Origin of the sequence: Citrobacter sp. MNAZ 1397, assembly GCF_023613995.1 — a bacterium.
GTDB classification, from domain to species: Bacteria; Pseudomonadota; Gammaproteobacteria; order Enterobacterales; family Enterobacteriaceae; genus Phytobacter; species Phytobacter ursingii.
This window is the reverse complement of sequence record NZ_JAKIVH010000010.1, coordinates 1-92,579: the sequence shown is the minus strand read 5'-3', so window position 1 is coordinate 92,579 and position 92,579 is coordinate 1. Positions and strand designations below refer to the sequence as shown.

Annotated in this window: 87 protein-coding genes and 6 tRNA genes; 66 read left to right on the top strand and 27 right to left on the bottom strand. The window is 53.7% G+C overall.

Features of this window, described 5'->3' with window-relative positions; genetic code table 11:
- Positions 1-33: 33 nt before the first annotated feature.
- Positions 34-110, top strand: a tRNA-Asp gene (locus tag L2097_RS24850).
- Positions 111-118: 8 nt separating this feature from the next.
- Positions 119-194, top strand: a tRNA-Trp gene (locus tag L2097_RS24845).
- A gap of 93 nt (positions 195-287) precedes the next feature.
- Here the strand turns inward: L2097_RS24845 and hdfR are convergent.
- Complete coding sequence (gene hdfR / locus L2097_RS24840; protein WP_047372331.1) at positions 288-1,109, bottom strand: HTH-type transcriptional regulator HdfR; 822 nt, start codon at positions 1,107-1,109, stop codon at positions 288-290.
- A gap of 118 nt (positions 1,110-1,227) precedes the next feature.
- On the opposite strand from hdfR, the gene L2097_RS24835 reads away from it, so the two are divergent.
- A complete protein-coding gene (locus tag L2097_RS24835; RefSeq protein WP_047372330.1) occupies positions 1,228-1,566 on the top strand; it encodes a MaoP family protein in 339 nt (112 codons plus the stop codon).
- Positions 1,567-1,589: 23 nt separating this feature from the next.
- On the opposite strand, the gene L2097_RS24830 is transcribed toward L2097_RS24835, so the two are convergent.
- Complete coding sequence (locus L2097_RS24830; protein WP_250353861.1) at positions 1,590-3,116, bottom strand: YifB family Mg chelatase-like AAA ATPase; 1,527 nt, start codon at positions 3,114-3,116, stop codon at positions 1,590-1,592.
- Positions 3,117-3,458: 342 nt separating this feature from the next.
- On the opposite strand from L2097_RS24830, the gene ilvL reads away from it, so the two are divergent.
- The 7 genes from ilvL to L2097_RS24795 all read left to right on the top strand — a co-directional run bounded on the left by ilvL (position 3,459) and on the right by L2097_RS24795 (position 10,816).
- Positions 3,459-3,557: an ilv operon leader peptide gene (gene ilvL / locus L2097_RS24825; RefSeq protein WP_032229281.1), complete on the top strand. Its 99-nt coding sequence runs from the start codon at positions 3,459-3,461 to the stop codon at positions 3,555-3,557.
- Positions 3,558-3,696: 139 nt separating this feature from the next.
- Entirely contained in the window at positions 3,697-5,343 is a 1,647-nt protein-coding gene (ilvG, locus tag L2097_RS24820) for an acetolactate synthase 2 catalytic subunit (RefSeq protein ID WP_142516971.1), read from the top strand.
- Positions 5,340-5,603, top strand: a complete 264-nt coding sequence (gene ilvM, locus L2097_RS24815; protein ID WP_039076997.1) for an acetolactate synthase 2 small subunit — start codon at positions 5,340-5,342, stop codon at positions 5,601-5,603. Before ilvG ends, ilvM begins: the two co-directional genes overlap by 4 nt.
- 16 nt (positions 5,604-5,619) lie before the next feature.
- Complete coding sequence (locus tag L2097_RS24810; RefSeq protein WP_047372327.1) at positions 5,620-6,549, top strand: branched-chain amino acid transaminase; 930 nt, start codon at positions 5,620-5,622, stop codon at positions 6,547-6,549.
- Positions 6,550-6,609: 60 nt separating this feature from the next.
- On the top strand, positions 6,610-8,460 hold the full coding sequence (ilvD, locus tag L2097_RS24805) for a dihydroxy-acid dehydratase (RefSeq protein WP_250353860.1): 1,851 nt from the start codon (positions 6,610-6,612) through the stop codon (positions 8,458-8,460).
- Positions 8,461-8,462: 2 nt separating this feature from the next.
- Positions 8,463-10,007, top strand: coding sequence for a threonine ammonia-lyase, biosynthetic (gene ilvA / locus L2097_RS24800; RefSeq protein ID WP_085006402.1), 1,545 nt, complete (start codon positions 8,463-8,465; stop codon positions 10,005-10,007).
- Between the two features lie 104 nt (positions 10,008-10,111).
- Positions 10,112-10,816 carry a DUF2461 domain-containing protein gene (locus L2097_RS24795; protein WP_250353859.1) on the top strand — a complete coding sequence of 235 codons (705 nt, stop codon included), beginning with the start codon at positions 10,112-10,114 and terminating at the stop codon, positions 10,814-10,816.
- A gap of 41 nt (positions 10,817-10,857) precedes the next feature.
- On the opposite strand, the gene L2097_RS24790 is transcribed toward L2097_RS24795, so the two are convergent.
- Together L2097_RS24790 and ilvY are read right to left on the bottom strand one after the other, a co-directional pair.
- Complete coding sequence (locus tag L2097_RS24790; protein WP_047372323.1) at positions 10,858-11,247, bottom strand: hypothetical protein; 390 nt, start codon at positions 11,245-11,247, stop codon at positions 10,858-10,860.
- 10 nt (positions 11,248-11,257) lie between these two features.
- On the bottom strand, positions 11,258-12,148 hold the full coding sequence (gene ilvY / locus L2097_RS24785) for an HTH-type transcriptional activator IlvY (protein WP_047372322.1): 891 nt from the start codon (positions 12,146-12,148) through the stop codon (positions 11,258-11,260).
- Between the two features lie 153 nt (positions 12,149-12,301).
- On the opposite strand from ilvY, the gene ilvC reads away from it, so the two are divergent.
- Positions 12,302-13,777 (top strand): ketol-acid reductoisomerase, encoded by a 1,476-nt coding sequence (ilvC, locus tag L2097_RS24780; RefSeq protein WP_047372321.1) that lies wholly within the window; start codon positions 12,302-12,304, stop codon positions 13,775-13,777.
- A gap of 168 nt (positions 13,778-13,945) precedes the next feature.
- Here the strand turns inward: ilvC and L2097_RS24775 are convergent, their stop codons facing one another.
- Positions 13,946-14,572 (bottom strand): class I SAM-dependent methyltransferase, encoded by a 627-nt coding sequence (locus L2097_RS24775; RefSeq protein ID WP_250353858.1) that lies wholly within the window; start codon positions 14,570-14,572, stop codon positions 13,946-13,948.
- A gap of 179 nt (positions 14,573-14,751) precedes the next feature.
- On the opposite strand from L2097_RS24775, the gene L2097_RS24770 reads away from it, so the two are divergent.
- Together L2097_RS24770 and L2097_RS24765 are read left to right on the top strand one after the other, a co-directional pair.
- The gene (locus L2097_RS24770) at positions 14,752-15,210 is read left to right on the top strand and encodes an RrF2 family transcriptional regulator (RefSeq protein WP_047372320.1); all 459 of its coding nucleotides are present in this window, start codon (positions 14,752-14,754) and stop codon (positions 15,208-15,210) included.
- Entirely contained in the window at positions 15,188-15,565 is a 378-nt protein-coding gene (locus tag L2097_RS24765; RefSeq protein ID WP_085006397.1) for a DUF1360 domain-containing protein, read from the top strand. Before L2097_RS24770 ends, L2097_RS24765 begins: the two co-directional genes overlap by 23 nt.
- A gap of 42 nt (positions 15,566-15,607) precedes the next feature.
- Here L2097_RS24765 and ppiC (L2097_RS24760) read toward each other — a convergent pair whose 3' ends face one another.
- Both ppiC (L2097_RS24760) and ppiC (L2097_RS24755) read right to left on the bottom strand, forming a co-directional pair.
- A complete protein-coding gene (gene ppiC, locus L2097_RS24760; RefSeq protein WP_347337195.1) occupies positions 15,608-15,892 on the bottom strand; it encodes a peptidylprolyl isomerase PpiC in 285 nt (94 codons plus the stop codon).
- A 48-nt stretch (positions 15,893-15,940) separates the two neighbouring features.
- Positions 15,941-16,222 carry a peptidylprolyl isomerase PpiC gene (gene ppiC / locus L2097_RS24755; protein WP_047372318.1) on the bottom strand — a complete coding sequence of 94 codons (282 nt, stop codon included), beginning with the start codon at positions 16,220-16,222 and terminating at the stop codon, positions 15,941-15,943.
- Between the two features lie 111 nt (positions 16,223-16,333).
- Here ppiC (L2097_RS24755) and rep point away from each other — a divergent pair, with 111 nt between their 5' ends.
- Positions 16,334-18,355, top strand: coding sequence for a DNA helicase Rep (rep, locus tag L2097_RS24750; RefSeq protein WP_250353857.1), 2,022 nt, complete (start codon positions 16,334-16,336; stop codon positions 18,353-18,355).
- 39 nt (positions 18,356-18,394) lie between these two features.
- On the opposite strand, the gene gppA is transcribed toward rep, so the two are convergent.
- Positions 18,395-19,879: a guanosine-5'-triphosphate,3'-diphosphate diphosphatase gene (gppA, locus tag L2097_RS24745; RefSeq protein WP_047372316.1), complete on the bottom strand. Its 1,485-nt coding sequence runs from the start codon at positions 19,877-19,879 to the stop codon at positions 18,395-18,397.
- Between the two features lie 4 nt (positions 19,880-19,883).
- Positions 19,884-21,149, bottom strand: coding sequence for an ATP-dependent RNA helicase RhlB (rhlB, locus tag L2097_RS24740; RefSeq protein ID WP_047372315.1), 1,266 nt, complete (start codon positions 21,147-21,149; stop codon positions 19,884-19,886).
- A 144-nt stretch (positions 21,150-21,293) separates the two neighbouring features.
- Between rhlB and trxA the strand changes: the two genes are divergently transcribed.
- The 17 genes from trxA to L2097_RS24655 all read left to right on the top strand — a co-directional run bounded on the left by trxA (position 21,294) and on the right by L2097_RS24655 (position 36,488).
- Complete coding sequence (gene trxA, locus L2097_RS24735) at positions 21,294-21,623, top strand: thioredoxin TrxA (protein ID WP_039077011.1); 330 nt, start codon at positions 21,294-21,296, stop codon at positions 21,621-21,623.
- A 340-nt stretch (positions 21,624-21,963) separates the two neighbouring features.
- Positions 21,964-23,223: a transcription termination factor Rho gene (rho, locus tag L2097_RS24730; RefSeq protein ID WP_023479599.1), complete on the top strand. Its 1,260-nt coding sequence runs from the start codon at positions 21,964-21,966 to the stop codon at positions 23,221-23,223.
- A gap of 242 nt (positions 23,224-23,465) precedes the next feature.
- Positions 23,466-24,569 carry a UDP-N-acetylglucosamine--undecaprenyl-phosphate N-acetylglucosaminephosphotransferase gene (gene wecA / locus L2097_RS24725; RefSeq protein WP_047372314.1) on the top strand — a complete coding sequence of 368 codons (1,104 nt, stop codon included), beginning with the start codon at positions 23,466-23,468 and terminating at the stop codon, positions 24,567-24,569.
- A 13-nt stretch (positions 24,570-24,582) separates the two neighbouring features.
- Positions 24,583-25,629, top strand: a complete 1,047-nt coding sequence (gene wzzE / locus L2097_RS24720) for an ECA polysaccharide chain length modulation protein (RefSeq protein ID WP_250353856.1) — start codon at positions 24,583-24,585, stop codon at positions 25,627-25,629.
- A 56-nt stretch (positions 25,630-25,685) separates the two neighbouring features.
- On the top strand, positions 25,686-26,816 hold the full coding sequence (gene wecB / locus L2097_RS24715; protein ID WP_071845946.1) for a non-hydrolyzing UDP-N-acetylglucosamine 2-epimerase: 1,131 nt from the start codon (positions 25,686-25,688) through the stop codon (positions 26,814-26,816).
- Positions 26,813-28,075 (top strand): UDP-N-acetyl-D-mannosamine dehydrogenase, encoded by a 1,263-nt coding sequence (gene wecC, locus L2097_RS24710; protein ID WP_047372311.1) that lies wholly within the window; start codon positions 26,813-26,815, stop codon positions 28,073-28,075. The genes wecB and wecC overlap by 4 nt, the downstream gene beginning before the upstream one ends.
- Before the next feature lie 11 nt (positions 28,076-28,086).
- Positions 28,087-28,764, top strand: a complete 678-nt coding sequence (gene rffC / locus L2097_RS24705; RefSeq protein WP_250353855.1) for a dTDP-4-amino-4,6-dideoxy-D-galactose acyltransferase — start codon at positions 28,087-28,089, stop codon at positions 28,762-28,764.
- A gap of 4 nt (positions 28,765-28,768) precedes the next feature.
- Positions 28,769-29,899 (top strand): dTDP-4-amino-4,6-dideoxygalactose transaminase, encoded by a 1,131-nt coding sequence (gene rffA / locus L2097_RS24700; RefSeq protein ID WP_047372309.1) that lies wholly within the window; start codon positions 28,769-28,771, stop codon positions 29,897-29,899.
- Position 29,900: 1 nt separating this feature from the next.
- A complete protein-coding gene (gene wzxE, locus L2097_RS24695) occupies positions 29,901-31,151 on the top strand; it encodes a lipid III flippase WzxE (RefSeq protein WP_250353854.1) in 1,251 nt (416 codons plus the stop codon).
- Positions 31,148-32,224 carry a TDP-N-acetylfucosamine:lipid II N-acetylfucosaminyltransferase gene (locus L2097_RS24690; RefSeq protein WP_250353853.1) on the top strand — a complete coding sequence of 359 codons (1,077 nt, stop codon included), beginning with the start codon at positions 31,148-31,150 and terminating at the stop codon, positions 32,222-32,224. The genes wzxE and L2097_RS24690 overlap by 4 nt, the downstream gene beginning before the upstream one ends.
- Positions 32,224-33,564 (top strand): ECA oligosaccharide polymerase, encoded by a 1,341-nt coding sequence (gene wzyE / locus L2097_RS24685; protein WP_047372306.1) that lies wholly within the window; start codon positions 32,224-32,226, stop codon positions 33,562-33,564. Before L2097_RS24690 ends, wzyE begins: the two co-directional genes overlap by 1 nt.
- A 12-nt stretch (positions 33,565-33,576) precedes the next feature.
- Positions 33,577-34,317 (top strand): lipopolysaccharide N-acetylmannosaminouronosyltransferase, encoded by a 741-nt coding sequence (gene wecG / locus L2097_RS24680; RefSeq protein WP_047372305.1) that lies wholly within the window; start codon positions 33,577-33,579, stop codon positions 34,315-34,317.
- Between the two features lie 233 nt (positions 34,318-34,550).
- Positions 34,551-35,936 (top strand): bifunctional threonine/serine APC transporter ThrP, encoded by a 1,386-nt coding sequence (gene thrP / locus L2097_RS24675; protein WP_250353852.1) that lies wholly within the window; start codon positions 34,551-34,553, stop codon positions 35,934-35,936.
- Between the two features lie 102 nt (positions 35,937-36,038).
- A tRNA-Arg gene (locus L2097_RS24670) sits at positions 36,039-36,115 on the top strand.
- 68 nt (positions 36,116-36,183) lie between these two features.
- A tRNA-His gene (locus tag L2097_RS24665) sits at positions 36,184-36,259 on the top strand.
- A gap of 28 nt (positions 36,260-36,287) precedes the next feature.
- A tRNA-Leu gene (locus tag L2097_RS24660) sits at positions 36,288-36,373 on the top strand.
- Between the two features lie 38 nt (positions 36,374-36,411).
- Positions 36,412-36,488, top strand: a tRNA-Pro gene (locus L2097_RS24655).
- A gap of 523 nt (positions 36,489-37,011) precedes the next feature.
- On the opposite strand, the gene L2097_RS24650 is transcribed toward L2097_RS24655, so the two are convergent.
- The 5 genes from L2097_RS24650 to hemC form a co-directional block, all read right to left on the bottom strand.
- Positions 37,012-38,223: an MFS transporter gene (locus L2097_RS24650; protein ID WP_085006391.1), complete on the bottom strand. Its 1,212-nt coding sequence runs from the start codon at positions 38,221-38,223 to the stop codon at positions 37,012-37,014.
- A gap of 186 nt (positions 38,224-38,409) precedes the next feature.
- Positions 38,410-39,606, bottom strand: a complete 1,197-nt coding sequence (gene hemY, locus L2097_RS24645) for a protoheme IX biogenesis protein HemY (RefSeq protein ID WP_250353851.1) — start codon at positions 39,604-39,606, stop codon at positions 38,410-38,412.
- Positions 39,607-39,608: 2 nt separating this feature from the next.
- A complete protein-coding gene (hemX, locus tag L2097_RS24640; protein ID WP_047372301.1) occupies positions 39,609-40,766 on the bottom strand; it encodes a uroporphyrinogen-III C-methyltransferase in 1,158 nt (385 codons plus the stop codon).
- Positions 40,767-40,787: 21 nt separating this feature from the next.
- Positions 40,788-41,528, bottom strand: coding sequence for a uroporphyrinogen-III synthase (gene hemD / locus L2097_RS24635; RefSeq protein WP_085006390.1), 741 nt, complete (start codon positions 41,526-41,528; stop codon positions 40,788-40,790).
- Positions 41,525-42,466, bottom strand: coding sequence for a hydroxymethylbilane synthase (gene hemC, locus L2097_RS24630; protein WP_250353850.1), 942 nt, complete (start codon positions 42,464-42,466; stop codon positions 41,525-41,527). Before hemC ends, hemD begins: the two co-directional genes overlap by 4 nt.
- A 311-nt stretch (positions 42,467-42,777) precedes the next feature.
- On the opposite strand from hemC, the gene cyaA reads away from it, so the two are divergent.
- Positions 42,778-45,321, top strand: coding sequence for a class I adenylate cyclase (gene cyaA / locus L2097_RS24625; RefSeq protein WP_047372298.1), 2,544 nt, complete (start codon positions 42,778-42,780; stop codon positions 45,319-45,321).
- An 80-nt stretch (positions 45,322-45,401) separates the two neighbouring features.
- Here the strand turns inward: cyaA and cyaY are convergent, their stop codons facing one another.
- Positions 45,402-45,725: an iron donor protein CyaY gene (gene cyaY / locus L2097_RS24620; RefSeq protein ID WP_047372297.1), complete on the bottom strand. Its 324-nt coding sequence runs from the start codon at positions 45,723-45,725 to the stop codon at positions 45,402-45,404.
- A gap of 137 nt (positions 45,726-45,862) precedes the next feature.
- On the opposite strand from cyaY, the gene lptM reads away from it, so the two are divergent.
- From lptM to corA, 8 genes are all read left to right on the top strand, one after another.
- Positions 45,863-46,066 carry an LPS translocon maturation chaperone LptM gene (gene lptM, locus L2097_RS24615; protein ID WP_047372296.1) on the top strand — a complete coding sequence of 68 codons (204 nt, stop codon included), beginning with the start codon at positions 45,863-45,865 and terminating at the stop codon, positions 46,064-46,066.
- Positions 46,067-46,102: 36 nt separating this feature from the next.
- Positions 46,103-46,927 carry a diaminopimelate epimerase gene (gene dapF / locus L2097_RS24610; RefSeq protein ID WP_039077031.1) on the top strand — a complete coding sequence of 275 codons (825 nt, stop codon included), beginning with the start codon at positions 46,103-46,105 and terminating at the stop codon, positions 46,925-46,927.
- Positions 46,924-47,631: a DUF484 domain-containing protein gene (locus tag L2097_RS24605; RefSeq protein WP_047372295.1), complete on the top strand. Its 708-nt coding sequence runs from the start codon at positions 46,924-46,926 to the stop codon at positions 47,629-47,631. Before dapF ends, L2097_RS24605 begins: the two co-directional genes overlap by 4 nt.
- A complete protein-coding gene (gene xerC, locus L2097_RS24600) occupies positions 47,628-48,530 on the top strand; it encodes a tyrosine recombinase XerC (protein WP_047372294.1) in 903 nt (300 codons plus the stop codon). Before L2097_RS24605 ends, xerC begins: the two co-directional genes overlap by 4 nt.
- A complete protein-coding gene (yigB, locus tag L2097_RS24595; RefSeq protein ID WP_047372293.1) occupies positions 48,530-49,246 on the top strand; it encodes a 5-amino-6-(5-phospho-D-ribitylamino)uracil phosphatase YigB in 717 nt (238 codons plus the stop codon). Before xerC ends, yigB begins: the two co-directional genes overlap by 1 nt.
- A gap of 187 nt (positions 49,247-49,433) precedes the next feature.
- Entirely contained in the window at positions 49,434-51,596 is a 2,163-nt protein-coding gene (gene uvrD / locus L2097_RS24590) for a DNA helicase II (protein ID WP_039077035.1), read from the top strand.
- Positions 51,597-51,744: 148 nt separating this feature from the next.
- The gene (gene ysgD / locus L2097_RS24585) at positions 51,745-51,801 is read left to right on the top strand and encodes a YsgD/CorL family protein (RefSeq protein WP_212743980.1); all 57 of its coding nucleotides are present in this window, start codon (positions 51,745-51,747) and stop codon (positions 51,799-51,801) included.
- A 153-nt stretch (positions 51,802-51,954) separates the two neighbouring features.
- Positions 51,955-52,905, top strand: coding sequence for a magnesium/cobalt transporter CorA (gene corA / locus L2097_RS24580; RefSeq protein ID WP_039077036.1), 951 nt, complete (start codon positions 51,955-51,957; stop codon positions 52,903-52,905).
- 132 nt (positions 52,906-53,037) lie between these two features.
- Here corA and rarD read toward each other — a convergent pair whose 3' ends face one another.
- Together rarD and yigI are read right to left on the bottom strand one after the other, a co-directional pair.
- The gene (gene rarD / locus L2097_RS24575) at positions 53,038-53,925 is read right to left on the bottom strand and encodes an EamA family transporter RarD (RefSeq protein ID WP_047372292.1); all 888 of its coding nucleotides are present in this window, start codon (positions 53,923-53,925) and stop codon (positions 53,038-53,040) included.
- A gap of 51 nt (positions 53,926-53,976) precedes the next feature.
- Positions 53,977-54,444, bottom strand: a complete 468-nt coding sequence (gene yigI / locus L2097_RS24570) for an acyl-CoA thioesterase YigI (RefSeq protein ID WP_047372291.1) — start codon at positions 54,442-54,444, stop codon at positions 53,977-53,979.
- A 159-nt stretch (positions 54,445-54,603) separates the two neighbouring features.
- Between yigI and pldA the strand changes: the two genes are divergently transcribed.
- From pldA to rhtC, 3 genes are all read left to right on the top strand, one after another.
- On the top strand, positions 54,604-55,479 hold the full coding sequence (gene pldA, locus L2097_RS24565; protein ID WP_250353849.1) for a phospholipase A: 876 nt from the start codon (positions 54,604-54,606) through the stop codon (positions 55,477-55,479).
- A gap of 65 nt (positions 55,480-55,544) precedes the next feature.
- On the top strand, positions 55,545-57,371 hold the full coding sequence (gene recQ / locus L2097_RS24560; RefSeq protein ID WP_047372289.1) for an ATP-dependent DNA helicase RecQ: 1,827 nt from the start codon (positions 55,545-55,547) through the stop codon (positions 57,369-57,371).
- A gap of 61 nt (positions 57,372-57,432) precedes the next feature.
- Complete coding sequence (gene rhtC / locus L2097_RS24555) at positions 57,433-58,056, top strand: threonine export protein RhtC (RefSeq protein WP_229220919.1); 624 nt, start codon at positions 57,433-57,435, stop codon at positions 58,054-58,056.
- 228 nt (positions 58,057-58,284) lie between these two features.
- On the opposite strand, the gene rhtB is transcribed toward rhtC, so the two are convergent.
- Entirely contained in the window at positions 58,285-58,905 is a 621-nt protein-coding gene (gene rhtB, locus L2097_RS24550; RefSeq protein ID WP_047372288.1) for a homoserine/homoserine lactone efflux protein, read from the bottom strand.
- Positions 58,906-59,010: 105 nt separating this feature from the next.
- Here rhtB and pldB point away from each other — a divergent pair, with 105 nt between their 5' ends.
- From pldB to L2097_RS24535, 3 genes are all read left to right on the top strand, one after another.
- A complete protein-coding gene (gene pldB / locus L2097_RS24545) occupies positions 59,011-60,006 on the top strand; it encodes a lysophospholipase L2 (RefSeq protein ID WP_250353848.1) in 996 nt (331 codons plus the stop codon).
- 26 nt (positions 60,007-60,032) lie between these two features.
- On the top strand, positions 60,033-60,833 hold the full coding sequence (yigL, locus tag L2097_RS24540; protein WP_047372286.1) for a sugar/pyridoxal phosphate phosphatase YigL: 801 nt from the start codon (positions 60,033-60,035) through the stop codon (positions 60,831-60,833).
- Positions 60,834-60,912: 79 nt separating this feature from the next.
- Positions 60,913-61,812: a carboxylate/amino acid/amine transporter gene (locus L2097_RS24535; protein ID WP_250353847.1), complete on the top strand. Its 900-nt coding sequence runs from the start codon at positions 60,913-60,915 to the stop codon at positions 61,810-61,812.
- Here the strand turns inward: L2097_RS24535 and metR are convergent.
- Positions 61,700-62,653 (bottom strand): HTH-type transcriptional regulator MetR, encoded by a 954-nt coding sequence (gene metR, locus L2097_RS24530; protein ID WP_085006381.1) that lies wholly within the window; start codon positions 62,651-62,653, stop codon positions 61,700-61,702. The genes L2097_RS24535 and metR overlap by 113 nt on opposite strands.
- 236 nt (positions 62,654-62,889) lie before the next feature.
- On the opposite strand from metR, the gene metE reads away from it, so the two are divergent.
- Complete coding sequence (metE, locus tag L2097_RS24525; RefSeq protein ID WP_250353846.1) at positions 62,890-65,151, top strand: 5-methyltetrahydropteroyltriglutamate--homocysteine S-methyltransferase; 2,262 nt, start codon at positions 62,890-62,892, stop codon at positions 65,149-65,151.
- A gap of 102 nt (positions 65,152-65,253) precedes the next feature.
- Here the strand turns inward: metE and L2097_RS24520 are convergent, their stop codons facing one another.
- From L2097_RS24520 to L2097_RS24510, 3 genes are all read right to left on the bottom strand, one after another.
- Entirely contained in the window at positions 65,254-65,607 is a 354-nt protein-coding gene (locus tag L2097_RS24520) for a hypothetical protein (protein ID WP_250353845.1), read from the bottom strand.
- Positions 65,608-66,048: 441 nt separating this feature from the next.
- The gene (locus L2097_RS24515; protein ID WP_250353844.1) at positions 66,049-67,236 is read right to left on the bottom strand and encodes a lipase family protein; all 1,188 of its coding nucleotides are present in this window, start codon (positions 67,234-67,236) and stop codon (positions 66,049-66,051) included.
- Positions 67,237-67,406: 170 nt separating this feature from the next.
- A complete protein-coding gene (locus tag L2097_RS24510) occupies positions 67,407-68,168 on the bottom strand; it encodes a DeoR/GlpR family DNA-binding transcription regulator (protein WP_250353843.1) in 762 nt (253 codons plus the stop codon).
- Positions 68,169-68,303: 135 nt separating this feature from the next.
- Between L2097_RS24510 and L2097_RS24505 the strand changes: the two genes are divergently transcribed.
- From L2097_RS24505 to L2097_RS24485, 5 genes are read left to right on the top strand one after another with little or no spacing between them, the layout of a single operon-like run.
- Positions 68,304-69,281 (top strand): ABC transporter substrate-binding protein, encoded by a 978-nt coding sequence (locus L2097_RS24505; protein WP_250353842.1) that lies wholly within the window; start codon positions 68,304-68,306, stop codon positions 69,279-69,281.
- Positions 69,282-69,284: 3 nt separating this feature from the next.
- The gene (locus L2097_RS24500) at positions 69,285-70,997 is read left to right on the top strand and encodes an ABC transporter permease (RefSeq protein WP_250353841.1); all 1,713 of its coding nucleotides are present in this window, start codon (positions 69,285-69,287) and stop codon (positions 70,995-70,997) included.
- Positions 70,985-72,013, top strand: a complete 1,029-nt coding sequence (locus L2097_RS24495) for an ABC transporter ATP-binding protein (protein ID WP_250353840.1) — start codon at positions 70,985-70,987, stop codon at positions 72,011-72,013. The genes L2097_RS24500 and L2097_RS24495 overlap by 13 nt, the downstream gene beginning before the upstream one ends.
- Positions 72,010-73,074 carry an MBL fold metallo-hydrolase gene (locus L2097_RS24490; RefSeq protein ID WP_250353839.1) on the top strand — a complete coding sequence of 355 codons (1,065 nt, stop codon included), beginning with the start codon at positions 72,010-72,012 and terminating at the stop codon, positions 73,072-73,074. The genes L2097_RS24495 and L2097_RS24490 overlap by 4 nt, the downstream gene beginning before the upstream one ends.
- Positions 73,065-73,616: a histidine phosphatase family protein gene (locus tag L2097_RS24485; RefSeq protein ID WP_047372280.1), complete on the top strand. Its 552-nt coding sequence runs from the start codon at positions 73,065-73,067 to the stop codon at positions 73,614-73,616. The genes L2097_RS24490 and L2097_RS24485 overlap by 10 nt, the downstream gene beginning before the upstream one ends.
- Positions 73,617-73,688: 72 nt before the next feature.
- On the opposite strand, the gene L2097_RS24480 is transcribed toward L2097_RS24485, so the two are convergent.
- Positions 73,689-74,501: a dienelactone hydrolase family protein gene (locus tag L2097_RS24480; protein WP_250353838.1), complete on the bottom strand. Its 813-nt coding sequence runs from the start codon at positions 74,499-74,501 to the stop codon at positions 73,689-73,691.
- 255 nt (positions 74,502-74,756) lie between these two features.
- On the opposite strand from L2097_RS24480, the gene udp reads away from it, so the two are divergent.
- The 8 genes from udp (at position 74,757) to tatD (ending at position 81,221) form a co-directional block, all read left to right on the top strand.
- Positions 74,757-75,518, top strand: coding sequence for a uridine phosphorylase (udp, locus tag L2097_RS24475; RefSeq protein WP_047372278.1), 762 nt, complete (start codon positions 74,757-74,759; stop codon positions 75,516-75,518).
- Between the two features lie 244 nt (positions 75,519-75,762).
- Positions 75,763-76,518, top strand: coding sequence for a bifunctional demethylmenaquinone methyltransferase/2-methoxy-6-polyprenyl-1,4-benzoquinol methylase UbiE (gene ubiE, locus L2097_RS24470; RefSeq protein WP_047372277.1), 756 nt, complete (start codon positions 75,763-75,765; stop codon positions 76,516-76,518).
- An 11-nt stretch (positions 76,519-76,529) separates the two neighbouring features.
- Entirely contained in the window at positions 76,530-77,135 is a 606-nt protein-coding gene (gene ubiJ, locus L2097_RS24465) for a ubiquinone biosynthesis protein UbiJ (RefSeq protein ID WP_047372276.1), read from the top strand.
- Positions 77,132-78,772 (top strand): ubiquinone biosynthesis regulatory protein kinase UbiB, encoded by a 1,641-nt coding sequence (ubiB, locus tag L2097_RS24460; RefSeq protein WP_047372275.1) that lies wholly within the window; start codon positions 77,132-77,134, stop codon positions 78,770-78,772. The genes ubiJ and ubiB overlap by 4 nt, the downstream gene beginning before the upstream one ends.
- Before the next feature lie 75 nt (positions 78,773-78,847).
- Positions 78,848-79,102 (top strand): Sec-independent protein translocase subunit TatA, encoded by a 255-nt coding sequence (gene tatA, locus L2097_RS24455; RefSeq protein WP_047372274.1) that lies wholly within the window; start codon positions 78,848-78,850, stop codon positions 79,100-79,102.
- 3 nt (positions 79,103-79,105) lie between these two features.
- The gene (gene tatB, locus L2097_RS24450) at positions 79,106-79,630 is read left to right on the top strand and encodes a Sec-independent protein translocase protein TatB (RefSeq protein WP_085006373.1); all 525 of its coding nucleotides are present in this window, start codon (positions 79,106-79,108) and stop codon (positions 79,628-79,630) included.
- A gap of 2 nt (positions 79,631-79,632) precedes the next feature.
- The gene (gene tatC / locus L2097_RS24445; RefSeq protein ID WP_047372272.1) at positions 79,633-80,397 is read left to right on the top strand and encodes a Sec-independent protein translocase subunit TatC; all 765 of its coding nucleotides are present in this window, start codon (positions 79,633-79,635) and stop codon (positions 80,395-80,397) included.
- 41 nt (positions 80,398-80,438) lie between these two features.
- Positions 80,439-81,221 (top strand): 3'-5' ssDNA/RNA exonuclease TatD, encoded by a 783-nt coding sequence (tatD, locus tag L2097_RS24440; RefSeq protein WP_250353837.1) that lies wholly within the window; start codon positions 80,439-80,441, stop codon positions 81,219-81,221.
- A gap of 7 nt (positions 81,222-81,228) precedes the next feature.
- Here tatD and rfaH read toward each other — a convergent pair whose 3' ends face one another.
- Complete coding sequence (rfaH, locus tag L2097_RS24435) at positions 81,229-81,717, bottom strand: transcription/translation regulatory transformer protein RfaH (protein WP_047372270.1); 489 nt, start codon at positions 81,715-81,717, stop codon at positions 81,229-81,231.
- A 170-nt stretch (positions 81,718-81,887) separates the two neighbouring features.
- On the opposite strand from rfaH, the gene ubiD reads away from it, so the two are divergent.
- Positions 81,888-83,381, top strand: a complete 1,494-nt coding sequence (ubiD, locus tag L2097_RS24430; protein WP_120785424.1) for a 4-hydroxy-3-polyprenylbenzoate decarboxylase — start codon at positions 81,888-81,890, stop codon at positions 83,379-83,381.
- Between the two features lie 60 nt (positions 83,382-83,441).
- Complete coding sequence (fre, locus tag L2097_RS24425; protein ID WP_039077066.1) at positions 83,442-84,143, top strand: NAD(P)H-flavin reductase; 702 nt, start codon at positions 83,442-83,444, stop codon at positions 84,141-84,143.
- Positions 84,144-84,186: 43 nt separating this feature from the next.
- Here the strand turns inward: fre and L2097_RS24420 are convergent, their stop codons facing one another.
- The 3 genes from L2097_RS24420 to fadB form a co-directional block, all read right to left on the bottom strand.
- A complete protein-coding gene (locus L2097_RS24420) occupies positions 84,187-84,534 on the bottom strand; it encodes a hypothetical protein (RefSeq protein WP_250353836.1) in 348 nt (115 codons plus the stop codon).
- Positions 84,535-84,785: 251 nt separating this feature from the next.
- Positions 84,786-85,949: an acetyl-CoA C-acyltransferase FadA gene (fadA, locus tag L2097_RS24415; RefSeq protein ID WP_039077067.1), complete on the bottom strand. Its 1,164-nt coding sequence runs from the start codon at positions 85,947-85,949 to the stop codon at positions 84,786-84,788.
- 9 nt (positions 85,950-85,958) lie between these two features.
- Positions 85,959-88,148, bottom strand: a complete 2,190-nt coding sequence (gene fadB, locus L2097_RS24410; protein ID WP_047372267.1) for a fatty acid oxidation complex subunit alpha FadB — start codon at positions 88,146-88,148, stop codon at positions 85,959-85,961.
- Between the two features lie 189 nt (positions 88,149-88,337).
- Between fadB and pepQ the strand changes: the two genes are divergently transcribed.
- The 4 genes from pepQ to hemG are packed head-to-tail and all read left to right on the top strand — an operon-like array spanning position 88,338 to position 92,328.
- Entirely contained in the window at positions 88,338-89,669 is a 1,332-nt protein-coding gene (gene pepQ / locus L2097_RS24405; RefSeq protein ID WP_047373422.1) for a Xaa-Pro dipeptidase, read from the top strand.
- Positions 89,669-90,283, top strand: a complete 615-nt coding sequence (locus L2097_RS24400; RefSeq protein WP_085006370.1) for an IMPACT family protein — start codon at positions 89,669-89,671, stop codon at positions 90,281-90,283. Before pepQ ends, L2097_RS24400 begins: the two co-directional genes overlap by 1 nt.
- Before the next feature lie 39 nt (positions 90,284-90,322).
- Positions 90,323-91,774, top strand: coding sequence for a Trk system potassium transporter TrkH (trkH, locus tag L2097_RS24395; protein WP_250353835.1), 1,452 nt, complete (start codon positions 90,323-90,325; stop codon positions 91,772-91,774).
- Positions 91,775-91,785: 11 nt separating this feature from the next.
- On the top strand, positions 91,786-92,328 hold the full coding sequence (hemG, locus tag L2097_RS24390) for a menaquinone-dependent protoporphyrinogen IX dehydrogenase (protein WP_047372264.1): 543 nt from the start codon (positions 91,786-91,788) through the stop codon (positions 92,326-92,328).
- Positions 92,329-92,579 lie beyond the last annotated feature (251 nt).

Below are 92,579 nucleotides of genomic sequence, written 5' to 3'. Positions count from 1 at the left end.
TGCATTAATCCGGTGATGAAAGAAGTATTCGGTGGAGCGGTAGTTCAGTCGGTTAGAATACCTGCCTGTCACGCAGGGGGTCGCGGGTTCGAGTCCCGTCCGTTCCGCCACCCTATTTAGGGGCGTAGTTCAATTGGTAGAGCACCGGTCTCCAAAACCGGGTGTTGGGAGTTCGAGTCTCTCCGCCCCTGCCAGAAAAAGAAAAAATCCTTTGCTCAGGCAAAGGATTTTTTTTTGCTTCTTTCTGGTAAAACAATTCAGACGCACCCGTAATGGATGCGCCGCTTTCATTCCATTACCTTTATTTTCAATAACTCCCGAATCTGGTTTTGTTTATCGCTATTTTGTAACCAGATAGCATAAAGTGGACGGGATAGTGTCGTGCTATCAACCACCATATGCAGGCCACTCCTTTGCTGCGCCCAGGAGACGGGTAGCCACGCACACCCATTTAATAGCGTCAGTTGCTGATGAGCGACCTCTGCTGAACTGGTAGTTAATGTTGGGACATCGTCGCTGCCAATCAATTCGGACTCATGTTGCTGAAAATCCGGCCCCCATTCCAGACGCAAATAATTCAATTGTGACTTCGTCTTTTCGGGCGTCGAGCAATAGAGGCCAAGTGTAAAATGTCCTAATAACTGGCTGCTAAATTCGTCCATTTTGGGTGTTTCTGTTGTGATCAGGAGATCAAGTTGGCGCTCATGTAGCTGTTTCACCAACGATTGTCGCTGTGCAATTCGTGCTTCAAATTGCAGGCTTTCCTCTAGCTGGTACAACCTTCCAAGCCAGTCGCTAAGCATACATTCCCATAGCGAGGCACTTGCACCGATAGAAAATTGATTGTGTCTCGATGTATGCGCAACCTCTTTGCGTGCCGCCTGCCAGGTATTCATCAGCGTTTCGGCATAGGGGAGAAGTTTTTCCCCGGCCGCCGTCAGGCGGATATTGTTGCGATGGCGCGTGAAAAGATTTACGCCAAGCTGGTTTTCTAACTGACGAATACGAAAGCTCACGGCTGACTGGGTCAAATAGAGTGCTTCAGCTGCACGCCCGAAGTGGCGAGTTCGGCTGACTTCCAGGAAAGTTTTTAGCAATTCCGTATCCACAGGTTTCTCCGCAAAATTATTTGTCGTAATGATTTAAATGTTTTGTTTTACACTCTGTCAAGCGTAACTAATACTCCGCGCCATAAATAGCTCGGCCAAAGAATTAGGAGCGTGCAGGATGGCGGAAAGCTTTACGACGACTAATCGTTTTTTTGACAACAAACATTATCCGCGCGGGTTTTCCCGTCATGGTGATTTCACCATCAAAGAAGCTCAGTTGCTTGAGCGTCATGGTTATGCTTTCAACGAGCTGGATCTCGGTAAGCGCGAACCGACCACAGAAGAAGAAATCCGTTTCGTCGCAGTATGTCGCGGCGAACGCGAGCCAGATACCGAAGCAGAACGCGTCTGGTCTAAGTATATGTCACGCATTAAGCGTCCAAAGCGTTTTCATACCCTGTCAGGTGGCAAACCGCAGATGGAAGGGAACGAAGACTACACGGATTCTGAAGACTAAAAAAAGGGGCTACGGCCCCTTTTTTATCCCAACATTTTCTGCAAATGAATGAGTAGCCTGTCGATAGCGCGATAGCTGAGCGCTTCCTGTAGATGATCGCGCTGAATATTTTCTGCACCTTCCAGATCGGCAATGGTTCTCCCGACTTTCAACAAACGTTGCCAGGCTCGTACTGACAGACCAAGCCGTACCAGTGTTTGTTCCAGCCACTCTCCATCAGCTTGCGTGAGCACGCAAAAATCCCTCATTTCGCTGTTTTCCAGTAACGCGTTAAGCTTCCCTTGTCGCTGATACTGCCGTTCCTGTGCAGCGATAACCCGTGCACGCACGACACTACTCTTTTCACTGCCGTGTTGGTTGTGGCTCAACATACCGGGCGGCAGGAGTGGGATCTCAAGCGACAGGTCGAAGCGGTCTAGAAATGGCCCAGAAAGGCGCCCAAGGTAGCGCAATGTCTGTTCCGGCGTGCTGCGGTTATGGTTCCCTTGATAATGCCCCGTTGGGCTGGGATTCATGGCGGCAATAAGTTGAAAACGGGCAGGGTATGTGACTTTCGCCCGCGTACGGGAAATATGGATCTGCCCTGACTCGATGGGTTCGCGCAACGCGTCCAGCACCCGTCGCTCAAATTCAGGGAGCTCATCGAGGAATAACACGCCGTTATGGGCCAGCGATATTTCTCCGGGGCCAGGTATTGCGCCGCCGCCGACCATAGCCGTAAGTGAGGCACTATGATGCGGTGCGCGAAAAGGTCTCTGTCGCCATTGACGTATCAATCCTGAGGTATTGACCAGACTCAGGATGGCCGCGCTTTCCAGCGCTTCCTGGTTGCTCAGCGGTGGCAACAATGCCCCAAGCCTGCTGGCAAGCATTGTTTTTCCCGTGCCCGGTGGGCCGATCAGGAGCAAGTTATGCCCGCCGGCCGCCGTAATCTCCAGTGCACGCTTACCTTGCTCCTGCCCGATGACGTCGCTTAAGTCATGTTGCGCTGTATTCGGGTTACTGCTGATGAAATGGGGAGATGGTGGAGATAACTCATGTTTACCTTCAAGAAAAGCACACACCGCCTGCAGATGCTCAGCGATGTAACAATCTTTCGTTCCTGTCAGGCTTACCTCGGCTTCGTTCTCTGCGGCGACAATGATGGACCGGCCAGCCTTGATTGCCTCCATGGCACTGGATACCGCCCCGGGAACGCCGCGTAGCGCTCCTGTAAGGGCCAATTCGCCGACGAACTCAAACCGATGAAGATGGCTAGTCTGCAATTGCTCAGAAGCGGCGAGAAGCGCAATTGCGATAGGTAAATCATATCGCCCTCCCTCTTTGGGAAGGTCTGCCGGTGCCAGGTTGATCGTGATCTTTTTCGCGGGGAATTCGTAGCCGCTATTGATGATCGCGCTACGCACGCGATCCCGGGCTTCCTTCACCGTTGTCTCCGGTAGGCCCACCATCGTCAAACCGGGAAGACCGTTGCTGATGTGCACCTCAACGGTGATTAACGGCGCACAAACCCCCAGCGCTGCACGCGTGTAAATAACCGACAACGTCATAACACCTCCTTGTGGAAGGTAAGTATGCGGGGCAAATAGACTTTACCTTCCCGAAAAAAAGAAGGTTTGCGCACAGGCTTCCACACTTTTTTCGGCGGTTGCAGACGATCTATTTTTTTCTGGAATTCTCCTCGCATGTTACGGCCTGGTGCCTAAAAGCCCTTTTAGTGTTGAAAAAAATGAAATTATTTCATTTCAATTTTTCTTTATAAAAAACAAGGATTTTTATTGATATTGTTTTGCTAACGAAAAAAACCGTCATAAAAAAATCTTGTGTCATATCTCATATCTGTGATAACTCTTTAGGTATTCCTTCGAACATGAAGCCAGAAAGTACAGAAAATGACAGCCCTTCTACGAGTGATTAGCCTGATTGTGATTAGCGTGGTGGTGATTATTATCCCACCGTGCGGGGCTGCACTTGGACGAGGAAAGGCTTAAAAATCAAGCCTTAACGAACTAAGACCCCCGCACCGAAAGGTCCGGGGGTTTTTTTATGACCTAAAAACATAAACGAGGAGCAGAGAATGAGTAGTAGCACAAAATTCTGTTTCTACCGATTTACGGCGGGGAACTAACTATGAATGGCGCACAGTGGGTAGTACATGCGTTGCGGGCACAGCAGGTTGATACAGTCTTTGGGTATCCCGGCGGCGCAATTATGCCGGTTTACGATGCATTGTATGACGGCGGCGTGGAACACTTGTTGTGCCGGCATGAGCAGGGGGCGGCAATGGCGGCTATCGGTTATGCACGCTCGACAGGTAAAACGGGTGTGTGTATCGCCACGTCCGGTCCGGGAGCAACTAATCTGATCACCGGGCTGGCGGATGCGCTGCTGGATTCCGTTCCTGTCGTTGCTATCACCGGTCAGGTTGCCGCGCCATTCATTGGTACCGATGCCTTCCAGGAAGTGGACGTTCTCGGTTTGTCGCTGGCCTGCACTAAACATAGTTTTCTGGTGCAGTCTCTGGAGGAGCTGCCGCGCGTGATTGCCGAAGCGTTCCAGGTGGCAAACTCAGGCCGTCCTGGCCCGGTTCTCGTTGATATCCCTAAAGACATCCAGTTAGCCTCCGGTGATCTGGAACCGCATTTTTCCACCGTTGGAGATGAGTTCACCTTCCCACATGAAGACGTGGCGCAGGCCTGCCAAATGCTGGCTCAGGCCAAAAAGCCGATGCTGTACGTAGGTGGTGGCGTAGGGATGGCGCAGGCTGTTCCGGCGCTGCGCGAGTTCCTCGCCGTGACTCAAATGCCAGTCACCTGTACGCTGAAAGGCCTTGGTGCGGTTGAAGATAGCTATCCATGGTATCTCGGCATGCTGGGGATGCACGGCACCAAAGCCGCGAATTTGGCGGTGCAGGAGTGTGACCTGCTAATCGCTGTGGGGGCACGCTTTGACGATCGCGTCACCGGCAAACTGAACACCTTTGCGCCAAATGCCAAAGTTATCCATATGGATATCGATCCGGCAGAAATGAATAAATTGCGTCAGGCACATGTCAGCTTGCAAGGCGATTTGAATGCGTTACTGCCAGCATTGCAACAGGAGCTGGAGATTAACGAATGGCGCCAGTTTAATGCCGACATGCGTAGAGAGTTCGCCTGGCGTTATGACCATCCAGGTGACGCGATCTATGCGCCGCTGTTGTTAAAACAATTGTCAGATCGCAAACCTGCCGACTGCGTGGTGACCACCGATGTGGGTCAGCATCAAATGTGGTCTGCACAGCACATGACTTACACCCGTCCAGAAAATTTCATTACCTCCAGTGGATTAGGCACAATGGGCTTTGGCTTGCCAGCCGCCGTGGGGGCACAGGTGGCCCGTCCGAATGATACGGTAATCTGTATCTCCGGTGACGGTTCCTTCATGATGAATGTTCAGGAACTCGGCACCGTAAAACGCAAACAGTTACCGCTGAAAATCGTGTTACTGGATAATCAGCGTTTAGGGATGGTTCGCCAGTGGCAGCAGTTATTCTTCAACGAACGTTATAGCGAAACAACACTTACCGATAACCCCGATTTCCTCGTTCTGGCCAGCGCCTTCGGCATTCCCGGCCAGCACATCACCCGTAAAGACCAGGTTGAAGCGGCTCTCGACACCATGCTGTCCTGTGAGGGGCCATACCTGCTTCATGTCTCAATCGACGAGCTTGAGAATGTCTGGCCGTTGGTACCGCCAGGTGCCAGTAATGCAGAAATGCTGGAGAAATTATCATGATGCAACATCAGGTCGCCGTGCAGGCCCGCTTCAACCCCGAAACGTTAGAACGTGTATTACGTGTGGTACGCCACCGTGGCTTTCAGGTTTGTTCAATGAACATGGAAGCGGCCACCGACGCGCAGAATATAAATATTGAATTGACCGTTGCCAGCCCGCGCCCCGTCGAATTACTGTTTAGCCAGCTAAGCAAACTGGTCGATGTCGCCCGGGTTGATATCCAGCAATGTACAACATCATCACAACAGATCCGCGCCTGAGCGCAAAGGAATTAAAATGACGACGAAAAAAGCTGATTACATTTGGTTCAATGGCGAGATGGTTCCGTGGGGAGAAGCAAAGGTTCATGTGATGTCCCACGCTCTGCATTACGGTACTTCCGTGTTCGAAGGTATCCGTTGCTATAACTCGCACAAAGGGCCGGTGGTGTTCCGTCATCGTGAGCACATGCAGCGTCTGCGTGATTCAGCCAAAATTTATCGCTTCCCGGTTTCTCAAAGCATTGATGAACTGATGGAAGCTTGCCGTCAGGTGATTCGCAAAAACAACCTGACCAGCGCCTATATTCGTCCGTTGGTGTTCGTTGGTGACGTAGGTATGGGCGTTAACCCGCCGGATGGTTACACCACTGATGTGATCATCGCAGCTTTTCCCTGGGGGGCATACCTCGGCGCAGAAGCGTTGGATCAGGGAATCGACGCGATGGTTTCCTCCTGGAACCGCGTTGCACCGAATACCATCCCGACGGCGGCAAAAGCCGGTGGTAACTACCTTTCTTCTCTGCTGGTTGGCAGTGAAGCACGTCGTCATGGTTATCAGGAAGGTATTGCGCTGGATGTGAATGGCTATATTTCTGAAGGTGCGGGTGAAAACCTGTTTGAAGTGAAAGATGGCATCCTGTTCACTCCGCCGTTTACCTCTTCCGCGCTGCCGGGTATCACCCGTGACGCCATCATCAAGCTGGCGAAAGACCTCGGTATTGAAGTTCGCGAGCAGACCCTGTCCCGCGAATCGCTGTACCTGGCCGATGAAGTGTTCATGTCCGGTACCGCAGCCGAAATCACGCCGGTTCGCAGCGTGGATGGTATCCAGGTAGGCGAAGGCCGCTGTGGCCCGGTCACCAAACGTATTCAGCAAGCATTCTTTGGCCTGTTTACCGGTGAAACCGAAGATAAATGGGGCTGGTTGGATCAGGTTAATAACTAAGTATAAAAGATGGGGCGGCACGCAACGCCCCATTTAACAGAAACTGGGAGTAACTAAAGCATGCCTAAGTACCGTTCCGCCACCACCACCCACGGGCGTAATATGGCGGGTGCCCGCGCGCTGTGGCGCGCCACCGGGATGACAGACGCCGATTTCGGTAAACCGATCATTGCCGTCGTGAACTCGTTTACCCAGTTCGTGCCCGGGCACGTGCATTTGCGCGATCTCGGTAAGCTGGTTGCTGAGCAAATTGAAGCCTCCGGCGGTGTGGCGAAAGAGTTTAATACCATTGCCGTGGATGACGGTATCGCCATGGGTCACGGCGGCATGCTTTATTCACTGCCATCGCGCGAACTGATCGCGGACTCCGTTGAATACATGGTGAATGCCCACTGCGCCGATGCCATGGTGTGTATCTCCAACTGTGACAAAATCACCCCGGGGATGCTGATGGCGTCACTGCGCCTGAACATTCCGGTCATCTTCGTTTCCGGCGGCCCGATGGAAGCCGGTAAAACCAAGCTGTCCGACAAAATCATCAAGCTCGACCTGGTCGATGCGATGATTCAGGGTGCGGACCCGAAAGTGTCTGATTCGCAGAGCGAACAGGTAGAACGCTCTGCCTGTCCGACCTGCGGCTCCTGCTCCGGTATGTTCACCGCTAACTCAATGAACTGTCTGACCGAAGCGCTGGGCCTGTCTCAGCCGGGTAATGGTTCGCTGCTGGCGACCCATGCCGATCGTAAAGATCTGTTCCTCACCGCAGGCCAGCGCATCGTTGAACTGACCAAACGCTACTACGAGCAGAACGATGCTTCCGCGCTGCCACGCAACATTGCCAGCAAAGCGGCATTTGAGAACGCAATGACCCTGGATATCGCCATGGGTGGTTCAACCAATACCGTTCTGCATTTGCTGGCGGCGGCGCAAGAAGCAGAAATCGACTTCACCATGAGCGATATCGACAAGCTGTCCCGTAAAGTGCCGCAGCTGTGTAAGGTTGCGCCGAGCACGCAGAAATACCATATGGAAGATGTTCATCGTGCCGGTGGCGTACTGGGGATCCTCGGCGAGCTGGACAGAGCAGGTCTGTTGAACCGCGACGTGAAAAACGTGCTCGGTTTGACGCTGCCGCAGACGCTGGAGCAGTACGACATCACGGTAACCCAGGATGAGGCGGTGAAAAAAATGTTCCGCGCTGGTCCTGCGGGTATCCGCACAACGCAGGCCTTCTCGCAGGATTGCCGTTGGGATTCGCTGGATGATGATCGCGCTGATGGCTGCATCCGTTCTCTGGAACATGCCTACAGCAAAGACGGCGGCCTGGCCGTTCTGTACGGTAACTTCGCCGAAAACGGCTGCATCGTAAAAACCGCAGGCGTGGATGACAGTATCCTGCAATTCACTGGTCCGGCAAAAGTGTACGAAAGCCAGGATGACGCGGTTGAAGCGATCCTCGGCGGTAAGGTTGTGGCGGGTGATGTTGTGGTTATCCGTTACGAAGGGCCAAAAGGTGGGCCGGGCATGCAGGAGATGCTGTATCCGACGACCTTCCTGAAATCCATGGGCCTGGGTAAAGCTTGTGCGCTGGTAACTGATGGTCGTTTCTCGGGCGGTACCTCTGGTCTCTCCATTGGTCACGTGTCTCCGGAAGCGGCGAGCGGCGGCAATATTGCCATCATTGAGGATGGCGACATGATTGCTATCGATATCCCAAATCGCGGTATTCAACTGCAACTGAGCGATGCTGAAATTGCGGCACGCCGTGAAGCGCAGGAAGCCCGTGGCGCCCAGGCCTGGACGCCGAAATCTCGCGAACGTCAGGTTTCCTTCGCGTTGCGTGCATACGCCAGCCTCGCTACCAGTGCAGACAAAGGCGCAGTACGCGATAAATCCAAACTGGGTGGCTAATCATGGCAGATTCACAACCCCTATCCGGCTCCCCTGAGGGGGCCGAGTATCTACGCGCGGTGCTGCGTGCACCCGTGTATGAAGCGGTGCAGGTTACCCCCCTGCAAAAAATGGAAAAACTCTCTTCGCGCCTCGACAACATTGTGCTGGTGAAGCGTGAAGATCGTCAGCCGGTACATAGCTTTAAGCTTCGTGGCGCTTACGCCATGATGGCGGGACTAACCGCCGAACAGAAAGCCCGCGGTGTGATCACCGCATCGGCAGGCAACCATGCACAGGGCGTGGCCTATTCTTCCGCGCGCCTTGGCGTCAAAGCCTTGATCGTGATGCCAACCGCAACCGCGGAGATCAAAGTGGATGCGGTGCGGGGTTTTGGCGGCGAAGTGCTGCTCCACGGGGCCAATTTTGATGAGGCGAAAGCCAAAGCGCTTGAGCTCTCTCAGCAGCAGGGCTTCACCTGGGTGCCGCCGTTTGATCATCCGATGGTGATTGCCGGGCAAGGTACTCTGGCGCTGGAACTGTTGCAGCAGGATGCCCATATCGATCGCGTTTTTGTGCCGGTTGGCGGAGGCGGTCTGGCGGCGGGCGTAGCCGTGCTGATCAAACAGCTGATGCCGCAAATCAAAGTCATTGCCGTTGAAGCCGAAGATTCAGCCTGCCTGAAAGCGGCGCTGGATGCCGGGCATCCGGTGGATCTGCCGCGTGTGGGGCTGTTTGCCGAAGGTGTTGCCGTCAAACGTATTGGCGATGAGACTTTCCGTCTGTGTCAGGAATACCTCGATGACATCGTGACGGTCGACAGTGACGCCATCTGCGCGGCTATGAAAGACCTGTTTGAAGACGTTCGCGCAGTGGCTGAACCGTCCGGCGCACTGGCGCTGGCGGGGATGAAGAAGTATGTCGCTCAGCACAAGATCCGCGGTGAACGTCTGGCGCATGTACTGTCCGGCGCTAACGTGAATTTCCACGGTCTGCGTTATGTTTCCGAACGCTGTGAGCTGGGTGAACAACGCGAAGCGCTGCTGGCGGTGACGATTCCGGAAGAGAAGGGGAGCTTCCTGAAATTCTGTCAGCTGTTAGGCGGTCGCTCGGTCACGGAGTTCAACTACCGCTTTGCCGATGCGAAAGATGCCTGCATTTTCGTCGGCGTACGGTTAAGCCGCGGGCTGGAAGAACGTAAAGAGATTCTGCAACTGCTGAACGAAGGCGGTTACAGCGTGGTGGATCTGTCCGATGACGAAATGGCGAAGCTGCATGTGCGCTATATGGTCGGTGGCCGTCCCTCGAAACCACTTACCGAGAGACTTTTCAGCTTCGAGTTTCCGGAATCACCCGGCGCGCTGCTGAAATTCCTGCACACGCTGGGTACACACTGGAATATTTCGCTGTTTCACTACCGCAGCCACGGTACTGACTACGGTCGCGTACTGGCGGCGTTCGAGCTGGGCGACCATGAGCCGGATTTTGAAACCCGCCTCAATGAGCTTGGCTACGACTGCCATGACGAGACCAATAACCCGGCATTTCGCTTTTTCCTTGCGGGCTAGCGTCAGGCTGAAAAAAAACAAGGCACGATATTTCGTGCCTTGTTTGTCTGGCGGGCACGGCGGCATAATGCGCCAGAACATTTCCGCTAAAACAGGTGAAGCACATGGCAGGACGCTTTCAGGGGTTTGCGCAGGAAGGGCTCGACTTCCTCCAGCAAGTCCGTATCGAGAACGATAAGACCTGGTTTGAAGAGCATCGTTTTATCTATGACCGTAGTGTCCTCACCCCTTTTCGTGCGCTGGTGGATGACTTAGCACCCGCGATGCTGGAAATTGATTCACTGCTGGAAACACGCCCGGCGATCGGCAAGACCCTGTCGCGTATTCATCGCGATACCCGTTTTTCTCACGACAAATCTCTTTATCGCAGCCGAATGTGGCTGACCTTCAAACGCCCGGCAAAGAACTGGACGGATGCGCCGGTTTACTTTTTCGAAATCAGTCCGGACACCCTGCGCTACGGCCTGGGGTATTACAGCGCCAGCAAATCGACGATGGACCTTTTTCGCCATACGTTGAAGCAACGACCGGCGCAGTTTCTGACGATAGCTGACGAATGCTGCCAGCCGCCGTTTGCGCTGGAGGCTGAGCGTTATAAGCGGCCGCTCGTGAAAGATCTCGATCCGGCGATGGCCAACTGGTATCAGTGCAAAACGTTCGCGGTCATGGTGACCGATAACGACGTGGAAAAGCTGTTCCACGCCGGGTTAGTTAATCTGCTGGCAGAGGGGTTTCGTCAACTGGAACCGTTGTATCAATGGCTGATGACAGTGGAAACGATGAAACAAATCGATCCCGATGATTTATAAATCCACACCGCAAGGATAAGCGAGAAGGGACATGCCTTGTGTCACTTCATCACCGTCCCTCGTACATACTTATCCAGCTTATCCGATTCATAAAAGCTGACGCATTGCGCCAGCACGTTATTAGCCGTTTGCGCATGATCAGGATGTAATGACATGGTTAGCTTGTTGAAATTTTCCGTCTCTTTAGCGACGAATTTCTGAAATTCCTTCCAGACGCCGGCATTGTCTAATGCGTAGCTCTCGACAAGGAATGATGCATCCTGCGAGGGGGCTGATTTTGTGCCCTCTGGCGTCCGGGCCTGGTAATTCGCCACCAGGCATTGTTTCAGGGCCAGATGTTTTACATCCTGTACCGTAACGTCCTTTGGTTTAGCCTGGGCAGTACAGCATGCCGCAAGGGCTACAGTTAATAACAGGACCTGTATACGCATCATTTTCTCCTTATTTAGCCTGAACAATTTCCCAGAATGCATTAATCAGTGGCTCATGCAGCCGCTTCTTCGGCGCACAAACGCCCAGTTCGAAGGGGGTTTTTTCATCACTGCGCTCCAGAATCATGACACGGTTGCGTACGGGTTCAGGGCTATTTTCCAGCACTACTTCTGGGATTAGCGCCACGCCACAGCCGAGCGCCACCATGGAAACCATCGCCTCATGGCCGCCTACTGTTGCGTAAATTGATGGATTACTGATTTTATGGCGACGAAACCAGAGTTCAATACGGCGGCGTACGGGGCCCTGATCGGCCATGATAAACGGCACTGTGGCCCAGTCAGGACTTTCCACAGAGACCTGATTGCGAACAGGACAAGGCAGCGCTGGGGCAATCAATACCACTGCCAGATTCTCCAGCATAGAAAACGCCACTGCGCCAGGCAACGTTTCCGGTTTCCCGGCAATCGCCAGGTCGGCTTCTCCCGTAACCACTTTTTCCATCGCATCGGCGGCGTCACCGGTGGTGAGCTTGATTTCTACCGAAGGATGCGCGGCGCGGAAGCGATCGAGAATCGGTGGCAGATGGCTGTAGGCGGCCGTGACCGAACAGAAGATATGCAACTCACCTGACAACGACGGGCCTTTCTGATCGATGGCGTGGCGCAGTTGCTGATACTGCAATAAAGTTTGATGAGCAAATGCCCGCAACTCTTCGCCCGCTTCGGTGAGCGTAACGGTGCGGTTATCACGGACAAAAAGCGCCTGACCAAGATCTTCTTCCAGACGCTGAATCTGTCTTGAAAGTGTGGAAGGACTGACGTGCATGGCGCGTGCACTGCGGCCGAAGTGGCGGCTCTCCGCCAGATGCAGGAAGGTTTTCAGGTCGCGTAAATCCATGAGACAGACTCCACATTTTTACGTTGCATAAATTGCAATGTCACATTGTTAATATATCAATTTAAGCAACACATTTCCTGTTGTAATGTGGGTACATTCTCGCACTACAGCGAACCTAATAACAAAAGCACGACACATCGACGAGGAATCACCATGGCTAACTACTTTAATACACTGAACCTGCGCCAGCAGCTGGCGCAACTGGGTAAATGCCGCTTTATGGCGCGCGACGAATTCGCCGATGGCGCAAGCTACCTGCAGGGTAAAAAAGTGGTCATTGTCGGTTGTGGTGCGCAAGGCCTGAACCAGGGTCTGAATATGCGTGACTCCGGTCTGGATATCTCCTATGCGCTGCGCGCAGAAGCGATTGCGGAAAAACGCGCGTCCTGGCGCAAAGCAACCGAGAACGGTTTCAAAGTGGGGACTTACGAAGAACTGATCCCGCAGGCGGATCTGGTGGTTAACCTGACGCCGGACAAACAGCACTCTGACGTTGTGCGTTCCGTACAGCCGCTGATGAAAGATGGCGCAGCGCTGGGTTACTCCCACGGCTTCAACATCGTGGAAGTCGGCGAGCAGATCCGTAAAGACATCACCGTCGTGATGGTGGCGCCGAAATGCCCGGGTACCGAAGTGCGTGAAGAGTACAAACGTGGTTTCGGCGTGCCGACCCTGATTGCGGTTCACCCGGAAAACGATCCGAAAGGCGAAGGTATGGCCATCGCTAAAGCCTGGGCTGCGGCCACCGGCGGTCACCGTGCGGGCGTGCTGGAATCCTCCTTCGTGGCAGAAGTGAAATCTGACCTGATGGGTGAACAGACCATCCTGTGCGGCATGCTGCAGGCGGGTTCTCTGCTGTGCTTCGACAAGCTGGTGGCAGAAGGTACCGACCCGGCATACGCAGAAAAACTGATTCAGTTCGGCTGGGAAACCATCACCGAAGCGCTGAAACAAGGCGGTATTACCCTGATGATGGACCGTCTGTCTAACCCGGCAAAACTGCGTGCTTACGCGCTGTCCGAACAGCTCAAAGAGATCATGGCACCGCTGTTCCAGAAACATATGGATGACATCATCTCTGGTGAATTCTCTTCTGGCATGATGGCGGACTGGGCCAACGACGATAAGAAACTGCTGACCTGGCGTGAAGAGACCGGTAAAACTGCGTTCGAAACCGCACCGCAGTTTGAAGGTAAAATTGGCGAGCAGGAGTACTTCGACAAAGGCGTTCTGATGATCGCAATGGTGAAAGCGGGCGTTGAGCTGGCGTTTGAAACCATGGTGGATTCCGGCATCATCGAAGAATCCGCTTACTACGAATCGCTGCACGAGTTGCCGCTGATCGCGAACACCATCGCTCGTAAGCGTCTGTACGAAATGAACGTAGTTATCTCCGATACCGCAGAATACGGTAACTACCTGTTCTCTTACGCTTGTGTACCGCTGTTGAAAGAGTTTATGACTACCCTGCAGACGGGCGATCTGGGTCAGGCTATTGCAGAAGGTTCCGTAGATAACGCACAGTTGCGCGATGTTAACGAAGCCATTCAGTCTCACCCGATTGAAGCGGTTGGTAAGAAATTGCGTGGCTATATGACCGATATGAAACGTATCGCGGTCGCAGGCTAATTCCTCGTCGTCTTTCGGCTCGCTGATGCCCTGGCTTTATGCGTACGCCCCAGTCACATCGTTATCTATGCTACTGGGGATGTACGTAATTGCCGCCTTCCGGCAAGCCGAAATCTTAGGGAAATGTGTTTCAGAATACAGACCCGGTAAGCGTCCGCGCTGCCGGGTTTATTCTTTGCGGCGCAGGGCAATGACCGAATCTGACACTTCTCCTTCTTGTCCATCCGGCCCACGCATTATCCTCGCGACATCATCGCAGAAGAGAATTTCCCATTCTGCAGAGAGCGGCTCCAGTGCAACTATCGCCTCTTTGGCCGACTGGAAAGGTCTGTCCGCCTGTTGAGACCATGATGGTGGCTTCGCGTGTGAGGTAATGAGCAGCATTCCGCCAGGTGCAACATGAGTGAGCGCAGTGCGGAAAATCGTAAAGCGATCGAACGACAGCGGCGATTCGAGAAACGATGCCACAATCAGATCGTAACGTCCTGCTGGAAAAGAGTATGTCAGATCGTATTGAGCAAAGACTAGCTGCTTGCTAACACCAGATCGCTGTGCGTTTGCGGCGGCATACTCCAGCGCTCTGTAAGACAAATCAACAGCTGTAACCTGCCAGCCCTTTTTAGCCAGCCAGACCGCATCATCCCCGCGCCCACAGCCTAATTCCAGGGCACTGGCGGGAGCAAGGCTATCGACAAAACGTACCAGTATCTTTCCGGGAATACCGTTTGAGCGTGGTGACATTGCGTCGTAGTGGCTCTCCCAGAACTCGACAGGTGTTTGATCAAGGTGGTGCATTGACGCCTCTCAGAGTGATGAATTTCATGTAATAAACAAAGTAACATAAGATGCCATCACGTCAATATTTCATAATTAAATAATTTAATTGCATTAAAATCAATTGGTTGATTGGTCTTGCGATGTTTTTTACCGTGAGTCGATTGTTGAAATTAATTTTATGTAATATCGTAAGTTACATGAAAATAAATAACTCATTCTCAGCGACACTCCACATCCTGCTGCATATGGAGCAGGCGGATAAACCGATGACATCGGAACAGATGGCCGCTTATATCGACGGCAATCCGGCATTTATTCGCAAGCTTCTTGCCGGGCTTCGGGAGAATCAGATTGTGTGTGCAACAAAAGGTCACCACGGTGGCTGGCGGCTTTGTCGTCCCGCCAGCGAGGTCACACTCCACGATATCTATATCGCTTTGGGTTCTCCGGCGCTGTTTGCGCTGGGAAATCGTAGCGAGAATCCCCAGTGTCTGGTTGAACAAGGGGTTAACCGGGTAATGTCATCCACGCTGGCTGATGCGCAGTCGCTGATTCTGGAGCGTTTTAAAAACCTGACGCTGCAGGACGTGGGGGCAGAATTTATCAGTTACTTCAATGAAAAAGGCCATAACCATGATTTCCACATTAATGACTGAGCTGACGACCTGCCTGATGATTGCACTGGCAGCCAGTAGCATCTCAATGACGGTAACGCAAACAGAACTGTTCGCCGCATTTCGGGAATGGACAACCAAAAAGAATGCAATGTTAGGGCACCTTTTCCATTGCTTTTATTGTCTGAGTCATTGGGTGGTATTTGGCGGGATGCTGGTTTATCGCCCGGCGTTGCTGCATAGCGGCTTTGCGCTGATTGACTGGGTGATGACGGCGTTTATCACCATTACCCTGACAACGCTGATTAATGGATTGATGTTCAAGGTATTCCAGGCGGCAGTCAGCACGCACGTGATGAAATTCGAAGCGCAAAAGACGCTGCAATCCGATAAATAAAACAAGCCAGCCTCTCATGAACAGAGAGGCTTTATTGCCGAATTATTTCCGGTACAGCACCTTAATGATGTGGTAACCGAACTGGGTATGCAGCGGGCCAGTTGGCTCCAGCTCAGGGCAGGAGAAGACCACTTTATCGAAAGCCGGCACCATCTGACCCTGCTTAAACTCGCCTAAATGACCACCTTTCTTGCCGGAAGGGCAAGTCGAGTGTTTTTTTGCCAGTTTCTCGAAATCGCCGCCATTTTTAAGCTGTTCCAGAAGATCGAGTGCCAGTTTCTCTTCTTTCACCAGAATATGCATTGCTGCCGCTGTTTTTGCCATGATTGCGCCTTGATGAGGTTTATATAAATGCGGGCGCAATAGTAGCACGCGTTAGCGGCGATACAGCACCTTGATGATGTGATAACCGAACTTCGTCTTAACCGGGCCAAAAGGGGTGAGCAGTGGGCAACTGAACACGGCTTTATCGAATGGTCCTACCATCACGCCCTGTTTGAATTCGCCCAGATCGCCGCCGTTACGTGCCGAAGGGCAGGTGGAATAGCGCTTTGCCAGATGGTCGAAACTCGATCCTTTTTCCAGCTTAGCCATAATTTCCTGCGCCAGTTTTTCAGTTTTCACCAGAATATGCAGCGCTGCCGCTGTCTTCGCCATGTTCACGTTCCGTAGTTAAGAGAAGTCTCCACACTTTACCATTGGCGGGTAAATCTCTGGCAGGCTTTCTGCTACAATCCTTCCCCCGTTCGAAGATTGAGCAATACCTCCATGCGTTTAAATCCTGGCCAACAACAAGCTGTCGAATTTGTTACCGGACCCTGCCTGGTGCTGGCGGGAGCTGGCTCGGGTAAAACCCGTGTGATCACCAATAAAATTGCCCATTTAATTCGAGAGTGCGGCTATCAGGCTCGGCATATTGCGGCGGTTACCTTCACGAACAAAGCCGCGCGCGAAATGAAAGAACGCGTGGCGCAGACGCTTGGGCGTAAAGAAGCGCGTGGGCTGATGATTTCAACATTTCACACGTTGGGCCTGGATATTATTAAGCGGGAGTTTGCCGCGCTGGGGATGAAATCCAATTTCTCCCTCTTTGACGATACCGATCAAGTGGCGCTGCTCAAAGAGCTGACCGAAGGGTTGATCGACGATGACAAAGTGGTGCTGCAACAGCTGATCTCGACGATCTCCAACTGGAAAAATGATCTGCTGACACCCTCCCAGGCAGCGGCAAAAGCGACAGGCGAACGGGATCGTATTTTTGCCCACTGCTACGGTCTTTACGATGCACATCTGAAAGCGTGCAATGTCCTCGACTTCGATGATCTGATTCTGTTACCAACACTCCTGCTACAGCGTAATGAAGAGGTGCGCGAGCGCTGGCAGAACAAAATCCGCTACCTGCTGGTGGATGAGTATCAAGACACCAACACCAGCCAATATGAGCTGGTCAGGCTGCTGGTAGGGCAGCGAGCGCGCTTTACCGTTGTGGGGGATGATGACCAGTCCATCTATTCCTGGCGCGGCGCGCGTCCCCAAAACCTTGTGCTGCTGAACGAAGATTTTCCGGCACTGCGGGTGATAAAGCTTGAGCAAAATTACCGCTCATCGGGACGCATTCTGAAAGCCGCGAACATCCTGATTGCGAATAATCCTCATGTGTTTGAAAAACGCCTTTTTTCTGAACTGGGATACGGTGCTGAGCTTAAGGTTCTGACGGCGAATAATGAGGAACATGAAGCAGAGCGTGTAACCGGTGAATTGATTGCTCATCACTTTATCAACAAGACCGAATATAAGGATTACGCCATCCTCTATCGCGGCAACCACCAGTCGCGTGTGTTCGAAAAATTCCTGATGCAAAACCGCATTCCGTATCGTATTTCGGGGGGCACATCCTTTTTCTCACGCCCCGAGATCAAGGATCTGCTGGCTTACTTACGCATACTCACTAATCAGGATGATGACAGCGCATTCCTGCGTATCGTGAATACGCCGAAGCGCGAAATTGGCCCTGCAACATTACAAAAGCTGGGGGAATGGGCGACAACACGCAACAAAAGCTTGTTTGCCGCCAGCTTTGATATGGGACTCACACAGACCCTGACCGGGCGCGGCTATGAATCACTGACCCGCTTTACCCACTGGCTTGGTGGGATCCAGCGTCTGGCAGAGCGGGAGCCGATCGCTGCCGTGCGCGATTTGATTCATGGTATCGATTATGAATCCTGGCTGTTTGAGACCTCCCCCAGTCCAAAAGCGGCTGAAATGCGGATGAAAAACGTCAACACGCTCTTTACCTGGATGACAGAAATGCTGGAAGGGGATGAACTTAACGAGGCGATGACGCTGGATCAGGTTGTTACCCGCTTTACTCTACGTGACATGATGGAGCGCGGTGAAAGTGATGAAGAGTTGGATCAAGTACAACTGATGACGCTACACGCCTCAAAAGGGCTGGAGTTTCCGTATGTCTTTATGGTGGGGATGGAAGAGGGCTTCCTGCCGCATCAGAGCAGTATTGACGAAGATAACATTGATGAAGAGCGCCGCCTTGCCTACGTGGGCATTACCCGCGCGCAGAAAGAACTTATCTTCACCTTATGCAAAGAACGCCGTCAGTATGGGGAACTGGTGCGTCCTGAACCGAGCCGATTTTTGCTCGAATTGCCGCAAGATGATGTGATCTGGGAGCAAGAGCGTAAGGTCATTACTGCAGAAGAAAGGATGCAAAAGGGGCAGGCCAGTATCGCCAATATACGGGCGATGATGGCAAAAGCGAAAGAGAAATGAAATCCCTGCCTCTCTCCGTCTGTGAGAGGCAGAAACGGTTTATTTCAACTCAAGCGGCCAGTGAACGTAACTTTGCCACTGACTTTCCTGCTCGATAACTTCTGCGCCTAACGGATGACTTTCCAGCCAGCCGTGCGGTAATGCCAGGGTTAATGCCTCTCCGTTGGCAGAAATATCGATCTTAGGCAGGAGATCGTCGCGGCGGCGGCTGGCAAAAATAATCGCCAGGCGCAGTAAGCGACAGAGATGTTCCGCAACGCGCGGCGGAACAGCATTTTGTTGATGCAAAGAAGAGAGATCGACCGGGTTCGTCTGGTTTAATAACAGCGTTGCGAGCAGCTTTTTCTGCGCTGGCGTAAACCCAGGTAAGTCCAGATTGCGTACCAGCCAGGCCGCGTGCAGCGGTGCCTGCTTGAACTCAATGCTTAGACCAATTTCATGCAATTCACTGGCAACTTGCAGAATTTCGATGCTGTAGGCATCTAAATCCCACTCATTAGCGACCGCGCTGGCAAACTGTGTCGCCAGGGTAGAAACCCGTTTCGCCTGGTCGGTGTCGATGATAAAACGGCGCTGGATATTACGCAGCGTGCGGCGGCGGATATCTTGATCAACAGTCAGATGCAGCATGCCATAGACCAGTCCTTCACGCAGCGCGCCGCCGGCCAGTGTCATACTCTGGATATTCATCTCGGTGAAAATAGCGATGAGAATAGCCAGTCCACTTGGAAATACCAGGGCACGTTCCAGCGTGAGGCCTTCGATTTCCAGTTCTTCAAGGCGTCCGCACTGGATGGCGCGCTGTTTTAACTGCTGGAGTTTGGGGAGGGTGATACGTTCATCCATCCCCTGCGCCATCATGATTTCCTGCAATGCCTGTACGGTACCAGAAGCGCCGACGCAGACCTGCCAGCCGTGATGACGAAGCGCATCGGCAACCGGGCGTAAAACATCGCGCGCGGCTTTTTCCGCAGCGTCGAAATTTTCCTGGCCAAGGTTCCGATCGGTGAAAAACCGTTCAAGCCAGGTTACGCAACCCATGGACAGGCTGAATAGTGATGTAGCCTGGGCACCTGTTCCGGTAACAAGCTCTGTGCTGGCGCCGCCAATATCGACCACGAGTCGCTGATCGGAGCCGCCTGTTGTATGCGCAACGCCCTGATAAATAAGACGTGCTTCTTCTTCTCCGCTGATGACCTGCACCGGGCAGCCGAGGATCTCCTGCGCTCTGCTGATGAATTCACCGGCATTGACTGCCAGACGAAGCGTCGCTGTGGCGACGACACGAATTTGCGCCGGAGGAATATCCTGAAGCCGTTCTGAAAAAAGGCGCAGACACTGCCAGCCGCGCTCCATTGCTTCCTGTGAAAGCACGTTTTCCTGACTCAGGCCCGCAGCCAGGCGAACCTTACGTTTGATGCGGGTAAGCGTCTGGATGCTTCCAGCCACCTCGCGCACAACCAGCATATGAAAACTGTTTGAGCCTAAATCAATAGCCGCATAGAGCGAGGCGGAAGCGAGCATATCTTTAACCTGAACGACGACGATTACGTGGCGCACCGCTGCGGCGCGGACCATTGCCGGAGCGTGTACGCGTCAGGCGTTTCGCGGGTGGCAGATCACTTAACAGGGCATCCGGATTGTACTTGCTCACCGGAATAGAGTGCCCAATGTAGGTTTCAATCGCCGGCAGGTTCAGTGCGTATTCTTCACACGCCAGGCTGATAGAGTGACCGCTGGCACCAGCACGGCCGGTACGGCCAATACGGTGGACGTAGTCTTCACAGTCGTCCGGCAGATCGTAGTTAAATACGTGCGTCACCGCAGGGATATGCAGACCGCGCGCCGCAACGTCAGTCGCGACCAGAATATCCAGATCGCCGCGAGTGAATTCATCAAGAATACGCAGGCGCTTTTTCTGTGCGACATCGCCCGTCAGCAAACCAACACGATGACCGTCTGCGGCAAGGCTGCCCCAGATATCTTCACAACGGTGTTTGGTGTTGGCAAAGACGATAGCGCGATCCGGCCACTCTTCTTCGATTAAGGTTTGTAGCAGACGCATCTTCTCTTCATTAGAAGGGTAGAAGAGCTCCTCTTTAATACGGTGGCCTGTTTTCTGCTCTGGTTCCACTTCAACGTACTCGGCGTTGTTCATCTGCTCGAAAGCCAGTTCACGTACACGGTAAGAGAGCGTTGCGGAGAAAAGCATATTCAGACGCGCAGTTGCCGGCGGCATGCGGCGGAACAACCAGCGGATATCTTTGATAAAGCCCAGATCGTACATGCGATCGGCTTCATCGAGAACCACGACCTGAATCGCGCCCAGGTTAATATGGTTCTGTTTTGCATAATCGATAAGGCGACCGGTGGTGCCGATAAGGATATCGACGCCGCTTTCAAGCACTTTTAACTGCTTGTCGTAACCGTCGCCGCCATAGGCCAGGCCCAGCTTCATACCAGTGGATTGCGCCAGCGGTTCAGCATCAGCATGGATTTGTACAGCCAATTCACGGGTTGGCGCCATGATAAGCGCGCGCGGCTGATTCACCTTGCGATCATCAATCGCCGGATGAGAAAGAAGATAATGAAACGTTGACGTTAAAAACGCCATCGTTTTGCCAGTACCGGTTTGCGCCTGCCCTGCAACATCACGACCTTCCAGCGTCAGCGGGAGAGCCAGTGCCTGTATGGGCGTACAATTATGAAACCCTTTAGTTTCAAGGGCTTCAATCACCTTAGGGTGCAGGGCGAAGTCGGAAAACTTCTGTTCAGTTAAATGTGTTTTGCTCATAGTGTGGTAGAATATCAGCTTACTATTGCTTTACGAAAGCGTATCCGGTGAAATAAAGTCAACCTTTAGTTGGTTAATGTGGCATCAACACGTTGTTGTTTTATGCTACACCAACACACCAGGCTTATTCCTGTGGAGTTATATATGAGCGATAAAATTATTCACCTGACTGACGATAGTTTTGACACGGATGTACTCAAAGCGGACGGGCTGGTTCTCGTCGATTTCTGGGCAGAGTGGTGCGGTCCGTGCAAAATGATCGCCCCGATCCTGGATGAAGTCGCTAGCGAATACGAAGGTAAACTGACCGTCGCGAAGCTGAATATCGACCAGAATCCAGGTACTGCGCCGAAGTACGGTATCCGTGGTATTCCGACCCTGCTGCTGTTCAAAAACGGCGAAGTGGCTGCGACCAAAGTGGGTGCGCTGTCCAAAGGGCAACTGAAAGAGTTCCTGGACGCTAATCTGGCGTAACTCCTCGAATCTCAGCCGGTGCGCCAGCCTTCTAAATTATGTGGATCGCTGGACGCCCGGCTTCAGTCGTGCTAATTTAGTTTTGACTTCGTTGTAAACATACCTTGTAGTTTGAATCTTGTGTTACCCGATGCTTCCCGTTGAGCTTAGCCTTGCGAGAGAAGCGGATAGATTCCGGGCTTGTCACTTTTCCGTCTTGTCGTTTCAGTTCTGCGTATTTACCTTTGACCAGGCAGCGATTGGACATAAGTGATGGCCGTTAACAGGCATGGATGACCCTGCCATACCATTCACAACATTAAGTTCGAGTTTTACCCCGAGTTTAAGAACCCACACCACTATGAATCTTACCGAATTAAAGAATACGCCGGTTTCTGAGCTGATCACTCTCGGCGAAAATATGGGGCTGGAAAACCTGGCCCGTATGCGCAAACAGGACATTATTTTTGCCATCCTGAAGCAGCACGCAAAGAGTGGCGAAGATATCTTTGGCGACGGTGTGCTGGAGATTCTGCAGGATGGATTTGGTTTCCTCCGCTCCGCAGACAGCTCCTACCTCGCCGGTCCTGATGACATCTACGTATCCCCCAGCCAAATCCGTCGTTTCAACCTCCGCACTGGTGACACCATTTCTGGTAAGATTCGTCCTCCAAAAGAGGGTGAACGTTACTTTGCATTGTTGAAAGTTAACGAGGTTAACTACGACAAGCCGGAGAACGCGCGTAATAAGATTCTGTTCGAGAACTTAACGCCGCTGCACGCGAACTCTCGCCTGCGCATGGAACGGGGTAACGGTTCTACCGAAGATTTAACGGCACGTGTCCTGGACCTGGCTTCGCCAATTGGTCGCGGCCAGCGCGGTCTGATTGTTGCACCGCCGAAAGCCGGTAAAACGATGCTGCTGCAGAATATTGCCCAGAGCATTGCCTACAACCACCCGGATTGCGTACTGATGGTTCTGCTCATCGACGAACGTCCGGAAGAAGTGACCGAGATGCAGCGTCTGGTGAAAGGTGAAGTTGTCGCTTCCACTTTTGACGAACCGGCATCTCGTCACGTTCAGGTTGCGGAAATGGTGATTGAGAAGGCGAAACGCCTGGTTGAGCACAAGAAAGACGTTATCATTCTGCTTGACTCCATCACCCGTCTGGCGCGTGCCTACAACACCGTGGTTCCCGCTTCCGGTAAAGTATTGACCGGTGGTGTGGATGCCAACGCCCTGCATCGTCCGAAGCGTTTCTTCGGTGCTGCGCGTAACGTGGAAGAGGGCGGTAGCCTGACTATTATCGCAACGGCGCTTATCGATACCGGTTCCAAAATGGACGAAGTTATCTACGAAGAGTTTAAAGGCACCGGTAACATGGAGCTGCATCTCTCCCGTAAGATTGCTGAAAAACGCGTCTTCCCGGCTATCGACTACAACCGTTCCGGTACCCGTAAGGAAGAGCTGCTTACCACGCAAGAAGAGCTACAGAAAATGTGGATCCTGCGTAAAATCATCCATCCGATGGGTGAAATCGACGCAATGGAGTTCCTCATTAATAAACTGGCAATGACGAAGACGAATGATGAATTCTTCGACATGATGAAGCGCTCTTAATAGAAATAAAGCCAGGAAACGCCACGTTTTTACGTGGCGTTTTTCATTTATGGACTATACGCTATATGCATTGGGACAGGCACCGTCCGCTACAGGCCAGCTCAACACAAATACCTAAGCAATCAATATTCTGCTTGCTTAAGAAACATACTAAAACGCCTGTGAATGACCTGCTTTCTTCTTTTTGGAGCGAGGCATCGTCGTTATACTGCCAGGATTAACATTCGCTGAGAGCATGCATTGTGAATTTACTCACTGCGTTTACTGAATTATTCAGTATTTTCTTATTCACGACCGCATTTTTATTCTTTGCCCGAAAAATGGCGAAGCGCGTCGGTCTGGTGGATAAGCCCAACTTCCGTAAACGGCATCAGGGTTTGATTCCGCTGGTTGGGGGTATCTCAGTGTTCGCAGGTATCTGCTTCACCTTCGGTATTGCTGATTACTACATTCCCCATGCGGTGTTGTATCTGTTCTGCGCCGGGATTCTGGTGTTCGTGGGCGCGCTTGATGACCGCTACGACATCAGTGTCAAAATTCGCGCAATGATTCAGGCACTTGTCGCGATCGTTATGATGTCGGTCGGCAAACTTTATCTCAGTAGTCTGGGCTACATCTTTGGTACCTGGGAAATGGTGCTGGGGCCGTTTGGCTATCTGCTGACGCTCTTTGCCGTCTGGGCTGCCATCAACGCTTTCAACATGGTTGATGGTATTGATGGGTTGCTGGGGGGGTTGTCCTGCGTCTCCTTTGCCGCCATCGGCATCATCTTATGGTTTGATGGTCAAATCAGCCTGGCGATGTGGTGTTTTGCCATGATTGCCGCGATCCTGCCATACATAATGTTAAACCTCGGGGTACTGGGACGTCGCTATAAAGTCTTTATGGGTGATGCCGGCAGTACCTTTATCGGTTTCACCCTTATCTGGATTTTGCTCGAGACTACGCAGGGTAAGACCCATCCTATTAGCCCGGTTACCGCATTGTGGATTATCGCAATCCCATTAATGGATATGGTGGCGATCATGTATCGTCGCTTGCGCAAAGGAATGAGCCCGTTCTCAGCGGACCGCCAGCATATTCACCACCTTATTATGCGTGCCGGATTTACCTCGCGGCAGGCCTTTGTGTTGATCACGCTGGCGGCGGCGCTACTGGCGTCAGTGGGTGTGTTAACCGAGTACCTTCACTTCATTCCTGAATGGGTGATGTTGGCATTATTTTTGCTATCCTTTTTCTTATATGGCTACTGCATCAAGCGCGCATGGAAAGTGGCGCGGTTGATAAAGCGTGTGAAGCGCAGAATGCGCCGTAACAGCGGTCACAAACCAACCTTAACCAAGTAAATCTGGGAAAGCGATGACTCAACCATTGTCGGGAACACCTACAGCGGGTACGGAAAACGAGCTGGATATTCGTGGTCTGTTTCGTACTTTATGGGCCGGAAAATTATGGATTTGCGGGATTGCGCTACTGTTTGCGTTAATCGCCTTAACGTGGACCTTCTTTGCTCGTCAGGAGTGGGGAGCAACCGCCATCACCGATCGGCCCACGGTAAATATGTTGGGTGGGTTTTATTCACAGCAACAATTTCTGCGTAACCTGGACGTTAAGGCGAATCTCGCACCTGTAGACCAGATTTCTGTCATGGATGAAGCGTATAAAGAGTTTGTGATGCAACTGGCGTCATGGGATACACGGCGTGACTTCTGGATGCAGACGGACTATTTCAAGCAGCGGAAAGTCGGTAACAGCAAAGCGGATGCCGCCATGCTGGATGATTTAATCAATTACATCCAGTACACGCCGGGGGATGTTACGCGCAACCTTAACGACAATGTCAAACTGACGGCTGAAACTGCGCCTGATGCTAACAATTTACTGCGTCAGTATGTGGCGTTTGCCAGCCAGCGCGCTGCGCGCCATCTGAATGATGAGCTTAAAGGTGCGTGGGCGGCTCGTACTATTCAAATGAAAGCGCAGGTGAAACGGCAGGAAGAGGTGGCCAATACCCTTTTCACTCGCCGCGTGAGCAACGTCGAGCAGGCGCTGAAGGTGGCAGAAGAACACAATATCTCCCGCAGTGAAACAGAAGTGCCGGTGGATGAGCTGCCGGATTCGGAAATGTTTTTGTTAGGCCGCCCGATGTTGCAGGCGCGCCTTGAAAATTTGCGTGCGGTAGGGCCTGAGTACGATCTGGACTACTTCCAAAACCGAGCCATGCTTAATACGCTGAATGTGGGCCCGACTCTTGATCCCCGCTTTCAGACTTATCGATATTTGCGCACACCTGAAGAACCGGTAAAACGCGACAGCCCGCGTCGTGCCTTCCTGATGATCATGTGGGGTGTGGTGGGGGCACTCATCGGAGCTGGTGTTGCATTAACGCGTCGTCGATCATTTTGACACGCAGCCTAAGATGAAGGCTTCGTGCCTTCATTACCTAATCGAAGAGAATCGTTGTGAAAGTACTGACCGTATTTGGCACACGACCAGAAGCCATCAAGATGGCGCCTCTGGTACACGCGCTGGCAAGGGATCCTGATTTCGACGCGAAGGTATGCGTCACTGCGCAGCATCGGGAAATGCTCGATCAGGTATTGAATCTTTTTTCTATTGTTCCGGATTACGACCTGAATATTATGCAGCCCGGGCAAGGACTGACAGAAATTACCTGTCGTATTCTGGAAGGACTTAAACCTATCCTGGAATCTTTCCGTCCTGATGTCGTACTGGTTCACGGCGACACGACGACCACTATCGCTGCAAGTCTGGCTGCGTTTTACCAACGCATTCCTGTCGGGCATGTGGAGGCAGGATTGCGCACGGGAGATCTGTCATCGCCATGGCCGGAAGAGGCTAATCGCACGTTAACCGGTCATCTGGCGCTGTACCATTTCGCGCCGACGGAAAACTCCCGCCATAATTTGCTGCGGGAAAACGTCGCGGATAAACATATTTTTGTTACCGGCAATACCGTTATTGATGCGCTGTTTTGGGTGCGTGATACCGTGCTTAACAACCCTTCACTTGAAGAAGAACTGGCATCACGTTATCCCTTCCTCGACAGCAATAAAAAACTGATTCTGGTTACCGGGCACCGCCGTGAGAGCTTCGGTCTCGGCTTTGAACATATTTGCCATGCGCTGGCGGAAATCGCTTCCGGGCATGACGATGTGCAGATTGTTTATCCGGTACACCTTAATCCTAATGTCAGCGAACCTGTGAACCGTATCCTCGGTCATGTGGAAAATGTCACGCTGATAGAGCCGCAAGACTATTTACCTTTCCTGTGGTTAATGAATCGCGCCTGGCTGATTCTCACTGACTCCGGTGGTATTCAGGAAGAAGCCCCTTCACTGGGTAAGCCCGTTCTGGTGATGCGTGACACCACCGAACGCCCGGAAGCCATTGAAGCCGGAACCGTCAGGTTAATTGGAACAGACAGCCTGCGTATCGTTGAGGAAGTATCACGCCTGCTTTATGACAATGATGCCTGGCAGGCCATGAGCCGCGCGCACAATCCGTACGGAGACGGGCAGGCCTGTGGTCGAATTTTGCATGCACTAAAAAACTATCGGGTAACACTATGAGTTTCGAAACGATTTCCGTCATTGGCCTTGGCTATATTGGACTGCCAACTGCGGCGGCTTTCGCCTCACGGCAAAAAGAGGTGGTAGGGATTGATATCAATCCCCATGCCGTGGAGACCATTAATCGCGGGAAGATTCATATTGTTGAGCCTGAGCTGGACAAGGTCGTCAAGACCGCTGTCGAGGGCGGCTGGCTGCGCGCCAGCACGACACCTGTGGCCGCGGATGCCTATTTGATTGCCGTTCCGACCCCTTTTAAAGGCGAACATGAGCCGGATATGACCTTTGTCGAAGCGGCGGCAAAATCCATTGCGCCTGTGCTGAAAAAAGGATCGCTGGTTATCCTTGAATCGACATCGCCCGTGGGGGCGACGGAGCAAATGGCAGACTGGCTGGCCGCGGCTCGCCCGGACTTGACTTTCCCGCAGCAGGCAGGAGAACAGGCAGATATCAATATTGCCTATTGCCCGGAGCGCGTTTTGCCAGGGCAGGTCATGGTTGAGCTTATCAAGAATGACCGGGTCATTGGCGGTATGACGCCCGTATGCTCGGCACGCGCCAGCGAGCTGTATAACATTTTTCTCGAAGGCGAGTGTGTGGTGACAAACTCCCGAACCGCTGAAATGTGCAAACTGACGGAGAATAGCTTTCGCGACGTCAACATCGCGTTTGCCAATGAATTATCGCTCATTTGTGCTGACCAGGGCATCAATGTCTGGGAACTGATTCGCCTGGCAAATCGCCACCCGCGTGTGAATATTCTGCAGCCAGGCCCCGGCGTAGGCGGTCACTGTATTGCCGTCGATCCGTGGTTTATTGTGGCACAAAACCCCCAGCAGGCTCGCTTGATTCGTACCGCGCGCGAAGTGAACGACAGTAAACCGCATTGGGTACTGAACCAGGTTAAAGCCACCGTCGCCGATTGCCTGGCCGCAAATGATAAGCGTGCCAGCGAGGTTAAAATTGCCTGTTTCGGTCTGGCATTTAAACCCAATATTGACGACCTGCGTGAAAGCCCGGCGATGGAAATTGCCCACAGTATTGCCGAGTGGCATAGCGGTGAAACGCTGGTCGTAGAGCCGAATATTCATCAATTGCCTGCGCGTCTGGCAGGGCAAAGTAAGCTGGTCAGCCTTGAGGACGCAATGGCGCAGGCTGATGTGCTGGTCATGCTGGTCGATCACAACGAGTTCAAAGCTATCGCGGGCGACAATGTGCGCCAGCAATACGTTATTGATACCAAAGGCGTATGGCGCTGAGGTCACTTCCCATGACGCTACACGGCACCATCGACGAACTGGCGTGGGAAAGTGAATTCTTTGGCCTGAGCAGCGCCATCGTGCGTTTGCGGGACGATGGCCCGGCGCTTGATGCTTCTGCTTTCGACAGTTGGCCGCGCCTACAGGCGAAAATTTCCGCATCTAATACGCAACAGCTTGATGCTCTGCAACATTTTGGCTTTCGTCTGGTCGAAGGCGAAGCGGATTTTGCATTATCGGTTCCGGTACAGAATGTCGATCCGCAGGCAGAGACGGCAGTAACAGGCGATATTGCGGCGTTGCGCCAGATGGCGGCGATGATGTTCAGCCAGAGCCGATTCCGCGCGCCCTGGTATCCCGAAGATGCCAGCGGGCGTTTTTATGCGCAGTGGATTGAAAACGCGGTGAAAGGCGTATTTGACCATGAATGCCTGCTGTTTCGCGGAGAAAATGGCGATATCGAGGCTTTTGTCTCGATGCGTCAACTCGATGCACAGGAAGCCCGGATTGGTTTGCTGGGCGGACGCGGCGCGGGCGAAAAACTGATGCAGGCGGCCTGTTATTGGGCTCAGCAGCGGCAGCTTAAGACAATTCGTGTAGCGACTCAGATGGGCAACCTTGCGGCAATCAGACGCTACACTCGCAGCGGTGCGATAATGGAAAGCACCGCCTACTGGTTATACAGGTGACTCTATGATCCCTTTTAATGCACCTCCTGTGGTGGGAACGGAACTCGACTACATGCAGTCGGCGATGGGCAGCGGCAAACTGTGCGGTGATGGTGGTTTTACCCGTCGCTGCCAGCAGTGGATGGAGCAGCGTTTCCATAGCCCGAAAGTGCTACTGACCCCCTCCTGTACGGCATCGCTGGAGATGGCGGCGCTACTGCTGGATATTCAGCCTGGCGATGAAGTGATCATGCCAAGCTACACCTTTGTTTCTACGGCTAATGCTTTCGTACTGCGTGGCGCGAAAATCGTCTTTGTGGATATCCGACCGGATACGCTGAATATCGACGAAACCCGTATTGAAGAGGCCATCACCGAAAATACCCGCGCCATTGTGCCGGTTCACTATGCCGGCGTGGCCTGTGAAATGGACACCATTATGGCGATTGCCAAACGGCATGATCTGTTTGTGGTGGAAGATGCCGCGCAGGGTGTGATGTCCACCTATAAAGGCCGGGCGTTGGGTACTATCGGACATATTGGCTGCTTTAGCTTCCATGAAACCAAAAACTATACTGCGGGTGGTGAGGGCGGCGCGACGCTGATTAACGATCGCGCGCTGGTTGAACGTGCGGAAATCATCCGCGAAAAAGGGACTAACCGCAGTCAGTTCTTCCGTGGGCAGGTGGATAAATACACCTGGCGCGATATTGGCTCAAGCTATCTGATGGCGGATTTGCAGGCGGCTTATTTATGGGCGCAGCTCGAAGCGGCAGATCGTATCAATCAGCAACGTTTGTCCCTGTGGCAAACCTATTTCGACGCATTGTCGCCGCTGGCACGCGCCGGGCGGATTACGCTGCCGTCGATTCCCGAAGAGTGCGGCCATAACGCCCATATGTTTTATATCAAACTGCGTGATGAAGAGGATCGCAGCAAACTCATCGCCTTCCTCAAAGAGGCTGAGATCCTCTCCGTATTCCATTATATTCCGCTGCATGCATCACCTGCCGGGGCGAAATTTGGTGAGTTCCATGGCGAGGATCGTTATACGACGCAGGAAAGTGAGCGCTTGCTTCGTCTGCCTCTGTTCTACAACCTTGCCCCTGTTAACCAGCGTACCGTGATTAACACGTTACTGAGCTACTTCCGCTAACATGTCGCTGGCAAAAGCTTCTGTCTGGACGGCGGCAAGTACTCTCGTCAAGATTGGCGCCGGGTTACTGGTGGTCAAACTGCTGGCGCTGGCCTATGGTCCTTCCGGGGTTGGGCAGGCGGGTAATTTTCGTCAGTTAATCATTGTGCTGGGCGTGCTTGCAGGTGCCGGTATCTTTAATGGCGTGACGAAATTTGTCTCCCAACACCATGACGACCCCTCGCGGTTGCGTGAGGTAGTCGGCACGTCTTCAGCCATGGTGCTGGGCTTTTCAATTCTGCTGGCGCTGATCTTTTTACTGGCGGCGGCCCCTATCAGTCGCGGTTTGTTCGGCCATGCTGATTATCAGGGGCTGGTGCGGCTGGTGGCGCTGGTGCAAATGGGAATTGCCTGGGCGAACCTGCTGCTGGCGGTGATGAAAGGTTTTCGCGATGCGGCGGGTAACGCGCTGTCACTGATTATTGGCAGCGTGGTGGGGGTGGCCGCCTGGTATTTTTGCTATAAGTTGGGTGATTATCAGGGGGCGTTGCTCGGTATGGCGCTGGTACCTGCGCTGGTGGTGTTCCCGGCGATGCTGTTGCTGGCACGCCGCAGTCACCTCCCGTTAAGCTATTTTCGCCCGCGCTGGGATAACGGACTGGCCGGACAACTCAGCAAATTCACCCTGATGGCGCTTATCACCTCGGTCACGATCCCGCTGGCCTATGTGATGATGCGAAATCTGCTGGCTGCACATTATAGCTGGGATGATGTGGGAATCTGGCAAGGAGTAAGCAGTATCTCCGATGCTTATCTACAATTTATTACCGCCTCGTTTAGCGTCTATCTGCTTCCTACTCTTTCGAGGCTCGCTACAAAACAGGAGATCACCCGCGAGGTCGTGAAATCGCTGCGCTTCGTATTGCCAGCGGTAGCAGCCGTGAGTTTCTGTGTCTGGTTGCTGCGCGACGTGGCGATCTGGCTGCTGTTTTCTGACAAATTTACGGCAATGCGTGACCTGTTTGCCTGGCAACTGGTGGGGGACGTATTGAAAGTGGGCGCTTACGTTTTTGGTTATCTGGTTATCGCGAAAGCCTCGCTACGGTTTTATATCCTGGCGGAGGTGAGCCAGTTTACCTTGCTGACGCTTTTTTCCCGTCTCTTGATTCCGACCCATGGTGCGGCAGGCGCGGCACAGGCCTATATGGCAACCTACATTATTTATTTCGCCCTCTGTTGTGGCGTGTTTTTACTCTGGCGTAGACGGGCATGACGGCACTCATACACGTACTGGGATCGGATATCCCTCATCATAATCACACCGTGCTGCGTTTCTTTGATGAACATCTCGCGGCAACGGGCATTCATGCCCGTGAATTTATGCTCGCCGGGCAGGATGACGGCATGAGTGACGCTTACCCGAACCTGCATCTGCATTTTTATGGCAGTAAGCAGGCGCTGGCGAAGGCTGTTATTGCCAAAGCGCAGGGCAACAGGCAGCAACGTTTCTTTTTCCATGGTCAATTCAACACCGGTATCTGGCTGGCACTGTTGCGCGGGGCGATTAAGCGCCAGCAATTTCACTGGCACGCGTGGGGTGCCGATCTGTACGAGGTATCCCGTAGCCTGAAATTCCGCCTGTTTTACCCGTTGCGGCGTCTGGCGCAGGGAAAGGTTGGCACTATCTTCGCGACCCGTGGCGATCTGGCCTGGTTTGCAGACCGACACCCTGATGTGCGCGGTGAGTTACTGTATTTCCCGACGCGTATGGACCCGGCACTCAACACCCTGGGTTATGAAATGCAGCGCGCGGGCAAGCTGACGCTGTTGGTAGGGAATTCCGGCGATCCGAGCAATGAACATATCGCCGCCTTAAAAGCGATTCATCGCCAGTTTGGCGATACGGTAAATATTATTGTGCCCATGGGGTATCCGGCCAATAACGAGATCTATATTGAGCAGGTTCGTCAGGCCGGGCTGGCGCTGTTTAGCCCGGATAATTTGCGTCTCCTGAGCGAGAAGATGGCGTTCGATGACTACCTCACGCTGCTTAGCCAGTGCGATTTGGGCTATTTCATCTTCGCGCGCCAGCAGGGTATTGGTACGCTTTGCCTGTTGATTCAGGCGGGTGTGCCCTGTGTGCTCAATCGCAAGAATCCGTTCTGGCGGGATATGGTCGAAGAGGGCATTCCGGTGCTGTTTACCGATGATACGCTCAGCGAAGCGGTCATTCGTGAAGCACAGCGTCAGTTGCTGGCGGTGGATAAAGACGCGATTACCTTCTTTAGCCCGAATTTTATTACACCCTGGCATCAGGCGCTGCGTATTGCCGCAGGGGAGGCATGATGACTCCGCTAGAATTCAGTGGGTTGCTGATCATCTGGCTGCTGGCGACGCTGTTTATCGCCACGCTGACGTGGTTTGAGTTTCGCCGCGTGCGCTTTAATTTCAATGTCTTCTTTTCATTGCTGTTTTTGCTAACCTTTTTCTTCGGTTTTCCATTAACCAGCATCCTGGTGTTTCGCTTCGATGTTGGCGTGGCGCCGCCTGGTATTATGCTACAGTCCTTGCTGGCTGCAGCCTGTTTCTACGGTGTTTACTACGTGACGTATAAAACGCGGTTGCGTACGTCATCCCGCATGGACGAGCGCCGCCCTCTGTTTACCGTAAACCGGGTAGAAACGCATTTGACCTGCGCGATGCTGATGATTATTGCGCTGGTGAGTGTCGGTATCTTTTTCATGCATAACGGTTTTTTACTGTTTCGCCTGCATTCTTACAGCCAGATATTTTCCAGCGAAGTCTCCGGTGTCGCGCTCAAGCGGTTTTTCTATTTCTTTATTCCCGCCATGCTGGTGGTCTATTTTCTGCGTCAGGATGGGCGGGCGTGGCTGTTTTTCCTGGTCAGTACCGTGGCGTTTGGCCTGCTGACCTACATGATTGTCGGCGGGACGCGCGCTAACATCATCATCGCTTTTGCGATCTTCTTATTTATCGGGATTATTCGCGGCTGGATTTCGCTGTGGATGCTGGCAGCAGCAGGGGTGATGGGTATTGTCGGCATGTTCTGGCTGGCGCTTAAGCGTTACGGGCTCAATGTGAGCGGTGATGAGGCGTTTTATACCTTCTTGTATCTCACCCGCGACACCTTCTCGCCCTGGGAAAATCTGTCGTTGCTGCTACAAAATTACGACAAGATCGATTTCCAGGGATTAGCCCCAATCGTCCGTGATTTTTATGTCTTTATCCCCACCTGGCTGTGGCCTTCACGTCCGGGTATTGTTTTGAATTCGGCGAACTATTTTACGTGGGAAGTGTTGAATAACCATTCGGGTCTGGCGATTTCCCCCACCCTGATTGGCTCACTGGTGGTGATGGGCGGTGTCTGGTTTATTCCGCTGGGCGCGGTCGTGGTTGGGCTGATTATCAAGTGGTTTGACTGGTTGTATACCCTTGGCAATCGGGAGACCAACCGCTACAAGGCCGCCATTTTGCACAGTTTCTGTTTTGGTGCCATCTTCAACATGATCGTGCTGGCGCGTGAAGGGCTGGATGCATTTGCTTCTCGAGTGGTTTTTTTCCTCGTCATCTTTGGCGCCTGCCTGCTGATGGCGAAACTGTTGTACTGGCTTTTTGATAGTGCCGGGTTGATTAACAAGCGCGGCACCTCTTTGTCGCGGGTCTGACTAAGGATACGAATGACTGACAACACTGTGGCTCCGGTGTATGAGCTGCGTGGGCTGAAACTGATTGGCTGGCGTGATATGCAACATGCACTGGACTATTTATATGCCGATGGCGCGCTTAAGGAAGGAACCCTGGTCGCCATCAATGCTGAGAAAATGCTCACGATTGAGGACAACCCGCAGGTGAGGTCGCTGATTGAGGCGGCTGAATTCAAATATGCCGATGGTATCAGCGTGGTGAGGTCCATTCGCAAGAAATTTCCCCAGGCACGCGTTGAACGTGTTGCGGGGGCCGACCTCTGGGAAGCGCTGATGGAAAGAGCGGGGCGCGAAGGAACGCCGGTGTTTTTGTTGGGGGGAAAACCAGAAGTACTGGAGCAAACGGAAGATAAGCTGCGTAAACAGTGGCAGGTCAATATCGTTGGCAGCCAGGACGGTTATTTCCGTGCCGAAGACCGACAGGGGCTGTTTGAGCGGATCCGCGCAAGCGGGGCGAAGATCGTGACCGTTGCGATGGGTTCACCGCGCCAGGAGATATTGATGCGCGACTGCCGTGAAGTCTACGCGCATGCTCTCTATATGGGAGTCGGGGGCACCTATGATGTTTTCACCGGTTATGTAAAACGGGCGCCAGGCATCTGGCAGCGGCTTGGGCTTGAGTGGCTCTATCGCCTGCTTTCGCAGCCAAGCCGCGTTACCCGGCAGCTGCGTCTGCTGCGTTATTTGTCCTGGCATTATCGCGGCAACCTGTAATTTTCTCCTGCCATGCCCCGTTGATGCGGGGCATTCGCTTTTTTATTGTGCGATACCCAGATTTTTTTTACACATCATTTGCCATTTTCGTCATTTTAAGAAACCATTCGCTCACTCAATGCATCATCCCGGTATATTTTGCGCGGTTATCGCCTCTGGGTGAGCTTTGACGCACGTTATTCTCATAAAAACAACCCGCACAGCGGGAAAGTTGCAAACACGACAGAGGTTATATGGCTGAACACAAACCCGAGCTCCAGCGCGGCCTGGAGTCTCGTCACATTGAATTGATCGCCCTGGGCGGCACGATAGGCGTGGGGCTCTTTATGGGGGCCGCAAGCACATTGAAATGGGCGGGCCCTTCCGTGCTACTGGCGTACATTATCGCCGGTCTTTTCGTCTTCTTTATCATGCGCTCAATGGGCGAGATGCTCTTCCTGGAGCCGGTTACCGGTTCCTTCGCTGTTTACGCGCACCGTTATATGAGCCCCTTCTTTGGCTATCTTACCGCCTGGTCCTACTGGTTTATGTGGATGGCGGTGGGTATCTCCGAAATCACGGCCATTGGCGTTTATGTCCAATTTTGGTTCCCGGACCTGGCGCAGTGGATACCCGCGCTGATTGCCGTTGGGCTGGTCGCAGTCGCCAACCTGGCGGCGGTGCGCCTGTACGGTGAAATTGAATTCTGGTTCGCAATGATCAAAGTCACCACCATTATCGTGATGATTATCGTCGGACTGGGCGTCATCTTCTTTGGTTTTGGTAATGGCGGCCACGCAATTGGCTTTAGCAACCTGACCGAACATGGCGGCTTCTTTGCCGGCGGCTGGAAGGGTTTCCTGACGGCGCTGTGTATCGTCGTGGCGTCATACCAGGGCGTAGAACTTATTGGGATCACCGCCGGTGAAGCGAAAAACCCGCAGGTAACTCTGCGCAGCGCGGTAAGCAAAGTGCTGTGGCGTATCCTGATTTTTTATGTGGGCGCGATTTTCGTTATCGTGACTATCTTCCCGTGGAATGAGATCGGCACTAACGGTAGCCCGTTTGTTCTGACTTTCGCCAAAATCGGCATTACCGCAGCGGCAGGTATCATCAACTTTGTTGTCCTGACGGCTGCGTTGTCTGGCTGTAACAGCGGTATGTACAGCTGTGGACGTATGCTCTACGCACTGGCGAAAAACCGCCAGTTACCGGCGGGTGTGGCGAAAGTGTCGAAAAACGGGGTTCCCGTTGCTGGCGTGGCCATTTCTATCATTATCCTGCTGATTGGTTCCTGCCTGAACTACATCATTCCTAATCCGCAGCGCGTGTTTGTCTATGTCTACAGCGCCAGCGTATTACCCGGCATGGTACCGTGGTTCGTGATTCTGATTAGCCAACTGCGATTCCGCCATGCGCATCGTCAGGCGATTGCCAGCCATCCGTTCCGCTCAGTGATGTTCCCGTGGGCGAACTACGCGACCATGGCATTTCTGGTGTGCGTACTGATTGGTATGGCCTTCAATGAAGATACGCGTATGTCGCTGTTTGTCGGCATCATCTTCATGGCAGCGGTGAGCGTTATTTATAAAGTGCTGGGGTTAAACCGCCACGCTGTTAGGCAGCGAGTGGGGGAATAATCAGCAAAATGCGCAAAGCATAACCAAACGCGCATTTTATTTAAAAAGGCACTAGACAGAGGGGGGGGAAGTCCGTATTATCCACCCCCGCAACGGCGCTAAGCGCCCGTAGCTCAGCTGGATAGAGCGCTGCCCTCCGGAGGCAGAGGTCTCAGGTTCGAATCCTGTCGGGCGCGCCATTAAATTCGGCGCTTGAGCTGCGGTGGCCTGTGAAACTTGCAGGGCCGCGTGAAAAAAATTTGTAGTGGTGGCTATAGCTCAGTTGGTAGAGCCCTGGATTGTGATTCCAGTTGTCGTGGGTTCGAGTCCCATTAGCCACCCCATTATTTAGCAGTAAAAGTTTCGTGGAATGCGAAGGTGGCGGAATTGGTAGACGCGCTAGCTTCAGGTGTTAGTGTCCTTAGGATGTGGGGGTTCGAGTCCCCCCCCTCGCACCACAACTTGTATTGAACAAAAAATTCAAAAAGCAGTACATCGGCGAGTAGCGCAGCTTGGTAGCGCAACTGGTTTGGGACCAGTGGGTCGGAGGTTCGAATCCTCTCTCGCCGACCACTTTTGAACCCCGCTTGAATAAAGCGGGGTTTTTTGTTTTTTCCATTCCGGAAAACCTCTCCTTTTACGGTGTTGCGTATCAGCGACATTCCAGTGCTCTTTTGTCGCCGATGGGTGACACGTAATCCTTTGTTTTATAAGAACCAGACTATATGGCACTGTAGTTGTCTCCTGATGGAGACAATAACGCGTCTGTCACCCGGCTAAAGAGAGGCGATTGCCGACGCAGAGCCCGGATTTCCTGTTATCTGAAAAGAACTTAAGCGTGCTGTTTTGCTAATGCGAACCTGGCACACTATGTGCAATAATATATGTGTAGATGCTCATTCCACCTCTTATGTTCGCCTTCTGGCCTCATAAACTCCGGAATGATGCAGAGCCGTTTACGGTGCTTATCGTCCACAGACAGATGTCGCTTCGGCCTCATCAAACACCATGGACATTACGTTGAGTGAAGCACCCATTTATGTTGTCAAACAGACCTGTTTTAACGCCTGCTTTCGAGCAGGCGTTTTTTTATGCTTTATTGTCGGTAGCGCACCATTACAACACTCATCAGAAGCAATGCGCTTAGCGATACACTATAGAGCGCCTGCGCTGCGCCCCATTTGCTGGCAAGAAAGGCAGCAATGGTCGTCATCAGGGTGGCGGTTAACGTTTGCCAGCGCCACGCTTTTGCGCTGGCTGCCGGGATCTCATCGCCGCTAAACCCGGCAAGCAAACTAAACGTACCGACAGCAAACACGACATTCGAAGCCAGATGGGCGATAAAAATAAGCCCCAGCGCCGCAATCTTCTCACCTGAGAGCAACGGCAGAAGACCGTATGCCCCCAGAAAAATGGCCAGGCACAGCAGCAACAGATAATTGCGCCGGGCATAGTGCGGCAGCTTGTCACCATTCAGCAGCAGCGGGCCACAAAGCTGCCCCAGACTACGGGCGAACAGTAGCGGCAATGCCAGCCCGCTAGCGTCGTCCGGGCGTATCTGCTGCGCCAACGCGGGTAATAACGCCATGGCTGGCGAGCCAACCGCGGCAAGGGCAGGCAGGATCAACAGGCTGCGCTTTTGTGCGGTTGTCAGTGAAGACCATACGACAGTGAGTGTCGGTTGGCCGTTATCACTATTGCCGATGTCATGGGCACAATAATGTGTCCGTGTCAGCATGAGTAGCATCGCCGATGCCAGAAAACTCAGTGCATCAATGCTCAGCAGCATTAGCGGGGCAACATGGTCGAACAACAGCACGCCGGCACCTGTTCCCAGCAATACCTGAGAGGCAAAAATAACGCTCTCCATTCCTGTGGCCGCGGGCAGCTCATCATGTGTAAGCCCACGCTTGAATACCAATGCCAGTGCAGGCCAGGACATCCCGCCAAGAAACGCCTCTGTCGACTGAACCATCAGCAACGCGGGGATGTTGTGGTATATGAGCCCAGTCAGGGGAAGGACGAGGGCGATCATACCCAACAGCTCTGCAAAGATTAAAAGAGACACGGGCGATAAGCGTCGACAGAGCTTTTCTCCCGCCAGGCTACCAACAAAGCCCGGTAATGTTGCCAGCAGATAAGCGAGAGTGAGTGTTGAAGGTGAAGCGTGCCAGCGTAATAACTGACCGAAGACCAGCACCTGAGTCAGGCCATTACCCAGTGAAGATAAGACAAATGCGCAGAGGAGCAGCCGTAGCCAGCTGTGCGTGCGCAGCGCGCGGATGAGCACGAATAAAAGGGTGTTCATGATAACGATTTCCCAAAGCGAGTTATTTCCTGCAGCAAACGCTGCATCGTCAGAAAAGGGTTAACTCGGGAAGATCGTTACATTGGTAGAGGCGTTCCGTTAACAGAGACGGGAAAACTCTAGCACAGGATAGTCAGAAATGTCAGCCAGGCAAAAAAATCGGGGTCTTGCGACCCCGATAGTCGGTCAGGATGGTGGGTTGTTCTGCAACGTGAGCAGCAAACCATCTCGACGCATCTCTGCTGCTTCTTCCGGCTGGTGCAGCCGATCGAGGCAGTCAGCAAGCCAGGCGTAATCAAAGGCATCCGGGCGTTGTTTCAGTGCGGCACGAAACGCCAGGCAGGCTTCTTTCCACTCGCCGTGTTTCATCAGCGATTGTCCCAGCGTACTCCAGAGCATCGGACGGTCGCCCTGGGTTTTGATTTGCTGGCGCAAAACTTTTTCTACCTGCTCAGGATTGTTCGTTTTCAGGCGCGGGATCACCAGAACCAGTCGGTCGTCATACTGTCGTTTCAGCCCATCCAGAAGGATTGCCTGGGCAGTATCATGATCGTCACATTCAATAAGGTGTTCGGCGATTGCCACCTGCAAGGGGATCTGATGACGGGTTTTACGACTCTGGTTTTTCCACCAGCTTCGTAGCCCCTCGCTTCCCAAATCCGCACGCGCCTGATCCATTTGTCCGATCCAGGCTTGTTGCTGGAGTGCTTCGCGATGCGCCTCATCGCCAACGTCCGCTTTTGCCATCGACGGAATGATATCCAGCAGTGAACTCCATGCGCCGGTGCGGATGTAAGCCTGTTCCGCCAGACGCAATACTTCCGGATGGCGCGGGGTAATTTCCAGCAGTCGGTCAACGCCATGGCGCGCGGCATGATTTTCATTGCGTGCCAGTTGCAGACGGACGCGGGTAATTTCGACCGGAATCGGATCGTTTTCCGACAGCTCTGCGGCACGCTCAAGGTGCTGATTCGCACGCACTTCATCGCCACGCTGTTGTGCCGCTTCGGCCGCCAGTAAGTAGTTCACCATGGGTTGTTGCGCATGATCGGCATTTTTCGCCATCAGCTTCTCAACCTGCTGATAATCGCCTTCTGCCAGCTTGATGAGCGCCAGTTCTGTCTGCTTACGTGCACGGCGACGTTTACGACCAACGAACCAGCCACGTGTATGCGCGCCGGTGCGGAAAATACGGCGTAGCAGCCATTCGAGGGCAAAAAGCACCACCAGCGCCAGTACCAGAATGATGACCAGGCCAGTGACGCTGGTTTCAATGTTGTAATTGTCAGTCTGGATAAGCACATAGCCCTGATGACCCGCAATCATCGGACCTAACACGATACCGGCGATTAACAGCGCAAAGAGTAATAATACTTTCAGCATGATTATTCTCCCTGAGGCGCTTGAGCGGGCGCATTTGGATCCGGGGCAACGCCTGGCTGCGCCAGAAGATTACGCACACGGGTCTGCATCAGTTTCTCCAGAATCGGCTGGCTTTTCAGCGACTCAGGTACTGCCATGGCGATGGACTGCTGCTCAAGCTTGTCAATTTCCTCAAGAAACGCTTTGGTGGCGGAGTCATCCGTATCGTAGTAGGCGCGAATCCAGGTGGAGACGTTATCCAGCGCCTGCTTGTAGGTCTCTTCCTGATGGCGAGGGACGGCCTGCGCCGCAACTAACAGTCTGGAGCGGATATTTTCGCGCAGATAGATGTCCTGATTCGGGGCTAACAGCGGCACCGCGGTTTCATCGCGACGGCGAATCGTGATGAAGCTGTCCATAAAATTCTGCCAGCTTTTTTGCAGATTCACGCGCCATTCGCTAAGGGAACTCGACAGCTCGCTGCTATCTGAATCCATGGGGGAGTCGTCGTCGTTGTTATCCGCCAGACGCAGGTTATCAATCTGGTTCGAGAGTTGGTTCACTTTCAGGATGATGCCATCATAGTCCACCTGGGAAATCGCAGAGAGGCTGGCGACATCATCTGTAATAGCGCGACGCGCGGTGATAAGGCTGGGATCGTTCATGTCTGCCAGGCTGGCATCTGCGCTTTTCAGCAGCGCGGCGGCGGTGGTGACGTCCTGGTCGCTCCACAGCTTACGCCCGGCCAGTTTAACCAGAAAATCAGCCTGCGCCAGCAGCCAGGTTTTCGCATCGGTGCCGGAAATCGTGGCGACTTTTTGCTGTACCTCATTTAACTGCCTGGCGAGCGCATCTTGCTGGCGTTTGGCCTCATCAAGTTGCGTGGCTTGCTGTTTAATGACGCCTTCCAGCGCGGCTTTTTGTTTGTCCTGCGCTTGTTGCATCGCGATGACCTGGTTCGCCAGCTCATCATTTGTTGTGCGCAGTACAGTTGTTTGCTGTTTTACCCAGCCATAAAGACCGACGCCTGCTGCCAGCGCAATCGCAATAGCAATCACGCTAAGTGCAAGACTTGTCTTGCCTGCGCGGTTGTTCTTCTCGGCGTTTTTCGGCGGCGGCGTGTAGCCATCAGCCTGTTTGGTTTCTTCAACCACGGCAGAGGAGTGTTGTTGTTCCGTCATTATGGCTTCCCATTATGAGTGTTATTGTAATGCGCGAAGCAGCGCATCGTTGTCTGCGTTTTCAGCGACCTGAATATCGTGCCAGCCCAGTTCCCGGGCGAGGTGCGCCAGACGCTCGCTGACGACCAACAGCCGACAGCGTAGTAACCAATTTTCGCGATACCAGCGTGGAATAAGCGTAAAAAGCTGTCGCAGCATCTCACCGCTGGTGACCACTAGCGTATCCACACCGCGCGTATGCCAGCGCATAGCCTCTTGCGCCCCGTCGTAAACTTTTCCAGCACGTTGATAACATTCGCAAAACTCAACCTGAGCACCACGAGCCACCAGCGTTTCACCTAATAACTCGCGTCCACCGTTTCCCCGTAAGATTAGCGCACGTTTGCCCTGAATGTTTTGTAATTCAGGCAATTGTAGTAAGACTTCACTGATTTCCTGGTCGAGCGGATAGCGTACCTCAATACCGCTTGCAGTATGTAACGCCAGCGCGGTTGTGCGACCAATAGCAAAGTAGGCAGGCTGTAAAGGCCAGTGAGTGTGAGTTTGTTGTAAATGGGCATGGGCAAAAGTCACGGCATGCTGAGATAAAGCAAAAACCATATCGTCTTGGCCCAGTACCGACAGACGTTCGGGCAGCACGTTCAGTTCCCTGCCCGGGGTGAATTCAATCAACGGAAAGCTCCATGCCACCTGTCCCAGTGCGCGCAGTCGGCTCACTAACATTTCCCCTGCCGGGGATGGGCGGGTGACAAGGATATTCATGCGGGTGCATCTCCGTTGTAGACGTCTGCCAGAATTTCTCGTGCGCCGTTATCCAGCAGTTCCTCTGCAAGCGAGATACCTAGCTGGATGGCATCGTCCGGGTGGCCGCGACGTTCGCCGCGCACCATTTTTGAACCGTCCGGCGCGCCTACCAGCGCGCGTAGCCACAGTTCTCCGTCATGTAATTCAGCATAGCTGCCAATCGGCACCTGGCAGCCACCTTCGAGGCGCGTATTCATGGCACGCTCTGCGGCAACCCGCACGGTGGTGTCGTGATGGTTAAGTGGGGCAAGCAGCATACGGGTACGTTCGTCTGCAAGACGGCACTCAATGCCAACGGCGCCCTGACCGACTGCCGGAAGAGACAGTTCTGCCGGCAGCGCGACGCGAATACGCGATTCGAGCCCCAGACGTTTCAGACCGGCCACCGCCAGGATGATGGCGTCATAATCGCCGCTATCGAGTTTTGACAGACGGGTGCCGACGTTGCCACGCAAAGAGCGAATCACCAGGTCCGGACGGCGTGCTGCCAACTGGCATTGTCGGCGTAAACTTGATGTACCAACTATGCTGCCCGCAGGCAACGCGTCAATATCGCTGTAGTGATTAGAGACGAAGGCATCGCGCGGATCTTCACGCTCACAAATCGTCACCAGCCCCAGCCCTTCCGGGAACTCAACGGGGACATCTTTCATTGAGTGCACGGCGATATCGGCGCGGTTTTCAAGCAATGCCAGCTCAAGTTCCTTCACAAACAGGCCCTTACCGCCAACCTTCGCCAGGGGGGTATCCAGAATGACATCGCCACGCGTGACCATAGGCACCAGTTCGACCGTCAGACCTGGGTGGAGTGCCTCAAGACGCTGCTTAACATATTGTGCCTGCCAAAGTGCAAGGGGACTTTGCCGTGTGGCAATTCTCAGAACATTGTCTAACATGCTTGTTACCGTCATTATCATCCATCGACCATCCTAACATTCTTGTCTTAGGGTGTCAGTGTTCGTGGTGATTGCATAGGTAAGGTGAGCACGGTCCCGTCAATACGAGACACACCCTCAGCCGTAATTGGGAATTTACAGATTGTAAATGGTGCTAAACTGGTATGTAGCGCATCTTTCTTTACGGTCAATCAGCAAGGTGTTAAATTGATCACGTTTTAGACCATTTTTTCGTCTGTACCACCATAAAGACAAGGGCGAAAAAAGGTGACGGCGATTTTGGACTTTCTGTAAACATCAGGCGATACGTCTTGTACCTCTATATTGAGACTCTGAAACAGAGGCTGGATGCCATCAACCAATTGCGTGTGGATCGCGCGCTAGCGGCCATGGGCCCTGCTTTCCAGCAGGTTTACAGCCTGCTGCCCACGCTTTTGCACTATCATCATCCGTTGATGCCGGGCTACCTCGAAGGTAACGTTCCAAAAGGCATCTGTCTTTACACGCCTGATGAAACCCAACGCCACTACCTCAACGAGCTTGAGCTCTACCGTGGAATGCCCCCGCAGGAATCGCCAAAAGGCGAGTTGCCGATAACCGGCGTCTACTCCATGGGCAGTACTTCATCGGTAGGACAAAGCTGTTCTTCTGACCTGGATATCTGGGTTTGCCACCAGTCGTGGCTCGATAACGAAGAACGCCAGCTGTTGCAACGTAAATGCAGCCTGCTTGAGAGCTGGGCCGCATCGCTGGGTGTGGAAGTTAGCTTCTTCTTAATTGATGAAAACCGTTTCCGCCATAATGAAAGCGGCAGTCTGGGTGGTGAAGACTGCGGCTCGACGCAGCATATTTTGTTACTTGATGAATTCTATCGTACCGCCGTGCGTCTGGCCGGTAAGCGTATTCTGTGGAATATGGTGCCGGGCGATGAAGAAGAGCACTATGACGATTACGTCATGACGCTCTATGCACAGGGGGTATTGACGCCAAATGAATGGCTGGACCTGGGTGGCCTCAGCTCCCTGTCTGCCGAAGAGTACTTCGGTGCCAGCCTGTGGCAACTTTATAAAAGTATCGACTCCCCTTATAAGGCAGTGCTGAAAACCCTGCTGCTGGAAGCGTATTCCTGGGAGTATCCGAATACCCGCCTGTTGGCGAAAGACATTAAACAGCGTCTGCACGATGGCGAAATCGTTTCGTTCGGTCTTGATCACTACTGCATGATGCTGGAGCGCGTCACGCATTATTTGACCGCTATTGAAGATTTCACCCGTCTCGATCTTGTGCGTCGATGTTTCTATTTAAAAGTATGTGAGAAACTGAGCCGTGAGCGTGCTTGTGTGGGCTGGCGGCGTGAAGTCGTCAGTCAGCTAGTGAAAGAGTGGGGTTGGGACGAGGCGCGTCTCACCATGCTGGATAACCGGGCAAACTGGAAAATCGACCAGGTGCGTGAAGCGCATAACGAGTTGCTTGATGCCATGATGCAGAGCTATCGTAATCTGATTCGCTTTGCGCGCCGCAACAACCTGAGCGTATCCGCCAGTCCGCAGGACATCGGAGTGCTGACCCGTAAGTTATACGCCGCTTTTGAAGCATTGCCGGGTAAGGTCACCCTGGTGAATCCGCAGATTTCTCCGGATCTCTCCGAACCCAATTTAACCTTTATCTATGTGCCGCCGGGCCGTGCTAATCGTACGGGTTGGTACCTGTACAACCGCGCCCCAAACATGGATTCTATCGTTAGCCATCAGCCGCTGGAATATAACCGTTACCTGAACAAATTGGTGGCGTGGGCGTGGTTCAATGGCTTGCTGACTTCACGTACACGACTGTTTATTAAAGGTAATGGGATTGTCGATTTGGCAAAACTGCAGGAGATGGTGGCAAACGTGTCCCATCACTTCCCGCTGCGTCTGCCTGCGCCAACGCCAAAAGCGCTATATAGCCCCTGCGAAATCCGTCATCTGGCCATTATTGTCAACCTGGAATATGACCCAACTGCGGCATTCCGTAACCAGGTCGTGCATTTCGATTTCCGTAAGCTTGATGTTTTCAGCTTTGGCGAGCAGCAAAACTGCCTGGTTGGCAGCGTCGACCTGCTTTATCGCAACTCCTGGAATGAAGTGCGTACACTGCATTTCAACGGTGAGCAGGCGATGATTGAAGCATTGAAAACCATTTTAGGAAAAATGCATCAGGATGCCGCGCCACCGGATAGCGTTGAAGTGTTCTGTTATAGCCAGCACCTGCGCGGTTTGATCCGTACGCGTGTTCAGCAACTGGTTTCTGAATGCATTGAGCTGCGCCTCTCCAGTACCCGTCAGGAAACCGGACGTTTCAAAGCGTTACGTGTAGCCGGACAGACCTGGGGTCTCTTCTTCGAGCGTCTGAATGTGTCAGTGCAAAAACTGGAAAACGCGATTGAGTTTTATGGCGCGATTTCACATAACAAACTGCACGGGTTGTCGGTTCAGGTCGAAACGAACCATGTCAAACTGCCGCAGGTGGTGGACGGGTTTGCCAGCGAAGGGATTATCCAGTTCTTCTTCGAAGAGACCGGCGATGACGGTTTTAATATTTATATTCTGGATGAAAGCAACCGTGCGGAAGTGTATCACCACTGCGAGGGTAGCAAAGAGGAGCTGGTGCGTGACGTTAGCCGCTTCTATTCATCGTCGCATGACCGATTTACTTATGGCTCAAGCTTTATCAACTTCAATTTGCCGCAGTTCTATCAAATCGTGAACGTTGATGGCCGGGCGCAGGTGATTCCGTTCCGCAATCAGGCTATCACGCCCGTTGCACCTGCCAATCAGGATAACGACGCGCCGCTGTTGCAGCAGTACTTCTCCTGACGTTTTTTGCGGGTAGCCCGGGTAAGCGCAGCGCATCCGGGACGCCCGGATGCGGTTTAATGTCTTATTCCTGCTACGTGTTAGCCGCGAAAGCTCACCTTTTCGCCCGCCTGTTGCGATGCCGCCTGTTCCAGCAGATCCCAGAAGGTTTCGCCTGAACGGTCGCAAACCCACTCGTCACCTTTCAGATCGAAATGGTAACCGCCTTGTTTGGCTGCCAGCCACACCTGATGCAGGGGCTCCTGGCGGTTGATGATGATTTTACTGCCGTTTTCAAAGGTGATGGTCAATATGCCACCGTTGATTTCGCAGTCGATATCGCTGTCGCCATCCCAGTCGTCCAGACGCTCTTCAATGGTCATCCACAGGGTGTCAGCAAGGCGATGAAATTCACTGTCGTTCATTGTCGTTTCCCGTTTTACGTGATGGCGGCAGTATAACGCGAAACATTTCCCGCTGCAGGGAGAGTGCAAACTCTTGCTTTTGTGTCTTCTCCTGCGATGATAGAAAGCAGAAAGAATGAACCAACAGGCAACCTACAATGAAAGACGTGTGTCGAACCCTGGCTGTATTATTAACCTTATTTAGCCTGACGGGCTGTGGTCTGAAAGGGCCGCTCTATTTCCCGCCGGCTGACAAAAATGCGCCGCCGCCTACGAAAAAAACCGAAAGCACCATTCAGACAACGACCCCGGATCGTAACGATCGTGGCGATAATGATGGCCCAACGCAGGTGAATTACTAACGTTCCCGTGTTGTATCCGCGTATATGGAGTAGATGATGCAGTTCTCTAAAATGCATGGCCTTGGCAACGATTTTATGGTCGTCGACGCGGTAACGCAGAATGTCTTTTTTTCCCCTGATCTGATCCGTCGGATGGCTGACAGGCATCTCGGGGTGGGATTCGATCAACTGCTGGTGGTCGAGCCGCCCTACGATCCCGAACTCGATTTCCACTATCGTATCTTTAATGCTGACGGCAGCGAAGTCTCTCAGTGCGGAAACGGCGCCCGCTGTTTTGCCCGTTTTGTGCGCTTGAAAGGGTTGACCAATAAACGTGATATTCGCGTCAGTACCGCAAATGGCCGCATGGTATTAACCGTGACGGATGATGAGCTGGTGCGTGTGAATATGGGTGAGCCCAATTTCGAGCCATCACAGGTCCCGTTCCGGGCGAACAAAGCGGAAAAGACCTATATTATGCGGGCGGCGGAACAAACAATATTGTGCGGCGTTGTCTCAATGGGCAATCCGCACTGCGTTATCCAGGTCGATGATGTCGATACCGCTCCGGTAGAAACGCTGGGGCCGGTAATGGAAAGCCACGAACGCTTTCCTGAGCGCGCCAACATTGGTTTCATGCAAGTGGTCAAACGCGATCACATCCGACTGCGCGTGTATGAACGCGGTGCGGGCGAAACGCAGGCCTGCGGAAGTGGCGCTTGCGCGGCGGTAGCTGTCGGCATCCAGCAAGGTTTGCTGGCAGAAGAAGTACGTGTGGAACTCCCAGGCGGTCGGCTGGATATCGCATGGAAAGGACCGGGCCAACCGTTGTTTATGACTGGCCCGGCGGCACATGTCTACGACGGATTTATTCATCTATGAAGCAACCAGGGGAAGAACTGCAGGAAACGTTTACAGAACTGGATGACCACGCTGTCGTCGATTATCTGTTGCGTAACCCTGAGTTTTTTATCCGTAATGCACACGCTGTTGAAGCTATTCGTGTCCCTCATCCCGTACGCGGTTCGATTTCGTTAGTCGAGTGGCACATGGTGCGGGCACGTAACCATATCAACGTGCTGGAAGAGAACATGACGTTGCTGATGGAGCAGGCCAGCGCCAATGAAGGCCTGTTCTATCGTCTGCTGCGTCTGCAGGGCAAACTGGCTTCGGCAAAAAGCCTTGAGGAAATGTTGAATCGCTTCCAGCGGTGGGCCAGAGATTTGGGGCTGGCGGGTGCGACCGTCCGCCTGTTCCCGGACCGCTGGCGTCTTGGCGCACCGTCCGGTTTTACCCACCTTGCACTCTCTCGTCAGGCCTTTGAGCCACTGCGTATTCAGCGTCTGGGTCAACAACAGCACTATCTCGGTTCCCTGAACGGACCGGAGTTGCTTTTACTCTTGCCAGAAGCGAAAGCGATCGGTTCTGTGGCGGTAACAATGATGGGGCCAGACGCCGATCTGGGCGTGGTCCTGTTCAGTAGTCGCGACCCGCATCACTACCAGCATGGACAGGGCACGCAACTGCTGGAAGAGATCGCCATGATGTTACCGGACCTGCTGGAGCGCTGGATCGAGCGCGTATGACCGATTCACCCCTGCACCAGGCTGTCACGCGTTTCCTGCGCTATCTGGGTGTGGAACGTCAGTTAAGCCCCATCACGCTCCTCAATTATCAGCGTCAGCTTGATGCCATCATTGCGCTTGCCGGGGAAATCGGCCTGCAGCGCTGGCAACAATGTGACGCCGCCGCAGTACGGGCTTTCGCCGTACGTAGTCGTCGTAAAGGGTTGGGGGCTGCCAGCCTGGCGCTACGCCTTTCGGCTTTACGCAGCTTCTTTGACTGGCTGGTGAGCCAGGGCGAGCTTCCGGCCAATCCCGCGAAGGGCGTTTCAGCCCCGAAAACGCCGCGTCACCTGCCAAAAAATATCGACGTGGACGACGTCAATCGTCTGCTGGATATCGATCTTAACGATCCGCTGGCCGTACGCGACAGGGCGATGCTGGAGGTGATGTACGGTGCCGGGTTGCGTTTATCCGAACTGGTGGGTCTGGATATCAAACACCTGGATTTGGAAAGCGGTGAAGTCTGGGTGATGGGTAAAGGCAGCAAGGAGCGCCGTTTACCTGTTGGGCGTAATGCGGTTATCTGGATTGAGCACTGGCTGGATCTGCGCGGGTTATTTGGCGCCGAAGAAGAGGCGCTGTTTCTCTCGAAATTGGGGAAACGTATTTCCGCGCGCAATGTACAAAAACGTTTTGCCGAGTGGGGAATCAAACAAGGGCTGAACAGCCACGTGCACCCGCATAAACTGCGTCACTCTTTTGCTACCCATATGCTGGAGTCGAGCGGCGATCTGCGCGGCGTGCAGGAACTCCTGGGGCATGCTAACCTTGCCACCACACAAATTTATACCCATCTTGATTTTCAACACCTTGCCTCGGTGTATGACGCAGCGCATCCACGCGCCAAACGGGGGAAATAATGCGATTTTACCGGCCTGTGGGCCTTATCTCGGCCATCACTTTCGATCTCGACGACACGCTTTACGATAACCGTCCGGTTATTCTGCGAACTGAACAAGAATCCCTTTCGTTTGTACAACAATATCACCCTTCTCTGAATGCGCTGGAAAACACGGATTTAAAACGCATTCGTCAGTCGCTGCTTCTCACAGAACCGGAGATCTACCACGATGTGACCGAATGGCGCCGTCGTGCGGTTGAACGCGCCATGCTGGAGGCGGGGTTAACGGCGGATGAGGCGGCAGAAGGGGCGCAAGCCGCAATGCAGCACTTTGCGAAATGGCGTAGCCGTGTTGATGTGCCACAAGAGACTCACGAAACCCTGGCGAAGCTTGCTGAAAAATGGCCGCTGGTGGCGATCACTAACGGCAACGCGCAACCGGCGTTGTTCGGACTGGCCGATTACTTTGAGTTTGTGCTGCGCGCTGGCCCTGACGGGCGTGCGAAGCCGTTTAACGATATGTATCACCTTGCGGCTCAACGCCTGAACATGCCGCTGGGGGAAATTCTGCACGTCGGGGATGATCTGACGACCGATGTCGCTGGTGCCATTCGCTGTGGTATGCAGGCCTGCTGGATCAAACCGGAAGGGGCTGACCTGCTGACGGCGACTGATAGCCGCTTGCTGCCGCATCTGGAGATTTCACGGTTGGCATCCCTCACCACGCTGATATAATCACCACAAGCTCTGTATAAATTCCCAGGGGTTGTTGCGCTTCATCCTGTGGTCTACAGGTGCGTTGGCTGAATTCACTCATCCCGGTTACATAGTTAATCTATGCTCCTGGGAAGTCATGTGCTTGCCGCCTTCCTGCAAACCCAATGATATAGCGCAACGGCTTCATACTAACCCGGCGGTGCCAATGGACGTTTCTTACCTGCTCGACAGCCTTAATGACAAACAGCGTGATGCGGTTGCCGCGTCGCGTAGCAACATGCTGGTGCTGGCCGGGGCAGGCAGTGGTAAAACGCGTGTGCTGGTGCACCGCATCGCCTGGCTGATGACCGTGGAAAACTGCTCGCCCTATTCCATTATGGCGGTGACGTTTACCAACAAAGCGGCGGCGGAAATGCGCCACCGTATTGGCCAGCTTATGGGAACCAGCCAGGGCGGTATGTGGGTTGGTACTTTCCACGGGCTGGCGCACCGCCTGCTGCGTGCGCACCATATGGATGCTAACCTGCCGCAGGATTTCCAGATCCTCGACAGCGAAGACCAGTTGCGTTTGCTTAAGCGTCTGATTAAAGCGATGAACCTGGATGAGAAGCAGTGGCCGCCGCGCCAGGCCATGTGGTACATCAACGGTCAGAAAGACGAAGGCATTCGCCCACATCATATTCAAAGCTACGGTAACCCGGTCGAGCAGACCTGGCAGAAGGTTTACCAGGCTTACCAGGAAGCCTGCGATCGCGCCGGGCTGGTGGATTTCGCCGAACTGCTGTTGCGCGCGCACGAACTGTGGCTCAATAAGCCGCATATCCTGCAGCACTACCGTGAGCGTTTCACCAATATCCTGGTGGATGAATTCCAGGATACCAACAACATCCAGTATGCCTGGATCCGCCTGCTGGCAGGCGATACCGGCAAAGTGATGATTGTTGGCGACGATGACCAGTCTATTTACGGCTGGCGTGGGGCGCAGGTGGAAAATATTCAGCGCTTCCTTAACGATTTCCCCGGCGCGCAGACAATTCGCCTGGAGCAGAACTACCGCTCAACCAGCAATATCCTCAGCGCGGCGAACGCCCTGATCGAAAACAATAACGGTCGTCTGGGTAAAAACCTGTGGACTGACGGCGCCGATGGCGAGCCGATTTCGCTCTACTGTGCTTTTAACGAACTGGACGAAGCGCGTTTTGTTGTTAACCGCATCAAAACCTGGCAGGAGAGCGGCGGTGCGCTGGAGCACTGCGCCATTCTCTATCGCAGTAATGCCCAGTCACGCGTACTGGAAGAGGCGTTGTTACAGGCCAGCATGCCGTATCGTATTTACGGCGGGATGCGCTTCTTTGAACGTCAGGAAATTAAAGACGCGCTCTCTTATTTGCGCCTGATTGCAAACCGCAATGACGATGCCGCCTTTGAACGCGTGGTGAATACGCCGACGCGTGGGATTGGTGACAGAACACTGGACGTTGTGCGCCAGACTTCGCGCGATCGCCAGTTAACGTTGTGGCAGGCGACACGCGAATTGTTGCAGGAGAAAGTACTGGCTGGTCGCGCGGCAAGTGCATTACAGCGCTTTATGGAGCTCATTGACGCGTTGGCTCAGGAGACGGCTGACATGCCGCTACACGTCCAAACGGACCGGGTGGTGAAAGATTCCGGTCTGTGGATGATGTACGAGCAGGAGAAAGGCGAGAAAGGCCAGACGCGTATTGAGAACTTAGAGGAACTGGTGACGGCGACGCGCCAGTTCAGCTACAACGAAGAAGACGAAGATTTGATGCCATTGCAGGCATTCCTCTCCCATGCCGCGCTGGAAGCGGGCGAAGGGCAGGCGGATACCTGGCAGGACGCGGTACAACTGATGACATTGCATTCCGCCAAGGGGCTTGAGTTCCCGCAGGTGTTTATTGTCGGGATGGAAGAGGGGATGTTCCCCAGCCAGATGTCGCTGGATGAGGGGGGGCGTCTGGAAGAGGAGCGTCGCCTGGCCTATGTCGGCGTGACCCGTGCGATGCAGAAGCTGACGCTGACTTATGCCGAAACCCGCCGTCTGTATGGCAAAGAAGCCTATCACCGTCCGTCTCGCTTTATCGGCGAGCTGCCGGAAAACTGTGTGGAAGAGGTACGTCTGCGCGCTACCGTTAGTCGTCCGGTCAGTCATCAACGCCTTGGCGCGCCGATTTCAGAGAACGATACGGGTTATAAACTGGGCCAGCGAGTGCGTCATCCGAAGTTCGGCGAAGGGACAATCGTGAATCTGGAAGGCAGCGGTGAACACAGCCGTTTGCAGGTCGCATTCCAGGGGCAGGGCATTAAATGGCTGGTGGCTGCCTATGCACGCCTTGAAACAGTGTAACTTTCAGAAAAATATCATTATTTTGTAATATTCTGCTAGCCTTATACGCTAAGGGGGAAATATTACCCTTTAGCGTTTCGTTGCGTGTTGACGCCTCATTTTTGCTGGCGTAACATGCGCGCACGATCACGCTAAGAGGACATTCGCCTTGGACACACCCAGTAGATACTGGCTCAATTCCCTGTCATCCAGGAACAACTCCTAAGGCTATCTCCTCATGCTGATGGCCTTAGTGGTTGTCAGCGACCTGCTGTATTCCCGTCGCGCTGAGTCAGGCTGTTTAATGGTCTGAAACGCCAAATGTTTCTTGTGTGCCCAACCGAACTGTCCAGTCATTTTTGCATTGGGAGTCCCGGCTATGCTGAGCGCATTTCAACTGGAAAATAATCGTTTAACCCGTCTCGAAGCTGACGAAATAAAGCACCTCGCCAGTTCCGTCTGGGTTGATCTGGTCGAGCCGGACGATGACGAGCGAACCCGTGTGCAGTCTGAATTGGGTCAGAACCTGGCGACACGCCCGGAACTGGAAGACATCGAAGCGTCTGCGCGTTTTTTTGAAGATGAAGACGGCTTGCACATCCACTCCTTCTTCTTCTTTGAAGATGCGGAAGACCACGCAGGCAACTCTACTGTGGCATTTACTATCCGCGAAGGCCGCCTGTTCACCCTGCGTGAGCGCGAGTTACCAGCATTTCGTCTCTATCGCATGCGCGCCCGTAGCCAGGCAATGGTTGATGGCAACGCCTATGAGTTACTGCTCGACCTCTTCGAGACCAAAATCGAACAACTCGCAGATGAAATCGAAAACATCTACAGCGATCTGGAAAAACTCAGCCGTGTGATCATGGAAGGTCATCAGGGTGATGAATATGACGAAGCGCTCTCGACGCTGGCGGAGCTGGAAGATATCGGCTGGAAAGTGCGTCTGTGCCTGATGGATACCCAGCGCGCGCTGAACTTCCTGGTGCGTAAAGCGCGTTTGCCTGGCGGTCAGCTGGAGCAGGCCCGCGAAATCCTGCGCGATATCGAATCTCTGCTGCCGCACAATGAATCCCTGTTCCAGAAAGTGAACTTTCTGATGCAGGCGGCAATGGGCTTTATCAATATTGAGCAGAACCGGATCATCAAGATCTTCTCGGTCGTTTCCGTTGTCTTCCTGCCGCCGACACTGGTGGCCTCCAGTTACGGGATGAACTTTGAGTTTATGCCTGAGCTGCACTGGAGTTTTGGCTACCCAGGCGCGATTGTCTTTATGATCCTCGCCGGGCTGGCGCCATATCTCTACTTCAAACGTCGTAACTGGCTGTAAATCTAAAACAAAAAGGTTCAGCAATTCTGCTGAACCTTTCTTTACGGATCTTATTGCGCGTGGCTTCCTTCACCTGCTCCGGCTGATTTAAGACGCAGCGACATCAGCGGTACGGGATCCTGATGCCGGGAATTATCGACCCCTGCGTTGGGTATACAGCGCATCCATTACGAAGATGGCGAGCGCGACCCAAATAAACCCGAATGTCACCATTTTGTCTGCGCCCGGATGCTCGTCATAAAACGTCACTGCCAGCAGGAACATCAGCGTTGGGCCAATGTACTGGAAGAAACCCAGTGTTGACAGGCGCAGACGCATCGCCGCCCCGGTAAAGCACAGCAGAGGAACCGTGGTGACCACCCCGGCGGCCATCAAGAGCAAATTAAGCGACCAGCTGTTTTGCGTCATATGGCTGGTGGCGCTGTCGGCAATCCCAAACAGCCAGATAGCCGCCACGGGCAGCAACCACAGCGTTTCCACCAGCATGCCGGTTTGCGCGTCGACGGCGATTTTTTTACGCAGCAGTCCGTAGAAGGCGAAGCTAAAAGCCAGGCCCAGTGAGATAATCGGCAAGGAGCCGAAGGCCCACAACTGTACCAGTACGCCACTGGCAGCCAGTATTACCGCCAGCCACTGCATGCGGCGGAAACGTTCACCAAGGAACACCATCCCCAGCAGAATATTCACCAGTGGGTTAATAAAATAGCCCAGGCTTGCTTCCAGCAGATGGTGATTGTTCACCGACCAGATAAAGAGCAGCCAGTTACCCCCGACGAGCACGGCGGACACCGCCAGCAGCAAGATTTTCTTTGGCGTATGTAAAAGCTGTTTCACCTGCGACCACTGACGACTAACGCTTATCAGGGCGATCATGAAGAAGAAGGACCAGATAATGCGGTGAGTCAGAATTTCATCGGCGGGAACAAACCAGATGACTTTGAAATAGGCCGGCGCGATACCCCAAATAAAATAAGCGGCCAGAGCAAGTATTACCCCTAACCGCGTCTGTTTTGCATCCATCAGGAAAACTCGTTGCTAAAAAGTAACAATATTTTACCTGATTTTTGCTGCTCAACCCACCATATAGGTTGCCGTCGCACTGGCGATATAGAGCTGCTCTTCGTTATGTAACTCGACACGAGCGACCGCAACCTTGTTTCCCGCACGCAGTAGCGTACTGGTGGCGGTGAAGCGATTGCCACGACCCGGGCGTAAATAGTCGACGCGCAAATCAATGGTGCCCATTCGCGACAGGCGAGCGCGCAACTCCTCTTCGGTAATGGTGTCATGGCGCGTCAGCGTGCTGCCAACGCACACCAGACCTGCGGCGACATCCAGTGCGGAGGCAATCACCCCGCCGTGCAAAATGCTCTGCGCCCAGTTTCCCACCATCATAGGTTGGTTATTGAAGCTGAGCTGGGCGAAATCCTTCTCGTAGCGGGTAAGCTCCAGCCCCAGCGCACGATTGAAAGGCATGTGGTAGACGAAAATCTCGCCCACGAGTTTTAATGCGGATTCTGCTGTGAGGACGGCAGACATAGTGACACTTCCGTTAGGTTAATGAAATGTTGATTTTATGCCTCTAAATTGTTGAATTCCAGTTTAAGACAGGATACCTGCGCAGCGTCTCAATAAATATGTAGAATAGATGTTGTAAAAATATTCAGTTCATCAACATTGTTCAGGGGAAGAAAACCGATGCGGACGTTTCTGGGTTGGTTTGTGGCATTGTGTGCGCTGCCTTTTGCGGCTTTTGCGCAGGAAGCGACAGTAAAAGAAGTTCATGATGCGCCTGCTGTGCGCGGTAGTATTATCGCGAATATGCTGCAGGAGCATGATAATCCGTTCACGCTCTATCCGTACGAGTCGAACTACCTGCTTTATACCTACACTAGCGACATGAATAAAGAAGCCATTCGTTCATACAGCTGGTCTGATGAAGCGCGTAAGGATGAAGTAAAATTCCAGCTCAGCCTGGCATTCCCGCTGTGGCGCGGCATACTCGGTCCGAATTCCGTGTTGGGCGCTTCCTACACGCAAAAATCGTGGTGGCAGCTTTCTAATACCAAGGAACCGGCTTCTTCGCCATTTCGCGAAACCAACTATGAACCACAAATGTTCCTCGGCTTCGCCACCGATTACAGCTTTGCGGGCTGGACGTTACGCGATATTGAGTTTGGCTTTAACCATGACTCCAATGGCCGTTCTGATCCCACATCGCGTAGCTGGAATCGCCTCTATACGCGTTTGATGGCGCAAAATGGCAACTGGCTGGTGGAAGTAAAACCCTGGTATGTTGTAGGAAACACCGACGATAACCCGGATATCACCAAATATCTCGGTCACTATCAACTGCGTGTAGGCTACCAGTATGGTGATGCCATTTTCAGCGTCAAAGGGCAGTACAACTGGCACACTGGCTACGGTGGCGCAGAGGTCGGTGTAAGCTATCCGATTACCAAACATGTCCGTTTCTACACCCAGGTGTACAGCGGTTATGGCGAGTCGTTAATTGACTACAATTTCAATCAGACGCGTGTCGGTGTCGGTGTAATGCTTAACGATCTGTTTTAAGCATTGCAGTTTCATGAGCAGGCGCTGAAAATAGCGCCTGTTTTATTTTGTCGAGTGGAGTAAATGTGGCGCAGGCGGAAGTATTGAATCTGGAATCGACAGCCCTGGAAGTTTTACGGGAAACCTTCGGCTACCAGCAGTTCCGTCCGGGTCAGCAACATATCATTGATACCGTGCTCGGCGGCCGCGACTGTCTGGTTGTCATGCCTACCGGTGGCGGCAAATCGCTCTGTTATCAAATTCCGGCACTGATTTTGCCTGGTCTTACGGTGGTGGTATCGCCACTGATCTCACTGATGAAAGATCAGGTTGATCAGTTACTCGCTAACGGCGTTGCTGCGGCCTGTCTGAACTCAACGCAAAGTCGTGAACAACAGCTTGAGGTGATGGCTGGCTGCCGCACCGGGCAAATCCGTCTGCTGTATATCGCTCCCGAGCGGCTGATGCTTGATAACTTCCTTGAGCAACTGACGCACTGGAACCCGGTACTGCTGGCGGTCGATGAAGCGCACTGTATCTCCCAATGGGGCCATGACTTCCGTCCTGAATATGCCGCACTCGGTCAGCTTCGTCAGTATCTGCCATCTGTGCCTTTTATGGCATTGACCGCCACGGCGGATGACACCACACGTCGAGATATTGAACGTCTGCTGGGATTGAACGATCCGCTGATTCAGATCAGCAGTTTTGACCGCCCCAATATCCGCTATATGCTGATGGAGAAATTCAAACCGCTCGATCAGCTTCTCCGCTATGTACACGACCAGCGCGGCAAGTCCGGAATTATTTACTGCAACAGCCGGGCGAAGGTGGAAGACACCGCCGCTCGCCTGCAAAGCCGGGGCTTTAGCGCTGCGGCGTATCATGCCGGGCTGGAACACGAGGTGCGCGCCAGCGTGCAGGAGAAATTCCAGCGCGACGATCTGCAAATCGTGGTCGCGACTGTTGCGTTCGGTATGGGGATTAACAAACCCAACGTGCGATTTGTGGTTCACTTCGACATTCCACGTAATATCGAGTCTTACTATCAGGAAACGGGTCGCGCCGGGCGTGATGGCCTGCCCGCTGAGGCGATGTTGTTCTACGCGCCGGAAGACATGGCCTGGCTGCGCCGTTGTCTTGAAGAAAAACCCCCCGGACAGTTGCAGGATATTGAGCGCCACAAGCTCAATGCAATGGGGGCGTTTGCCGAAGCGCAAACCTGCCGCCGCCTGGTCTTGCTCAATTACTTTGGCGAAGGGCGCCAGGAAGCCTGCGGTAACTGCGATATTTGCCTTGATCCGCCACGCCAGTATGACGGGCTGAAAGATGCACAGAAGGCGCTTTCGGCTATCTATCGGGTGAATCAGCGTTTCGGTATGGGCTATGTGGTAGAAGTGCTGCGTGGCGCCAACAGCCAGCGTATCCGCGACCTGGGGCATGACAAACTGCCGGTCTACGGTATTGGCCGTGAGCAGAGCCATGAACATTGGGTGAGCGTCATCCGCCAGCTTATTCATTTAGGTCTGGTCACGCAAAACATCGCCCAGCACTCCGCCTTACAACTGACCGAAGCCGCCCGCCCGGTGCTGCGCGCCGAAGTACCGCTCCAGTTGGCTGTACCGCGCATGGTCGCCCTGAAATCCCGCGTGATGCAAAAGGCGGCGGTCGGCAACTATGACCGCAAACTCTTTGCGAAGCTACGCAAGTTGCGTAAAGCGATTGCCGATGAAAATAACGTGCCGCCGTACGTGGTTTTCAATGACGCAACGCTGATTGAAATGGCCGAACAGATGCCCATTACGCCAGGCGAAATGCTCGGCGTTAACGGTGTTGGCGTCCGCAAACTTGAGCGCTTTGGCCAGGAGTTTATGGCGCTGATTCGTGCCCATGTTGACGGTGATGATGAGTAGTCAGCACGAACGAAAAGTGCCAGGATAGTCATCCCCTTTATTATTTTCCCGCGAGTTGATCATGCTAATACTGTTTTTCACCGTCGCCCTGGTGCACATTGTTGCCCTGATGAGCCCCGGTCCTGATTTCTTCTTTGTGTCGCAAACTGCCGTCAGCCGCTCCCGCAAAGAGGCGATGATGGGCGTGCTCGGCATTACCACAGGCGTGATGGTGTGGGCAGGTGTTGCACTGCTCGGTCTTAACCTGATCCTCGAAAAAATGGCCTGGCTGCACAGCATTATCATGGTTGGCGGTGGCCTGTACCTGTGCTGGATGGGCTATCAGATGCTGCGCGGTGCGCTGAAAAAAGAAGAGAAAAAAGCCGATGCGCCGGAGGTTGAACTGGCAACCAGCAGTGGTCGAAGCTTTATGAAGGGGCTTTTGACGAACCTTGCGAATCCAAAAGCGATTATCTATTTCGGTTCGGTGTTTTCACTGTTTGTCGGCGACAGCGTGGGCGCAGGTGCGCGCTGGGGCATCTTTCTGCTGATCACCCTGGAAACCTTCGCCTGGTTTACCGTGGTGGCAAGTTTGTTTGCTTTACCGGCGATGCGTCGCGGCTATCAGCGTCTGGCGAAGTGGATTGATGGTTTTGCCGGTGCGCTGTTTGCAGGTTTCGGTATCCATCTGATCATTTCGCGTTGATTGTTTTCGGGCGAATTCACGCATGTCTTGATTGTTGGTAGATACTGTGAACGGAACCCACCTCCCGAGCCGCATTTTCCCCCTCACCCTGGCCCTCTCCCTCAGGGAGAGGGAACCGATCGAGCTCGCATTTTTGTCGGGATCCCTCTCCCCTCTACGATCGGGCACCGAACCCGTAGCCCGGATAAGGCGCTCGCGCCGCATCCGGGACGACATGACCGCCAAAACTCAGGCATGTCTTGCCGATGCCAGTAGCGCCCCCACCAGCATAAACAACGAACCAAACACCTTGTTCAGCGCTTTCAACTGACGCGGGCCTTTAATCCATGCGGCAATACGTTGCGCCAGCGTCGCATAGCCAATCATCACGATAATATCCACGACGATAGTGGTGACGCCGAGTACCACGTACTGCATCACCTGCGGCTGATTGGGCGCAATAAATTGCGGGAACAACGCGGCGAGAAAAACGATGCTTTTGGGGTTCGTCAGATTGACGAAAACCGCGCGTTTAAACAGACGTGTCCGCGATTGCGTATGCGCAAGGGTGTTGAGGTCTATCGCACCCGCAGCGCGCCATTGCTGAATGCCCAGCCAAATCAGGTACGCGGCACCGGCCCATTTCAACACCTCAAACGCCAGTATTGAGCGGGAGAAAAGGGTGCCCAGACCCACGCCGACCAGCACAATATGAATGCCTAAGCCGGTTTGTAGCCCGGCAATGGACGCCGCCGCGCCGCGATAACCGTGGCTTATCGAGGTGGTCATGGTATTAATCGCGCCGGAGCCGGGCGACAGGCTGAGAATGATCGATGTCAGCAGATAAGCGAACCACCACTCGAAGGTCATGAGAAACTCCCTGATTGTCTGTTTTTATGCCACAATACGCTATTGTTAGCGGAATTAGCTACAGGTCACAAAAACGTTTTTGTCGCGCAAGTGAGGGCGTAGCCAATGTTCCGGCAAAACAAGGAGTGGGAAACCAGAGAAAGCGCGTTTGCTGCCTTTGCCACTGGCCCGTTAACCGACTTCTGGCGGCAACGGGAAGAGGCAGAATTTACCGGTGTGGATAATATCCCGGTGCGCTTTGTCCGTTTCCATGCCGCCAGACATGACAGGGTTATCGTGGTTTGCCCTGGTCGAATTGAAAGCTATGTGAAGTATGCTGAGCTGGCGTATGACCTGTTCCATCTCGGCTTTGATGTGCTCATCATCGACCACCGCGGTCAGGGGCGTTCCGGTCGCTTGCTGGAAGATTCTCATCGCGGCCATGTGGTCAATTTCAGTGATTATGTTGATGATCTCACGGCGTTCTGGGAGCAGGAAGTGATGCCCGGCCCGTGGCGTAAGCGTTATATTCTGGCCCATTCGATGGGGGGCGCGATTGCCACGCTCTTTGTGCAACGCCACCCACAAGCCAACTGTGATGCCATTGCCCTTTGCGCGCCGATGTTCGGCATTATTATTCACCTGCCGGACTGGATGGTGCGTCCGCTGCTGGACTGGGCGGAAGGCTACCCGCGTATTCGCGAGAATTATGCCATTGGCACTGGTCGCTGGCATGCGTTGCCCTTTGCCATGAACACGTTGACCCACAGTCGCGAACGTTATCGGCGGAACCTGCGTTTCTACGCCGACGAGCCTGAACTCCGCGTGGGCGGGCCCACCTGGCACTGGGTGCGGGAAGGTATCCTGGCCGGTGAAGAGGTACTGGCGGGAGCCGCCTCAGACACATCGCCCATGTTAATTATTCAGGCAGAAGAAGAGCGCGTTGTCGATAACCGCATGCACGATCGCTTTTGTGAAATGCGCGCCGCGGCGGGCCATCCCTGCGAAGGGGGGAAGCCGCTTGTCATCAAGGGCGCGTACCATGAGATCCTCTTTGAAGAGGACGCTATGCGCTCAGTCGCGCTCAACGCTATCGTCGATTTTTTCGATCGATATAACTAAATGAATTATTGAGGTTAACGTTTCCTATGTATCAGGTTGTTGCGTCAGATTTAGACGGCACATTGCTCTCCCCCGACCACACACTCTCCCCTTACGCGAAAGAAACGTTGAAGCTGCTCACCGAGCGCGGAGTGAATTTCGTTTTCGCCACGGGCCGCCACCACGTGGATGTCGGGCAAATCCGCGATAATCTGGGGATCAAGGCGTATATGATCACCTCTAATGGCGCGCGCGTTCACGATACCGATGGCAATCTGGTCTTCACTCATAATCTGGATCGGGATATTGCCAGCGATCTGTTTGGCGTAGTGCATAACAACCCGGACATCATCACCAATGTGTATCGCGATGATGAGTGGTTTATGAACCGCCACCGCCCGGACGAAATGCGTTTCTTCAAAGAGGCGATTTTCCAGTATTCCCTCTATGAGCCAGGCATGCTGGAACCTGAGGGTATCAGCAAGGTCTTCTTTACCTGCGAAAAACATGAACAACTGCTTCCGCTGGAGCAGGCGATTAATGCCCGCTGGGGCGATCGCGTGAACGTCAGTTTTTCGACGCTGACATGCCTGGAAGTCATGGCTGGCGGGGTGTCGAAAGGGCACGCGCTGGAAGCCGTTTCGAAGGCGCTCGGTTACAGTCTGAAAGAGTGCATCGCGTTCGGCGATGGCATGAACGATGCCGAAATGCTCTCGATGGCCGGTAAAGGGTGCATTATGGGCAACGCCCACCAGCGTCTGAAGGATTTGCATCCGGAGCTGGAAGTCATTGGCACTAACGCCGACAACGCCGTGCCAAATTACCTGCGTAAACTCTATCTGAGCTGATTTTTTGGTCGTTTATTGACCAGTTGTCAACCGAAGACTCCGCTACAATGGGTGCTCCTTATTCTGTGAGACATTCATTGTGGCGTTACTCATCATCACCACGATCCTGTGGGCCTTTTCCTTTAGCCTGATTGGCGAGTACCTTGCCGGGCACGTCGACAGCTATTTTTCGGTCCTGATGCGCGTGGGCCTGGCGGCTCTGGTTTTCTTACCATTCCTGCGTACCCGTGGGCAAACGCTAACAACGATCCTGCTCTACATGCTGGTGGGGGCGATGCAACTTGGCATCATGTACCTGTTCAGTTTCCGCGCGTACCTCTATTTGAGCGTCTCGGAGTTCCTGCTGTTCACCGTTTTGACGCCGCTTTATATCACGCTGATTTATGATCTTCTCAGCAAACGGCGCTTACGCTGGGGCTATGCCCTGAGTGCGCTACTGGCGGTGGTGGGTGCGGCGATTATCCGTTACGACAAAGTCAGCGACCACTTCTGGACGGGCCTGATGTTTGTGCAACTCGCCAACCTCAGTTTCGCCATCGGCATGGTGGGGTATAAGCGCCTGATGGAAACACGCCCGATGCCGCAGCACAACGCCTTTGCCTGGTTTTACCTTGGCGCCGCGATTGTGGCTGTTATCGCCTGGTTCCTGCTGGGGAATCCGCAAAAACTGCCGACCACCAGCCTGCAATGGGGCATCCTGGTGTGGCTGGGCGTCGTGGCGTCCGGGCTGGGTTACTTTATGTGGAACTACGGGGCGACGCAGGTGGATGCCGGTACGCTTGGCATCATGAATAACGTGCATGTCCCGGCCGGGCTGCTGGTTAACCTTGCCATCTGGCAGGAGCAGCCGCACTGGCCGAGTTTTATCATTGGTGGGACGGTGATACTGGCCTCGCTGTGGGTGCATCGGCGCTGGGTCGCTCCGCGCTCCGCACAAACGGCAGATGGTCGCACGCGTGGTTCCTCGCTGAGCGAATAAATGCCTCGGTCACCGGCTGGCGCTGCTCGCCATCGCGCACGGCAGCGTACAGCCGGCTCCATAATCCCTCGCCCAGGGTTTTTGTCACCACCAGCCCCTGGCGTTCAAAACTTTCCACCACCCAGTGCGGCAGGGCGGCAATGCCCATCCGCGCCGCCACCATCTGAATCAGCAGCAGCGTATTGTCCACGCTTTTAAGCTGAGGGCTGATGCCTGCCGGCTGCAGGAAGTGACGCCAGATATCCAGGCGGCTACGCTGCACCGGATAAATCAACAGTGTCTCGGTGGCGATATCTTCCGGGATGATCCGCGTGCGTGAGGCCAGCGGGTGATCCGGGGAGAGTACCAGCCGCACTTCAAAATCAAACATCGGCGAATAGTGCAAACCACTGCGCGGCAGAATGTCCGAGGTCATCACCAGATCCAGCTCACCTTGCTGGAGCGCGGGCTGCGGGTCGAAGGTGACCCCCGATTTAAAATCCATCTCTACATGCGGCCATTGGGTGCGAAAACTCTCCAGCGCCGGTGTCAGCCACTGAATACAGCTATGGCATTCAATCGCGATGCGCAGGCGGGTTTGCTGCGGTTCATTGCAGGCCAGTAATGCGCTGCTGATTTGCGGCAGCACCTGATTGGCCAGCTGGAGCAGGATCTCTCCTTGCGGCGTAAAGCGTAACGGCTGGCTTTTGCGCACAAATAGCCGAAAGCCGAGGCGCTGTTCCAGATCGCTGAACTGGTGGGAAAGTGCGGATTGCGTCTGATGCAATGCCGCCGCCGCGGCAGCCAGCGACCCGCAGTTCCGTAACGCCTGTAGCGTTTTCAGATGTTTAATTTCGATCATGAAAGTCCTTCACTTCGGCATGACAAATTTGCGCTTGAGGAGGATACAGTAACTGTCAATTATGGATGTGTAAACATCTGGACGGCTAAAATCCTTCGTCTTTTAAATTTATGGTGCGTTGGCTGCGTTTACTTACCCCGGTCACTTACTCCAGTAAGCTCCCGGAGATAAGCAAACTTGCCGCCTTCCCTAAATTCAAAATCCATTGGATTTACAATTAATTAGAGGAAGCACATATGACAGTTTTAAACCACACCCTCGGTTTCCCTCGCATTGGCCTGCGTCGCGAGCTGAAAAAAGCGCAAGAAAGTTACTGGGCGGGTAACTCCTCCCGTGAAGCGCTACTGGCGACAGGGCGCGAACTGCGCGCTCGCCACTGGGATCAGCAAAAAGCGGCGGGTATCGACCTGCTGCCGGTGGGGGATTTCGCCTGGTACGACCATGTTCTGACCACCAGCCTGCTGCTCGGCAACATTCCGGCTCGTCATCAGAACAGTGACGGCTCCGTCGATATCGATACCCTGTTTCGCATTGGTCGTGGCCGTGCGCCGACCGGTGAACCGGCGGCAGCGGCGGAAATGACCAAATGGTTTAACACCAATTACCATTACATAGTGCCGGAGTTCGTGAAAGGGCAGTCGTTCAAACTCACCTGGACGCAACTGCTGGAAGAAGTCGACGAAGCGCTGGCGCTGGGGCACAACGTGAAGCCTGTCCTGCTGGGGCCAGTGACATATCTGTGGCTGGGCAAAGTGAAAGGTGAACAGTTTGATCGACTAAGCCTGCTTAATGACATTCTGCCCGTCTACAAACAGGTGCTGGCTGAACTGGCGAAACGCGGCGTCGAGTGGGTACAAATCGACGAGCCCGCGCTGGTACTGGAGTTGCCGCAAGACTGGCTGGATGCCTTCAAACCGGCTTATGACGTACTCGCAGGCCAGGTGAAACTGCTGCTGACCACCTGGTTTGAAGGCGTAACACCAAATCTCGACACCCTCATCACGCTACCGGTACAGGGGTTGCACGTTGACCTTGTCCACGGTAAAGATAACGTTGCCGAACTGCACACACGTCTGCCCGCTGACTGGCTGTTCTCGGCAGGGCTGGTGAATGGTCGTAACGTCTGGCGTACCGACCTGAGCGCAAAATATGCGCAGATTAAAGAGGTAGTAGGGCAGCGCCCGCTGTGGGTGGCCTCTTCGTGTTCCCTGCTGCATAGCCCGATTGATCTGAACATAGAGACGCGTCTGGATGCGGAAGTGAAGAGTTGGTTTGCCTTCGCCCTGCAAAAATGTGAAGAGTTGGCACTTTTACGCGATGCGCTGAACAGCGGTGATACTGCTGCAATTGAGGCCTGGAGCGCCCCGATTCATGCGCGTCGCCACTCAACCCGTGTGCACAATACCGCCGTTTCGCAGCGTCTGGCGGCCATCACGGCAGAAGACAGCCAGCGCACCAGTACCTATGAAGACCGCGCCAAAGCACAGCGCGCTCGCTTTAACCTGCCCGCATGGCCGACCACGACCATCGGTTCCTTCCCGCAGACCACTGAGATCCGTGGTCTGCGCCTGGACTTCAAAAAGGGCAATCTGGACGCGCACAACTACCGTTCCGGTATCGCTGAACACATTAAGCAGGCAATTGTGGAGCAGGAGCGTTTAGGGCTGGACGTGCTGGTCCACGGTGAGGCCGAGCGTAACGACATGGTGGAATACTTTGGCGAGCATCTCGACGGTTTTGTCTTTACCCAGAACGGCTGGGTGCAGAGCTACGGCTCCCGCTGCGTGAAGCCGCCGGTGGTGATTGGCGATATCAGCCGTCCGGAAGCGATCACTGTGGAGTGGGCGAAGTATGCGCAGTCCCTGACCAACAAGCCGGTAAAAGGCATGCTGACAGGGCCGGTGACGATTCTGTGCTGGTCCTTCCCGCGTGAAGACGTGAGCCGTGAAACCATCGCTAAACAAATTGCCCTGGCGCTGCGCGATGAGGTGGCGGATCTGGAAGCCGCCGGTATCGGCATCATCCAGATTGACGAACCGGCCCTGCGTGAAGGCCTGCCGCTGCGCCGCCGCGACTGGGATGCCTATCTGGCGTGGGGCGTAGAGGCTTTCCGCATCAGTGCGGCCGTGGCGAGGGATGACACCCAGATCCATACCCACATGTGTTATTGCGAGTTTAACGACATTATGGATTCCATCGCCGCGCTGGATGCAGACGTGATCACCATTGAGACGTCGCGCTCGGATATGGAACTGCTGGAGTCGTTCGAAGAGTTTGAATACCCGAACGAAATCGGGCCCGGTGTGTATGACATTCACTCGCCGAACGTACCGAGCGTGGCATGGATCGAGGCGTTACTGACCAAAGCCGCCCAGCGTATCCCGGCAGAGCGCCTGTGGGTAAACCCGGACTGCGGCCTGAAAACCCGCGGCTGGCCAGAAACCCGAAGCGCCCTGGCGAATATGGTGAAAGCGGCGCAGAACCTGCGTCAGGCGTAAGAAGCTGGTGGCTCATAATGAAAAGCGATCGCCAGGCGATCGCTTTATTTACTTGTCTTCTGAAGCCAGAGTGTTGATGGTGAAGGTTTTTTCAAATTCCTTTTAACTTTCAAACATATGTGCGTAACCACCTCCTGCAACCAGGAAGGTGACAACCCCCTGTTTTGACGGGGGTGCTTGCACCTGTATGCAATTCAGATCACGGGTATCTGTTGTTTTGTCTGACATTCGCCACTCTGGGATCTGGCAATATTTGATGGTAAGACCCGTATTTTCTGGAGCAAGACGTAATTCTATACCGGGACTAATAACAGGGGCGCCGAAAATAGTGATTTTCGCCGAATAAGGCTGATGTACTACGGCATCATGTAACTTGGGGTTTTCTGGTAAGAAAGAAAAATGTTGGCTACATGATGTCAAACATATTGTCATCATCAGTATAAAGATTTTATCCATGTGTTAATTTATCCTTGAGTTATACCTATAGCGAATAGTGATGCTATTCATCTTCTGAATATGTATGTTAATGGTCCAGAACATTAATGGTGTAGGTTTTGTCGAAATGTGGAGCTTTTTCGAACATAGCAATATAACCCGACCCTACGATTCGAAGTGTTACGAGGCCTGGTTTAACTGGTATTCCTTTAATCAGGACACAATTGAACTTTGTAAGCGCAGTTCCACCACATGGCTCAAGATACAGGCCGCTATCTGAAGGATAAAAGTCACTACCAAAACTCTTGCTGATGACGGGTCTGCCAATAATATTGATTTTGGCTGAATAGGGTTGATGTAATACGGCATCATTGAGTACGGACTTTTCAGGTAGAAATCTTATATGTGGGGTACATGCCGTACATGTAAAAATGATAACAATTAGTAGCATCTTAAATGTTTTCATATTAATGGTTTGAAAACCAACCCCCCAAAAAATCTGTTCTGAAAAAATTTAATACCTTGATCTTGTTTAACTAAATTGTCTATTTCACCCCATGAAAAAAGCTTCAGATCGAGATTTCTATGAACATCTTCCGTTAACATACCATCCCAAACGATCCAGTGATTTGGCACAGTGAAAATTGAATCGTTACCTTCTAGCAATCCTCCGGCGACAAGCGTAACGACTTTGTACCCTCTGTTGACGTAATCATTAAAGAGACGAATGTCTTCCACGCTACCCCGCGTGATGCCTGCATTGCAGAATACAAGTTCATAGCCCGCCTTCTGGAACCACTCTGTCAGGGTCTGCCACATGGTGACCCCGGCGGCAGGGCAATCGACGGCGTCGTAGCTGAGCACCGTATTTTCCGAATCTCTGAGGCTGGCGAGGGTTATCCAGTCGATACCAGAAATAGTGGCTCTTGGGGGCAAGGTGTGATTGTAAAATGCCCCTGATGGATGTCTACACCCCTCTCCCGGCACAATTTCCAACTCGCCAATTTTGGTTTTACCCCAGCACCAGAGTTCACGTGCTGCCTGCGCGTAGACATCGGGTCTGTCCATTTGCAGGCAGTAGAAAAAAGCGGCTGGGCCGCATAAGCTGCTATCGCCCTGATCTGGATAATCCAGCTGATTGAATCTCGTGGTTATCTGCTCTTGAATGGTACTGCGTTCGAAGGGATCGAGGTCATGGCCAATAGGATACTCCTTAGCAATAAAGGGACGTTCGGGCCTTGATATCTTAACGACCTGTATGTTTTCCTCACCGGATTTTACCAGGCGCGTTTGTCCTGTTGTCACGAAAAAACACGGATTCTCGCGTTTAATTGCAGACCATGCACGCCCGGAACCAAATTCCCCTAAGGAATACATTTTGGTAAAAGGCGTGTCGTGAACCCGCGATGCACCCAGCATACGTTTTCGGTAAAGGGTGACTTCCATGATATACATCGTTGAGAGCGGATCGGCAGTTTCCTGAGTAATATGTCGTTGTGTTTCATAATTACTCAGTATTTGTTGTTGTGTCACCTCGACAATAATATGTTTATTACGCTGTGAATCCATTCGATAAATTAATAGGTCATAAAGAATATCATCAGGTTTGACGTTAGAACGAATTTGGGTGCTTACGGTATAGGTGGGCATTATTAATCCTTTAATCGTATTGACGTGATGAGAGTAAACGTCATCCTGACGTTATTTAATGATTGGCTGAGATGTGTTTTATATATGCAATTGATTTGATTTACGACCCACAGAGATCACGAATTATGTGATCTCTTTATTTTCAGGGTACGTACATTGAATATGCTATTTTATTCTTCCCGACACAGCCATTGCGTGCGGCGCTGTGCCAGCAGGTCGCTTTGGGGGCCGGTAGGGGCTCTGTCGCTCACCACATAATGGAAATCGCCGATATCACCGTTGCGGCACATCGCCCGGCGGCCAAACTTGGTGCTGTCGACCACCAGGACATTGACTTCTGCACTGGCGACCAGCGCCTGGCGCGCCACCACCTCTTCGTCATTGAAATCGTACAACTCGCCTTCTTCACCAATGCCGCCGACGGACACCACGCCGATATCCACGCGATAGCGGCGAAAGAAGGTCAGGGCGTCGCTGCCAATCACATCCAGATCGCGCTTACGCACGCGGCCACCCGCGACGGTCAGTTCGCAGCCAGGGAGCAGGCTGAGCGGCGTGGCGGCGTGCAGATTATTGGTACACACCGCCAGATGGATATCGTCCGGCAGGGCGCGCGCCACCATTTCCACGGTGGTGCCGGTTCCAAGAAAGCAGCTTTGCGCCTCGCTGAGCAGCTGCGCGACTCGCTCGCCAATCCAGCGCTTACCGATGACGTTGACGATCTCGCGCTGCTGATAACCGATATTTTCGCGGGCGAAAGGGGCGACCATGCCATGACGGCGTAATAACAGCCCTTGCGCGGTGAGTTCACGCAAATCGCTGCGCACCGTTTGCAGCGAGACGCCGAAATAGTGCGCCAGTTGTTCAATGCTGCTCTCACCGTGCTCTGTCACGATGGCGACAATCGCGCTGCGACGTGCTTCAGGAGTCATATTTGCGTCCGGCTGAGGGGATTTGCGCTCATGCTATCCGGCGAATATGAAATTATTACTACGAAAAAAACGGGTCATATTTCTGTCAGATTCCCTTGTTTTAATCGTCACAACGAAAACCAAGGGGACGAAACCATGAGTAAGAAAATTGCGCTGGCAGCGGCTTTGCTGGCTTTCATGAGTGGTACTGCTTTCGCGAAATCCACTCTGACGCTCTACACCAGCCAGCCAACCGAAGATGCGCAAATGACGGTGAGCGCGTTTGAACAGGCGCACCCGGATGTCGAAGTAAAATGGATTCGCGATGGAACCGCAAAGCTGATTGCCCGTATGCAGGCTGAAATTTCCGCTGGCGGCGCCAGCCCGGATGTCTTACTCATTGCCGACAGCGTGTCGATGGAGTCCCTGAAACAGCAAAATCTGCTGGCGGCTTACAAATCACCGCAGGCCAGCCGCTACGATGCGCAGCTCTACGATAAAGACGGTTACTACTACGGAACGAAACTTATCACCACGGGCATTGCCTATCACAGCAAAGCCCCGGTAAAGCCGGAATCCTGGCAGGATCTGCTCAAGCCTGAGCTGAAAAACATGACTACGTTGCCAAGCCCGCTCTATTCCGGCGCCGCGCAGATCCATATGGCGACGTTAATGAATGACCCGCAGCTAGGCTGGCAGTATTACGAGAAACTGAAAGAAAACGGCGCGATGCCGCAGAGCGGTAATGGCGGCGTGATGAGCGCTATTACCTCCGGCAGCAAAGCCTACGGCGTACTGGTGGATTACATGGCGATCCGCGAGAAAGCCAAAGGCGCACCGATTGAGTTTGTCTTCCCGAAAGAGGGCGTCAGTATCGTGACCGAACCGGTCGCCATGATGAAAGGGGCGAAAAACCCTGAGGGTGCGAAAGCCTTCATTGATTTTGTTCTCTCCGCAGACGGACAGAAGCTGGTGCTCAAACAGGGCTACCTGACCGCGGACGCCAGCTTGCCAGTACCGCAGGGTTTCCCGGCGCGTGACACCATTAAACTGATGCCATACGACCCGGCAAAAGCGCTGGCTGATACCGAAGCCAACAAAAAGCGCTTTGCTGATCTGTTCGGAAACCGCTAAGTCATGGCAGATATGACACTGCGTCAACCCGCCGCCAGCAGCCCGCCGAAAGGGCTGCTATGGCTTTTACTCGCACTGATCGCCTTGCTGAGCCTGCTGCCCAGCCTGCGACTGCTTATTTCCGCGCTCTTTGACTGGCAACAAGGCAGCAACAGTAGCCTGTGGCGCGTGTTGAGCAATGAATCCACCTGGGTTGCGCTCTATAACAGCCTGTATACCAGCGGCCTGGGCACGATACTGTCGCTGTTGTTGGGCAGTTTTTTCGCCTTTTGCCTGGCCCTGACCAATATTCGCGGTAAGCAGATTTGGGTCTTCCTGTTCATGTTGCCGATGATGATCCCTCCGCAGGTCACTGCCCTGAGCTGGTTACAATTGTTTGGCCCCAGCAGCATTTTGCTCAACAGTATCGGGCTTGCGCCAGGGTTCGGCAGTACCAATCCCCTTTACTCGCCGGAAGGGATCGCGCTGTTGTTGGGTATCCAGCATGCGCCGCTGGTGTTTCTGGCGCTGCGCACGCAGCTACAGTGCCTGCCAAAGGAGCAAATTGAAGCCGCGCGTCTGAATGGCGCGTCGTTGTGGCGGGTCTTTATCGATATCGTGTTGCCGCTGTGCCGCACTGCGCTGTGGGCCGGCGCGGCAATTGCGTTTGTCTCCGCACTGGGTAACTTCGGTATTCCCGCCATGCTCGGGATACCCATTTCCTATTTTGTTTTGCCGATTCAGATTTACCAGACGCTCTCCAGCTTTGGTCCGTCGATGTTAAACGACGTCGCGGCCCTGTCCGTGCTGATGGGTGTTCTCGCCATCGGCATCGTGACTTTACAGGGAGTGATGCAACGTCGCCATGCGCTGCCGCTTATCGGAATGGCCGGGCGGGCACTGAGCTTTCAGCTAGGCAAATGGCGACTGGCGACCGAAGTGCTGCTGGGCATGGTGCTGTGCGCCATTCTGCTGGCACCGCTGCTGGCGCTGATTGCGACATCGCTAGTGCCGACGCTGGGCGTGCCGCTGAATGCCGATACGCTGACCTTTGCCGCCTGGCGAGCGATGTTTGATAACCAGAGCGCCACCTGGCGTGCGCTCACCAACAGCATCACGCTTTCCGTGAGCGCCTCACTGGTTCTGCTGCTGCTGTGCCTGCCGCTGGCCTGGCTACTGGTGCGTTTTCCCAGTCGTCCGCTGCGATGGTTGTATAACGTTATCGATATTCCTTACACCCTGCCGGGGGTGGTGCTGGCGATTGCCTTTATTTTACTTTTTGCCCGCCCGCTGCCGCTGGTGGGGATCAGCCTGAGTGGCACGCTGACTATCATTTTCCTCGCCTATCTTGCCCGTTTCCTGACGGTCTGCTTAAAGCCGGTGCATAACAGCATGCTGCAGCTCGACCCGGCGATGGAAGAGGCGGCCAGTCTGGCAGGCGCTAACTTCTCTCAGCGCCTGCGTCATATTGTGCTGCCGCTGCTAGCTCCCGCCGCATTTGCCGGGGCGCTGCTGGTCTTTCTGACCGCCGTCAATGAGCTGACTGTCTCCGCGCTGCTGTGGAGCGCGGGTAAAGAGACGCTCGGCGTAGTGATTTTTAATCTCGACGAAAGCGGTAACAAAGTGTTGGCCTCGGCGATCTCTGTGTTAGTCGTGGGGTTGGTGGCCTGCGTCATGTTGCTGCTGAGTACTCTCGGCAAATATTTACCCAAAGGAGTTATCCCGTGGCAGAGCTAATACTGGAACGGCTGAACAAGGTGTTTGGTGAACAGGCCGTGGTGCGGGATCTGAATCTGACCATTCCCGAAGGGGCGTTCACCGCGCTGCTGGGGCCGAGCGGCTGTGGCAAAACCACTACGCTGCGCATCCTTGCCGGACTTGAACACCTCTCTTCCGGGCGTTTGTTGCTGGGGGATCGCCTGCTGGCGGATGCGCGGGTGCATATGCCACCGGAGACCCGTGATATGGGGATGGTGTTTCAGTCTTATGCCCTCTGGCCGCATATGACCGTGGCAGAAAACGTCGGTTATCCGCTGAAATTGCGCAAAGTGAATGGCGCTGCGCGCCAGAAGCAGGTGATGGAAGCGCTGGATGTGGTGGAGCTGGGCGCGTATGCCGGGCGCTCGCCGCAGGCGCTCAGCGGCGGTCAACGCCAGCGCGTGGCGCTGGCCCGCTGCCTGGTGTCGGAGCCGGAAGTGGTATTGCTGGATGAACCGCTGGCGAATCTCGATCGCCATCTGCGCGCCACCATGGAACAGACGTTTCGCGAATTTCACCGTCGTACCGGGGCGACATTCGTCTATGTCACGCACGATCAGGCTGAGGCAATGGCGCTGGCCAGCCACATTGCAGTGATGCATCAGGGGGAATTAATGCAGTGGGGCGCGCCGCAGACGCTGTATCAGCATCCGCAAAATGCCTGGGTGGCAAGGTTTATCGGCAAAGGCAGCATTCTGTCGCTGGCGGCCCGGCATCCGGCATCGCAGTTAGAGAGTCAGCAACTGCATGAAGGTCTCGCGCCCGAAAATACCCAACCGCGCCAGCAGGTACTGGTTCGTCCGGAACATGTCATGGTGGGGGATAACGGGCTGCCGGCAATGGTGGAAAGCTGTATTTTCCAGGGGGAACGCTATCTGCTGGAGCTGCGTCTGCCGGACGGACAGCACTTAAGTGCTTTCCATTCTTTGCCATTGCGTGAACAGCAGAGCACTCGTGTGCGTCTGATGCAGGGATGGTGCCTGGAGGCGGCGTGACGGTACAAATTGAGATTATCAGCGGGGCGGGACATAAAGCCCCCGCAGCGATTCTGGTTTCCACGCCCCGGCAACGTATTTTGCTCGATGCAGGCGGCGCGCTGGATCCGCATGCGGAACTCTGGCCTGTACCGGAAAAGATCGATGCGATCCTGCTAAGTCACGATCATGTTGATCATATCGGCGGCCTGCATCGTCTTGCGCCGCACATCCCGGTCTATTGTACGCAGACCACGGCGCAATCTTTACCCGCAGGGCGTAACGTCCACCCGATTGCGGTGCGTGGGCAATTCCAGTTGGGCGACATTACGGTGACGACGGGCAGTTGCGGACACGCCTGGGGTGGGGTGTGGTTTCATCTGGATGTGGCCGATGGCCTGTTTTATAGCGGCGATATCAGTATGGAGTCGGCATTATTTCGCTTTGATGTCCCCCCGCCTGCCGGGCTTGCGCTGGTGGATGCGTCATACGGGCTCTATAACGTTTCGCAACGCCAGCAGTGGGATAAATTGCGCGCTCGCTTGACGCTTCCTGCGCTGTGTCCGGTGCCGCCGTCGGGCCGGGCGGTGGAACTGGCGCTGCTATTAGCGCGTGAGGGACGTACCGACATCGCGCTTGATGCGCCTTGCCAGGAGATGCTCAGGCAAATGGCGGCGCATAATGACGGCAGTTTGCACCAGGATGTGGAGGCTGAGCTGCAACAGCTTTTACGCACGCTTCCGGCCTTTTCCGCTCAGTCATCGCTGATCCTGGCAGCGGATCCTGATGGGCAAAGTGGGATGGCGGGGGAACTGCGTCGACGCAAAGATTTCCATCACCGCACGTTGTTTACGGGTCATATGAATCGCCTTAACCATCAACAATGGCTGGCCGGGGAAGTGGATTTTTGTCGCTGGAATGTGCATCCAACTCTCAAAACCTTAATGTTGTTAGTGTCGATGCTAAAGTGCAGCAGGCTGGTGCCGATGTTTACTCATGTAGAGGACATCCAGGACTGGCAGTTCGCGCCTGGATGTCACATCGTTACGCAGAATATGTTGAGGGTGGATTTATGCCACTGATATGCAAACCCTTTGTTTTTGTTCGTCACGGCGAGACGCCGCTTAACCGCGATAAAGTGATTGGCGGGAGCACGGATGTGCCGCTGACCGACGAAGGGGAGCAGCAGGCACGTTCCGCTGCACCCATTCTGGGCCGCTATGACTGGAATGGGGTGGCGGTGAGTTCGCTCAAGCGGGCTCAGCGTACCCTCGAACTGGCGCTGCCTGGCGCGGCCCATGTTGTTATGCCGGATTTATGTGAGCGTGACTGGGGCGAGCTGGAAAACCGTCCGCTGGCCGAGTTAACCCCCTATGAAAACACGCCGCCTGGCGGCGAAAGCTGGGAGACGTTCTGCACCCGCGTGACGGATGCGCTTAATAGCCTGCTGGAACAATACGATACGCCGTTGATTGTGGCGCATTCTGGTGTTTACCGTGTGATCCGTTACCACGCCTTCGGCACGCCTTATGGCGATCGGGTGGGCAACGCGGTGCCTATGTGGATCTCGCCTGGCGAAACGCCGCAAGAGTGGCAGATCATGCCGCTGGCGGAACGTGGTTAAGCGGCACGAGATGTAAGAAGTGCTGCGGGCAACACAGGTCATATTCTCCTGCGTCGCGCCGCATGGGCAGTATTAGCGTGCGACGCCGCCATACTGGGCGAACCAGTCCAGCATCCGGCGCCAGCCATCTTTGGCCGATTCTTCATGGTAGCTGGGACGATAATCGGCGTTAAACGCATGCCCGGCGTCAGGGTAAACTACGATCTCGGCGTGTGCGTTGGCGGCGCGTAACGCCTGACGCATGGTGTCGACAGTTTCCAGAGGGATCCCTGTATCCTGTGCGCCATACAGACCAAGTACCGGTGCATTAAGGTCTGTGGCGATATCCACCGGATGTTTCGGTGAATTCAATGATTTTTGTCCCACCAGTTTTCCATACCAGGCGACCGCCGCTTTCAGTTGCGGGTTATGCGCCGCGTACAGCCAGGCAATCCGTCCTCCCCAGCAAAAACCGGTCGCCAGCAGGCGATGGGCATCACCACCGTTACGTGCCGCCCAGTTGGCAACATGATCGAGATCGGCCAGTACCTGCGCATCGGGCACTTTCATGACCAGTCCATCAAAGAGGGTCTGAATATCGGCGAAATCATTCGGATCGCCCTGACGAAAATAGAGTTCCGGCGCCACGGCCAGATACCCTTCGAGGGCAAGGCGGCGACAAAGATCGCGAATATGTTCATGTACGCCAAAGATTTCCTGAATCACCAGTACCACTGGCAAAGGGCCACTGGCGTCTTTTGGTCGTGCGTGATACGCCGGCATGCTGTCGCCCTGGCTTGGGATCGTGGTTTCGCCAGCGATGATGGCGTCTTCCGGAGTGTGCAGTGTAGTGGACGCGTGAGGTGATGCCGCCGGTGCGAAGCCCGGTAATGTATTTGTTGTCATGGCTTTCTCCATACCCTTTATTTAGCGCTCCATTAACTATAGTCCGACAGAACGCAAATCATCCTGTGCGAAAAAGGCTATCTTTGGAGCAGGGCGAGGCGGCTGAATGTGTTAGTGTGATTGATATCACTATTTTATGGAAATGTTATGCAAACAAATTACATCATGGAGATCTCAGTCACGAAATTGCGCGCATGCCTTCTGTAAAGTACCGTTTTGCTTCTTCTGACTAACCCTGATCACAGAGGAGTTTTTATGTCCAAGTCTGATGTTTTTCATCTCGGCCTCACCAAGAACGATTTACAAGGGGCTACGCTTGCTATCGTTCCGGGCGATCCAGAGCGTGTGGAAAAGATCGCCGCGCTGATGGATAAGCCGGTTAAGCTGGCATCTCACCGCGAGTTCACCTCCTGGCGCGCAGAACTGGATGGCAAAGCTGTCATTGTCTGCTCCACCGGTATCGGCGGCCCGTCGACCTCTATCGCTGTGGAAGAACTGGCCCAACTGGGTATCCGCACCTTCCTGCGCGTCGGTACGACAGGTGCTATTCAGCCAAACATTAACGTTGGTGATGTACTGGTGACGACCGCGTCCGTACGTCTGGACGGCGCAAGCCTGCATTTTGCGCCGATGGAATACCCGGCTGTGGCTGACTTCGAGTGCACCACCGCGCTGGTGGCGGCGGCGAAAGAGGTTGGGGCAACCACCCATATCGGCGTGACCGCCTCATCCGATACTTTCTACCCAGGCCAGGAACGTTATGACACCTTCTCCGGCCGTGTGGTAAGCCGTTTCAAGGGGTCTATGGAAGAGTGGCAGTCCATGGGCGTGATGAACTACGAAATGGAATCCGCAACCTTGCTGACCATGTGCGCAAGCCAGGGCCTACGCGCCGGGATGGTAGCGGGCGTTATCGTTAACCGTACCCAGCAGGAAATTCCAAACGCTGAGACCATGAAGCAAACGGAAAGCCATGCGGTGAAAATTGTAGTGGAAGCCGCGCGCCGTCTGCTGTAATTGTTTCCTTTCGTATAAAGGCCGGCATGTCCGGCCTTTTGCTTATCTGTTGTTTCCCGGGGCGGGATTAATCCGTATTTCGCCCACCTGCCACGCTTGCGGTTCACAATAAAAACAACCGATTCGACCTCGACGCTTTCCGAACACGGGCTTAATGAACTGTTCAGCGGAGGGTTGAAACGTAGGGCAATCTCGCCCAATCTGTTACACTTCACGAACATTTTCTTCAATAGCAGGCACTAAGATGGCGGAAGATTCAAAAGAGACGACGCACTTTGGTTTTCAGACCGTCGCCAAAGATCAGAAAGCCGAGATGGTGGCGCATGTGTTCCACTCGGTTGCCGCAAAATACGATGTCATGAACGACTTAATGTCGATGGGCATTCACCGTTTGTGGAAACGTTTTACGATCGACTGTAGCGGCGTGCGTCGCGGGCAAAAAGTTCTCGATTTGGCCGGCGGAACCGGCGACCTGACGGCTAAATTCTCTCGTCTGGTCGGCGAAACAGGTCAGGTTGTGCTGGCAGACATTAACGAGTCCATGCTCAAAATGGGCCGCGAAAAACTGCGCAATATTGGTGTTATCGGCAACGTCGAATATGTCCAGGCGAATGCCGAAGCGCTGCCGTTCCCGGATAACACCTTTGACTGCATCACCATCTCTTTTGGTCTGCGTAACGTCACCGAAAAAGAGAGCGCTCTGCGTTCCATGTACCGCGTGCTTAAACCGGGTGGACGCCTGCTGGTGCTGGAGTTTTCCAAACCGATCATTGAACCACTGAGCAAGGTATATGACGCCTACTCTTTCCACGTGCTGCCGCGCATCGGGCAACTGGTCGCCAGCGATGCGGAAAGTTACCGCTATCTGGCGGAATCCATCCGCATGCATCCGGATCAGGAAACCCTGAAAGCGATGATGCAGAGCGCGGGTTTTGAAAACGTCGATTACTACAACATGACCGCAGGCATTGTTGCGCTGCATCGTGGCTACAAGTTCTGACAGGAGTTCACATGCCTTTTAAGCCACTGGTGACTGCGGGTGTTGAGCGTATGCTGAATACCTTTTTTTATCGCGAGCGGGCGCTTAAACCTGCCCGTCAGCGGTTACAGGGAAAAGTGTTGCGCATTGCGCTAAAAGAGTTTGCTTCGCCACTGGTGCTGGCCTTTAGTGAACGCCAGGTCGATGTGCTGGGCGAATGGGAAGGCGAGGCGGACTGTACGGTGATGACCCAGCTTCGCGTTTTGCCTGGGCTGCGCGACAGAAAACAGTTAACTGCGCTGATTCGCTCGGGCGAGCTGGAAGTACAGGGCGATATCCAGGTGGTGCAAAATCTTGTTGCGCTCATGGATCTGGCCGAATTCGATGTCGCGGAACTGCTGGCCCCTTATACCGGCGATGTTGCTGCTGAGGGGATTGGCAAGGCGCTGCGTAATGGCGTGTTTCTGGCGCGCCACGTCTTTGAGCGTCAGCAGCGCTATGTGGCAGAAGTGCTTACCGAAGAATGGCGTCTGGCTCCAGGGGCACTGGAAGTGGCCTGGTTTGCGGAAGAAACGGCCGCAATGGAACGTGCGGTTGACGCATTTAGTCAACGCCTGGATAAACTGGAGGGCAAATGACGCCAGGAGAAATACGGCGCCTCTATTTCATCATCCAGACCTTTTTGAGTTACGGCCTTGATGAGCTTATCCCCGTCATGCGCATTACGTTGCCGCTGCGACTCTGGCGGCGCACGCTATTCTGGATGCCCAACCGGCATAAAGAGAAAGCGCTTGGGGTACGCTTACGCCTGGCGTTACAGGAGTTAGGTCCGGTATGGATTAAATTCGGGCAAATGCTCTCTACCCGACGCGATCTCTTTCCGCCGCACATTGCCGATCAACTGGCCATGTTGCAGGACAAAGTGGCTCCTTTCGATGGCGTACTTGCTAAACAACAGATTGAAAAAGCGATGGGCGGTCTGCCTGTGGATGCATGGTTTGATGATTTTGAGATTGAACCGCTGGCGTCTGCCTCCATTGCTCAGGTTCATACCGCGCGGTTGAAAGAGAACGGCAAAGAGGTGGTCATTAAAGTTATCCGCCCGGACATTCTGCCGATTATCAAAGCGGACTTAAAATTGATTTACCGTCTGGCCGGCTGGGTGCCGCGCTTGCTGCCTGACGGGCGGCGTCTGCGTCCGCAAGAAGTGGTGCGCGAGTACGAAAAAACGTTGATTGACGAACTCGATTTGCTTCGTGAGTCGGCGAACGCTATCCAGCTGCGACGTAATTTCGACGATAGCCCGATGCTCTATATCCCCGAAGTGTATCCGGACTACTGTAGTCAGAACATGATGGTGATGGAGCGCATCTACGGCATTCCGGTTTCCGATGTGGCGGCACTGGAGAAAAACGGTACCAACATGAAATTGTTGGCTGAACGAGGCGTTCAGGTGTTCTTCACCCAGGTCTTCCGCGACAGTTTCTTCCATGCAGATATGCATCCTGGCAATATTTTTGTCAGCTTTGAACACCCGGAAAATCCACAGTATATCGGTATCGACTGCGGTATCGTCGGGTCGCTGAACAAAGAAGATAAGCGCTATCTTGCGGAAAACTTTATCGCCTTCTTCAATCGTGACTACCGTAAGGTGGCTGAGCTGCATGTCGATTCCGGTTGGGTGCCGCCGGATACTAACGTTGAAGATTTTGAGTTTGCCATTCGTACCGTGTGCGAACCGATTTTTGAAAAGCCGCTGGCGGAAATATCGTTTGGCCATGTGCTGCTGAACCTGTTTAACACCGCGCGCCGCTTCAATATGGAAGTCCAGCCGCAGCTGGTGCTGTTGCAAAAGACCTTGCTTTATATTGAAGGTGTGGGACGTCAGCTTTACCCACAGCTTGATTTATGGAAAACGGCGAAGCCGTTCCTTGAATCCTGGATTAAAGATCAGGTGGGTATTCCGGCGCTGTTGAAAGCGGTGAAAGAGAAAGGCCCCTTCTGGATCGAGAAGATGCCAGAACTTCCTGAACTGGTGTACAACAGCTTGCGGCAGGGTAAGCAATTGCAGCATAGCGTTGACAGGATCGCCAGCGAGTTGCAGACAAACCATGTGCGTCAGGGGCAATCCCGTTATCTGTTTGGCATCGGTGCGACGCTGATGTTGAGTGGGACCCTGTTGCTGATTAACCGTCCGGAATGGGGTTTCTCGCCAGGTTGGTTAATGGCTATCGGTTTGTTAGCCTGGATTGTCGGTTGGCGCAAATCTCGCTGATTTTCACATCGCCCCTGGGAGGCACGGTAACGTATACTGTGGCTTGTTTTCATCATCTCCTACAGAGGACTATGTATGGGTGGTATCAGTATTTGGCAGTTGTTGATTATTGCGGTTATCGTCGTGCTGCTGTTTGGAACGAAAAAACTCGGTTCTATCGGTTCCGATTTGGGGGCATCGATCAAAGGCTTTAAAAAGGCCATGAGCGACGATGACAAGCAAGACAAAGACAAATCTGCAGAGGATGCGGATTTCACTGCTAAATCGCTTGCTGATAAGCAAGAGGACGCGAAGAAAGATGAAAAGCGTCACGACAAAGAACAGGTGTAATTCGTGTTTGATATTGGTTTTAGCGAACTGTTATTAGTCTTCGTCATCGGCCTGGTCGTACTGGGGCCGCAGCGTTTACCCGTTGCGGTGCGTACGATTGTGGGCTGGATCCGCGCGCTGCGCTCGCTGGCGACGACGGTGCAAAATGAACTGACTCAGGAGCTCAAGCTGCAGGAGTTTCAGGACAGCCTGAAGAAAGTTGAGAAAGCCAGCCTGGAAAACCTGACGCCGGAACTGAAGGCTTCAATGGATGAATTGCGTCAGGCGGCCGAGTCGATGAAACGTTCTTATACCGTCAACGATCCGGAAAAGGCCAGCGATGAAGCGCACACTATCCATAACCCGGTGGTGAAAGGCAACGAAGCGCAGCACGAAGGCGTCACGCCGGCAACGGCGGAAGCGCAGGCCAGCGCACCGGAACAGGTTCCTGATATTCAGGATGTGCCCGAGGCGAAAAAAACGGTAACTCAGGCTGCAGAAGCGAAAACAGCTTCTGAGGCGACCCCTTCTTCAAGTGATAAATCCTGAACATGGCTGTCGATGATACTCAACCGCTCATCACGCATTTGATTGAGCTACGTAAGCGCCTGTTAAACTGCATCATTGCAGTTATCGTGATTTTTCTGGCGTTGGTTTATTTTGCCAATGACATCTATCAGATAGTCTCAGCGCCATTGATTAAACAGATGCCGCTGGGCGCGACAATGATCGCAACCGATGTGGCTTCGCCCTTCTTCACGCCGATCAAATTGACCTTCATGGTGTCGCTGATCCTCTCGGCGCCGGTCATTCTCTATCAGGTGTGGGCGTTTGTGGCGCCGGCGCTCTATAAACATGAGCGCCGTCTGATCATCCCCTTGCTGGTTTCCAGTTCGCTGCTGTTCTATATCGGTATGGCCTTCGCCTACTTTGTGGTATTCCCGCTGGCGTTTGGCTTCCTGACGCATACGGCACCGGAGGGGGTACTTGTCTCGACCGATATTGCGAGCTATTTGAATTTCGTCATGGGGCTGTTTATGGCCTTTGGCGTCGCGTTTGAAGTGCCCGTCGCTATTGTGCTGTTGTGCTGGATGGGCGTCACTACGCCGCAATCGCTGCGCCAGAAACGACCGTATGTACTGGTAGGGGCATTTGTGGTGGGCATGCTGTTGACGCCGCCGGATGTTTTCTCCCAGACGCTATTGGCTATACCCATGTACTGTCTGTTTGAGGTGGGCGTCTTTTTCGCGCGCTTCTACACGGGTAAGCGTCGTCAGGGTGACGAAGGCGAAGAAGAAACCACTACAGAAGAGTAAATTCAGCCGCCCGTCAGGGCGGTTGTTGTCTGGAGCGCTGTATGTTTGATATCGGTGTGAATCTCACCAGTTCCCAGTTTGCCAAAGATCGTGATGATGTGATGGCCCGTGCGCAGGCGGCGGGTGTCAGCGGCATGCTGCTTACCGGCACCAACCTGCAGGAAAGTCTGCAGGCACAGCAACTGGCCAAACACTACCCGCGCTGTTGGTCCACCGCCGGCGTACACCCGCACGACAGCAGTAGCTGGACACAGGAAACGGCAAATACCCTCCGGCAACTCGCCGAACAGCCAGAGGTGGTGGCAATAGGGGAGTGTGGGCTCGATTTCAACCGTAATTTCTCTACCCCCGAAGAGCAGGAACGGGCTTTTACCGCGCAGCTGGCGCTGGCGGCAGAATTTGCGATGCCCGTTTTTTTACACTGCCGCGATGCCCATGATCGTTTTCTGACGCTACTGGATCCGTGGCTTCCTCGCTTGCCCGGCGCGGTGCTGCACTGTTTTACCGGCACGTTACACGAAGCGCAGGCGTGCCTGGCTCGGGGTATCTATCTGGGTATTACCGGCTGGGTGTGTGATGAACGACGTGGACTGGAATTGCGCGACGTGGTGCCGCATATCCCCGCTGACCGTCTGTTTGTTGAAACCGATGCGCCGTATTTACTGCCACGGGATTTGTCGCCGAAACCGGCATCAAGGCGCAACGAACCCGCGCATCTGGGGCATATTCTGGCCTGTGTCGCTCAGTTGCGCGGCGAAGATGCCCAATGGCTTAGCGACGTGACTAACCAAAACGTGCAGACGCTGTTTGGCATCCGGCTTTAACGTGGGATCAGACTTTACGGAAGTCGGTGTTTTTGATGCTCTGCAGTACCTGTTTATTTAACAGGTTAAGCAGCAACATAGAGCGGGCTTCGCCATCCGGCTCTTTAAAGATAGCCTGTAGACCTTCGAGCGCGCCTTCGGTAATGATCACGCTATCGCCGGGGTACGGCGTTTCAGGGTCGGTAACCCCTTCGGGTTTATACAGGGAAAGCTGGTGAATGACCGTCGAAGGAACCTGCGCCGGACTCGCGCCGAAACGGACAAAGTGGCTAACGCCACGGGTAGCATTAATCGTCGTGGTGTGAATCACCTCGGGATCGAACTCGACAAACAGATAGTTTGGGAATAGCGGTTCACTCACCATGGTACGTTTACCACGGACCATTTTTTCCAGCGAGATCATTGGCGTCAGGCAGTTTACCGCCTGGCGTTGAAGATGTTCCTGGGCGCGCTGGAGCTGGCCTCGTTTGCAGTAAAGTAAATACCAGGATTGCATAATGTTCTTTTCCGAAAGTTCGGTGAGCAAGCATACCAAAAGCCTAAGGCGATGGCGAAGTTGATTATAACTGGCGACAATACTTACCGTCCTCTTTCACCTTGATTTAACAAAATTACAGCAACGTGAAGATGAACACCGTATAATAGAGCGCTTAGCAAGAGGCCATTATAAACCCCATGAAATACCATGACCTACGTGATTTTCTGACGCTGCTTGAACGGCAGGGCGAATTAAAACGCATTACGTTACCGGTTGATCCCCATCTGGAGATGACGGAAATTGCTGACCGCACCCTGCGCGCGGGGGGGCCGGCGTTACTGTTCGAAAACCCAAAAGGTTACACGATGCCGGTGCTATGCAATTTATTCGGTACACCACGTCGGGTTGCGTTGGGTATGGGGCAGGAAGAGGTAAGCGCCCTGCGAGAAGTGGGAAAATTACTGGCCTTTCTGAAAGAGCCGGAGCCGCCAAAAGGCTTCCGCGACCTCTTTGATAAGCTCCCCCAGTTTAAACAAGTGTTGAACATGCCGACTAAACGGCTGCGCGGTGCGCCTTGCCAGCAAAAGGTGGTGCAGGGCGACGATGTCGATCTCACCAAAATCCCTATCATGCAGTGCTGGCCTGATGATGTCGCGCCGCTGATTACCTGGGGGTTAACCGTTACGCGCGGGCCACAAAAAGAGCGCCAGAATTTAGGCATTTATCGCCAGCAACTGATTGGAAAAAATAAGCTGATCATGCGTTGGTTGTCCCATCGCGGCGGCGCACTTGATTATCAGGAGTGGTGTGCGGCGCATCCGGGTGAACGTTTCCCGGTCTCTGTCGCCCTGGGCGCCGACCCGGCGACCATTCTGGGGGCGGTGACGCCTGTTCCGGATACCCTGTCGGAATATGCCTTCGCCGGGTTACTGCGCGGCACCAAAACCGAAGTCGTCAAATGTCTTTCCAATGATTTAGAAGTCCCGGCCAGTGCGGAAATAGTACTGGAGGGCTATATTGAGCCTGGAGAGATGGCGCCCGAGGGGCCGTATGGTGACCATACGGGTTACTATAACGAGGTCGATAACTTCCCGGTCTTCACCGTCACGCACATTACTCAGCGTGAAGATGCGATTTACCATTCGACCTACACCGGACGCCCACCGGATGAACCTGCCGTGTTGGGTGTGGCACTCAATGAAGTGTTCGTTCCGATTCTGCAAAAGCAGTTCCCGGAAATCGTCGATTTTTATCTGCCGCCGGAGGGCTGTTCTTATCGCCTTGCGGTCGTCACTATCAAGAAACAGTACGCAGGTCATGCAAAACGCGTCATGATGGGTGTCTGGTCGTTCTTGCGCCAGTTTATGTACACCAAGTTCGTGATTGTCTGTGACGATGATGTCAATGCGCGTGACTGGAACGATGTTATTTGGGCGATCACCACCCGTATGGACCCGGCGCGGGACACGGTACTGGTGGAGAACACGCCAATTGATTACCTGGATTTTGCCTCGCCGGTATCCGGACTTGGCTCAAAAATGGGCCTGGATGCCACCAATAAATGGCCTGGCGAAACCGAACGAGAGTGGGGACGCCCTATCAGGAAAGATCCTGACGTGACGGCGCGTATCGACGCCATCTGGGATGAGCTGGCCATTTTTAGTGACGGTAAAGGTGCCTGACGCGCCACCGTTTTTCGCCAGACATTACGACAACGAGTATGAACCCGACAGAGGGAGCGCATGACAACCTTAAGCTGTAAAGTGACCTCGGTAGACGCCATCACCGATACCGTATATCGCGTCCGTTTAGTGCCGGAAGCGGCTTTTTCTTTTCGCGCTGGCCAGTACTTAATGGTAGTGATGGATGAACGAGACAAACGCCCCTTCTCTCTGGCCTCCACGCCGAGCCAGCATGATTTTATCGAGCTGCACATTGGCGCATCCGAATTAAATCTCTACGCCATGGCGGTGATGGACCGCATCCTGAAAGACCGGGAAATTGTGGTTGATCTTCCGCACGGTGACGCCTGGCTGCGTGACGATGAAGAACGTCCGCTGGTGTTAATTGCCGGGGGGACCGGTTTCTCCTACGCGCGTTCTATTCTGCTGACGGCGCTTGAGCAAAACCCAAACCGTGATATCACCATTTACTGGGGCGGACGCGAAGAGAAGCACCTGTACGATCTGTCTGAGCTGGAAGCGCTGTCCGTTGATCACCCGAACCTGCGCGTGGTGCCGGTCGTTGAGCAGCCGGAAGAGAACTGGCGTGGCCGCAGCGGAACCGTACTGACCGCCGTATTGCAGGATTTCGGTACGCTGGCAGAGCACGATATTTATATTGCCGGGCGTTTTGAGATGGCGAAAATCGCCCGTGACCTGTTCTGCAATGAACGTGGCGCGCGTGAAGACCGCCTGTTTGGCGACGCATTCGCATTTATTTAAGCCTTTCCGAAAACCACCCCTTCCCGGGGGTGGTGTTCAGCAATCACTCATCCACGCTATAGAAATAAACAAACAGCGGCTTATCGTTTTCTAACAGACACATCATCTCTCCTGTCGTGCCTTGCTTTGTTTCGAGGCTTGCCGTCACCCTGGTCGCAACATGCTGGCTACCGATGTTTTCATCGAAACGCTCAATAACCGCGGTGCTGGCGTTCGGTCTGGCGGTTTGTAGTTTCGCATATAATCCCTGATCGTCGGCCTTGAGCTTGTTGAGCCCAAACGTCTGGCAGCGTTGCGCCATCACCTGTTCCTGGCTGACGTCTTTATTGGCCAGTGTGAGCGTAGGTGCCAGAGCAATCAGGCAGGATAACGGCAGAATAATATTCATCATGTATTCCCTTATTGATGGAGTGTTATTTCCATGGGGAGTGTAAGGGATTGTGTGAAGGATAAGAAATAAAAAGCCCGCCCCTGACAGGCGGGAAAACGGCAACTAAATTTACCCCGACATCATTCACACTGCTTTTTTTGTTGGCGGCGGATGGCCGGACCTTACCCCGGTCACAGCGTTATCTGTGTGTCCGGGGATGTGCTCCGTTGCCGCCATGATGCAGCGCGAATTATTCAGGGACGTTATCGTGATTAAACTCGCTCAAATACCGTCGCGATACCCTGACCCAGACCGATGCACATGGTCGCCAGACCAAACTGGGCGTCTTTGCGTTCCATCAGATTGAGCAGGGTGGTGCTGATACGCGTACCGGAACAACCCAACGGGTGACCGAGCGCGATCGCGCCGCCGTTAAGGTTGATCTTCTCGTCAATCTGCTCCATTAGCCCCAGATCTTTAATGCATGGCAGGATCTGCGCGGCAAACGCTTCGTTCATCTCGAACAGGTCGATGTCGCTGGTGGTCAGACCCGCTTTTTTCAGCGCCAGTTTCGATGCCGGAACCGGGCCATAACCCATAATGGACGGATCGCACCCGACGACAGCCATGGAGCGTACGCGCGCACGTGGTTTCAGACCCAACTCGCGGGCACGGCTTTCACTCATGACCAGCATTGCCGATGCGCCGTCGGAAAGGGCGGAAGAGGTTCCTGCGGTCACCGTGCCGCTAACCGGATCGAACGCCGGTCTTAAGGCCGAGAGCGCCTCAACGGTGGTTTCCGGGCGGATAACTTCGTCATAATTAAATTGCTTTAACACGCCATCGGCATCATGGCCGCCGGTGGGGATGATTTCATTTTTAAATGCCCCGGACTGCGTGGCGGCCCAGGCGCGGGCATGAGAACGCGCGCCAAATGCGTCTTGCATTTCACGGCTAATGCCGTGCATCCGTGAGAGCATCTCGGCGGTAAGCCCCATCATTCCCGCGGCTTTTGCCACATTACGGCTCATGCCCGGATGAAAATCCACGCCGTGGCTCATGGGAACATGGCCCATATGCTCCACGCCGCCAACAAGGCACACCTGCGCATCGCCGGTCATGATCATGCGGGCAGCATCGTGTAACGCCTGCATTGAAGAACCACACAGGCGGTTAACGGTGACTGCCGGAACCGAATGGGGGATCTCCGCCAGCAGCGACGCATTGCGGGCAATATTGAAACCCTGCTCCAGAGTCTGCTGTACGCAGCCCCAGTAGATATCGTCAATCGCAGAGGCGTCCAGCGCCGGGTTACGCGCCAGCAGGCTGCGCATCAGGTGCGCGGAGAGATCTTCCGCGCGCACGTTGCGAAATGCGCCGCCTTTTGAACGGCCCATCGGGGTGCGAATTGCATCGACAATGACAACCTGTTCCATTGTGACTCCTTAAGCCGTTTTCAGTTCGCCTGCCGGACGAGCAGGTTCAACCGGGGGATAATACGCCTCGTTCTGGCGCGCTTTCTCGCGCAGCCCGGCCGGGACTTCATAGAGCGGGCCAAGGTGCTGGAACTGATGCGCCATATCGAGATATTTTGCGCTGCCAAGCGTGTCGAGCCAGCGGAATGCCCCGCCGTGGAACGGAGGGAAACCGAGACCGTAGACCAGCGCCATATCGGCTTCTGCCGGACTGGCGATAATGCCCTCTTCCAGGCAGCGCACTACTTCGTTGACCATCGGGATCATCATGCGGGCGATGATCTCATCGTCGCTAACGTCGCGCTTCGGCTGGCTAACCTCTGCCAGCAGGCCATTCACCTCGGTATCGTCTTCTTTCTTCGGTTTACCTTTGCTGTCTTCTTTATAGCGCCAGAAGCCAAGACCATTTTTCTGCCCGAAGCGACCGGCATCGAACAGCGCGTCGATAGCATCGCGATAATCTTTCTGCATCCGCTGGGGAAAGCCCGCCGCCATGACGGCCTGAGCGTGATGTGCCGTGTCGATACCGACCACATCCAGCAAATAGGCCGGACCCATCGGCCAGCCAAAAACTTTCTCCATGACTTTATCGACTTTGCGGAAATCCGCGCCGTCGCGCAGCAACTGACTGAAACCTGCAAAGTAGGGGAACAGCACGCGGTTGACGAAGAAACCGGGGCAGTCGTTCACTACAATCGGCGTTTTGCCCATTTTGCTGGCCCACGCCACCACTTTGGCAATGGTTGCGTCGGAGGTTTTTTCTCCGCGAATCACTTCAACCAGCGGCATACGGTGTACCGGGTTGAAGAAGTGCATCCCACAGAAGTTTTCCGGGCGCTTGAGTACGCTTGCCAGCTCGGAAATGGGAATGGTGGAGGTATTTGAAGCCAGGACGGTATCCGGGCGTACTTTGTCTTCGGTTTCCGCCAGTACAGCTTTTTTAACTTTCGGGTTTTCAACAACCGCTTCAACCACGACGTCGACGCGCTCAAATCCGGCATAGTCGAGGGTCGGGTGAATCGTGGAAATCACGCCTGCCAGTTTCAGACCGTCGATCTTGCCGCGCTCAAGCTGTTTATTGAGCAGCTTACCCGCTTCACTCATACCCAGCGTCAGCGATTTGTCATTGATATCTTTCATGATGACCGGCACGCCTTTCCAGGCTGACTGGTAAGCGATGCCACCGCCCATGATCCCGGCACCCAGCACGGCGGCCTGTTTTGGCGTCTCAACATCACGGGTCAGTTTTTTCGCTTTGCCTTTCACGTACTGATCGTTGAGGAAGATACCAACCAGTGCGCGGGCTTCTTTACTGTGCGCCAGGGGAACGAAACTTTGATTTTCAAGCCTCAGGGCTTCTTCACGACCAAAGCGAGCAGCCGCTTCAATGGTTTTAACCGCTGTTATGGGGGCGGGGTAATGTTTACCTGCTGTCTGCGCGACCATGCCTTTGGCAATGGTGAAGCTCATGGTGGCTTCAATTTTACTTAAGTGCAGCGGCTCCAGCTTCGGCTGGCGCCTGGCTTTCCAGTCGAGATCGCCGTTAATCGCCTGGCGTAAAATCGCCACCGCACCCGCTTTTAATTTTTCCGGCTGAACTACGCCATCAACCAGGCCGATTTTCAGCGCCTCTTCGGCACCGACATCTTTCCCGGCAGCAATGATTTCCAGCGCACTGTCTGCACCCAGCAAACGTGGCATTCGGACGGATCCGCCAAAACCTGGCATGATGCCCAGCTTTGTTTCCGGCAGACCAATGCGCAGATCCGGCGTCGCGAGACGGTAGTCAGTTGCCAGGACGCATTCGCAGCCACCGCCCAGAGCATAGCCGTTGACGGCAGAAATCGTCGGTACCGGCAAATCTTCCAGGCGATTGAACACGCTGTTGGCAAAGTGCAGCCAGGTACTCAGTTGTTCTGCCGGAACCAGGAACAGAGAGAGGAATTCGGTAATATCGGCACCGACAATGAACGCCGCTTTTTCTGAACGCAGCAGCAGGCCTTTCAAATCCGCTTGTTTCTCCAGCACATCCAGCGCCTGGCCGAGGCTGGCGACGGTTGCTGTGTCTAATTTATTCACCGACCCGGGGGCATCGAACACCAGTTCGGCAATGCCATCTTCCAGCCAGTTAAGATATAGGGTATCGCCTTTGTAGAGCATGTCAGTCTCCTGAATCCAGCAAGGGATCTGGTCATACCAGATGAAGCGGAGTGTGGTTTTTATGTTAATAAATTGCAAATTTATCTTTAAGAAATTGCTAGTTTGATCACGCTCAGTCGAAATCACCCTGCCGGGATCAGGTGTGCTAAGATGCAAAAACTTGAGCTCAAAAAAACAGAAGGAAGAATGATGGACTCACTGGCTGCGCTTTATAAAAATCATATTGTTACGCTGCAGGAACGTACCCGGGACGTCCTGGCCCGCTTTAAACTGGATGCGCTGTTAATTCACTCCGGTGAACTGTTCAATGTCTTTCTCGACGACCATCCGTACCCTTTCAAAGTCAATCCGCAGTTTAAAGCCTGGGTGCCGGTGACACAGGTTCCAAATTGCTGGTTGCTGGTGGATGGCGTAAATAAACCGAAGCTGTGGTTTTATTTGCCGGTGGATTACTGGCACAACGTGGAACCACTGCCCACGTCCTTCTGGACCGAAGAAGTTGACGTCATTGCCCTGCCAAAAGCCGACGGCATTGGCAGCCTGTTGCCTGCTGCTCGTGGCAATATTGGGTATATCGGCCCGGTGCCAGAACGTGCGCTTTCACTGGATTTCGCCGCCAGTAACATCAACCCGAAGGGGGTGATCGATTACTTGCACTATTACCGCGCCTATAAAACCGATTATGAGCTGGCGTGTATGCGCGAAGCGCAGAAAACGGCGGTGATGGGCCATCGCGCGGCGGAAGAGGCATTCCGTTCCGGGATGAGCGAGTTCGATATCAACCTGGCCTATCTGACAGCGACCGGGCACCGCGACACCGATGTGCCTTACAGCAATATCGTGGCGCTCAATGAGCATGCTGCTGTACTCCATTACACCAAACTGGATCATCGGGCGCCGGCGGAACTGCGCAGTTTTCTGTTGGATGCAGGGGCTGAATACAACGGCTATGCCGCAGACCTGACGCGTACCTGGGCGGCGCACAGTGATAACGACTATGCCCATCTGGTGAAAGACGTTAACGATGAACAACTGGCGCTGATCGCCACGATGAAAGCAGGTGTTAACTACACCGAGTATCACCTCCAGTTCCACCAACGTATCGCGAAGCTGCTGCGCAAACATCAAATAGTGAATGATATGAGCGAAGAGGCGATGGTGGAAAATGACCTGACCGGGCCGTTTATGCCGCACGGTATTGGTCACCCGTTGGGTCTACAGGTACATGATGTCGCGGGTTTCATGCAGGATGACAGTGGCACGCATCTGGCGGCGCCGTCCAAATATCCTTACCTGCGCTGCACCCGTATTCTGGAGCCGCGTATGGTGCTGACGATTGAACCGGGGATCTATTTTATCGAATCCCTGCTGGCACCGTGGCGTGAAGGCCCGTTCAGCAAACATTTCAACTGGCAGAAAATCGAGGCGCTTAAACCGTTCGGCGGCATTCGTATCGAAGACAACGTGGTTATTCATGAAAACAGCATCGAAAACATGACGCGTGATTTGAAACTGGCGTAATGGATAGCTGGCTGATACCGGCAGCGCCGGTCACCTTCATTGAAGAGATCAAGAAAAGCCGTTTTATCACCTGCCTTGCGCATACTGAGGGTGTGGAAGCGGCGAAGGCGTTTGTCGAGTCAGTGCGCGCGGAGCACCCGGATGCGCGGCACCACTGTGTGGCCTGGGTAGCCGGGCCGCCGAATGATTCGCAGCAACTGGGTTTCTCTGATGATGGTGAACCGGCGGGCACGGCAGGTAAACCGATGCTCGCTCAGCTCATGGGGAGCGGAGTTGGCGAGGTGACCGCTGTGGTGGTGCGTTATTACGGTGGCGTGCTGCTGGGAACTGGCGGTCTGGTTAAAGCTTACGGTGGTGGCGTAAGCCAGGCACTTGCGCAGATGACGACGCTGCGCAAGACGCCATTAACCGAATATACTTTGCAGTGTGAATATGGGCAGTTAACCGGAATTGAAACATTGCTTGGGCAGTTTTCCGGCAAGATTGTGGCGAGTGAATACGAGGCGTCTGTTCGACTTCGGGTGGCGCTTCCCCAATCTGAACAGGCCGCGTTTTCAACAAAACTTGCTGATTTCAGTCGTGGTGCGTTGCAATTACACAAGATTGAAGAATAATCCCCACCTAATTTTTGCGTACCTAAGGAAGCGGCAGAGATGCATTTTCGTGCCATAACCCGAATTGTTGGACTTCTGATCATTCTCTTTTCCGGGACGATGATTCTGCCAGGGCTGGTTGCACTTATCTATCGTGATGGCGCAGGAAGGGCATTCACACAGACATTCTTTGTCGCGTTGGCGATAGGCTCCCTGCTGTGGTGGCCTAACCGCCGTGAAAAGAGTGAGCTGAAATCGCGCGAGGGCTTTCTGATCGTTGTGCTGTTCTGGACCGTGCTGGGGAGTGTGGGGGCGCTGCCCTTTATCTTCTCTGAAAGTCCAAACCTGACGGTAACGGATGCCTTTTTCGAATCGTTCTCCGGTTTAACGACGACGGGGGCCACCACGCTGGTGGGGCTGGACTCGTTGCCTCACGCAATTCTCTTTTATCGCCAGATGCTGCAGTGGTTTGGCGGCATGGGAATCATTGTGCTGGCGGTGGCTATCCTGCCTATTCTGGGCGTCGGGGGGATGCAGCTCTATCGCGCTGAAATGCCAGGGCCCTTAAAAGATAATAAAATGCGCCCACGTATTGCCGAAACGGCGAAGACGCTCTGGCTCATTTATGTATTACTGACTATCGCCTGTGCGCTGGCGTTGTGGTTTGCCGGTATGCCCGCTTTCGATGCGATTGGGCACAGCTTCTCAACCATCGCGATTGGCGGTTTTTCGACGCATGATGCCAGTTTGGGTTACTTCGATAGCCCGACGATTAATACCATTATTGCCATCTTCCTGCTGATCTCCGGCTGTAACTATGGTCTGCACTTCTCTTTACTCAGCGGTCGCAGCTTGAAAGTGTACTGGCGCGATCCTGAATTTCGTATGTTCATTGGCGTGCAGCTGACGCTGGTTGTGATCTGCACCGTGGTGCTGTGGTTCCATAATGTCTACAGTTCGGCGATGACGACGCTCAACCAGGCTTTCTTCCAGGTGGTGTCGATGGCGACAACCGCAGGCTTTACGACCGACAGTATCTCTCGCTGGCCATTATTCCTGCCGGTATTATTGCTCTGCTCAGCCTTTATTGGGGGCTGTGCGGGCTCCACGGGGGGCGGCCTGAAAGTCATTCGTATACTGCTGCTATTTAAACAGGGTAACCGTGAGCTAAAACGTCTGGTGCACCCCAATGCGGTATATAGCATCAAACTGGGGAATCGCGCGCTGCCGGAGCGTATCCTTGAAGCGGTATGGGGCTTTTTCTCCGCCTATGCCCTGGTGTTTATTGTCAGCATGCTGGCGATCATTGCGACCGGCGTGGATGACTTTTCCGCATTCGCTTCTGTCGTGGCGACGCTCAATAACCTGGGGCCGGGACTTGGCGTAGTGGCGGATAACTTCGCCAGCATGAACCCAATTGCGAAATGGATCCTGATTGCCAATATGCTGTTTGGTCGTCTTGAGGTCTTTACCTTATTGGTACTGTTTACGCCGACCTTCTGGCGCGAATAAGGGAGCTATACATGAAAACGCTAATTTTGTTTTCTACCCGTGATGGACAAACGCGCGAGATTGCCGCTTATCTGGCCTCGCAATTAAGCGAACTGGGGGTGAGTACCGATGTGCTCAACCTCAATCGCGTTGGGGCGATTGACTGGTCAGCCTATGAGCGCGTCATTATCGGCGCGTCTATCCGTTATGGTCATTTCAATCCGGCGCTGGACAGTTTCGTAAAGCAGTACCAGAAAAACCTGAATGCGCTACCCAGCGCGTTCTTCTCCGTCAACCTTGTCGCGCGCAAGCCAGAGAAACGTACTCCACAGACCAACAACTATACCCGCAAGTTTTTGCTGCGTTCACCATGGCGTCCTGATGAGTGCGTGGTGTTTGCCGGGGCGCTGCGCTACCCACGTTATCGCTGGTTTGATCGCCTGATGATTCGACTCATCATGAAAATGACGGGAGGGGAAACGGATACCAGTAAGGAAGTGGTCTACACCGACTGGCAGCAGGTGACGGAATTTGCGCGCAAAATCGCTCAATTAAACAGCAAGGCGCCGGTTTAATCGTCGCTATGAATGAAATGTGAGCGAACGATATTTTTTTTGAATTTTATGCTTGTCACTTCACAAGAACTCCCTATAATGCGCCTCCACTGACACGGAACAACGGCAAGCAAGCCGCCGGGTCAGCAGGATTCTCAGGTGAATGCCGGTGAGAAGCCCGCAGAGAAAAGTAAAAATAAATACTTGACTCTGCAGCGGGAAAGCGTAATATGCACACCCCGCGCCGCAGCGAAAAACGAAGCGGCACTGCT

Excerpts from the sequence above, each read along its gene's own strand:
- L2097_RS24835 (WP_047372330.1), top strand. The coding sequence starts at position 1,228 with ATGGCGGAAAGCTTTACGACGACTAATCGTTTTTTTGACAACAAACAT.
- L2097_RS24830 (WP_250353861.1), bottom strand. The coding sequence starts at position 3,116 with ATGACGTTGTCGGTTATTTACACGCGTGCAGCGCTGGGGGTTTGTGCG.
- ilvL (WP_032229281.1), top strand. The coding sequence starts at position 3,459 with ATGACAGCCCTTCTACGAGTGATTAGCCTGATTGTGATTAGCGTGGTG.
- ilvG (WP_142516971.1), top strand. The coding sequence starts at position 3,697 with ATGAATGGCGCACAGTGGGTAGTACATGCGTTGCGGGCACAGCAGGTT.
- ilvM (WP_039076997.1), top strand. The coding sequence starts at position 5,340 with ATGATGCAACATCAGGTCGCCGTGCAGGCCCGCTTCAACCCCGAAACG.
- L2097_RS24810 (WP_047372327.1), top strand. The coding sequence starts at position 5,620 with ATGACGACGAAAAAAGCTGATTACATTTGGTTCAATGGCGAGATGGTT.
- ilvD (WP_250353860.1), top strand. The coding sequence starts at position 6,610 with ATGCCTAAGTACCGTTCCGCCACCACCACCCACGGGCGTAATATGGCG.
- ilvA (WP_085006402.1), top strand. The coding sequence starts at position 8,463 with ATGGCAGATTCACAACCCCTATCCGGCTCCCCTGAGGGGGCCGAGTAT.
- L2097_RS24795 (WP_250353859.1), top strand. The coding sequence starts at position 10,112 with ATGGCAGGACGCTTTCAGGGGTTTGCGCAGGAAGGGCTCGACTTCCTC.
- L2097_RS24790 (WP_047372323.1), bottom strand. The coding sequence starts at position 11,247 with ATGCGTATACAGGTCCTGTTATTAACTGTAGCCCTTGCGGCATGCTGT.
- ilvY (WP_047372322.1), bottom strand. The coding sequence starts at position 12,148 with ATGGATTTACGCGACCTGAAAACCTTCCTGCATCTGGCGGAGAGCCGC.
- ilvC (WP_047372321.1), top strand. The coding sequence starts at position 12,302 with ATGGCTAACTACTTTAATACACTGAACCTGCGCCAGCAGCTGGCGCAA.
- L2097_RS24775 (WP_250353858.1), bottom strand. The coding sequence starts at position 14,572 with ATGCACCACCTTGATCAAACACCTGTCGAGTTCTGGGAGAGCCACTAC.
- L2097_RS24770 (WP_047372320.1), top strand. The coding sequence starts at position 14,752 with ATGAAAATAAATAACTCATTCTCAGCGACACTCCACATCCTGCTGCAT.
- L2097_RS24765 (WP_085006397.1), top strand. The coding sequence starts at position 15,188 with ATGATTTCCACATTAATGACTGAGCTGACGACCTGCCTGATGATTGCA.
- ppiC (WP_047372318.1), bottom strand. The coding sequence starts at position 16,222 with ATGGCGAAGACAGCGGCAGCGCTGCATATTCTGGTGAAAACTGAAAAA.
- rep (WP_250353857.1), top strand. The coding sequence starts at position 16,334 with ATGCGTTTAAATCCTGGCCAACAACAAGCTGTCGAATTTGTTACCGGA.
- gppA (WP_047372316.1), bottom strand. The coding sequence starts at position 19,879 with ATGCTCGCTTCCGCCTCGCTCTATGCGGCTATTGATTTAGGCTCAAAC.
- rhlB (WP_047372315.1), bottom strand. The coding sequence starts at position 21,149 with ATGAGCAAAACACATTTAACTGAACAGAAGTTTTCCGACTTCGCCCTG.
- trxA (WP_039077011.1), top strand. The coding sequence starts at position 21,294 with ATGAGCGATAAAATTATTCACCTGACTGACGATAGTTTTGACACGGAT.
- rho (WP_023479599.1), top strand. The coding sequence starts at position 21,964 with ATGAATCTTACCGAATTAAAGAATACGCCGGTTTCTGAGCTGATCACT.
- wzzE (WP_250353856.1), top strand. The coding sequence starts at position 24,583 with ATGACTCAACCATTGTCGGGAACACCTACAGCGGGTACGGAAAACGAG.
- wecC (WP_047372311.1), top strand. The coding sequence starts at position 26,813 with ATGAGTTTCGAAACGATTTCCGTCATTGGCCTTGGCTATATTGGACTG.
- rffC (WP_250353855.1), top strand. The coding sequence starts at position 28,087 with ATGACGCTACACGGCACCATCGACGAACTGGCGTGGGAAAGTGAATTC.
- rffA (WP_047372309.1), top strand. The coding sequence starts at position 28,769 with ATGATCCCTTTTAATGCACCTCCTGTGGTGGGAACGGAACTCGACTAC.
- wzxE (WP_250353854.1), top strand. The coding sequence starts at position 29,901 with ATGTCGCTGGCAAAAGCTTCTGTCTGGACGGCGGCAAGTACTCTCGTC.
- L2097_RS24690 (WP_250353853.1), top strand. The coding sequence starts at position 31,148 with ATGACGGCACTCATACACGTACTGGGATCGGATATCCCTCATCATAAT.
- wzyE (WP_047372306.1), top strand. The coding sequence starts at position 32,224 with ATGACTCCGCTAGAATTCAGTGGGTTGCTGATCATCTGGCTGCTGGCG.
- wecG (WP_047372305.1), top strand. The coding sequence starts at position 33,577 with ATGACTGACAACACTGTGGCTCCGGTGTATGAGCTGCGTGGGCTGAAA.
- thrP (WP_250353852.1), top strand. The coding sequence starts at position 34,551 with ATGGCTGAACACAAACCCGAGCTCCAGCGCGGCCTGGAGTCTCGTCAC.
- L2097_RS24650 (WP_085006391.1), bottom strand. The coding sequence starts at position 38,223 with ATGAACACCCTTTTATTCGTGCTCATCCGCGCGCTGCGCACGCACAGC.
- hemY (WP_250353851.1), bottom strand. The coding sequence starts at position 39,606 with ATGCTGAAAGTATTATTACTCTTTGCGCTGTTAATCGCCGGTATCGTG.
- hemX (WP_047372301.1), bottom strand. The coding sequence starts at position 40,766 with ATGACGGAACAACAACACTCCTCTGCCGTGGTTGAAGAAACCAAACAG.
- hemD (WP_085006390.1), bottom strand. The coding sequence starts at position 41,528 with ATGAATATCCTTGTCACCCGCCCATCCCCGGCAGGGGAAATGTTAGTG.
- hemC (WP_250353850.1), bottom strand. The coding sequence starts at position 42,466 with ATGTTAGACAATGTTCTGAGAATTGCCACACGGCAAAGTCCCCTTGCA.
- cyaY (WP_047372297.1), bottom strand. The coding sequence starts at position 45,725 with ATGAACGACAGTGAATTTCATCGCCTTGCTGACACCCTGTGGATGACC.
- lptM (WP_047372296.1), top strand. The coding sequence starts at position 45,863 with ATGAAAGACGTGTGTCGAACCCTGGCTGTATTATTAACCTTATTTAGC.
- dapF (WP_039077031.1), top strand. The coding sequence starts at position 46,103 with ATGCAGTTCTCTAAAATGCATGGCCTTGGCAACGATTTTATGGTCGTC.
- L2097_RS24605 (WP_047372295.1), top strand. The coding sequence starts at position 46,924 with ATGAAGCAACCAGGGGAAGAACTGCAGGAAACGTTTACAGAACTGGAT.
- xerC (WP_047372294.1), top strand. The coding sequence starts at position 47,628 with ATGACCGATTCACCCCTGCACCAGGCTGTCACGCGTTTCCTGCGCTAT.
- yigB (WP_047372293.1), top strand. The coding sequence starts at position 48,530 with ATGCGATTTTACCGGCCTGTGGGCCTTATCTCGGCCATCACTTTCGAT.
- uvrD (WP_039077035.1), top strand. The coding sequence starts at position 49,434 with ATGGACGTTTCTTACCTGCTCGACAGCCTTAATGACAAACAGCGTGAT.
- corA (WP_039077036.1), top strand. The coding sequence starts at position 51,955 with ATGCTGAGCGCATTTCAACTGGAAAATAATCGTTTAACCCGTCTCGAA.
- rarD (WP_047372292.1), bottom strand. The coding sequence starts at position 53,925 with ATGGATGCAAAACAGACGCGGTTAGGGGTAATACTTGCTCTGGCCGCT.
- yigI (WP_047372291.1), bottom strand. The coding sequence starts at position 54,444 with ATGTCTGCCGTCCTCACAGCAGAATCCGCATTAAAACTCGTGGGCGAG.
- pldA (WP_250353849.1), top strand. The coding sequence starts at position 54,604 with ATGCGGACGTTTCTGGGTTGGTTTGTGGCATTGTGTGCGCTGCCTTTT.
- rhtC (WP_229220919.1), top strand. The coding sequence starts at position 57,433 with ATGCTAATACTGTTTTTCACCGTCGCCCTGGTGCACATTGTTGCCCTG.
- rhtB (WP_047372288.1), bottom strand. The coding sequence starts at position 58,905 with ATGACCTTCGAGTGGTGGTTCGCTTATCTGCTGACATCGATCATTCTC.
- pldB (WP_250353848.1), top strand. The coding sequence starts at position 59,011 with ATGTTCCGGCAAAACAAGGAGTGGGAAACCAGAGAAAGCGCGTTTGCT.
- yigL (WP_047372286.1), top strand. The coding sequence starts at position 60,033 with ATGTATCAGGTTGTTGCGTCAGATTTAGACGGCACATTGCTCTCCCCC.
- metR (WP_085006381.1), bottom strand. The coding sequence starts at position 62,653 with ATGATCGAAATTAAACATCTGAAAACGCTACAGGCGTTACGGAACTGC.
- metE (WP_250353846.1), top strand. The coding sequence starts at position 62,890 with ATGACAGTTTTAAACCACACCCTCGGTTTCCCTCGCATTGGCCTGCGT.
- L2097_RS24520 (WP_250353845.1), bottom strand. The coding sequence starts at position 65,607 with ATGGATAAAATCTTTATACTGATGATGACAATATGTTTGACATCATGT.
- L2097_RS24515 (WP_250353844.1), bottom strand. The coding sequence starts at position 67,236 with ATGCCCACCTATACCGTAAGCACCCAAATTCGTTCTAACGTCAAACCT.
- L2097_RS24510 (WP_250353843.1), bottom strand. The coding sequence starts at position 68,168 with ATGACTCCTGAAGCACGTCGCAGCGCGATTGTCGCCATCGTGACAGAG.
- L2097_RS24505 (WP_250353842.1), top strand. The coding sequence starts at position 68,304 with ATGAGTAAGAAAATTGCGCTGGCAGCGGCTTTGCTGGCTTTCATGAGT.
- L2097_RS24500 (WP_250353841.1), top strand. The coding sequence starts at position 69,285 with ATGGCAGATATGACACTGCGTCAACCCGCCGCCAGCAGCCCGCCGAAA.
- L2097_RS24485 (WP_047372280.1), top strand. The coding sequence starts at position 73,065 with ATGCCACTGATATGCAAACCCTTTGTTTTTGTTCGTCACGGCGAGACG.
- L2097_RS24480 (WP_250353838.1), bottom strand. The coding sequence starts at position 74,501 with ATGACAACAAATACATTACCGGGCTTCGCACCGGCGGCATCACCTCAC.
- udp (WP_047372278.1), top strand. The coding sequence starts at position 74,757 with ATGTCCAAGTCTGATGTTTTTCATCTCGGCCTCACCAAGAACGATTTA.
- ubiE (WP_047372277.1), top strand. The coding sequence starts at position 75,763 with ATGGCGGAAGATTCAAAAGAGACGACGCACTTTGGTTTTCAGACCGTC.
- ubiJ (WP_047372276.1), top strand. The coding sequence starts at position 76,530 with ATGCCTTTTAAGCCACTGGTGACTGCGGGTGTTGAGCGTATGCTGAAT.
- ubiB (WP_047372275.1), top strand. The coding sequence starts at position 77,132 with ATGACGCCAGGAGAAATACGGCGCCTCTATTTCATCATCCAGACCTTT.
- tatA (WP_047372274.1), top strand. The coding sequence starts at position 78,848 with ATGGGTGGTATCAGTATTTGGCAGTTGTTGATTATTGCGGTTATCGTC.
- tatC (WP_047372272.1), top strand. The coding sequence starts at position 79,633 with ATGGCTGTCGATGATACTCAACCGCTCATCACGCATTTGATTGAGCTA.
- tatD (WP_250353837.1), top strand. The coding sequence starts at position 80,439 with ATGTTTGATATCGGTGTGAATCTCACCAGTTCCCAGTTTGCCAAAGAT.
- rfaH (WP_047372270.1), bottom strand. The coding sequence starts at position 81,717 with ATGCAATCCTGGTATTTACTTTACTGCAAACGAGGCCAGCTCCAGCGC.
- fre (WP_039077066.1), top strand. The coding sequence starts at position 83,442 with ATGACAACCTTAAGCTGTAAAGTGACCTCGGTAGACGCCATCACCGAT.
- L2097_RS24420 (WP_250353836.1), bottom strand. The coding sequence starts at position 84,534 with ATGATGAATATTATTCTGCCGTTATCCTGCCTGATTGCTCTGGCACCT.
- fadA (WP_039077067.1), bottom strand. The coding sequence starts at position 85,949 with ATGGAACAGGTTGTCATTGTCGATGCAATTCGCACCCCGATGGGCCGT.
- fadB (WP_047372267.1), bottom strand. The coding sequence starts at position 88,148 with ATGCTCTACAAAGGCGATACCCTATATCTTAACTGGCTGGAAGATGGC.
- pepQ (WP_047373422.1), top strand. The coding sequence starts at position 88,338 with ATGGACTCACTGGCTGCGCTTTATAAAAATCATATTGTTACGCTGCAG.
- L2097_RS24400 (WP_085006370.1), top strand. The coding sequence starts at position 89,669 with ATGGATAGCTGGCTGATACCGGCAGCGCCGGTCACCTTCATTGAAGAG.
- trkH (WP_250353835.1), top strand. The coding sequence starts at position 90,323 with ATGCATTTTCGTGCCATAACCCGAATTGTTGGACTTCTGATCATTCTC.
- hemG (WP_047372264.1), top strand. The coding sequence starts at position 91,786 with ATGAAAACGCTAATTTTGTTTTCTACCCGTGATGGACAAACGCGCGAG.